Here is an 82,421-nt window from a genome sequence, read left to right on the forward strand (position 1 = left end):
TCAAGCTCCAGCCGCTGTTCCGCAAGTTGTAAAAATACTTTCACTTTACCCAGAAGAATTTCCGGCACAATCGGTTTAGGCAAATAGTCAACAGCTCCCGACTGATAACCCTTGGCGACGTAGCTTTGATCTTTATTAATCGCCGTCACAAAAATGATGGGGATATTGGCCGTTTGCTTGTTACTGTGCAGCAATGTCGCCGTCTCAAAGCCATCCATGCCGGGCATCTGCACATCCAGAAGAATAACCGCAAAGTGATGGGCCAGAACTTCAGACAGCGCCTTCTCGCCAGAATCCACCTTGTGGATCTCAGCCCCCAGCGGCTTAAGTAACTTATCCATCGCCAGCAGGTTTTCCGGACGGTCATCCACAACCAGAATTTTGACTTTGCTCTTTGTCTCCATACCAGACAATCCCTGTCTTATTCCCAAAAGGTTCCATTGATTCTGTCAGCCGACTGAATTCACGAGCCCAGCTTCCTGTAAATTCGCAGCTTATTACTGACATCTTCAAGATGCTCACTGATCTGGCTGAACTTCAGGTTCTCTCTGCGCCCGATACAGAGAAATCCCCTCGGGCATAAACTGTCGTGAATCAGAGTTAACGCCCTGTCCTGCAACTGCTCATTGAAATAAATCAGTACATTGCGGCACATCACCAAATGCATTTCGCCAAAAACCCCATCCGTCACCAGATTGTGATTGGCAAAGGTCAGCCGTTCCGATAAACGACTGTTGACCTTGATTGAATCATAGAGGCTGACCAAATAATCACTGAGCTTATGCTTCCCACCGGCAAGGCGGTAATTGTTTTCATAAAGTTCAATATCTTCTGCCGGATAAATCCCCTTTTTGGCCAGATTCAGAGCATCATCATTGAAGTCCGTGGCGTAAATCTGACAACGATCCAGTATCCCTTCCTCTGCCAACAGGATCGCCATAGAGTAGACTTCCTGACCGGATGCACACCCTGCATGCCATATCTTGATAAACGGGTAAGTCTTGAGCACAGGAATGACCTCTTCCCTCAAGACTTTAAACACATCCGGGTCCCGAAACATTTCCGTCACCACAACGGAAATACTTTTCACAAAGCGATAAAATGCCCGTTGATCGTGCAGGAACAGGGGAATCAACTCACTGATATGGTTGATGCCGCTCTGCTCCATGTATTTTCTTACCCGACGGATCATGGATGCTTTGGCATAGTCATGAAAGTCATAGCCATAGTGCTTCTTGACAGCGTCCAGCAGTAAGTCGAGTTCCAGATCCGCTACCGGGCAAGTCTCCATCATCGCAGCAGCCACACCTTCAGCATTGCTGTCAGCTTGTCCATATCCAGCGGTTTGGTCATGTAATCATTGGCGCCTGCCTCAAGGCATTTGGCCTTGTCACCCGCCATGGCCTTGGCGGTCAGGGCGATCACCGGAAGCTCTTTGAATTCATTCATTTGCCGAATAGTGGCGGTGGCTTCATAGCCATCCATAATGGGCATCATAATATCCATTAACACCAGCTCAATGCCGTCTTCTTCCTCAAGCTTGCTGATCGCATTTTTGCCGTTGTCTGCCAGTACAACTTCCAGCCCCATGCCCTGAAGGGCTTTGGAAAGGGCAAAGGTATTTCTCAAGTCATCATCAACCAGCAGGATCTTGTGTCCATCAAGACGCTTCTCTGACCCGGCCACCGGCTCTTCGGGCGTATCATTCACCTGATCCTTATTAACGGTATGCAAGAACAGGCTGACTTCATCCGTGATTCTTTCCAGGGCTCTATCACCTTTCATCACCATGGCATTGGTGAATTCCTGCAGCCGGGAGTGCTCAGTCTTATCGACAGGTTGCGCGGTGTGAATCACCACTGACGGCATATCTGATCCCAATTTGCCTGTCATTTTTTCCAGGAACTCCAACCCTCGCACTTCTCCGAGCTCCAGATCCATAATCAGGCAATGCCACTGTTGATCAACAAGCCTCTTCTCAGCTTCTTCTGCGGTGCTGGCATACCCTACATGGAGCTCTTTTTGCTCCAGCATGCTGCCTACCAGGGATCTTTGCTCTTCATCCAGATCGAGAATCAGTACATCGTGAATTTCCTGACTAATGGCCTGCCCAAGGGTCAAAAATGCTTGATCAATATCGGTAACCGTCACCGGCTTTCTCAAATAACCAATAGCGCCAAGACTGGAAACCAACTCCGGATCCCGACCCGAAACAATATGCACCGGAATATGCCTGGTTGACTCATCGCCTTTTAACTGAGCAAGCACCTCCTGCCCATCCATATCCGGCAAGCCTAAATCCAGAATAATGGCCGATGGTTGATGTTGTCGGGCCAGGGCAATTCCCTGCTCTCCTGTTTCTGCATGCATACAGCCAAAGTGATGTTTACCCGCCAGTTGACCAAGAATGGTGACAAAGTGAGGATCATCTTCAATAACCAGCAGCTGGTAATCAAACGATGCCGCAGGCACAGATAACTCCGCCTCCTGCTGGGGCGCATTATTTATTTCTGGCTTTTGAGCAGGAGCCTCTGACGCTCCCATAGACTGGTCAAACACATCGGACACATAGTTTTCTGCCAGTACTTTCTCAGGACCAAGAGAACACACGGGATTAGTCGGCAGGAACAGAGTAAAGGTGGTTCCTTCACCTTCCTTGCTGTCCAGCTCAATAAAGCCCCCCAGCAGTTCTGCCATCTCTCTGGAGATCGCCAGACCAAGCCCGGTGCCGCCATATTTTCGGCTGGTAGACCCATCGGCCTGCTGGAATGAGCCAAAAATCGCTTCCTGCTTCTCTTTGGGAATCCCGATCCCACTATCTTTAACAGCAAAACCAGTCCAGGTATCGTCTGAAAAATGGCCAGAGCGGGTTTCATTAAACATCCTTACCTGAACAATGCCTTCCTCGGTAAATTTGAACGCATTAGAAAGGAAGTTCTTAATAATTTGCATTAGCCGCTGGCTATCAGTGAAAACAGACCGGCTGGTACCGCTCTCTATGCTGATCTGAAATTGCAGGCCACGGCTTTCTGCCAGCGGGTTAAACATGGCTTCAATACTACCTGTGATCTCGTTCAGGGGCGTATCATCAAGGTTGACCGACATTTTTCCCGCTTCAACCTTGGACAGATCAAGAATGTCGTTGATCAGCTCGAGTAACTCTTTACCACCGTTATAGATCACCTGTGCAGACTCCACCTGGTCCTCTGTCAGGTTACCTTCGTCGTTTTCTGCCAGCATCTGGGAAAGGAGCAATAAAGAATTCAGGGGCGTGCGCAGCTCATGGGACATATTGGCAAGAAATTCAGATTTATATTGACTGGCCCGGGCAAGCTCCTCGGCCTTTTCCGCTATCTTTTTACTGGACAGCTCAATATCTTTATTCTTTCTCTCAATCTCTTCTTTCTGGAGCATCAGCTGTTCGCTGAGTTCTTCCAGTTCGACATTGGATTTCTGCAGCTCCTCACTCTGGGCTTTCAGCTCTTCCTCTGACTCTTCCAGAATACCGGCCCGCTTTTCCAGCTCTTCATTAACTGAACGCAGCTCTTCTTTTTGTTCCTTTAGTGCTTCTGATTGCTGGGTGGTGGTATCAAGCAGCTGATTAACCCGGGTTCGATACTGGGCAGAGTTAATGGCAATGGCAATACTTTCAACAGAATGTTGCAGAAACAGGCGCTGCTCATCCGTCATTGGACCAAGCCGTGCAAACTCAACGCCCCCTTTCAGATCATTTTCATAGCACAGCGGGACAATGATCAGATGAGTCGGCCTGGCAGAGCCCAGTCCGGACTCAATTTCAAGATAGCCATCGGGTACATCGGCTATCTCCATCGTTTCCCTTTCCAATGCTGCCTGACCAATCAGCCCCTCACCCATGGCAAAAGACTTTGCCTGTTGATTGCGTTTACTCCAGGCATAGGTGCCCATCAACAGCAGCCGGTTGTTATCATCTTTTACAAACATGGCACCGGAATGCATATCCAGATAGCGGGCAATATAAGTCACAATGTTACGGCACAGCTCAGCCATTGCCTGCTCACCACGCACACTGTTATACAGCCCGGCCATACCTTCCTGAAGCCAGTTTTTCCGGGTATTTTCCGCACTGACGGTACGCAACCTTTCGGTCATCTGGGCAAAACTGCGACTGAGTTCGCTGATCTCATTATTACCGTTCAGGACAGTCCCTTCGGCGTAGTCACCTGCGGCGACTCGATTGACCCACCGGGTGATCCGGCGGATGGGCTTCACCAGTTGTCGGGTAACAAACAGAGCAATAACCACCACCAGGGCAAAAGTGATGGCGATAAGCACAAAAAGACGTTTTTGAAAGTCCTGAACTGAGGAAAAAGCATGCCGGTGCGTTACTTCTGAAAGGATGACCATAGGGGTTCCGGCAATATTGATTGGCAGATAAATCCCCAGAACTTCTTCACCATGAATGTAGCTGCGAATATGGTTCAAGCTCGCTTTAGCCGCCCGACCGAACACGTCCTGCTCGTCCAGATTTAAAGCGTCAAGATCTTCTGAAATGGATTCCAGATCATGCTCATGCTGGCCAATAGACTCAAAAGCATGACCATTATCTGCTGAAAATCCTCCGAAATGGTCTTCTTCCTCTCTGTAGCTCCCATCATCCTCAAGATGGCTTAACCACAGGTTAATCAGCGGATTATCATCGCCAAATTTAAGCTGTTCCTGATTTTCAAACCGGGTACCAAAGCGAATTTTACGATCCTTACCGACAAGAAACGACGAGAGACCGACGTCACTGGACTCACCTTTATCAAACATCACCTGAATATTTTTCGGGTGAATCTGCACCGCAATAAAACCCACCGCTTTCTGGAAAGAATCCGCCAGCGGTAATATTAAAAAGATGACTTTCTCATTGCCTATGGGCGGGTAGGCAGCAAGGTCGGCATACTTTGGCTGCTGACCATTCAGGCTGGCTTTAACAGCCTGGGAAAACAACGTATTTTCCAGTTCTGAAGAGAACAGGTTTTTGCCTAAATCACTGTATTCATTCACTGTGAAGAGAATATTGCCTGCCGCATCGCCCAGAATCACATCGGAGTAGTCATAGAATCGCAGGAAATCCACATACTCCATGGAGTACTTTTCATAGATATCCCCGTATTCCCTGGAATTAATAAACTCAGAAACCGGCTGGCTTTTAAAGCCGGGAGCCAGCACCAGTTCGGTAATAAATGCTTCGGAAGATGATGCCATAATGAATAAATTGGTTAACACCGTATCAAAGTATTCATTAATGCGTTGAGTTAACTGAAAATTTACTGATGAAAGCTGATCATAACGATCTTTGATAATGGCTTCTTTTCCGGTCTTGTACTCATTCAGCCCAACAATCACAACAGGCCCAATGGATAAAACAATAAACCAGAGAAAAAGCGTGAGTGCCAGGCCACCCGTCTTTCGCTGACTGTTTTCACTGGGTGATTCTGAACTCATGGCCTGATCTCTGTGCTTTAGCAAAGGATGGAGTCTGGAACTTTTCCATCTCTTAATCATCGTTAAATTGCACAAAAAACTTAGGGTTTGGTGCCATAAGAACCCAAGAAAAAACCAATACAGAGATGGCTGCTACAGGTGGTTATAAATCGGTATGCTGATGATTTGGAGGGGAGTGTTGTTTTGCCCTGGCGGGCACCCGCCAGGACTTTGTAACCGTAGACTTAACCCTGATATTGCCGGATGACTACTGAATCAGCATTCCAAGGGTAACCAGTGAACCCGCCAAAACGCTCAGTGAGCTGGCTAACATCAATACTTCCGGCGTGGTCAGCTTATCGTATTCAGGTTTCATGGTGCACTTCCTTGTACTGCCAGTTCAGTTATAGGGAAAGTATAGTACTGGGAACGTGGCCTTTTAACCAGAACTACCACGCCATTAACAGATTGATTTCAAATGAATAAATAAAAAATAATGATAATTTTAATTACTATTAAAAATTTAAATTGTTATTTTGATTCCAAAATATGGCTGATACTAGAGCTTTACCCAGTTAACCTATTGAAACCAAAGCGGCTCCTGCTGGTACATCATCATTTCGATAAGTTTGATGTGTACAATCTCCGTTCACCCTGAGCGGAGTCGAAGGGTGATTAGCACAGTCTTTATTCAGGGTATGGTGCTTACGCCCTTCAACCGTGCATCCTGAGCGGGGTCGAAGGACGCTCAGGACGAACAGAGCTCGGGAGCCATTGATAGAAGTTCTCTCAAAGCCGCGTATGGCAACCCCTTCAGAAATCAAAGGAAAATACCGCAATCACCCTCCCAGATAGGCCTCCTGGACAGATTTATTCACTAGCAGAGCCTGTCCGGAGTCATGCAGAACAATCTTCCCATTTTCAAGCACATAGCCACGATCTGCCAGCTTCAGCGCCTGATTGGCATTTTGCTCAACCAGAAAGATCGTCATCCCTTCATCCCTCAGCCTGGCAATAATGTCAAAAATCTGTTGAATCACGATAGGAGCCAAGCCCAGTGAAGGTTCATCCAGCAGTAATAGCCTGGGCTTACTCATCAGAGCCCTTGCTATGGCCAGCATCTGTTGTTCACCTCCGGACATGGTGCCTGCCCGCTGGGTGAGGCGCTCCTCAAGACGTGGAAACAGCTCAAGAACATGGCGATACAGCTGACGATAATCCTGCTCATCAGTGAAAAAGCCCCCCATGCTGAGATTTTCTTCCACAGTGAGCCGGGAGAAGACACGCCGACCTTCCGGCACCAGGGCGATACCGGAGCGCATGATATTCGCCGTATCGTCCCGGGTAATGTCCCGCCCACCATAAAAGATCTGTCCACTGCTCGCCCGTGGATCACCACAGAGTGTCATCAGCAGAGAGGTTTTTCCCGCACCATTGGCACCAATTAACGTCACAATTTCACCGGCCCGGATCTCTACACTCACGTCATCCAGTGCCTGAATCTGGCCATAAAAGGTAGAAACATGCTCAAGGCTTAGCAGTGGTTTATCGTTATTCATCAGGACTCCCCCAGGTAAGCTTTGATCACTTCAGGATGATTGCGCACCGCTTCCGGTGTTCCGGATGCCAGGGGCCTCCCCTGATTAATAACATAGATCCGGTCCGAGATTTCCATTACCAGTTTCATGTCGTGTTCAATAAGCAGCACTGACACACCATGATTTTTCCTGAGATCGGAAATCAACTTATCCAGCTCCCGGGTTTCATTAGGGTTCAGTCCAGCAGCGGGCTCATCCAGCATCAACAGTTGTGGGTCGGTCACCATACAGCGGGCAATTTCCAGTCGTCGCTGCTGACCGTAGGCCAGGTTTCCGGCTTCACGATTGGCAAACTCAGTCAGGCCCACTTTATCCAGCCAGTAAGCGGCCCGCTCCATCGCTTCGGCCTCACTCTTGCGAAACGAAGGTGTTTTAAACAGCCCGGCCAACAACCCTGTGTTTAAATGACGGTGCTGGGCCACCAGCAGATTTTCCAGAACCGTCATGGCTTTAAACAACCGCACATTCTGAAAAGTTCGCACTACACCTAAACGGGCAATTTTAAAGCCAGGCAGCTTTTCTACCGCCTGGCCCTGAAAAATAATCTTCCCTCCGGTTGGCTTATAGAAGCCGGTCAGACAATTAAACACTGTCGTTTTCCCGGCACCGTTTGGGCCAATCATGGAGACAATTTCGCCTTTACGAACTTTGAGCGCCATCTGATCCACGGCCAGCAGACCGCCAAAGCGCATACTGAGATCCGATGCTTCCAGCAAACACTGACTCATCTTATAACTCCCTGCAGATTAAACGCTTTCAGCAATGGGCTGACGATTAACAGAAGCATCATCTTTTTTATCCGACGGATGATCTTTCAACGTCAGATGTGGACGTTTCATGGGCATCAATCCTTCCGGACGCCACATCATCATCAACACCATCATCAGGCCAAACATCAGCATCCGGTACTCCTGAAACTCCCGGGCAAACTCGGGCAGTACGGTCATGATAATGGCGGCAAGAATAACGCCCATCTGTGACCCCATGCCTCCCAGGACCACAATCGCAAGGATGATGGCTGACTCAATAAAGGTAAAAGACTCCGGACTGATAAAACCCTGCCGGGCCGCAAAGAAAGTACCGGCAAATCCGGCAAACGCCGCACCGATGGTAAAGGCCGACAGTTTGATGGCTGTTGGATTCAAACCCAGTGAGCGACAGGCAATATCATCTTCCCGAAGTGCTTCCCAGGCCCGGCCAATCGGCATTCTTAACAGGCGATTAATAATGTAGAGCGTTAACAGCACCAGAAGCAGCGCCAGGATATAAAGGAAAATCACTTTATAGCCGCTGCTGTAGTCAATCCCGAAGAACTCGTGAAATGGTACATTGCCGTCTTCTTTGGCTCGCCGGGAAAATTCCAGACCAAACAACGTTGGTTTTGGAATCTGACTGATCCCGTTTGGCCCTCCGGTAATTGAGGTCCAGTTATTCAGCAAAATACGAATAATCTCGCCAAAGCCAAGGGTAACAATGGCCAGGTAGTCTCCACGAAGCCTTAATACCGGAAACCCCAGGATAAAGCCGAAGAATGCCGCCATAACACCGCCGATCAACAGGCAGCTCCAGAAATCGAGACCAAAGTATTGGCTCAACAGCGCATAGCTGTAAGCTCCAACGGCATAGAAACCCACATAACCAAGATCCAGAAGACCTGCCAGACCAACAACCACGTTAAGGCCCAGACCAAGCATGACATAAATAAGCGCCAGTGTTGCCAGGTCCACCGCACCACGGGAAACAAAGAAAGGCCAGACCAGCAGCCCGGCCACCGCAAAACTGATCAGCAGCCGCTTCAGAGGTTTATTGTCATCCAGTGATGGCAGCTGAACCTGCGGTAGTGGATTGTGTTTTTTGGCTCCCTGCCAGAAAGCAGAGATGGGGTTGCGGAATAACTGAACCAGGAAAACCAGGACAACACCGGCAAGAATCAGCTGCCACCGTTCACTGGCCGCAAAGTAAACGACCAACTCTGTATTTTCAGTGGATAGCTGAACCCCGAGCATTAACACAGCAAGCAGCAACAGCGCTCCGGTTGCCATAAAAGCGGGAAACCAGCGCAGTGTGGTAGAAGACTGACGATTCATACCTTTTCTACCTCCGGCTTGCCGAGAATCCCTGAAGGTCGGAATAACAGAATCAGTACCAGCAGACTAAAGGCGACGACGTCTTTATATTCACTACTGAAATACCCTGCGGTAAACGCTTCGGTAACACCAAGAATCAGGCCGCCAAGCACAGCTCCCGGAATACTGCCGATGCCACCAAGAACCGCCGCTGTAAACGCTTTCAAACCCGCCAGAAAACCGATATAGGGGTTAATAACGCCGTAGTAGAGCCCCAGTAAAACACCGGCCACTGCCGCCAGTGCCGCACCGATAATAAAGGTCAGGGAGATAACCTGGTTGGTATTGATGCCAAGCAGCCGGGTCATGCCCAGGTCTTCTGCACATGCCCGGCATGCACGCCCCATCCTTGATTTGGAAATAAACAGCGTCAGAAGTGTCATGGTGATAAACGTAATAATGAAAATCACCACCTGCATGTACGACAGAGTGACATTAAACGCATCAGCGGGCCCAAACGTCCAGCCACCGGTAATCAGGCTGGGCATTGCGACATCTCTCGAGCCCTGGGCGATACGCACATAGTTCTGCAGAAAAATAGACATACCGATTGCCGAGATCAGGGCAATCAGTCGGTTACTGTTTCTTAATGGTCGATAGGCCACCCGCTCAACGGCAAAGCCATAAGTACTGGTAATAATAATACTGATGATAAAGGCGGCGGCCAGCATCAGGGCAATACTGTCAACCCCCATCAAGGCAAGACCGGCCAGCACGGCAAAGGCAACATAGCTGCCGATCATATATATCTCGCCGTGGGCAAAGTTGATCATTCCAATGATGCCATAGACCATCGTGTAACCGATGGCTATCAGGGCATAGGTGCTCCCGACAGTAAGGCCGTTCAGCAATTGCTGGATAAAATAATAGGCTGACTCAGGCATGGTCGAATCCATAAAAAAGGCCCGCATGTTGCAATAACGCTTATGGCGTTCTGCTCTCCCTGCAGGCCTTTTACTGCTTTAGTATTATTAGACTGGTGCCGTCTGGTTAGTCGACTGCACTATTTCCTTTATTGATACCCTGCCCATGCAGGCAGGGCACTGTTCCGATCACTTGGTCAGGGCAGTTTTGCTGCCATCAGAATGCCACTGATAAACGACAAAGCTGAAGTCCTTCAGGTCACCCTTGCCATCAAAGCCAAGGTCACCGGTTGGTGTTTTGAAGTTATTGGCACGCAGGCTGCCGGCAACTTTCTCAGGGTCTTCACTGGCGGACAGCTTCATGCCATCTGCCATGACCTGCACCGCAGAGTAAGCGGGAAAGACAAACGGGCCGGAAGGATCTTCACTCCTGGCCTTGAATGCCTCCACCAACCGGGCATTGGCCGGATCCTGGTCAAAACTCTTGGGCAGAGTGACCAGCAAGCCTTCTGAGGCCTCACCGGCAATGGCAGAGATATCCTTGTTGCCGACACCTTCAGGCCCCATGAACTTAACATCCAGCCCCTTCTCTGCACTCTGGCGCAAAATCAGGCCCAGCTCAGGGTGATAACCACCGTAATAAACGAAATCGACATCCTCTTTCTTGAGCTTGGCAATCAGGGCAGAGAAGTCTTTGTCGCCGGCCGTTACACCTTCATAAAGCGCAACGTTAACTCCGGCCTTCTGAACTTCGTCACGAACACTGGAGGCCAGGCCTTCTCCGTACTGCTGCTTGTCGTGAATCACCGCCATTTTCTGTGGTTTTACCGCATCAATGATGTATTTCGCAGCCGTTGGCCCCTGCATGCTGTCCAGACCAATGGTTCTGAAAATCAGCTCATAGCCACGGGTGGTGATGTCCGGGCTGGTTGAGGCGGCAGTGATCATCAAAACACCTTCATCTTCATAAATATCAGAAGCAGGCTGAGTTGAAGAAGAACAGAGATGACCGACAACAAATCGAATATCGTCGTTTACAATCCTGTTGGCAACCGCTACGGCTTGCTTGGGGTCACAGGCATCATCGAAGACAACCCCTTCCAGCTCCTTGCCATTGACGCCACCCGCCTGGTTAATCTGCTCAATGGCCATTTTGGCACCAATAAACTGCATATCGCCATACTGGGCAACCGGTCCGGTTACCGGGCCTGCCAGGGCGATTTTGATGGTATCTTCTGCGGATGCGATGGATGCACTGCCCAGTGCCACTGCGGCAGTCAAGACTGCCATTTTTTTATTGAATGATTTCAGCATGTCAGTCACTCTTTATTGTTGTTTTTCATGCCTGAGTTTACAGAGCATTCACTACGCTCAACGCAGGTCGCCAAGCATTTTTATTATTAGCAATAGCTATATTAAGGATTTTTTCTATTCGATCCAGCCTAATATTGCGGTTTTTTTATGGCAACAGCGGAATCCACCTATCAATAACTAAAGATCACAGCTGTTCCAGAGAACCCGCTTTAATCATTTGCCGGTAATTGTTCTAACACCGTCGTTTGTACCCAACAGCAGCACATCAGCAGGACGACAGGCGAACAGACCATTAGTCACCACACCAACGATGCCATTGATTTTTTGCTCCAGTGCAACCGGATCCAGAATCTTCATATTCCAGACATCCAGAATCACGTTACCATTATCAGTCACCACCCCTTCGCGGTAGGCAGGATCGCCTCCCAGCTTTACCAGCTCACGGCCAACATGACTGCGAGCCATGGGAATGACTTCCACCGGCAATGGGAATTCACCCAGCACACCCACCGCCTTGCTCTCATCGGCAATGCAAATGAACTCTCTGGCTACCGCTGCAATGATCTTTTCCCGGGTCAGTGCCGCACCACCTCCTTTAATCAGGTGAAGATGTTCATTGGCTTCATCTGCACCATCAATATAAAAGCGCAGGTCAGACACCGTATTCAGGTCATAAACAGGAATACCATGGGATTTCAGCTGCTCGGTAGATGCCTCAGAGCTGGAGACACAGCCATCAAAATCATCCTTGTATTCAGCCAGCGCATCAATAAAAAAGCGCGCAGTAGAACCGGTGCCAACACCGATCACCATATCTTTTTCCAGATGGGGCAGGATATATTGCAATGCGGCTTCGGCGGTGGCCTTTTTGAGCTGATCCTGATTCATGGGGTTTCCTGATAATACTGAGCGGTTAATAGGGCTGAAAACGCGCCGTATATTACACCATTTTCCGGCAAATTGGACGAGTGCCATCCTGAAGCTTATTCCTATAGAATGAGAGCTTCGCAGCACTGCCTGAACTCAATAAAGCTAACAGAAGACACCAGCAGGACAGCATGCCACACCGTTATATTCGAAAAATACTGGAAGCCAGGGTCTATGATGTCGCCATCGAAACCCCGATTGATGAGGCCCGCTTCCTCAGTCAGCGCCTGGATAACCGGGTTCTCCTGAAGCGGGAAGACTTACAACCGGTATTCTCCTTCAAAATTCGGGGCGCTTATAACAAGCTGGCCCAGCTCACGACGGCAGAAAAAGAACGCGGCGTTATTGCCGCTTCGGCCGGGAATCATGCCCAGGGAGTAGCCCTGGCCTCCCGGGAAATGGGAATCAAGGCCACCATCGTCATGCCGGTCACCACCCCCGAGATCAAAGTGAAGTCGGTACGGGCTTACGGAGCCAGGGTCGTACTGCATGGCGACGCTTTTGACCAGGCTCTGGCTCACTCTTTTACCCTGGTTGAAAAGCACGGCTACACCTTTATTCACCCTTATGATGATATAGATACCATCGCAGGTCAGGGCACTATCGGCATGGAGATCCTGCGTCAACAGACCGGTGCCCTGGATGCGGTGTTCATCCCGGTGGGCGGCGGTGGTCTGGCGGCAGGTATCAGCGCCTATATCAAGTACCTGCGGCCCGACGTCAAAGTCATCGGTGTTGAGTTTGAAGAGTCGGCCTGCCTGAAGGCGGCGCTTGATGCGGGTGAACGGGTTGTCCTGCCCCATGTGGGCATCTTTGCCGATGGTGTAGCGGTGGCGCAGATTGGTGAAGAGACATTCAGGATCTGCCGGGAGTGTATTGACGAGGTCATCACCGTCACCGCCGACGAAATCTGTGCCGCGATCAAGGATATCTTTGATGATACCCGCTCTGTCTGTGAACCTGCCGGTGCCCTGGGCATTGCCGGTATGAAGAAGTATGTCAGTCGGGACAGGGTCCGGGGCCAAACACTGCTGGCCGTTGACAGCGGTGCCAACATCAACTTTGACCGTTTGCGCTATGTCTCGGAACGCACAGAGCTGGGTGAAAAGCGGGAAGCGATCATCGCTGTTACCATTCCGGAACAACCCGGAAGCTTTAAACAGTTCTGTGAACTGCTGGGTCGCAGAAATATCACCGAGTTTAACTATCGCTACCATAACCCGGACAAAGCCAGAATCTTTGTCGGTGTTCAGGTCCACCCTGATCAGATGCCCATCGACCGTCTGGTTAATGAACTCCAGCAGCACGGCTACCCCGTGGTTGACCTGACCGACAATGAAATGGCCAAACTCCATGTTCGCCACATGGTGGGCGGGCATAGCGAAGCGGTCAACAATGAACAGGTTTACCGGTTTGAATTCCCGGAGCGCCCGGGAGCCTTATTAAACTTCCTGAGCAAACTGGGCCAGCGCTGGAATATCACCATGTTCCACTATCGCAACCACGGAGCGGCCTATGGACGGGTTGCGATAGGCCTGGATGTCCCGGAAGAGGAGCACCAGCATATCCCTGAATATCTTGATGCCATTGGCTACCGTTACTGGTCTGAAAATGAGAATGAGGCTTATAAGGCGTTCCTGGGAGACTAGTGCATGGTTTCAATGGGTTTGACGTGTACAATCTCCGTTCACCCTGAGCGGAGTCGAAGGGTGATTGGCACAGTCTTTATTCAGGGTATGAAGCTTACGCCCTTCGACCGTGCATCCTGAGCGGGGTCGAAGGACGCTCAGGACGAACGGAGTTTGGACGCCAATAAAAGGAACCCATCAATTACCTTTAAACCGTGTACCAGGAGGCTAAACATGCAGGTCGTCACCTGAAGAAACCGACACCCGAGCCTAACGTCATGCACCATGATCTCTAAGTTTTATGGCGCATGCCGGTGGGGCCTCGAGCCCAAAAATCCAATCAATAGATACTCACCAAACGATCCTGCCTGCAACAACAAACTTCACTCTTTTCTGAAAAGAGGAACAGCCACGGAACTTATTAGTACTTTTATACTCTAAAGAATTTGAGCAGATTAATCATAAGAATTAAATAACACAAGGATATTACGTAATGGATCAAATCAAACTGGATGCTCAGGCCGCACGTTTATTTACATGGCACAAGAATGCAGATTCCTTACTGCTAATCAGGGCCATAAAATGCCTTATTAATGGCATCAAGGCATATTATGGTCGTTTTTCTGTTAGCGCCTTAGACAGTAACACCCAAAAGCTGATGAAAGAACACCCAGATGCACTGTATACCCAAAAACTCCATAAACCATTAAATGTCTTTGATATTAGCATTCCGTCAGCCTGTAAAAGCTCAACCCCCTATATTTCCAATAAAATAGAAAAACTGTATAAAGAAGGACGCGGAATGCTGGTTAAACTGGCTTTCAATGAGAATGGCAGTGTTGCCCCAATCCCCATCTATAATTCCGATAATTCCTACCCCCCGATAAACCTTAATTGTCAAGTCCACCGCTCTGATACTGACACCGTAGCACCTGGAAAAACAATAGTCTGCCGACATTTCGCCTGGGCTTATGCCACAAAAGTGTTTGGTCGGAGAAAAGATTTTCATAAAGTAGCTACCCCGAAAGAAATACAGTCAACCTTTGCAAATACACCTGATCGTCCTTCATCATTTGTGCACCATAATCCAGATGGATTAGAAAATGGCCCAATTACAAAAAAATCTTATTTTGCTGATGGATATTATTTCCGTGAGGGAAAGTTTTCTGAAGCTCTTACGATGCTGACAGAAAAGTACTGGAATATGGCTGCTGGTAATGAAAAGAATTTTCTTTTTGGTTCACGAAAAGATAAAGAATTAGCTGGCCACGATATGGCCATGAGATTAAAAAAGCAGGATGGATGCATGAAGGTTATTTTTTACGACCCTAACGGTACACTCATACACAAAACAATCCTTCTCTCAGAACCCGGTTTGGCTGCACACATTACTGTTGAAGATCTTGGAGCGAGCTTCCTATTTAATGGAGCACTCGTTAATATCGATGACAGGAAGAAATCTGCTGATGAATGTGATATCCAGTTCTTTGGTGGCCCACCTTCCTCGCTGCTTTTAGAACCCGGGCATATAGATCATCCCTTATTCAGACGAGCTCCTGATTGATAGATCACCAAATAGTTTACCTGTCATTTTTTATAAACCGGGATAAGCGATCCCGGCTTATAAAAAACATACAGCCTCTCAAACATAAAACAGCACTACCGAAATGTCTGTTAGTGAAGCCATAGACCAGTTAAAAACATGACCTCCGGGTTAAAAAAAACCTTCTCCGATCTTCCAAACTGGCACCTGCTTTCCTATGACAAGCACACAACTTTCCAACTAAACCCAATAAATCCCCCCCCATCAAACCACCCTGCCTGCAACAACAAACTTCACTCTTTTCTGAAAAGGGGAACAGCCACGGAACTTATTAGTACTTTTGCACTCTAAGATTTTAGACAAATTAATTATAAAAATTAAATAACACAAGGATATTAAGTAATGGATCAAATCAAACTGAATGCTCAGTCAGCACTTTTATATACATGGCACAAAAATGCAGAATCCTTACTGCTAATCAGGGCAATAAAATGTCTTGTTAATGGCATCAAGGCCTATTTTGGCCGTTTTTCTGTCAGCGCCTTAGACAGTAATACCCAAAAGCTGATGAAAGAACACCCAGATGCATTGTATACCCAAAAACTCCGCAAACCATTAAATGTCTTTGATATTAGCATTCCGTCAGCCTGTAAGAGTTCAACTCCCTATATTTCCAATAAAATAGAAAAACTATACAAAGAAAGGCGCGGAATGCTGGTTAAACTGGCTTTCAATGAGAATGGCAGTGTTGCCCCAATCCCCATCTATAATTCCGATAATTCCTACCCCCCCATAAACCTTAATTGTCAAGTCCACCGCTCTGATACTGACACCGTAGCGCCTGGAAAAGAAATAAGCTGCGATCATTTCACCTGGGCTTATGCCACAAAAGTGTTTGGCCGGAGAAAAGATTTTGATAAAGTAGCTACCCCGGAAAAAATACAGTCAACCTTTGCCAATACACCTGATACTCCATCAAAGGATGCGTACCTTGAGGGCCCAAAAACTGAAAGAACTTATTATGCTGATGGATATTATTTCTTGAAGGAAATGTTTCCTGAGGCTCTTACGAGGCTGGTAGAAAACCACTGGAATATGGCGAATGGCGATGAAAAGAATTTTCTTTTTGAGACACGAGGGAACAATATAATTGGCCACATAATGGCCCTGAGATTAAAGAAGCAGGATGGGTGCATGAAGGTTATTTTTTACGACCCTAACTATACACTCATGCACAAAACATTCCTTCTCTCGGAACCCGGTTTGGCTGCACACATTACCATTGAAGATCTTGGACCCAGTATCTTCTTTGATGAAGGAGCTCTTGTTAATATTGATGACAGGAAGAGGTCTGTTGATGAGTGTAATATCCAGTTTTTTGGTGGCTCATATTATCAGTTCCGGATGAATGCACTTGCTCTTGGGCATATCGATCATCCCCGATTCCTGCCGAGAAGAGAAACTGATTGATAGATCACCACATAACCTTACCTGGCATTTTTTATAAACCGGGATTAGCGGTCCCGGCTTATAAAAAATATACAACCTCTGAAACATAAAACACCACTCTTTCCTGAGCTGAAGGATAGCCGTGGAACTTTTTAGAACTTTTATACTCTAAAAGTTTCAAGCAAATGAATCATAAGAATCAAGCAAGGGATATCATGTAATGGATCATATCAAACTTGGTGTTCTGCCAGCACTATCACATTCATGGTGCAGACATTCAGAATCCTTACTGCCAATCAGGGTCATAAAATCTCTTGTTAATGGCATCAAGGCACTGTTTGGTCCTTATTCTGTCAGCGTTTTAGACGGTAGCACCCAAAAGCTGATGAAAGAACACCCAAATGCATGGTTTACCCAAAGACTCCATAAGCCAATAAGTGCTTATAACATCAGCATCCCGTCAGCCTGCAAGAGTTCAACCAGCTATGTTTCCAATAAGATAGATAAATTGCATGATGAAGGGCGTAGACTTAAGGTTAAACTTGCTTTCAAACAGGATGGCAGTATTGCTCCAATCCCCATGTATTACTCCATTAAACCCTGGCACTCCAAGTGCCTTAATGGCTCAGCGCGTCGCTCTGATACTGACACCGTCGCACCTGGAGAAAAAATAAACTGCCGACACATCGCCTGGGCTTATGCCACAAAAGTGTTTGGTCGGGGAAAAGAGACTTTTAAAAGAATAAACACCCCAAAAAAGATACAGTCAATCTTTGCAAATACACCTGATATTCCTTTAAGGCATGCGCTCCGTAATCCAGATGGAATAAAAAAAGGCCCAATTACTAACAGATCCTTTTATGCCGATGGATATTATTTCCACGAGGGAGCGTTTTCTATGGCTCTTTCGGGACTGGTAGAAAAGTATTGGAATATGCCTGCTGGCGATGAAAAGAATTTCTATTTTCGGTCAAAAGTTGATAAAGGCTCGGGCCACGCAATGGCCCTGAGATTAAAGAAGCGGGATGGATGCATGAAGGTTATTTTTTATGACCCTAACGAAACACTTATGCACAAAACCTTCCTGCTCTCAGAACCAGGTTTGGCTGCACACATTACCGGCAAAGATCTACAAGACAGTTACCGTAACATCTTTGATGGAGCACTAATTAATATTGATGACAGGAAGAAATCTGCTGATGAATGTGATGTCCAGTGCTTTGGTGGATCAACTGACGACTTGCGATGTTTATCAGCAGCAGGGCATGAACGTCATCCCTTATTCAGAGGTAGACGTAATGGTTGACAGATCACCCCACAACTTACCTGGCATTTTTTATAAAGCGGGATTAGCGCTCCCGGCTTATAAAAAATATACAACCTCTCAAGCATAAAACATCACTCTTTCCTGAGCTGAGGGATAGCCTTGGAACTTTTTAAAACTTTTGTCCTCTAAAAGTTCCAAGCAAATGAATCATGAGAATCAAACAAGGGATATCATGTAATGGATCAAATCAAGCTTAGTGTTTTTTCAGCACTATCACATTCATGGTACAGACATTCAGAATCCTTACTGCTAATCAGGGCTATAAAATGCCTTGTTAATGGTATCAAGGCATTGTTTGGTCGTTATTCTGTCAGCGTTTTATACGGTAACACCCAACAGCTGATGAAAGAACATCCAAATGCACGGTTTACCCAAATACTCCATAAACCATTAAGTGCTTATAACATTAGCATCCCGTCAGCCTGCAAGCACCCAACCGGCTATGTTTCCAATAAGACAGACAAACTGCATGATGAAGGGCGTAGGCTTCAGGTTAAACTCGCTTTCAAGCAGGATAGCAGTGTTGTCCCAATCCCCATGTATAACTCCGATAATACCTGCTCCCCCATATGCCTTAATGGTAAAGCCCACCGCTCTGATACTGACACCAAAGCACCCGGAGCAAAAATTGTCTGCCGACATTTCGCCTGGGCTTATGCCACAAAAGTGTTTGGTCGGGGAAAAGATACTTTTAAAACAATAAACACCCCGGAAAAAATACAAACAACCTTTGCCAATACATATGCTAATCCATCAATGGTTGCGCACCTTCATCCAGAGGGATTAGAAGACGGCGCAACTACTGTCAGATCCTATTATGCTGATGGCTATTATTTCCGTGAGGGAAAGTTTTCAGAGGCTCTTACGAGGCTGGTAGAAAAGTACTGGAATATGGCTTGTGGCGATGAAAAGAATTTTCTTATTGATTCACGAGGTGATGAATTAGAATCCCACCATATGGCCCTGAGATTAAAGAAACAGGATGGATGCATGAAGGTTATTTTTTACGACCCTAACGCTACACTCATGCACAAAACAATCCTTCTCTCGGAACCCGGTTTGGCTGCACACATTACCGGCGAAGATCTCGGGGCAAGCTACCTCTTTGATGGAGCACTTGTTAATATTGATGACAGGAAAAAGTCGGCTGATAAATGTGATATTCAGTTCTTTGGTGGCTCACCTACCCTGTTGCTTGCAGCACCGGGGCATCTGGATCATCCCTTATTCGGGGCATGATGGAGAAAAGATATTGGTTGATAAATCACCCCATAACTTACCTGGCATTTTTCATAAACCGTGATGCGCGATCCCGGCTGATAAAAAACATACAGCCTCTCAAACATAAAACATCACTCTTTCCTGAGCTGATGGATAGCCGTGGAACTTTTTAGAACTTTTGTACTCTAAAGGTTTCAAGCAAATGAATCATAAGAATCAAGCAAGGGATATCATGTAATGGATCATATCAAGCTAAGTGTATTGTCAGCACTATCACATTCATGGTTTAGACATTCAGAATCCTTACTGCCAATCAGGGTCATCAAATCCCTTGTTAATGGCATCAAAGCACTGTTTGGCCGTTATTCTGTCAGCGTTTTAGACGGTAACACCCAAAAGCTGATGAAAGAACACCCAAATGCATGGTTTACCAAAAGACTCCATAAGCCAATAAGTGCTTATAACATCAGCATCCCGTCAGCCTGCAAGAGCTCAACCAGCTATGTTTCCAATAAGATAGACAAACTGCATGATGAAGGGCGCATACTTAAGGTTAAACTTGCTGTCAAACAGGATGGCAGTGTTGCTCCAATTCCCATGTATTACTCCATTAAACCCTGGCACTCAAAGTGCCTTAACTGCACAGTACGTCGCTCTGATACTGACACCGTAGCACCTGGAAGAAAAATAGTCTGCCGACATATCGCCTGGGCTTATGCCACAAAAGTGTTTGGTCGGGGAAAAGAGACTTTTAAAACAATAGATACCCCAAAAAAAATACAATCAACCTTTGCAAATACATCTTTTTTTCCAGCAGCAGAAGCACACTATATTCCAGATGGATTGAAAAACATCCGAACTACTCCCAAATCCTTTTATGCAGATGGATATTATTTCCACGAGGGAGCGTTTTCTGAGGCTCTTTCGGGGCTGGTAGAAAAGTATTGGAATATACCTGCTGGCGATGAAAAGAATTTTTTGTTTCATACAAAAGGTGATTCAAGATTTGGCCACGTAATGGCCCTGAGATTAAAGAAGCAGGATGGATGCATGAAGGTTATTTTTTATGACCCTAACGAAACAATTATGCACAAAACATTCCTGCTCTCGGAACCGGGTTTGGCTGCACACATTACCGACAAAGATCTACAAGCCAGTTACCGTAACATCTTTGATGGATCACTAATTAATATTGATGACAGGAAGAAATCTGCTGATGAATGTGATGTCCAGTGCTTTGGTGGCTCACCTGACGGCTTGCGATGTGGCTCAGAAGCAGGGCATGAACATCATCCCTTATTCAGAGGTAGACGTAATGGTTGACAGATCACCCCACAACTTACCTGGCATTTTTTATAAACCGGGATTAGCGGTTCCGGCTGATCAAAAATATACAGCTTCTCAGACATAAAATAACGCAACCGATGCGGCTGTCAGTGAAGCCAGAGACCAGTTAAAAGCCCTTAAACTTTGCTCATTTTTCAGAAATCGCCTCAATCCTGAGCCAAAAACTACCCAGACTGAACAACAAGGCAGATTGATTAGAGTAAATATCACCCCAACCAGTAAAACAGAAAGCGTGTAGTTATCACCAGGCAATGTAAATACAACAGCGCTACTGACGGCCATCATCAGGGCTTTCACATTCACAAACTGAAAACTGATGGCCTGAAGAAAAGTCATTGGTCTTTTACTGTCCGCCTGTTCTGAAACACTGGCAGCCGTGGCAATCTTCCATGCCAGCCACAATAGATACATGGACCCAATATATTTCAAACCCGTTTGCAGCTGTGGATACCTCTCAAAGACACTCCCCAGTCCAAATGCAACCCCAAGAAACAGAATAAAGAACCCAATAGAAACACCCAGCATGTGGGGAATACTTCTGGCAAAGCCATAATTGACCCCACTGGCTGCCAGCATAATATTATTGGGCCCGGGTGTAATACTGGAGCTCAAGGCAAAGGTTACCAATGGTAACCAGAGTATCTCTATCTCATTCATTTTTCTCTCTGTAAATTTTAACAATGCCCTTGAAAATTGCCCCCATACAATCAAACAAACGACGATATAAAGGCTTCAATGAAGTATGATGCATGGACAAAAAAGCGTGCAATTAATAAATTGTCACCATGACAAAGATATCATTTCAAACATAATAAAAAGACAATGGATAAAAAAATAAGCTTCCCGGGCTGGCTGAAAAGCCTTTCCTTCAATTCCGGCCCCAAATATATGGCTCTCGCCGATGCCATCGAGCAGGCCGTTAAAAATGGATCATTACACTCAGGCGATAAACTGCCTACTCATCGCTGGCTTGCCGATGTTCTTAACGTAACCATTGGTACTATTACCCGGGGCTATGCTGAAGCAGAAAGACGACGGTTGATTACCGCCAGAGTGGGCAGTGGAACTTTTGTTACCGGTAAGGTCTGGCAGCAGGCCCAATTCAATGTACCTCAAAAACCAGAGCCTACGCTTATTGATATGAGCCTGACCCTTCAGGTTCCGGCACCGAGAGAAGAGATACTGGCCGAGACGCTGCAAATGATTGCATCAGACCCTCTGCGCATGACTTCTCTGCTGGACTATCTGCCTGAAACCGGACTTGAAAGGCATCGCAGTATCATTGCCGGATGGCTTGCAACGCTGTCGATCCATGTAAATCCAGACAATATTCTTATCACCAATGGGGGCCAGCATGGCAATATGATGGCTCTTCAGGCAGCCACCCGGCCAGGGGACACCATCGTTTCCGAGTCCCTTACCTATCCGGGGTTCATCAATGCGGCAAGGCAATGGCAAACTCACCATATAGGTTTGCCGATGGATGAGCATGGCCTGATTCCAGAAGCACTGGAACAGTGCTGCCTGCAACACCGCCCGAAACTGCTGTATCTAATGCCATCCCTGCAAAATCCGACAGCGCTTATTATGCCAATACAACGGCGAGAGCGAATCATTGAGATAGCACGCAGGCACAAACTTATAGTTTTCATGGCTGGCTCAAGCTACCCGAACCCTGGCGGGCCGAGACTTTTGTACGACATCTGAATAATAAAGGAGTAAAAGTACTCCAGTCAGAACTGTTTGCCGTTGGCAGCTACCCAGTTCCCCAGGCCGTACGCCTTTGTATCAGCAGCCCTGATAGTGACAATAAAGTTCAGTTCGCTTTGGAAACCATTCGGGACATCCTGACCGTAGAACTGGACCCCATCTATCGACCACTGGTGTTCTAATAATGATGACAAACGACAAAATAAAACTGATTGCTAATTATCTGCTTTTCCAGCTTGGCTGGCTTGCCTGTGTTCTTGGGGGGGATCAAATTGCCCTGGCTGCAGCCGTAATAGTCCTTTTTATCCACTTGCTATGGATAGGTAACTGGCATAAGGAAAAACAAATACTGGCTCTTACCTTGCTACTGGGGTGCGCTATCGATAGCTTTCTTGGAAATCTGGAAATCCTGAAGTTTAACTCTCAACTGGATGACGCTGGACGTATTTTACCACTCTGGCTGGCCTGTCTGTGGCTGATATTCGCCACCACTCTAAGGCACAGCCTTGACTGGTCCCGAACCCACAAACTCTACGGAGCCATACTGGGCTTCCTTGGGGGACCATTAAGCTATTTGGCCGGGTCAAAAATAAGTGATGTAACCCTAGCCCAGCCTTTATGGCAGACGCTGTTGATCCTGGCCATTATCTGGGCAGTTGTTATCCCAATGCTTCAGTCCTTTTCCCAGGCATGGCTGGATAAAGCAAAAAGTGGATAACGCCTTATGCTACTCAGCAGCTTTTTCAGTTTAAAAAGCTGCTGTCAGCTATAAAACCACCGGTAAACAGTCAATCAATTTCTGCCTCGTACTCTTTATAAGCGAAAATCCGATTAATGTGATGACTCCTGGTCAGCTTCTTAAACCAGTACGTACACCAATGCTCCGGCGTTATTGAATCCGCCGGGGCAGGAACACCTGCCTCAAAATAATCAATCAGAACACTCTGATCTTCATCATCCAGCACATTAAATAATATTCCGGGACCGGCGGTAGAGCCGTCATCCAACAGCCGCACCCTGGGATGAAAGATCATATCTATATTAACTCGCCAGATATCATATTTATTACACATCATCAGGCGAAAACGCGCAGTATCAAACTGGGCACCTGAACCTGCTTTAATAAATTGATAAGACTCCAGCCAGGCGGGAAATTTACGAACAACCAGACCTTCGATCTTGCGATCACCGCTGGCAAGCCACTGCTGCAACGCTGCCGACTGTTGCTGCAGCAAATCATCGATAGAAGAACAAGGCAAAGTTAGTGCTCCCATCCGATTCTCCTGATTCATCAATTATCGCTATTCTTCTTTCGCTTTGGATCAACCTGATCCAGGGGAGTAGCAATATGTAATCCAAAATGTATAGTTTTATACAGCTAGCTACTTACACTGACGTCTAAAATTACCTTTTATCACAGAGAAATGACATTAGAAACCTCTGTTTTCTATGGGTGCCCCGCAAATGTGTGCAACCTTCTCGCCCTTAAGGCATTTAATAAAAGGGTTCGCGGTGCTAAAGTACGCGCATTTCAAGCGTTAGCTCAGAGGCAGTATTAATGAAGGATCTGAAGCTCACAGAATACAGTCATGGTGCGGGATGTGGATGTAAAATTTCACCACAGATTCTTGACGGTATTTTGCAAACCAACCTTACTCTTCCAGAGTTTCCTAACCTGGTTGTAGGTAATGCCAGCAAAGATGATGCAGCCGTTGTTGACTTGGGCAATGGTGAAGGGATCATCAGCACGACTGATTTCTTTATGCCTATTGTTGATGATCCATTTGACTTTGGTCGCATCGCTGCGACAAATGCCATTAGCGATATTTACGCCATGGGTGGCACGCCCTTAATGGCCATAGCCATTCTTGGCTGGCCCGTTAACAAGCTACCGCCGGAAGTCGCAGCCCAGGTAGTAGACGGTGGTCGTCAGGCCTGTGCCGATGCAGGTATACCTCTGGCCGGAGGCCACAGTATCGACGCCCCTGAACCCATCTTCGGACTTGCCGTCACTGGTCGTGTATCCCTTGAGCATCTGAAAAGAAATGATCAGGCTCAGGCCGGTCACAAGCTTTATCTGACCAAGCCGCTTGGCGTTGGTATTCTCACAACAGCACAAAAGAAAAAGCTGTTGCAGGAGGAGCACCAGCATATTGCCCGTGACTCCATGTGCGTAATGAATACCATGGGGGCTGACCTGTCTCTGCTGAATGGCATCAGTGCCATCACCGATGTTACTGGCTTTGGTCTTCTTGGCCATCTTCTCGAGGTTTGTGAAGGCAGCAAGGTAAAAGCCAGGCTGTATAACGACAAGCTGCCACTTCTTCCTCATGTGGAAACCTATCGTCAACAGGGCTGCATTCCCGGCGGAACGGAAAGAAACTATGCCAGCTATGGCCACAAAGCCGCCAATATTACCGAGCAACAGAAACACATTCTCTGTGATCCCCAAACCAGTGGTGGACTGTTGGTCGCGGTAGATCCGGCGGCCGAAGAAGCTTTCCATAACGTCGCGGCAAGATTTGAATTGTCTCTGGAGCCAATTGGAAAACTATCGCCTTACGACGGTGGTAATTGGGTAGAAGTCGTTTGAATCTTCTGGAAGCGCTCACTGATCATTTTTCATGGGCAGTCTTGCATCCATGTTGTCGTGCACTTCTGGTATAAAATATATATGCAAAAAAAAACCCGGCGAATACCGGGCTTTAACGGTTAAACTATATTGGTCTGTTACCATATTCACCGGAGGGCTTTTTCGGTGGGTCTGCGGTAATGTTCGATGGAACCTCCTCAATCTGGCCTCCTTTCTTCAAAAACTCTTCTACCTGGGCATCCAGACTTGCCCTGAGTTTTTTACGAGACTCAACGGTCCTCTCTTCAGCAGGTTCGTCGCGGCTCCCCAGAAACCCTATATCAGCGCCATCAAAACCAGCAGCAGCTTTAGTCGGCTTTTTCCGTGCCATAGCTATGTCCTCTAGGTACTGGTTTTCGGAATATCCATTCCGAAATATTGAGATTGACTTCTTGTCCAATTTTTATAGTTATAGTCCAGCATTGTTAAAATGCCAGTTTGGTCTCACCCTCCTGTATAAAAAATACATTGTTGCTGCTTGTTTTTTATCATTACGTATAACTTTCACCGTGTAAAGTGATGATTAACTTACGACTTCCGCCACTGTCTCTGTGTTCCCCCAGCCATATCCCCTGCCAATTACCCAAAGCCAGCGAACCGTCCGTGATTGGAATGATTACATCGGCACCAAACAGGCTGGATTTAATGTGGGCCGGCATATCATCACTGCCTTCTATCACATGGAGAAAATACTCTTCATTTTCAGGGATATAATGATTGCTGAAGGCTTCCATATCATGACGGACATTGGGGTCGGCATTCTCATTGAGTGTCAGTGAAGCAGAAGTATGCTGTAAAAAGATATGACAAATCCCTGTCTTATAATTCTCCAGCTCCGGTAACTGACCAATAATTTCGGCCGTAACCACATGAAACCCCCTCCGGTAGGGACGCAGCTGAACCTGTTTCTGGAACCACATAATTTAACCCTCACTCAAAGGTGCCGATAACAATCCGTCAGTCATAAAAGGATCCGTATCCATGATGTCACTTTACAATAAAAATGTGACAGTTTTGAAATCTGTCGTGATGTTCATAATCCGGAAACCGGGCTATCTACCCATGACAGTTTATATAAGTCCAGATTAAGCTTTCAGAATTCAAAAAACACTATATGGAGAGGAGTTTTGAGGACGAGGCTTTTCGGCTGAGCTTTCTCCTTGCCATCAAGTTCTACACAAAGCATACCTGCCAAAAAACGACACCTGAAGAATAAACATAACAGTCATGACCTTTGAGAAACCGGTCAAAAATAAACCCCTAAATTCACTTTGAACCGATGACAAACACACGCGACATCTCTAAAATCTCGCCCCTTTCCCTTAAACAAAGCGGCTTAATCATCATGGACAAAGTGATCGAAACCCCTGACGCTCCTCCGGCTATCGGCCCATATTCTCAGGGTATGCGCTTTGATAACCTGGTTTTCACATCTGGCCAGCTGCCAATCGATCCGGAAACCGGAGAAGTATCTGAAGACACCAAACAGCAGGCTCATCAGTGCCTGAAAAACCTGAAAGCGGTATTGGAAGCGGCCGGCAGCGGCATGAACCGGGTGAAAAAAGTCACCGTATTCGTTCGCGATATGGATGAGTTCAGCAATATAAACGAAGTCTACAAGCAGTACTTCAAAGTACCTTTCCCTGCCCGCAGCCTGGTTGAAGTTGCCCGTCTGCCAAAAGATGTGAAGGTAGAAATTGAAGCCCTGGCAACGGTTGACTAACCCGTTGGCAGAGCAGCCAACAATGGTTCTCATTCATTAAGTAACATTTCGAGAACCCATTAATTGAACGGGGGGGTTAAGTAGTTAACCAAATGAAATCATATATTTCTGACTAAGTTGTCAGTCACTCTGCGGCGTTGCAACTCCGGTCACATAGCTACGGCTATGCTCCCTACGTTGCGCCTTGCATAGCAACTGCCCACTTAGCCAGAAATATACGATTCCATTTGGCCAACTACTTAAGCCCCCGTTACCACATCAGGTCATCCGGAATCTGATAATCCGCATACCAGTCTTCTTCTTCCTCGGTCAGATCGCCAGACTTATCATTCTGTATGACAATCGCTTCTGGCTTACGCTCGGCAATCTTACTGGCCACCGGCGCAGGGATGACCAGAAAATCGTCGCCCAGTATCGCCAAGGCCAGCAAGCCCCTTTCCAACTTGGTTAACTGTTCATCAGTCACATAAATTTTCTTGATTTTGTTTTCATAAACAAACTTATATTCTGCATCGCCCCCATTACGGGACAATGCATTAGTCTCAATCAGTTGACGAACCTGTGCGTCCAACGCCTTACGCTGACGTTCATCTTCAAGCTGTCGATTCAGCTCACGATCTTTCTCAGCCTGAGCCTGCCTCTCTTTCTCCAGCTCAATACGGCGTTTTTCCTGATCGGTCATATCACCAGAGCGGGCAGCCTGCTGTTTCTTTTTCTTATTACTGGTCTTGGCCTGTAATGCCTGTTGTTTTGTCGCAAGGCCAGCTTTCATCAGCTGGTCACGAAGTGATTTACTCATCGTCTTAAATACCAGAGGGGGATTCAAAAAACTGGAATCTTAGCAAGCCCTTCTACTGACAGCCAGAGATGAAATCCACCATTGTCTGCTTTTTGATAATCACAAAAAGCACAAAGCCCACAAAGAAGAGCCTTCCTTTGTGGGCTTGTTGGTTCAGAGAGCCGATAACGGCGACTAATGCCTAGTGGACATCCTTCCAGAATTCCCGTTTGAGCAGATAGGCAAACACGAAGAGCAGCGCCAGGAACAGGTATACATAAATACCCAGCTGCTTACGCTGTTCTTGCATTGGCTCCGCAGAGTAAGCCAGGAAGTTGGTCAAATCATAGGCCATTTGATCGTATTCGGTGGGCGTCATACTCCCCTTACGCTCCGGATCAACCGTCAGGCCACAGATCTTGTCTCCGGTCAGCGGGTCACGGGCCGTTGGGTCTGTATCACCGCAATTGTCGATCTGTACTCCCTGAAGCCCCAGAAGCACATGGGGCATACCAACATCCGGGAAGACCTTGTTATTTACCCCATAAGGACGGCTTGGGTCTTCGTAGAAGGTCCGAAGGTAGGTATATAGCCAGTCAGGCCCACCTTTAACGCGGGACACCAGTGTCAGGTCCGGAGGTGTAGCACCAAACCAGACCTTCGCTTCGTCCGGGTCCATGCTGTTATACATCAGATCACCGATCTTGGCAGACTTATCGAACACCAGGTGCTCCATCATCAGGTCATGGGGAATGCCAAGGTCATCCGCTACCCGCTCATAGCGCTGATACTGGGTCGCATGACAACCTGCACAGTAGTTCTGGTAATACTTCGCCCCCCGCTGCAGCGAAGCTTTGTCAGAAGGGTCCACATTGGCCTCATCAAGCGGGTATCCCCCACCGGCTGCTGCCGCCAACGATGAAAACAGCACCGAAACCAGAAACAACTTAATGGTCAGTATTATTCTTTTCATTAGCCGGTCACCCTCTCAGGTACAGGTTTGGTCTTCTCCCATCGTGTGTAGAAAGGCATCAACAGGAAGAACGCAAAGTAAATCAGCGTACAGATCTGGGCAATGAGTGTATAAGTCTCAGTAGCCGGTTGCGTTCCGAGCCAGGTCAGCAAAATAAAGACAAAGGCAAAAACCACAATGCTGGTTCTGCTGATCATGCCCTTGTAACGCCATGACCTGACCGGGCTGCGATCCAGCCAGGGCAGAACAAAGAGAATGGCAATGGCACCACCCATGGCGACAACCCCACCCAGCTTGGAGTCGATTGGCCCGATATCAAAGGTAATCGCCCTGAGAATGGAGTAGAACGCCCCAAAGTACCAGACTGGTGCAATATGCTCGGGCGTCTTCAGGCCGTTGGCCGGTTCAAAGTTGGCATGCTCAAGGAAGAACCCGCCCATCTCCGGGAAGAAGAAAATAATGCCACAGAACACGAACAGGAAGACCACAACACCGACAATATCCTTAACGGTGTAATAGGGGTGAAAAGCGATACCATCCAGAGGCACACCATCCGGCCCTTTGTTCTTCTTGATATCTATACCGTCCGGATTGTTTGAGCCCACTTCATGCAATGCCAGGATGTGCAAAACCACCAGACCAAGAATAACGATCGGCAGCGCAATGACATGCAGTGCAAAGAAGCGGTTCAGGGTAATACCGGAAATCAGGAAGTCACCACGAATCCACTGCTGAAGATCCGGACCAATTACCGGAATAGCGCCAAACAGGGAAATAATTACCTGCGCCCCCCAATAGGACATCTGCCCCCAGGGCAACAGGTACCCCATAAAGGCCTCACCCATCAGCGCCAGGTATATGGCCATACCAAAGATCCAGATCAACTCCCGTGGTGCCTTGTAGGACCCGTAGAGAAGACCACGAAACATGTGGCAGTAAATCACCACAAAGAACATGGATGCGCCGGTAGAGTGCATGTAGCGGATCAACCAGCCATATTCCACATCCCGCATAATGTACTCAACAGAAGCAAAAGCAGCTTCAGCGCTGGGAACATAGCTCATGGTCAGCCAGATGCCCGTCAGGAGCTGGTTAACCAGAACCAGCAGGGCCAGAGAACCAAAGAAATACCAGAAGTTGAAGTTTTTGGGCGCATAATATTTGCTGAGATGCTTCTCCCACGCCTGGGTGACGGGAAGTCGGGCATCAACCCAGGCCATTATTTTATTTCCCATCACGCATTCTCCTCATCTTTACCGATAATCAGAATATCATCGCCTTCAAAGGAGTAAGGTGGCACGACCAGATTCGTTGGGGCAGGAACTCCTTTATACACCCGACCGGCCAGATCGAACCGCGAACCATGACAGGGGCAGAAATACCCCCCCTTCCAGTTGGCATCAAACTCCATGGGTTTGACTTCCGGCAGATATTTTGGAGAACACCCGAGGTGGGTACACAAACCGACCAGAACAAGAACATCTTCCGTCCGTGAACGGTACGGATTGGTGGCATACTCAGGCTGCTCTGAGCTTTCTGATTTCGGGTCGCGCAAACGCCCATCCTGTGATGGCAGTTCATTAAGCATATCTTTGGTACGTCGCAGCACAAAGACTGGTTTACCCCGCCATTCATAGACAACCTGTTGCCCGGGTTCCAGTTTGCTTAAATTGACTTTTACCGGTGCACCGGCAGCCTTAGCTTTTGCACTCGGGTTCCACGACTTCAGAAAAGGCGTAGCAACCCCTACAGCACCGGCAGCCCCCACCACCGAAGTCGCTGCCACGAGAAAGCGGCGCCGGCCTTTGTTTATGCCGTTGTCACTCATTAACCTACTCTCCCCATCCGGGCTGAACGCCCAATGACTTCTTTTTGTTCATGGGTGTGATAACAGATTTACTTCTGAAACAGGGCTTTTGTTAACCCGGAAAGGACAAAGACTCAAAAGCTCTCTCGCAGAACCACCCGCACCTCAAATAACAACCTGACAGCTGCAATCAACTCCCAACAATAAAGCCGCCTCGCATTATACTTACCCACATAAGCGGCAGTGCGTAATGATACTGGTTTTAACGCATAAAAAAAATGCCCAAAACAAGGCACAGGTTTTTTAATAAAAGTTTCAGGCATAAAAAAACTTCCCGATACGCTCTCCCGAAAGAGGCACAAAGGGAAGCTTTCCAGTAATCCAGGCAACCAGCCGGAAAACCGGCCGGTGGTCTGAGCACAATATCAGCGCTTGGAGAACTGTGGACGCTTACGGGCTTTACGCAGACCCACTTTCTTACGCTCAACTTCACGAGCGTCACGGGTAACGTAGCCAGCTTTACGCAGAGGAGAGCGCAGAGTCTCATCGTACTGCATCAGCGCGCGGGTGATACCATGACGGATAGCACCAGCCTGACCAGAACCGCCGCCACCAGATACAGTGATCTTGATGTCGAACTTTTCAGTCAGCTCAGTCAGTTCCAGAGGCTGACGAACTACCATTCGAGCAGTTTCACGGCCGAAGTATTCGTCCAGGGAACGGCCATTGACAGTGATACTGCCAGAACCAGCTCTCAGGAAAACACGTGCGGTTGAGGACTTACGACGTCCAGTTCCGTAGTATTGAGTTACAGACATAACCACCCCTGATTAAATTTCCAGTTGCTGAGGCTGCTGAGCAGCATGTGGATGCTCGCTTCCGGCATAAACCTTCAGCTTGCTGTACATGGCACGACCCAGAGAATTCTTGGGCAGCATCCCCTTAACAGCCGTCTCGATTACCAGCTCAGGCTTGTGGTCGATCAGCTTGTCAAAGCTGATGGACTTAAGGCCGCCGATGTAACCGGTGTGGCGGTGGTACATCTTGTCAGTAGACTTACGTCCGGTAACACGTACTTTCTCAGCGTTTACTACAACGATGTAGTCGCCAGTGTCCACATGAGGAGTGTACTCTGGCTTATGCTTGCCGCGCAGACGCAGAGCGATTTCTGTTGCCAGACGACCCAGGGTTTTGCCTTCGGCATCAACTACGAACCAGTCACGTTTTACGGTTTCTGGCTTAGCACTAAAAGTTTTCATTAAATTCGCCTCTATGATACCGCTGACGCGATACCTGTTCCTACATGGCCGTTCCCTGCTGGGCAAGAGCCAGGCTAATAGCCCCAGATCAGCAATACCGGCCTGTTCAAAACATTGGGCGCTCAATCGGGAAACGGGAGCGGTATTATACCGTTTGGCAAGAGGAAATAAAGCCCCCTGCGAACCGGATCTCTGTTAAAAACCCGGAACCACACTTTGCATCATTAATTTACATAGCACGGCGACATGACTAACGAGCAACCCGCAAATCGCTGTCAGAAGCCCTGAGGACTTTTAAAATATGCCGCCCCTGAAAGTCCGGGTTAAACTGAAGACCTTCCGGAAGCACCCTTCTGCCAAACCTCTCAAGCTCTGAGGAAGCAGCACTGGTTCGGACTTCAACGGCCAGTAACAGGGAGTTCAGCAGGAAGCCAATAATGCTTCGACTCCATAAACTCACACCAAAACCACCGGCAAGGGCAGCGTAAGTGACGATAAAAGAGACCCTGTTAACAAAACCGTTTTTCTGATCCCCGTGATACCCGGTCACCATTCTCACAGGAGGCTGCGTTCTGTCATTATCGGCAAAACTGAACCCGACACCTTCTGAGAGGCCGTTAATACTTAAAGGCCCGCCAAGATCGAGAAAAAGCTCATTATCCCTGGGAAATTTGTAATATCGATAACCATAAATACCTCCCCGCCCCGCGCTACTAATGTACAGTGACTTAAGATCCATCCACTCAAGGCTCATAATGTAAAGCGTTCTTTCCGGGGACAGCATCAAATCAAGGGCTGACTGATGGGTTGCCAGAATTAAAAAAAGTAATAACGGGTTTTTCTGCAAAGGGGCAGGCATTGTCCTTGAATCAATTTTTTTTACCAACCGCCTGACCTTACTTTCCGTGGTAAATCGCACCTTGTAACCCGAAACCTCTGATGCGGATTCAGTCAATATTGCCTCATAGTCCACCAACAACAATTGCCCGGTTCGTTTAAGGTAAGAGAGGTAATTGACATAACCAAAAACTCCATCCTCCACTTCCTCCATTTGATCAATCTCTTCCGCCTCTGACGGGACTGAAATCATTATTCGACAGGACTCGGCAACCCCCTGCTGGCACCCCCCGGTATATTTCAAATCCCCCTTAACACCGAAGATATCCCTCAATTCCACGGAGCCCACATAGTCTGAAGCCACAACGTCGTCAGACTGGCCCTGATAATTCGCCATTGCCTGGCCGGTGATAATCAGTGCGATACAACAATATCGCCTCATTCCCCACACCAAAGCGCTTGAAAAAATCGTCTTAATTTTTACCACAAGCCTCACCAACAATGCTGCCAACCAAATGAACTTTACCCTTTTTTCGAGGCGGTCCCTCCTCCAGTCGATAGACCGTTGACCAGAAGATAACGAGATGCTCAGTCAGCACAGTGCGTGACGTAAAAGCATAGACGATGTCAACCATTGTGACTAATTGTGCTGGCATTACGCTGCGGTCTCAGCCTGAAATGGTGGCCGGTCTATCCCTGCGATGTGTCAGAGCCGGTTGTACCTGACAGGGCCCTGACAACCCGCTACAATCGCCGGAAATCATACACAGGCAGATCAGGAAAACCATGCGCGACTATATTATTGCCCCGAGTATTCTTTCCGCAGATTTTGCCCGCCTGGGCGAAGAGGTCGATCATGTTCTGGTCGCCGGAGCGGACTGGATTCACTTTGATGTTATGGACAACCACTACGTCCCGAACCTCACCCTGGGCCCGATGGTCTGCAAGGCACTGAGAAAGCATGGCGTCACTGCCCCCATCGATGTTCACCTGATGGTGAGCCCTGTCGATCGTATCATCGGTGATTTTATTGAAGCCGGTGCCAGTATGATCACTTTCCATCCGGAAGCATCTGAACATATTGATCGTAGCTTACAACTGATTCGCGAAGGTGGCTGCCAGGCTGGGCTGGTACTCAATCCGACAACATCCCCCGATGCGCTTGAGTATGTGATGGACAAGCTGGATATGGTCCTGTTGATGTCGGTCAATCCCGGCTTTGGCGGTCAGAAGTTTATCCCCTCAACCCTGAAAAAACTGTGCAGGGTGCGCAAGCTGATTGATAATAGCGGGCTGAATATCCGTCTTCAGGTAGATGGTGGTGTGTCGGCCAGTAATATCCGCCAGATTGCCGAGGCCGGTGCGGATACCTTTGTTGCCGGCTCCGCCATTTTTGGTGCTGACAACTATCAGGATGTCGTGACGCAAATGCGCTCCGAGCTGGCTGAAGTCGTGGCTTTATAAACCATGACAACATCCAGCGGCCATCCATTTCTGAACAACCTGACCCTGGTCATGTACGACCTGGATGGCACGCTGGTAGAAAGCGTGCCTGAGTGCGGGAATGGTGTCATGCAGTCACTGCTATTCCATTTCCCCAAACAGTGGCCTTTGAAGTTACCTTAACCTTACGCTGGTAAAGACGTGAACAAACCCGATTGCTGTGCCCCCATGCCTGCCGGGCAACCCTTGGCAGGCTGGGTACCGGATTCGACTTCTCAGCTCTGAAAAACAGATAGTTAAGCGCTGTATATAACGCGTATGCCCTTCGCGATATATAGGCCCTGGGCTTATCCTGATAACCACTCACCGCCGGTATCAACAACTTACTCAGCAGTTCGGGTCGCTCATTGCTGGTAGCGCAAAACTGCATATTCCAGGTTGTATAGAGATCACTCCAATGCTTCGGCAGCGGATAATTAAACAGAGGTTCCTGCCCCTGCTCATCCAACTCAGAAGCACATTGGGTGTATTTACCCGGATAATGCTGGGCCAGGGTCAAGCCTGCACAGGCATTTTCGTGACGGCCACTGACTGCCTCCACGGCGGTCGCTTCAATAATATTAAAGGGCAAAATACAACGCCCCTGCGAATGGGGATAATTTCGTTGCTTTCGACCTTTCAACATCTTCACAATAGGCTGCTCAACGGAGATGAGCTTAATCGCTTTTATGAAACCCAGCCCTCTGATAGCTCCCCCCATTTCATTTCGCTTTTTTTTCCACAAATGAACACACGCTTCCAGCACTTCGGCATTTTGAATCTGGGCTTTGGTCAGTAAATTGAGCGCCAGAGCAAATGGCAATACCGATTCCAGTTCATGAATAATTTCATTTTTACCCTTTTCGAGCATGCCTTCGTTCGTTTCACTGACATTAATAATGTTATGAATAGCACGCATCAAATAATCATTGTCCTTGATATTCCTGAAAACCTCACTGACTGCCTTTTCTATTGCTTCCTGCGAAGTATCATCGGATAAGTTACCACTGATTATTTCGAATATTTCCTGAGTCCACTCACCTCTGCAATCCATCAGCTCAAGATCTATGAAAGACTGCTTAACCTTTTCCCTCACTTCGTTAACATCAAGCTTCTGTATCAGCTTGCTGGCACGAGTATGCAAGTCACTCAGGAAACCATTGACCTTTTCTGTCTCTGCCGAACTCAGTGATGTTTCTGAGCGATCAACTGCTCCTTTCATACATAGTGCAATTTTCAAATAGATTGACAATGCTTTATTGCAGATATAAACCAAAGGCCTGCTAATAAGGTAATCGGTGATCTTTTTCCTGATCGTTGACGACCCGTAACCTTTATGTGAACGCTGGCCAGATGTCGCTTTTGGATTATTGAAATTGCTCGGCATCAAGCCTTGAGTCTGCACCAGTCCCTGAACTTCAGCCTGCAACAGACCCTGAGTATCCCTGGAATTTCCTATCATGTGAATCACCCTGCATAGTTTTAGCCATATCAAGAACCTACCCTATTGATTAACCGGATAAACTGACAAATTGATCAGAATGGCTAACAAACAATAGCAGCCCTGCATCAATAAGATTCAGGAACCTTTTCAGAAACGGGGAGTCGAACGGCATGCACATTATCAATATGACGGTCATACCATGAATGCAAATTCGACGACATATGACGGATCACTCAGCGCTAAAACTCTCTGGTATTTGAACAAGATAAGATCTTCGCAAGAATCTTTATCTTCTTCAGTATCCGCCTTAAAAAGGCATGCTGAGCAATTAACTGATGAACAACGCCTTAATCTTGTCAAAAAGATCAAGTCAGATAAGCGTCCCGGCTGGTCGGTTGACTTAAAACTCAGTGAAAGACAGTTACAATTTCAGTCAATACTTTTGAAACCATTCATATTGAGTCTTAGTAAAATAGGCAAAGTTACCATTGCAGATATTGGTCAATATTAATCAGTAAGTGTGTAGGCACAATCATTCCGTGAAGAACAATGTTGACTGGCAAAAGGTTGCCGATATGTTTGAAAAAGCCTGTAAGGTAAAAGGGGCCATTATTATGATTGATGAAATTGACAGTATGCTTCCGAAACGAAACGATGCTTCGCAGTTCAATGTTAAACGGACTAACGAATTGTTAAGACATATAGAAGCAGCGAATGAGAATCGCATCATCGTGGCGGGAACCACTAAAACAGTTTATCAGTGAAAAAACGGATAAAATCATGTGTAGTACTCAAGAAAATCCTGACACCTCCCCACTCCCATCGAAGCCGGGAAAATATAATCTGAGGTCAAAAAAGAGTTTTCTTTCTATCTTAAGCACTGAAGGAGCGGCCTTTGGATAGATATCAAGCCTGGGGAAAACATCATCGGCTGTAGATTCATATCAAGCAGCCCTTTGACCACTGATTTCAGGAAAAGATCAATATCAAAGCCATACGCAACCCATGCTCAAATCCAGATACACTGATTGCCCCGCCCGATGCACTTTCATCTTCGGGCCCCCAACCGGGGCAGCATACTCGCTGATTTGCAATAGCCCCTGTAGTCATATACCCTTAGCGCAGATCATAATGACATAAAGCAGTACTAAAGAGTCTGGATAAATCCTGCCCTGGTACGGAGTTTGCTGTGAAGCCCTGTCAAAGCCAAGACCATTTTCACCAACATCGCTTTCGACTCAGATACAACGACCATAACGGCTGTTCCGATACTTCCTTGTCTTCAACTTCCCTCCACACTGCCTCCTGGCGCTGGCCATAGGCCTGCCAATTTCACTTAGCCCAACGGCAACATGGTTGTTGCCAAACATAGATAATTTCAATCAATAATCCTGTTAGCTTATTCGAGAGAGCTGCTATGACGCCTGAAGCGTTTACGCGTCTGACCAGAGAAGGATACAACCGCATCCCCGTTGTACGTGAGATTCTGGCAGACCTGGACACACCATTAACCACCTATCTCAAGCTCGCCAATGGCCGCTACTCCTACCTGCTGGAGTCCGTGGAGGGCGGTGAAAAGTGGGGCCGCTACTCGATGATTGGCCTGCCCTGTCGCACCTTGCTCCGGGTCAATGGCGATCGTATTCAGATCGAAACCGATGGCCAGATTGTCGAAGAACACACCACCAGCGACCCACTGGCGTTTATCAAGGCATTCCAGCAACGTTATCAAGTGCCGGAGTTGCCGGAACTGCCCAGATTCACCGGCGGCCTGGTGGGTTATTTTGGTTACGATACGATTCGCTACATTGAGCCCAAACTGGCACAAAGCGCCCCGAAGGACGAACTGCATACACCGGACATCCTGTTAATGGTGTCTGACGAACTGGTGGTATTCGACAACCTCAGTGGCAAACTGATCCTGATTACCCATGCGGACCCTGACCAGCCAGCCGCGCTGGAAAAAGCACAATCCCGCCTGGACAACCTTGTACGCCAGCTGCAAACCAGCCACATTCAACCTCCGGTCCAGGCCTCTCTGAACCCCGCCTGTGAAGGTGATTTTCAATCAGGCTTTGGCGAAGAAGCCTTCAAAGATTCCGTTGGCGCTATTCGGGATTACATTCTGGCAGGCGACGCAATGCAGGTGGTTCTCTCCCAGAGAATGTCGATCCCCTATGACAGTTCACCGCTGAATCTTTACCGGGCTCTGCGAAGCACCAACCCTTCCCCCTACATGTACTACATGGATCTGGGGGATTTTCATGTGGTGGGCTCTTCTCCTGAAATTCTGGCCCGGCTGGAAGATGGTGAGGTGACCGTAAGGCCCATTGCCGGCACCCGAAAACGCGGTGATACCGAAGAGAAAGATAAAGCGCTCGAACAGGAGCTGCTCAATGACCCCAAAGAGCTGGCAGAACACCTGATGCTGATCGACCTGGGAAGAAACGACGTTGGACGTGTAGCAACCACAGGCTCAGTAAAACTGACGGACAAGATGGTCATCGAGCGCTACTCCCACGTTATGCACATTGTCTCCCATGTGACGGGCGAACTGAAAAGTGGACTGGATGCCCTGGATGTACTAAAAGCTACGCTACCCGCAGGGACGTTAAGCGGGGCACCCAAAGTACGGGCCATGGAAATCATCGATGAAATGGAGCCGGTAAAACGGGGGGTCTATGGCGGCGCAGTGGGCTACCTGGCCTGGAACGGCAATATGGACACCGCTATTGCCATCAGAACAGCGGTTATCAAAGACCGGCAGCTCCATATTCAGGCCGGTGCCGGTATTGTTGCTGACTCCAGCCCTGACCTGGAATGGCAAGAAACCATGAATAAAGGGCGTGCAATGTTTCGTGCGGTAGCCATGGCCCAAACCGGATTCATTAAAGGGATGAAACACTGATGCTGTTAATGATCGACAACTACGACTCATTCACCTTTAACCTGGTTCAATACTTCTCGGAACTGGGGGCTACTGTCGATGTCCACAGGAACGATCACATCACCATTGATGACATCGAAACGCTAAAGCCAGACCATATCGTTATTTCTCCGGGCCCGTGCACGCCAAACGAAGCTGGCATATCCATGGATGTTATACGACATTTTCAGGGTAAGGTTCCGATCCTGGGAGTCTGTCTTGGCCATCAGAGCATTGGCCAGGTGTATGGCGGCAGGATTGTTCGTGCCCGACAGGTGATGCACGGGAAAGTTTCCCCGGTCTTCCATCAGGATTTCGGGGTGTTTCAGGGACTGGCCAACCCGGTCACCACAACCCGTTACCACTCACTGGTGATTGATAAAGAGAGTCTTCCTGATTGTCTTGAGGTCACCGCATGGACGCAATTTGCCGACGGCAGCAATGACGAGATCATGGGCGTTCGCCACAAAGAACTGCCCGTTGAGGGCGTGCAGTTTCATCCGGAGTCCATTATGACCGAACAGGGACATGACCTTCTGGCCAATTTTCTCAAACAGTCCATATAACCATTGAGCTAAGGGAATGAAGACATGCAGATAAAAGAAGCCATCAACCGGGTCGTACAACATCTTGACCTGAGCCGGGATGAAATGGTCGAGGTCATGCAACAGATCATGACAGGCCAGTGCAGTGACAGCCAGATTGCGGCTTTTCTGACGGGCATGCGGATGAAAAGTGAGAGCATTGAAGAGATCACCGGGGCGGCCATGGTTATGCGACAGCTGGCTACCCGGGTTGAGGTTAACACTGGGCACCTGGTGGATATTGTCGGTACCGGCGGGGATGGAGCCCACCTGTTCAACGTCTCGACAGCGTCGGCATTTGTCTGTGCGGCTGCCGGTGCCAAAGTGGCAAAACACGGCAACCGTGGGGTTTCCAGCTCAAGCGGTAGTGCCGATCTTCTGGAGCAGGCTGGTGTCAACTTGGATATCAGCCCTGATCAGGTGGCCCGCTGCATTACTGAGGTGGGGGTCGGCTTTATGTTTGCACCAGCCCACCACTCAGCCATGAAAAATGTGGTCGGTGTGCGCCGGGCGCTGGGTATTCGTACTCTGTTTAATATTCTTGGGCCGATGTCCAACCCGGCTAACGTAAAAAATCTGCTGATTGGTGTCTTTAACCGGGAGCTATGCCGCCCTATGGCTGAAGTACTGCGTGAACTGGGCAATGGGCATGTTATGGTGGTGCACTCCGTCGATGGACTGGATGAAATCAGTATTGCCAGTGCCACTCACGTTGCTGAGCTGAAGGATGGCAACATCCGCGAATACACCCTGACACCGGAAGATTTCAATATCAACTCCCAAAGCCTGATCGGGCTGGATGTAAAAGACAGTGATGAATCACTGGCGCTGATCAAAGACGCCCTCGGTAAACAGGAGGGAAAACACGCTGAAAAAGCTGCCAGCATGATCGCCCTGAATGCCGGTACCGCTATCTATCTTTCGGGGGTTGCCGGTGGCCTTGAGGAAGGTATTCTGATGGCCCGGGACGCTATCGATAGCGGCCTGGCGCTGGAGAAAATGAAAGAGCTGGCCAGCTTCACCCGCGTTTTTTCTGCAGAAGCAGCCACCTGGTCAGTGTGAGGATCCAATTCATGTCGCTACCGACGATTCTGAATAAAATCATTGCACGGAAGCATGAAGAAGTTTCTGAGCGCCGCGATATCAGGCCGCTTGATGAAGTGAAAACGCTGGCCGAACAAAACACCCCAACACGGGGCTTCGCCCGCAACCTGCTGTTACGGGTGGAAAAGCAGCAGGCCGCCATCATTGCGGAAATCAAAAAAGCCTCTCCCAGTAAAGGTGTTATTCGGGAACACTTTGAGCCTGCTGACATCGCCAGAAGCTACGAACGCTCCGGAGCCTGCTGCCTGTCCGTGTTGACGGACCAGGATTTTTTTCAGGGGAGTGATCGCTTTTTACAGGCTGCTCGAGATGCCTGCTCTCTGCCTGTACTACGTAAAGACTTTATGGTCGACCCGTATCAGATATATGAAGCCCGGATGATTGGTGCTGACTGTATCCTGTTGATTGTCTCCGCACTGTCTGACCAACAGCTCAGTGAATTTAATGAGCTGGGACAATACCTTGGAATGGACGTTCTGGTTGAGGTGCACGGGGCCGATGAGCTGGAAAGGGCACTGCCATTACCGGGCGCTATTCTCGGTATCAACAATCGCAATCTGCATACGTTTGAAGTGAGTCTGGATAATACCTTTGAGTTGCTAAACCGGATTCCCGATGGTCGGCTGGTGGTTACGGAAAGTGGTATACACACAAAGCAGGATGTGGAATCCATGGTCTCGCACAATGTGAACAGCTTTCTGGTGGGTGAGGCTTTTATGCGTCAGGAAGATCCGGGAGAAGCGCTCAGCGGATTGTTTGGCAGTTACTTATGATTAAAGGCCGCCCTGAGAGGGGTGGCCAATCTTTATCACGTCAACTATTGAATAATCCCACAGGCTATTCTGGCACCACCGCCACCCAGGGGAGGGTTGTCAGAATAGTTATCGGAACCAGCATGAATCACCAGTGAACGCCCCTTCAGTTCAGAGAGTGAAAGTCGAGGTGCTACAACAGGGCTGACCGCGTTTCCATATTCATCAACCATTAATACCGGCAAATCCCCTGAATGCCCGTGACCTTCGGGCCCCTCGTGATGACCGGTGCTGTTTGGGTCATAGTGATCACCTGCGGCCAGGGCAGCAACGCTCTGGCCACCTTTTTCTCCTGGCTCACAGGAGGGGTTTTCATGAACATGAAAGCCATGCTTCCCGGGTGGCAGATCATGCAGTGCCGGCTGCAGTCTAATCCCTTTGGTGACATCATCATCGTCAGCATGATGTATAAATATGTTGCCTATTGTTGGCCCATTACCTGCCGGAGTCACCTGAAACATCGCAACTTCCAGCTTTTCCTCTACCTTGCCTTCACCCTGACCCGTATTATTTGAACACCCGGACAGCAAAGCAGATAGTGCGATCGGCAGAGCCAGGAACCTGATACCTTTATTAACCATGTTATGAAACCCCTGAGAAAACATATAAGCCTCAGTATAGGTTTCAATGACACTCAACAAGGGCTGATTGCTTCGGCTATTCTATCGGGTGCCAAACACAACCATGGTTTTTCCTTTTACCGAAACAAGCCCCTGGGCTTCAAGGCTTTTCAGAACCCGTCCAACCATTTCACGGGAGCAACCGACAATACGACCAATTTCCTGACGGGTTATTTTGATCTGCATCCCATCAGGGTGCGTCATGGCATCGGGTTGACGGCATAAATCCAGCAAGGTTCTGGCCACCCGGCCGGTAACATCGAGAAATGCCAGATCCCCCATCTTCCGGGTGGTATCCTTCAAACGGGCAGCCATCTGGCCAGACAGCATCATCAGAATCTCGGGTTCTTTCTGCACCAGATCCCTGAACTGCCGGTAACTGATTTCCGCTACCTCACAGGCGGTCTTGGCCTTAACCCAGGCGCTGCGTTCCTGCTGATCCTCGTCGAAAAGACCCATTTCTCCAAAAAAGTCCCCCTGATTCAGATAGACGACGATCATCTCACGACCATCATCGTCTTCGATAACCACGGATACAGCACCCTTGACGATGTAATAAAGGGTCTCTGAAGTGTCACCGGCACAGAGTATGGTACTTCTGGCCGGATAGTTTTTCCGGGAGCACATGTCCAAAAAAACAGACAAAAAGTGTTTTACTCCGGAGGCTGGTCTGACAGGTAAATTCTTTGCCAACATCTTTTCACCACAACTGCCTTGTTTTGGTCACATCATACCGCAAACTTTTCTTGACTGTCTTGGCACTATTCGATGAATGGGTGCTGTTACGAAGAATACAGAATTCTGATTGAATGGCTGTTTTGACGCAAAGGCTTTAGAATTGCCCCCAAATAGAAACAGTCAAACGAGAACAGGAATTTCAAATGAAGGCACAAGTCAAGTGGGTTGATAACCAGCGTTTTCTGGGACTGACCGACAGTGGCAACTCCATCGTTATGGATGCCGATAAACACCATAAGAGCGCACCGAGCCCCATGGAGATGGTGCTGATGGGTTTAGGTGGCTGTTCTTCGGTGGACGTGGTTAATATCCTGGAAAAAGCGCGTCAGAAAGTGACCAGCTGCCATGTGGACATTGAATCCGAACGTGCTGATGCCATTCCCGCCGTATTTACCAGAATACATCTGTCTTTTGTGGTGAAAGGCAGCAAGATCAAAGCATCCCAGGTGGAACGTGCCGTAAACTTATCCGCCGAAAAATACTGCTCGGTTGCCCATATGCTAGGCAAAGGTGGTGTTGAAATCACCCACAGTTACGAGATTATCGAAACCGAGTAGAGGATTTAAACCACAAAGACACGAAGGAAGCCTTTTTTGTTTGCTGAACCTGGATCAAAACAACTTTGTGTCTTTGTGGCCCTCTTCTGTTTAACCCGGCGGCCACTGCATTTGACGTCCCGCCAGCAAATGCAGGTGTATATGGTAGACCGACTGCCCACCTTGGCTGTTGGTATTCACGGCCAGGCGAAAGCCATCCTCACTTACCCCTTCGCTGGCCGCGATGTCTTTTGCCACCAGCATCATCTTGCCCAGCAGTGACTGGTCTTCTGCTACAGCGTCATTCATGGTCGCAATATGCTTTTTGGGAATGACCAGAATATGGGTTGGAGCCGCCGGGTTAATATCCCTGAAGGCCACTACCTGATCATCTTCAAATACTTTATCTGCGGGAATATCGCCCTCAGCAATTTTACAGAAAAGACAACTCATTAAACCCACTCCTTGCCTATATAAAAAATCCAGTCACCCTGCAGTAACAGGCTGCTCTATTTCCCGTTCCCACAACAGCGTTGCACCAACGACCGCAGCAGGAATAATCAGCAAATTGATCAACGGTATCAACATGGCCAGGTTAACAACCGCACCAAAAGGCCACGACGTTGATAGCTTTGGTTTCAATCGTGATAACATGTCGGAAAATGAGACACCCCGGTTATCCGCTGCATAGTCACAGTACTGGATAGCCATCATCCAGCCATTGAATAAAAACCACAACACCAATCCCAGCACCGGAACAAAAGACAGTATCAGCAGCACGATTGCCCGGGGCAGGAAATACAACAGTTTGCGCAACTCCCGGCCAATACTTCTCGGCACAATTGTCAGCCAGTCAGACAATTTAAGATCAGGCAGCTCAGCGCCTTCCATTCGCTGCACTTTTTCCGCCAACAGTGCATTAAACGGGGCCGCAATAAAATTCCCGATAATGGTAAAGGTAAAAAACATCACGGCCGCCAGGGCCAGAAAAAACAGCGGCCATAGCAGATACTCCAGAAACGCCAGCCACTCTGGCATCCAGCCGGTGAGTTGCTCCATCCACAGAGAGAAATGGCCCGATGCCCAATAAATAATCCCGGAAAACACCAGGATATTAATGACCAGCGGAATCAAAACAAACCATCGCAATTGTGGCAGTAAAATCATTTTCAGTCCCTGGATAAAGTAACCGGGGCCTGATGCAGGGGTATTATGTATCATCACTTTATTGTTAATGCTTGCCAGAAACCGAAATATTACACCAGCATCAGCTATTTCTCTTGTTTTCTTCTCTTGTGCTTTTCTCTTGAGCAATAGGGACAGACAATAAGACCCATAATTTTTGCCAATTGCCATGGCTCAAAGGCTATAGCTATTATAAGGCCATTTAATCATTACCCCTTATTAATGGAGTACATAATGAGCATAACCAGACACTCCCGCCTGTTAATTCTTGGTTCCGGGCCTGCGGGCTATACCGCCGCTGTCTATGCCGCCAGGGCCAATCTCAATCCGGTCATGATTACCGGCATGCAACAGGGGGGCCAGCTGACCACCACAACGGATGTCGATAACTGGCCAGGTGGACAGGAAGGGCTTCAGGGCCCCGGCCTGATGATGGAGATGGAAGCCCACGCCAAACGCTTTGGTACTGAAATTATTTTTGATCATATCGAAGAAGTGGATTTCAGCCAAAAGCCCTACACCCTGAAAGGCAGCCACACGTATACCTGCGACGCCCTGATTATCGCCACCGGAGCCAGCGCACGCTATCTGGGCCTGGACAGTGAAGAAGCCTTCAAGGGTAAAGGGGTGTCTGCCTGCGCAACCTGTGATGGATTCTTTTATAAAAATAAAGATGTGGTCGTGGTCGGTGGCGGCAACACGGCGGTGGAAGAAGCACTCTATCTCTCTAACATTGCCAGAACCGTTACCGTGATTCATCGACGCCAGCAATTTCGCTCAGAAAAAATCCTTCAGGACAAATTGATGGATCGCGTGCAGAACGGCAATATCAAACTGGTTCTTGACTCTGTTCTGGATGAAGTTCTGGGCGACGACATGGGGGTCACCGGCGTCCGGGTTAAAAATGTGCTGAGTGGTGAATCTGAAGAAATATCCGCAATGGGCTGCTTTATCGCCATTGGCCATACGCCAAATACCGGTATTTTTGCCGGTCAGCTGGACATGAAAGATGGCTATATCCGGGTGAATAGCGGTCTGGCAGGCAATGCCACACTGACATCAAAAGAGGGAGTTTTTGCCGCCGGGGATGTTATGGATCATATCTATCGTCAGGCGATTACCTCTGCAGGTACTGGCTGCATGGCAGCATTGGATGCCGAGAAGTATCTGGATGCCCTGGAAGCTTAAATAGAGCTACTACAGGCTTCCTCGACAGGAAGCCTTGTAAGTCACCGTTTATTTATCGGTGGTGGTTCCTTCTTTCGCAGACTCACCGTAACCGTACTCTTCAGCCAGCGCTCCCTGTTCATCAGGGCTGGATTTAGGCGCATAGTCCTTGGGCTGCTCCAGGGGTGGCGTGCGTTCATTACGACGCTTATGAATCTTCCCGGACAGCAGTGCGTTACTGCTTAACAGGGAGTCGCCGAGCCGGTTGCGGACTTCTTCATCCTTACAGAGCGCTTCCGCACCATTGGCCAGATGCTCATGGACATCCCGGTAGGTATCGGTCAGTTTATTGATCAGGTGGGCTGATGTGGTGAAGTGATCTCCCACACGCTCCTGGTACTCTTTGAATTCCTGCTGAAGTTCATCCAGCTGACTCTCCAGCCTGCCGTTACGGGATTTTGCACCGGACAGTAAATGGTAAACGAGCGCACCACACAGAATCCCCGTCAGAAACGCCAGACTACCGATAAACCAAAGTACGTTCATGTTTTCCACAGTATCGCCTCACTCAGTGGGGCCCGCGCCCTTGTCATTAAATCACAACGCCATGTGCTTTAGCGCCTGCCTATAAACAGATTGTATAGATTCCATTGAAGTTGGCCTAGCCCATACCGGCAAAAGCCAGATTCGAGCAAAACTCGCAGACTTTGTCCACCACTTACTTTGTATAGTTGCTTTCGTCAAAGAGTGATAAAAGAACATCAAAGCCTATAATGACCGAACCCGGCCTGAAAAGGTTCAGTTCAGCAAGCCTTGCCACCTGACCGGAGTCCAGTTACATTGACAGCTTTTGCCCCGTTGGCAAATATGAAAACAATAAGCAGCGCTCCTTTATCCAGTATTTGATTATGACCCCGCAAGCTTGTTATCACAGGGATATCACCCAAAAAGGTTTTAGCAGGGACCCGGCCCAGGCTGAGGCGGTAAAACACTTGCAAAACCTCTATGAACAGCTGATCCAACCACCCGGGGGATCACTCCTCAAGAAGATCAAAGGTGCCCTCGGCAAGCCCCGTGAGCCATTACGTGGCCTCTATTTCTGGGGGGGCGTTGGCCGGGGTAAAACCTGGCTTATGGACACCTTTTATCACTGCCTGCCCTTTCAGGATAAGCTGCGCATGCACTTCCACCACTTTATGCGCCGGGTGCATGCCGAGCTTAAGACACTGGAGGGGCAGAAAAACCCGCTATCAAGCGTCGCTGAACGTCTTTCCAAAGAAGCAAGGATCATCTGCTTTGATGAGTTCTTTGTTTCCGACATCACGGACGCCATGATTCTGGCCGGTTTGATGGATCAGCTGTTTCAGCGGGGCGTCACCCTGGTCGCCACATCGAATGTGGACCCCGACCTTCTCTACAGCGATGGACTGCAAAGGGCCCGCTTCCTTCCGGCCATCGACCTGATTAAAAAGCACACCCTGGTGGTGAATGTTGATGGCAATATTGACTATCGCCTGCGTCTTCTGGAAAAAGCTGAAACCTACTATTGCCCCCTCAATAAAGCCAACCATGAAAAGCTGGAGCGGATATTTTCAGAGCTGGCTGCTGACCCGGAACATATTGAGTCGGGCCAGAGCATCGAAATATCAGGACGCCCGATTAACACCGTAAAGTCAGGCAGAGATGTGGCCTGGTTTACCTTTACGGATCTGTGCGATGGCCCCCGCAGCCAGAATGACTATATCGAGCTTGCCTGCCTGTACCATTCAGTCATTGTTCAGGATGTCCCTCAGTTTGATGCCAACCGGAATGATCAGGCCCGTCGTTTCATCAATCTGATTGACGAGTTCTATGACCGTGGCGTAAAACTTATTTTATCCTGTGAAGTTCATCTTGAAGCACTCTATGCCAGTGGTACTCTGTCGTTTGAGTTCAAGAGAACGCGCAGTCGTCTGCAGGAGATGCAGTCTACAGAGTATCTTGCCCGGCCTCATAAGCCATAAGTGCGTCGAAAATAAATACAGGAGTTTCATCGTATGGATCTTGGTATTCAAAACAAAGTTTTCATATCGATGGGCTGGTCATCAATGCCGGAGGCCCGGCACCGGGATTCTTTGAAGAGTTTGATGATCAAGCCTGGCAGGCTGCTTTTGAATTGACGCTGATGAGCGCCATACGACTGATCAGGGCAACGCTGCCTGCGCTTAAAGTAAACGGCGGCAGCATTCTTACCCTGACCTCTTCCGCCGTAAAGGAACCCATCGATATTCTGGTGATGAGTAATGTCATGCGTTCAGGCGTCAACAGCCTGGTAAAAACACTCGCAACCGATCTGGCGCAATACAATATCCTTATTCAAAGCAATACTTCTCTGCAAGCCCTCAACAGCTTGATATTTTCACTGTGCAGAGTGACCAGAAATCAGGGTGGTAAATGACGGTGAAGGACGTGGTTCGCATCAGTCAACCAGCCGGTTATGCAGCAGTTGGGCAGTCGAAAAGCATTTTTTGTTTTTCCCCGGGCAATAGATGTTTGACCACTAGCAAGGGATGCCGGTTTGAGCCAATCGGGTACAATCTCACCTAACAGGGGGCTTTGCAAAGTTTGAGCAGGATTGCCTGAATCAACAGAAACGTTGCTTTTACAGGCCTCCAGGTAGATTGTTAACAGCTCTTCGGCCTTTTCGTGAACCGCATTTATGCTTTTCAAAAGTTCACTTCGGGAAGCCGTTATATCAACAATTAATTTATTGTCGTCTGATCTGTTCCAGAAAAGGTGCTGAAATTTAGCAAATAAATCGTCAAAATCCGAAGTGTTGATAACCCTGTTAAAAAAACCATCCTGAAAAAAATGTTCGGAATAAGTTTCGCTCAATTTAACCAGCTCTTGCTCGACAATATCGAGACCAGGCATACCATCAATATTACCCACACGCTTTAGATATGCAGGGTATTTAGTCATAACTGACAAAAAGTTTGCCTTTTCATAATCAGTGATTGCCTCAATAATTTTGCCCATTTCTTTTTTAATGCCATCCACTTTCAGAGCTTCAGCAATCTCATCTGTTTTTTTTCTGATCGTATCCTTGTCATCTTTATCTGCCAACTGCAATTGAACCCGATTCATCAGCATGATCAATCGCTCTGTAGCCAGCTGAAGTTTCCCGAATAAGGGGATAAAATGTTCAAGGTATATCAACTGCTGAGCCTGTTGGGTGAAGTCCGGAATACCGATATTACTTTTCTCAACCCTGTTCCTGATCTTTTTCTTCAGTGTGTCAATGATTACCAGCAACACTTCGTGCTGTGCGGTTTCTCTATCCATTACCGGTAACTCATGATTTTTGTTAGTCACCAGCATTGCTGCGTTACAACCGACTTTTGGGTGCCCGCCAACACCACCAGGAATAAGCATCCGGTAAGTTGCTCCAGTGGCATCTTCACCAGACTCAGTGGTCAAAATCGGAAACTGGCATTTTTTAAGCTCGATACAAGGTGGGCTATTAAACAACTCTTGATGCCTGAGCGTTGGTGAAGTCTGACAGCCATGCCACTTTGAAGAAATATTCGTATAGTGTTTATGACGTCCAATGTAGCCATGATAGCAACATACGACCCCATCCCTGACGAATACGAATCCCGCTTCAGCCATGTTTTCCGGAGACAGATTATCTGTAAATGTAGTATCCTTTAACTCACCGTCAACGGTGTAATAACTTTTTTCAAGCATTGATTTTACGGCATTAACATCATGTCGTTGAACTTCAGTCAAGGCGTAAATCCTTTTCTCACTTAATCTCCTGACAATCCCTTGAAAATCAGTGCCACGCCAGGCATCGCCAACCACCATATAACGGCTGGATAAATCCATTTCTACAAGGCAACTGCCTACCCTGCACGGATCGACCAGGATAGGATGATCGCAGGATACCGCCCTTACAATCCGGCCACTGTAGACACGGTGGGATTTCTTTTTTTCGTTCTTTTTTTCGTTCTTTTTTTCGTTCTTTTTTTCGTTCTTTTTTTCGTCTGAATATATATTTAGCTTTGTTACATCCCCAAACCCATCGTAAGGTTTATCTACACGATAAAAATCTCTTAGGTCCCAATGATATTTAACTTTAAGTGTTACATTCATCGAACTTTCACCACCCCGTGATTTCACCCATTTGAGATGACTTGCTGACAATGAAAGATCAGACCTTCATTAACCGATTTAGTTCTATCGAGTCATTTCAGGAATTATGATTATTTCCACAAAATGACAGAACACCCAAAGAATCTATAGAAAGAATTAAACAGAAGGTTGAACTTCCCTCTCAACGATAGAGGTGGAGAATTCATTAATTTCTTTGAAAATGAGATACTTCTTTTTTCTTCTCAGTGCTGATCTCACCTTTCGCGGCAACTCTGAAAAGCAATAGATCACTGAACGATTGGAATCAAGGTCAATCCTTGTAGTGGCTGGAACATACCAGTACATATACTGCTTACGTTTTGAATAAATCACAGCCCCGGCCTCCAGATGATTAAGTTAAAGAATTTGCCTGTTGATCATTTAGTCAACTTAACCCTGAAAAAGTTCCCCTGAAGGCTGTATAAAAGTAGCAACCATCCAAAATCTTCATAAAGACAGCTGCTTATTCTAACTATCCTGCGGCCTTCCTGGCTGCCCGAACCTGATCATAAGCGCCCTGAATTTCCTGGGTTTTTTCTTTGGCAACCGCCATCATTTCCTCAGGCAACCCCTTTGCCACCAGTTTATCCGGATGGTGTTCGCTCATCAGCTTACGATAAGCCTTCTTGACTTCAGCATCTGAGGCACTGTCTGACACGCCCAGAACATCATAGGCCCGCTTCAGATCCATTCCTGAAGATGATCGGTTGCCACCGGCTCCGGAATGATAGCCACCTTGCTGGTAATACTCTCTCTGGGCAATAAACCGTTTGTGAATTTGCTCAAAAGCAAAGTTGCCCACCCCCAGAATACTGCAAACCTGCTTGAATACCGCTTTTTCTGAAGGGCTCAACCCACCGTCGGCATAGGCTGCCGACAGCTGAATCTCCAGAAACATGGGAATCAGTGTGCTGGCACCGGCCACCTCACGAAATGACCGAAGCGCACCTTCAATATCGGAAGACGGCTTCTTGCCCTCATTAAACAGCTCTATTGCCATCCTGCGCTGCTCTTCTGAGAGGCGCATGTTGTCCATAATGGCTCGTGCTGTCTCTATTTCGTACTCACTTACCCGGCCGTCCGCTTTTGCCACACGGCCCATCACCAGAAACGTTGCCCTGAAAAAGGCGGTCTGGGCTTTTTGACGATAAGCGGCAGAAGTCCCGAAGCCAGCAGCTCCCTGCCCACCTAAATAGGTCCGGTTAATCCAGGAACCCACAAATGCGCCCAAAATAGCGCCAAAGGGTCCACCGGTCATGAATCCAACCAACGCGCCAATTACTATTGCGGTCATGAAGTCCTGCTCTGATCTTGAAGATTGTTTTGGCTTTGCGGCCGGTCCTGCTGCTGTTTTTGAAGATAGCCTTCCAGTGCCTGTAGCCGTTCAACAGAACCCACATCCGTCCAGAAACCATGGTGGTACTGGCCACTGACCCGGCCCTGTTGCATGGCCTCAATCAATAACGGAGCCAGGGCAAAGGCTGTGCCACGCTGACAGCCGTCAAATAATCGCGGGGATAGTATGCTGACGCCACTGAATGTCAGTCCGGCTTTTTCCGGCATTGCTGCTTTCTCAAAAAGAATCCCATCGTCGAGACAAAAATCCCCTGCAGGATGGAAGTCCGGATTATCGACCATCACCAGATGCGCCAGCATGCCTTGCGGGAGCTGCAGATTTTTCAGGCAGATATCCGTATATACATCCCCATTCACCACCACAAACGGTGCATCACTTTCGCCCGCCTGACCTTGAGCCAGCAGCGGCAGGGCTCGACAAATCCCACCGCCGGTTTCCAGAGGCTCACCTTCAGGAGAATACTGAATAGTTACCCCCCAGCCGGAACCTGAGCCAAGTGCCTCCTCAATCTTTTCTCCCAACCAGCCATGATTAATGACCAGCTCCCTGAAACCAGCCTGCGCCAGCCGCTCGATATGATAGGTAATCAGGGGTTTTCCTGCCACTGGTACCAGCGGTTTGGGAATGGACAGGGTAATGGGTCTGAGTCTTTTGCCATAACCAGCAGCAAGTATCATGGCCTTCATACGCCAGCTTCCTCCATTACCTGTTTGAGCCGCCCTTTAACCAGAGGTTCAACGCCCTTTTGCAGCCACTCAGCATGGGCTTTGAATTGAGGGTATCGCTGGCAGATGGACACCACATACCCCAGGGTTCTTGGAATATCGTTCAGGTAGCCGGATTTGCTATCACGCAGCCATAACCTGGAAAAGATCCCCAGACATTTCAGATGACGCTGTAAACCCGTGAGATCAAACCAGATTTTCAGCTGTTCCCGGTCATAATCTGCCAGCACCGGATGACGGGCAATAAAGGAGGATAACCAGCAGTCTATCTTTTCTTCAGGCCAGGCTATGTAGCAGTCCCTCAATAAAGACACGACGTCATAAAGCAATGGCCCATGCAGCGCTCCCTGAAAATCAATAACCCCGACAGTGCCATCCGGTGCCAGCATCAGGTTTCGGGAATGGTAATCACGATGAACCGTTCCCTTTGGCTGCTCAAGAAACGTTGTTACCAGCGAGGAGAACAGCCCCGTCAGCGGCTGCATAATGTGAGGATCTTCAGCATCAAATCCCATAAGTGCCCCAAGAAACCACTGGGGATAAAGAGACAGCTCAAGGCGGATCAGCTTTTCATCGTAGGGAGGCAGGTTATCAGGCAACTGTTGCTGCACGGTGAGTAAGGTGTCCAGAAGCTGCGGATAGTGCTGGTTGGCGGCAGAACCTTGCAGTAAAACCTGCATTGGCGTATCCCCCAGATCCTCCTGAAGCATAAAGCCATGCTCATAATCAACCGCAAACACCTCAGGAACGTGAACCCCGCCTGCCCGCCAGTGAGTGGCTATCTCAACAAAGGTGCGGGTATCTTCCGTTGCCGGAGGAGCATCTACGGCAACCAGCGTCCGCTGAGGGGTTTTAACCCGATAATATTTTCGAAAACCGGCGTCACTGCCAATGGCCTGTAAAGGCATTGAAGCACCTGCATCAAGGTCCCCATGATCAAAGGCAGGGCTTTGTCCGCCAGATAACACTGTGACAACCCATTGTGCCAGTTGTTCCCGACGACAAGATGCTTCAGAAACGTTCTGAAGCTCTGAAATTGTTGTGGCCAACGCTTTTGCTTCCCATTAGCAATGTCAGATCAATACCCAAGACTATCACAGAGAGCTATTCTGGCCTATTGGCGCTTAGGCTCTATTGACATAAGGTTCCCGGCCCGGGAGAAAATGAAAAGCCTGTGGCCATTTGACATTTCAGGCTCTCGTGTCCAAAGTTCCCAATGGATTTAACACTGCATTTCCTGTGCAAATGCATATAGAATATTGCGACTCAAATGCAGTAAGAATGTTGCCCCAGGATTGCTGAGCTTATGGATATGCACCCATTACCCTTTACCCCAAAAGCACTGACACTGGTCATTGCAACCAGCATTATTGCCAGCCAGCCAGCAGCCAGAGTTATTGCCGCTGAACCCTCGGGTGGTCAACAGAGCGAATGGCACTGCCAGACACTGGCTAATGGTCATTGGAGTTGTCATCCTGCCACCGGCAAATCCAAACCGGTGCAACCGAAGCCCGGGGCCAAACAGCAGGTCAGAAACCCGAAAAAACCGGCGACGCCGATAAAGCCTGCCACCAACGGTCAAAACGCCGCCCTCAAACAACAACTGGACTGGCAACCTATCCGGAACCTCTCTGCACAGAGAAGATCAACTGAGCCTTTCTATAGCTGCGGCGCTTATATCGAGCCGCCCAGACCTGGCAAAGACTATAGCGGGGACAGCAATAATGCACCCATTGTCGCCGAGTCCAATGAGTCAAGTTATGACAAAGACTCAGTTGCCACCTTCAAGGGTGATGTTACGGTCCGTCAGGGCAGTCGGCAGTTTGAAAGTGACCACGCCACGCTGGACAAAAGTCGGAACCATGGCCAGTTCGAAGGCAACGTTCGCTTTCGGGACAGTGGCGTCCTGCTGGTCGGTGACAAAGGTGATCTAAAGCTCGACAGTGGCCGTGCAACCCTTGAGAATACCGCTTATGTGATGCATGAGCAGAAAGCCCGCGGCAGCGCTAAACGCATCGTCCGCAATGAAGACACTACACTTGAGTTGTCTGACGCCACCTACACCACCTGCCCTCCGGGTGACAAAGGCTGGCAGCTGTCCGGGCAACAGGTAACCCTTGATATGGGTAGTGGTCAGGGTCTGGCCAAAAATGCCGTCGTTCGTGTGCAAGGGCTGCCAATCCTCTACACGCCATATTTGTCTTTCCCTATTGATGACCGCAGAAAGTCCGGTTTCCTTTACCCTACGCTATCCCAAAGCAGTGATAACGGTTTGGACTTTGCCATTCCTTATTACCTGAATATTGCACCCAACTATGATGCCACCCTGACGCCCAGATATATGAGCAAACGGGGATTAATGCTGGAGAACGAATTCCGCTATCTGGTGGGTAACACCCGGGGTGAACTGGGGCTTTCCGGATTGCTGGACAAAGATCAGCTGAAAAAAGAGAACCCTTATTACAATGACCACCGCTGGTTGCTCAACTATCGTCAGCAGACCAACCTGACCAGCCGCTGGACGGCAGAAGTCGACTACGCCAAAGCCAGTGATAAAAACTATCTGGATGATTTCAGCACCAGCCTTAACCTGTCTGCCAACGCACCGCTGAACCAGCGGATAGGTACCCGCTACCTGGGAGGGGATACCAACCACAGCTGGCAGTTTAGTGTGGATGCTCACCAATACCAGAATATGAACCAGACGGCCGATGACCCTTATAACAAACTGCCGCAAATCAAACTGTCTGGTAACTGGCTGGCCAGTAGCCGCCTGAACCTGAATTATGTGGCCGACTACACGAAGTTCTCCCGTGATGATAATTGGCATTATGTTAAGGCAGAATCGAAAACAACACCGAATAACGAATACTTCGAGAGCGTATACGACGAAGGTTATGGTATTAAAAGCGCCAATGGTGAACGGCTCTACCTGGAAACCGGGGCAGGTTACTCTTTTGACTGGAGCTATGCATTTATCCGCCCGGCGGTGAAGGTGCAACATGTTGAATACCGGCTGACGGACCTGAGTGCAACTGAGGTAGAGACTGACCTGAATAGGGCCTACGGCAACTTCGCCGCTGCTGACTACACCGAGTCACCCAAGACAACAGTACCCACATTCAGCATTGACAGCGGCCTTTACTTTGACCGATTCACCAATATCGGTGGCACCGAATTCACCCACACTCTTGAGCCCAGGATGAAGTATCTCTACTCCCCTCATAAAGAAGGGCAGGAGATGAACCCGGTGTTTGATACCGCACTGATGAACTTCAACTACAACTCACTCTGGCGTGACAGCCGCTTCTCCGGCCACGACCGGTTAGGTGATGCCAACCACCTCTCCCTGGGCCTGACAACCCGGTTGATAGAAGATGATGGCTTTGAGCGGGTGCGCTTTGGCATTGGTCAGATCATCTATTTTGAAGATCGTCAACTGTGGATCAGCCCTATTGCCGGTATTGACCAGGGTGTTATTGACCAGGACCTGGATACCGACCCGGGTGATGAGACCAAGCGTCTGCTGGAAGAAATGCAGGATTCAGTGTCACCACTGGCATCGGAACTGGTCTATAACATTAATCGCAGTATGAACATCCATCAGGATCTGATGTGGGATACCAGTAACAACAAACTGGACAGCTACGGTCTTTACTACCAGTACAAGCCGGATGATCGCCGTGTCATGAACGCTGGCTATCGTTTCCTGCGTCAGGCTGATCGTTTTGTTAAAAACGAGCTGGATCAAAATACCGGCCTGACCACCGACAACAACCTGAGCCAGACCGACCTCTCTATCGCATGGCCTGTGACCAACAACTGGTCAGCCATGGGCCGCTGGCAGTACGATTTAACCAACAGGCGGAACCTTGAGATATTATCCGGAGTCGAATATAACAGTTGCTGTTATCAGGTACGTGTACTGTGGCGCAAGTGGGTTGAGGATGATGACAACATTGATCACCCTGACAGCAAAAACGGCGTATTTCTCCAGTTTGTCCTGAGAGGACTTGGCGATCTGACCGGTGGCACCACAAAACAGTACATCAAAGGTATTAAAGGTTACGCAGGGGATGAGAAGTAAATGATGAAGGGATTAAAAAGCATGGCACTGGCTTCCCTGTGCCTGCTGTCTTTCAGCAGTGGTGGCGTTTACGCACAGTCAAATGACGCGGCGCAAACCCCACAGAAAGGCACCATCCGAAACCAGCTGGCACTGGATCGAATCGTTGCCAAAATTGATCAGGACGTGATCATGCAGAGTGAGCTGGATGCCCGTGTTGAGGCTGTGCATCGCCAGCTGGCATCCAGAAATATCGACCTGCCGCCGGAAGATGTGCTTAAAAACCAGGTACTGGAACAGCTGATACTGGAAAACATTCAGATCCAGATGGGCAAGCGCGGAGGCATCCGCATTGATGACTGGGCTCTTAATGACGCCATTGCCCGAATCGCCCAGCGCAACCAGATGACCCTGGAAGCGTTCCGGCAAAACCTGGAAGCGGATGGCCTGTCGTTCAGCCAGGCCCGTGAAGAAATCCGCCGGGAAATGATTCTAAACCGTGTTCGCCAGCGCCAGGTTGCCCAGCGGGTCCAGGTCAGCGAACAGGAAATTGATAACTTCCTGAGCTCTCCTGAAGGGCTGGCGCAAGTGCAGACGGAATATCGTCTGGGTCATATTCTGATTGCCACACCTGACAATGCTACACCCGACCAGGTCCAGAGTGCAGAGCGCCTTGCTGATGACCTGTCCGGACAACTGCGCCAGGGGGCAGACTTTCAGGCCCTGGCCATTGCCAACTCCAGGGGGCAGAATGCCCTGGAAGGTGGCGACCTCGGCTGGCGAAAAGCCGACCAGCTCCCCACACTTTTTGCTGAACAGGCCATTAACATGACCCCGGGGCAGACCTCCGACGCTATTCGCAGCCCTGCCGGTTTCCATATCATCAAACTTATCGACACCAGGGGGAATAAAAAAGTGGTTCAGAGTCAGGTTCATGTTCGCCATATCCTGATCAAGCCCAATGAAATTCGCAGTAACCTTGAGTCCCAGATGCAGGCGAAGAAACTGTATCAGCGGGTTCAGGCGGGGGAAGCGTTCAGCGAGCTTGCCAAAGCGTATTCTGACGATACCGCTTCCGCGCTCAATGGCGGTGATATGGGATGGATCTCTCCAGAAACACTGGTTCCGGAATTCCAGACCGTGATGAACATCATTCCGGAAAAAGTAGTAAGTGAGCCATTTCGCACCACCTACGGCTGGCATATTCTTGAAGTGCTGGGCAAACGGCAGTCTGACATCAGCACCCAGGTTCGCCGCAACCAGGTAAGAGAACTGCTCAGTAATCGCAAGTTTGAAGAAGAACTGCAAGTCTGGCTGCGGGAAATCCGCGATCAGGCCTACGTTGAGATCCAGCTCTGATATGACCGGTTTCACCACCCAACCCATTCCCCGGCTGGTGGTTACCGCCGGGGAGCCTGCAGGCATCGGTCCCGACCTTTGCCTGATGCTGGCAACCCAGGGCCACGAGCTTTCCAAACCGGTGCAACTGGTGATCGCAGCTGATCCGGAGCTATTGGCACAACGGGCAATACAGCTGGGCCTTTCCGTTGACCTGCAACTCTTTAGCCCGGATATCAGAGAACCTTCCCGGGCAAACACCCTGGTGGTTGCCCCGGTCTCCATGGCCACCCCGGCAACAGCGGGTGCCGTTAACCCCGCTAACGGTCAATATGTTCTCGATACCCTGAAGTTAGCCCTGGATGGATGCGTGAACGGCCTTTTTGCTGGAATGGTGACCGGCCCTGTTCATAAAGAAGTAATCAATAACGCTGGTATTCCCTTTAGTGGCCACACTGAGTTTCTTGCTGAACAGACCCACACCGGGAAAGTTGTGATGATGCTGGCGACAGAGGGCTTAAGAGTCGCCCTGGCCACCACCCATTTGCCGCTTTCAAAAGTTTCTTCAGCGATTACCCATGACTCCCTGACCCAGGTTATTCACATTCTTCATCGGGAGTTACAGGACAAGTTTGCGATCCGAACGCCTCATATTCTTGTCTGTGGACTGAACCCCCATGCCGGCGAGGGTGGCCACCTGGGAATGGAAGAGATTGAAACCATTATTCCCGTTCTGCAGAATTGCAGGGCTCAGGGGATGAACCTGACCGGCCCCTTACCCGCTGACACCCTGTTTAACCCAAAACTGCTGCAACAGGCTGATGCCGTACTGGCCATGTACCATGACCAGGGATTACCGGTACTGAAATACAAGGGCTTTGGCCAGGCCGTCAATATTACCCTGGGGCTGCCAATTGTTCGAACCTCTGTTGACCATGGTACCGCCCTGGATCTTGCGGCCACCGGGAACATTGACTCAGGCAGTTTATACACCGCCATCGAAACGGCACTGGAGATGCTTTCCTTCCCTGATTGACATCCTCCCCATTGATTCTGAGAAATCAGTGTGGGGTCTATAGGATTAGTCCTTTAATAAAATAAGTTTCCTGTATCAATCAGTATGCAATATCCGCTACTTTTATATCTTCACTAAGCTGACTTTTTGATGACGAGGCTTTGCTTTTCCGGCTCTCTTCCAGAATCCAGCTTCTGAATACTTTCGCCTTGGGATGCAAGTACTGACGGGCAGGAGAAGTAAGATAGAATCCCTCAGAAGCCCTGACTCTTTGCCGCAATGGTGCCACCAGCTCACCACTGGTCAACATTCCTGCGACAAGGGATGTCCGGCCCAGCGCAAAACCCTGACCATACTTCGCCATTTCCAGTGCTGTAATCAGGGTATCAAACTGCAGGCCTGGAGAGTTTTCGCGGAATTCACAATCCAGCTGATTGAACCAGTACCCCCAGCCTTCTTCATAGCCAATAACATGCAACAGGGTATGTTCTGATAGCTGTTCGGGACAATCGGGCAGTGGCAGACCATTGGCCAGCTCTGGACTGCAAACGGGGAAGAGCTCGTCCTCAGTGAGACAATCAGCCTTCAGATCTGGCCAGTCACCCCGGCCATAACGTATTTCAAGGTCTGCTTCCCTGTCCTTGTCCTCTGCCCAGATATTACTGGTAAAACGTATGCCGATCTCAGGAAACTCTTCCCTGAAACGGCCCATTCTGGGAGTCAGCCAGGTCGTGAAGAATACCAGATTCACCCTGACAGTTAACAATCTGTCCCTGCCCTGACCAAACAGCTCTTCCGTCGCCACAACCAGCGAGCTGACTGCTTCATGAACAGCAGGAAGATAAGCCATGCCGGCTTCCGTCATTTCCAGCCCACGGGGAAGCCTCTTGAACAGGGCTACTCCAAGCTGAGACTCAAGACCTTTAACCTGTTGGCTGACCGCAGCCTGGGTAAGATTCAATTCATTGGCTGCATGGGTAAAGCTGAGCAGGCGGGCAGATGCCTCAAAGGAGCGCAGCCAGTTCAGAGGAGGTAGTCGCTTTTTCATTATAATAATCACTACATGGCTAGACCATGCAGTATTAACCCCAGACAACCGAAAGACTGTTCATTTTTTGTAACAAAACGACAATCAAACTGTTTCCGGGGCTATTACCTGGGCTCCGCTTACTTCATGGTGGGCATGGAAAACTGGACATTTTCCCGGACGCCCGCAGAGGGCCAGCGCTGAGTAATGGTCTTGCGACGTGTATAAAAACGAACCGCATCCGGACCATAAGCATGGAGATCACCAAACAGTGAGCGCTTCCAGCCACCAAAGCTATGATAAGCCACTGGCACTGGCAAAGGCACATTGATGCCAACCATTCCTACCCGGATGTGTGCGGAGAAATAGCGAGCGGCTTCCCCATCCCGGGTAAAGATGCAGGTACCATTACCGTATTCATGACGATCAATCAGGTCCATGGCTTCCTGCATACTGTTGACTCGGACAACCTGCAGAACGGGGCCAAAGATTTCGTTCTGATAGCTGGTCATTTCTGGCGTTACTCTGTCAATAAGGGTACCACCGACAAAGTAACCTTCCTGATAACCGGCGACCTCGGGCTGGCGACCATCAACCACGATCTCGGCTCCCTGCTCTTCGGCACTGTCAATAAAACCGACCACTTTTTCCTGGTGCTGTCGGGTAATGACCGGTCCAAAATCATTGGAGCTGTCGCTGTAAGCACCCACTTTCAGGGACTGCATGGCTTCTTTCAGCTTGCCTACCAACTGGTCGGCCGCTGCATCACCCACGGCAACGGCTACAGACAATGCCATACAACGCTCGCCGGAGGAACCAAAAGCTGCGCCCAGCAGCTGATTAACAGCATTATCCATCTCGGCATCAGGCATTACGATCGCGTGGTTCTTAGCACCACCCAATGCCTGGCATCTTTTGCCATTGGCTGTCGCTGTCGTGTAGATATACTCAGCGATGGGGGTAGATCCAACAAAGCTGATAGCCTCGACTCTTTTATCATGGAGTAGAGCATCCACAGCTTCCTTGTCACCATTGACAACATTCATGACACCTGCTGGCAGACCGGCTTCGTGCAGCAGTTGAGCCACGAACAGTGTTGAACTTGGCACCCGCTCGGAAGGCTTCAGAACAAAGGTATTGCCACAGACAATGGCCATCGGGTACATCCAGAGTGGCACCATGACCGGGAAGTTAAAGGGAGTGATCCCGGCAACAACCCCCACAGACTGGAACTCGCTCCAGGAATCAATGCCTGGTCCGGCATTACTGCTGTGTTCTCCCTTTAACAGCTCTGGCGCACCGCAGGCATATTCAACGTTTTCAATACCACGCTGCAGCTCCCCCATGGCATCGTGGGAAATCTTGCCATGCTCCTGGCCAATCAATTCGCAGATACGCTCAGCATTCTGCTCAAGCAGCTCCTTGAATCGGAACATGATACGGGCACGCTTGATGGAAGGCGTGTTTCTCCACGCAGGGAAAGCTGCTTCTGCAGCAGCAACAGCTTCCTCTACTGTAGCTTTGGAAGCCAAAGCAACCTGCTTTTCAGCCTGACCGGTTGCCGGGTTATAAACCGCCTGATGACGTATATCATCATTGACTGCTCTACCATTGATCAGATGGCCAATTGTGTTCATGATTCACTCTATGGTTTTGTTAGAAATGTTTTTCTTAACTCTCTGACTGACTTGTGTTGAATTAGTCCCAGAGCTGCTGGTAAATGGCTTTAATTTCTTCTGCGTCAGGCACCCTGGGATTATTAGCAGGTGACCCGGATGCCAGAGCCTGCAATGCCATGGTGTCCAGCACTTCAAAAAATGCAACTTTATCAATGCCAAATTCCTGTGGACCCGGAACTGAAAGCTCATCATTCAGAGCTTTCAGTTCGGTCAGCAGCTTATGGTTTGCCACTTCATCACTGTCTCTCTGTTCGGCAACACCCATAGCCCGCGCACAGTCGGCATAACGATCAGGCGCAGCGGGAATTGAATACTCAGTAACAGCCGGCAACAGCATGGCATTAGACAAGCCATGGGGAACATGGAAAAAAGCTCCAATAGGTCTGCTCATACCATGGACCAGAGCTACCGAGGCATTGGAAAAGGCGACACCCGCGAGGGTTGAGCCCAGCATCATGGCTTCACGGGCTTTTTCATCCTTGCCATTGTGATAGGCGGTACGCAGATTCGGTGCAATCAGGCGCATGGCTTCCAGAGCCTGACTGTCACTGTACAAGCTGGCTTTTTTACTGACATATGCCTCCATAGCATGGGTCAGTGCATCAATACCTGTGTCTGCTGTCGTACGGGGAGGCACACTCAATGTCAGGTTATAGTCCACCAGAGCTGCTGACGGCATATAAGCAGCCCCGACACAGAGCATTTTTTCGTCACAGGATTCATCTGTGATAATGGTGACTCGAGTGGCCTCAGAACCCGTACCGGCCGTAGTGGGTATAGCAATCACCGGCAGTCCGGGCTGATCCATGATCCTTGGGAACTTATAATCCCGCATTTCACCACCAAGGCATGAGAGAACAGCTATTGCCTTTGCACTGTCGATAGGGCTGCCTCCACCGAGAGCAACAACACAGTCGTAGCTTCCCTGCCTGGCCATTTCAACACCCGCCTGAATGGAGCCGACGGTGGGTTCCGGAACGGTATCTGCAAAAACACTGGAATCAATGTCGTTTTTTGTCAGACAGTCCTGCAGTGCCTGGACATAACCTAGCTGAACCATCATGGCATCAGTAATAATGAGAGGCTTCGCACAGCTCAGACTAGTCAGAACATCAGGAAGAGCCAGGCTGGCCCCCGCCCCCACCTGCATGATGCGGGGCAAAATCACTCGCGTAGACATAACAAACCTCGTCTAATCTACTGAAATGGCTGTGTACCTCTTGCGCACAGCCAATATCTATCAGGAACGTCCATTTCTTGCCATGGACACCTTGTAAGCCTCTTCACCTGGTAAAGCCTCCTCGCGCAGGGCCTTGATAAGACCATAAGTGGCAAGAAACAGAATGATCGAGAATGGCAGGGCCGCGACAATAGAAGCTGTTTGCAGAGCCTTAAGACCACCGGCATACAGCAAAACGGCTGCCGAGGCACCAATCACCAGTCCCCAAAACACTCTGTACCGGGCAGGCGGATTATCACTCCCCATGGACACCAGGGTACAGATCACCAGGGTCGCCGAGTCCCCGGAGGTAACAAAATAAGTCACCAGCAAAATGGTGCAGATGCCCGCCATCAGCGCGGACATCAACTCACTCTCAATCAGCAGCTGCACAGTGGTAAACAGAGCAGTAGTGATATCCTTGTTCACAGCCTCTGTAACACCGCCGTCACCGTAAAGTTCCAGATAGAAGGCACTGTTACCAAATATAGTGATCCAGAAAGCTGCCAGTGTCGTAGGTGCAACGAGAACACCAAGGACAAATTCACGAATGGTCCGGCCCTTGGAGATACGGGCAATGAACATGCTGACAAAAGGAGCCCAGGCAATCCACCAGCCCCAATAGAAGATAGTCCACCATCCCTGCCATTGAGCGCCTGGCTCTGGATCAACCCATAACCCCAGGGAAACGGCATTCAACAGATAGTCACCGGTATTGGTAAAGAATGCACCCAGCAGATAGGCAGTAGGCCCAAAGATGACGAACAGACCCAGAATGACTATGGTCAGATGCATATTGAAAACACTAAGGATACGAATGCCTTTGTTCAAACCGGTCAGTACCGAAAGCGTTGCCACAACCGAAATAACTGCGATCAGGATCACTTGATTGGTGGTCGACACTTCTATGCCCAATAGATAGCCCAGCCCGGCATTCATCTGTTGTGCACCCAGTCCCAGCGAAGTAGCTATGCCGAATACGGTTCCGAATACTGCCAGCAAGTCAGCTGCATGGCCGATAGGCCCATAAATCCTGTCACCGAAGATGGGGTAGAGGCTTGAGCGGATAGTGATGGGAAGCCCTTTGCGATAGGCAAAATAGGCCAGAATCAGACCAGTAACAGAAAACAACCCCCAACCATGCAAACCCCAGTGAAAAATCGAGATTCTCATGGCAACCTGGGCCGCTTCTGCCGTCATGGCCTCGTCATCACTGATGAACGGATTGCTTTGAAAGTGGTAAATCGGTTCGGCAATACTCCAGAACAGGATTCCAATTCCGATGCCAGCACCAAACAACATGGAAAACCAGGCGAAATTACTGAACTCCGGTCTGTCATCATCACTGCCCAGACGAATATCACCGTAGCGGCTGAACACCAGCCAGACAGAAAAAAACAGGAAAAACGACATTATCCCTATGTAATACCAGCCCAGATCCGTAGCAATAAAGTTTTTTGCCGCCGTATAAACGCTATCGGCGTATTCAGGATCGGCAACGGTAAAAACAATAAATGCCAGAACCAGTAAAGCGGAACCAACGACCATCGCTGGGTTGGCTCCCGCAAGCAAGCCAGCATACGGCGACGTATTATTTTTATTATTATTCATTTTTAACCCTTCTTTTTGAGGTATTGATCCTCAGGGACATCATCAAATGCGATTTGCACATCAGAGCACGCCATCATTATCAGTGGCTGGAAAAAAAATGAGAAACAATAAAATAGACACCTGAGACCAAATTATTTTTATAACAAACCCTTTTCCAGCAATAAAAAAAATCAGGTCTCAGGGGTATTTTTTTTTGCTGGTCGATCGGGCAATCCATTCATAACATTTTCCTTGCATAAACGCGTGCAATGAACGCACCGTATTTTAATAAAGCTCTGCCTCTTTATTAGCAGGATTACCAGATGCACAATAAGAATAAATTGCCATTGAATGGTGTCAGGGTTGTTGATTTTGGCCAGCAGATTGCCGGTCCGGCTGTTGCCATGGCGCTGGCCGATCTGGGAGCAACCGTTGTCCATATTGATCCACCCGAAGGTCCTCAATGGGACCATCCCGCCAATGCCGTTCTAAATAGAAACAAACTCTGCCTGAAGCTTGATCTTAAAACTGAGTCTGGCTTGCTCCAGGCACTGTCATTGATTGAAAAAGCCGATATCGTCATCGAGAGCTTCAGACCCGACGTAATGAAACGTCTGGGCATCGATTTTCAGCAATTGAGAGAATCACGCCCCGACCTTATCTCATTGTCGATTCCCGGCTTTGCCAGTAATGACCAGTTGAGAAGGGAGTGGAAAGCCACTGAAGCGGTTGTTGCTGCTACTGCTGGTGCCTTCACGGACATGGGATTCAACCGAATTTTGATGGGTTTGAACCCAAGTTTTTCCCCTCTGCCTCTGGCCTCTTCCTACGCCACATCCCTGGCAGCCAGCTCAGTGGTTCTGGCGCTCACCGCACGTGAGAAAACCGGTAGAGGTGATCACATTGAAGTCCCTATTGTTGCCGCAATGATGGAGGGCCTCTCCTATAATTCTTACGTTGTCGAAGGATTGCCAGAGCGCTACAAAACCATGCGTGAGCATGAGATCGAGCATCGCAAGAGCAACAACATTCCCATGGCTCTCAGCTATGATGCGCTTCAGGAGTACCTGGACCCCTTCTACCGAACCTATGAATGCGCCGATGGCCGTATGTTCTACTGCGTATGCCCATCCCACCGTAATCATGCCCGCCGCTGCCTGGAGGCTCTGGGTATTTATGACGAGCTGCTGGCTGAGGGACTGCCAGACGTTAAAGATCTGCACCAGCCCATTAAGGAGTGGGATGGTGAAACGTCCATAGGCGTCTATCCATTACCGAAGAAATGGGCTGACATCATTGCAGCCAAAATGAAGAAAGTATTCCTGACCAAAACCTCACAAGAATGGGGAGAGATTTTCGGTGAAGGACAGATTCCAGGCGCTCCTCACAGAACAACCCGGGAGTGGGTGAATGATGAGCACACCAACCAGTCTGGCCTGATCGTTGAGGTTAATGACCCCGTTTATGGTCTGATGAAACAACCTGGCCCCATTGCCTGGCTGGAAGAGTTTGCCGGACAAATGATTACTCCCGCTCCGCGCAAGAATGTCAGCTATGAAGAGGCCCTCTTTGCGCTGAATACAGTCACGGACGAAGATGACCAGAACCGGTTTGCCGCTCGCCGCCAGCAGAAAGCCCCCGCGCACTGGCTGGACGGACTGCGAATTCTTGATCTGACCAATGTTATTGCCGGCCCACACTCTACCGCCTTTATGGCACGCTTTGGTGCCGAAGTGATTAAGCTGGATCCGGTCACCCCTCTTTATGATCCTCTGATTGGTACCCTGTTTACCTTCCAGACCGGCGTTGGTAAACGCAGCGCGCTGGTCAACATCCTGTCTGAAGAAGGACGAGAGGTATTCAACAGATTGGTCAAGTCAGTGGATATAGTGGTTATCAATGCGCCTGAACGCCAGATGAAGCCTCTGGGTCTGGACCACGAATCACTGCAAGCCATTAACCCGGGCGTTCTCTTCTGCCGCCTGGATTGCCTGGGCGGTCCTTTGCCCGGTCCAAAAACCAATTACATTGGTTATGACGACATCATTCAGGCCAACAGTGGCATCATGAGTCGCTTTGGTGGCTCACAGACACCGGAAGAACACGCCCACCTCGGCACACTGGACGTCAACTGCGGTTTCTCCGGCGGACTGGCTATGGCGGTTGCTCTCTACCACCGCCAGAAAACAGGTCAGCCTACCCGGGCAAGAACGTCATTGTCTGCGGTAACCAATCTGGCACAGATTCCCTTTGCCTTTGACTACCAGGGAAGAGTTCCGTTTAATGAGCCTTCAGGTCGACAGGCTCTGGGTTATAACGCGCTGTCTCACTTCTATGAAACACAGGAGGGATGGATTTATCTGGACAGCAATGACTCCGAGCTGGGCAGACTGGGTCAGGTAGAAGGTCTCGGAGGTATAGTGACTGCTGACAATCTCTCAGACTACCTGACAGAAGCCTTTAAAAGGGCTCCAGCCGTTTACTGGAAGTCCGCGTTGGATAAGGTAAATGTAGCTTCGGCCATTCCACAGGCTATTGAACATCTCAGAGAGCAATACAGCCGTGTTGCCGATGGTAAAGCAGGTACCGGCCTGGGCAGCTTTGCCTTCTCGATCTATCCTGAGCATCCCAGCGGCCACCAGATCACACAGATCGACCATTATTCCATTCGACCCACAGAGTCAACTATCGTAGCCGCCACGCCTACTGAAAGGTTTGGTCATTCAACCAGGGAAGTGTTAGCTGAAATGGGTTATGACAGTGAGTCTATTCAATCAATGATTGAGCGTGGAATTGCAGGTACTGGCTGGGGCAAGGAGTTCCTTCCCAGCTGATAATCAGGTGGCAGCCATAACCTGCCACCTTCTTCCATAAGGGTACTACATTTGGTGATAGCGCTTCGGCAAGTAAAGGTTCTGTATAATGCGAGTTCCCTGAGGATTACTTGATGATCTGAAGTGAGCATGGCAACCATCTCGAATTTCGCCGTTGGGGATGAGGCATTCTTCGGGGAACTACTGGCTGCCGGTGAATCTATTGTCGGAAAGTCTCGCGAAAACAGCAGTCGGGCGTTATTATTGCCAGTTTGACCGATATCCATGCAATCTATTTTTCATGGCTGATGGTCATCGACTGTTTCTCCCCAGATGAGCAATACTCCTCATGCCCCAGACAGACGTTCCTTACCATAAGGCCCGCAAACGTTTCGGCCAGAACTTTCTTCACGATCATGGCGTTATCGGTGAGATCGTTGCGTCGATCAACCCGAAACATGGCGAGCATCTGGTTGAGATTGGTCCCGGCCAGGGAGCCCTGACCGCCGACGTGCTTGAGCGTGCCGGTGGACTGGACGTGGTAGAGCTGGACAGGGACCTGATTCCTACTCTGCTCCTGCGCTTTGGCCTGAACCCGAACTTTCATATTCACGAAGCCGATGCTCTGAAGTTCGATTTTGCCAGCCTGACAACCGATGACCGGCCACTGCGCATCATCGGTAACCTGCCCTATAACATTTCAACCCCGTTAATCTTTCACCTGTTAAGCTTTGCAAGCATGATTCAGGATATGCACTTCATGCTGCAAAAAGAAGTGGTTCAGCGCCTGGCTGCCGCACCGGGGGAAAAACACTATGGCCGCCTGGGTATCATGGCGCAGTATTACTGCAAGGTCGATTACCTGTTTACGGTAGGGCCCGGAGCATTCAAGCCTGCGCCCAAAGTCGACTCAGCCATCGTGCGAATGACTCCGTATCATGAGCTACCTCATCCCTGTAAAGACATTCTGAAACTGGAACAGGTTGTTCGGGATGCTTTCAGCCAGCGGCGTAAAACCATCCGTAATACACTCAAGCAGCATCTCAAGGCAGAAGAGCTTGAAACACTGGCCATGGATCCTGCCGCCCGGCCAGAAGTACTGAGCCTTGCCGATTTTGTTCGAATAGCCGACTACTTGACTGATAGACAACATTAACAGCCCGGGAACAGCCAATGACCACCTACGCAGTCGGGGACATCCAGGGTTGTTATGACCCTCTGCGACAACTGTTGGATAAACTCAAGTTTGACCCTGACCACGATGTCCTCTGGGTTGCTGGTGATATGGTCAATCGCGGCCCAGAATCTCTGGCAACACTGCGCTACCTGAAAAGTCTTGGCAATAGCTGTATCGCCGTTCTCGGGAATCACGATCTGCACCTTCTGGCCGTGGCCTGTGGCATTCGCAAGCAGAAAAGCAAAGACACCCTGACTGAAGTGCTGGAAGCCCCTGATGCTGATGAGTTGCTCCAGTGGCTACGCTTTCGCCCAATGCTGCACCATGACGACCAGAGAAAGATCACCATGGTGCATGCCGGTATTCCTCCTGTCTGGACTATTGACCAGGCTATCGAACAAGCCCGGGAACTGGAGCAGGCTCTACGCTCTGAAGACCATGTCAAATGGCTTAAAAAGATCTTCAAAAACACCAAACCTCAGCCATGGGATGATGAGCTTAAGCTGAAGAAAAGGCTACGGCTTACCGCAGCCTACTTTACCCAGATGCGTTTCTGCAATGACCATGGCGTGCTGGACCTGGAAAGCAAAGGGTCTGTCCCGAAAAACGGTTATGCGCCCTGGTTCAGCTTTTCCGGGAGCCCCTGCTTTCGAGAGCAGATCATTTTTGGTCACTGGGCAGCGCTGGAAGGGGTCAGTGGTCATGATAATATCCACGCCCTGGACACTGGCTGCGTCTGGGGTAAAAGCCTGACTGCGATCAATGTGGACGGTTTCCAGCGAACCGAAGTTTTCAATTAAAAACACACGACAGATCAGGCTCTGTTGACCAAGGGTAACAGGTCCGTTGGCTCCTGCAGCCTACTTCCACAAGGTGGACCGGGGATCTAATCAAACCGGCTCACCGCAGCCTGAAGGCGGCTATAAAAGCCAGACTGCACATCCCGCTGAACGTGCAGTGAAACCTCAGCAGGCCCTAATGACCCACTGTATTTGACCGAAACAAACAGTAATCAGCTCTCAATTTCAGAGGATTATCTGTTTTTATGAACGCCCTGATATAAACTGGGCGAAAGTAAACTTATAATCTGCTCATCAAGAAGAACAGCTATGGATCGCGCATACAATGGCCGCAAAACCAACCAAAACAGCCACCTTTGTCTGGCAGGGCAAAGATAAAGCCGGCAAAAAGATCAAAGGGGAAATGCAAAGTGCCAGTGCTGCGCTGGTCAAGGCTGAGCTTAGAAAACAGGGCATCCTGGCGACCAAAGTCTCTAAAAAAAGCCTCTCCCTGAGCCTTGGCGGTGGGGGCAAAGTCAAGCCCATGGACATAGCCCTGTTCACCCGCCAGATGGCAACCATGATGAAGGCAGGGGTACCACTGCTTCAGGCCTTTGACATTACCTCTGGCGGTATCGAGAAAGAGGCCATGAGAAATCTGGTTGGCAAGATCAAGAATGAAGTAGCCTCTGGCAGTACTTTTGCCGACTCCCTCAGACAACACCCGGATTATTTTGACGACCTGTACTGCAATCTCGTTGCCTCTGGTGAACAGTCCGGAGCACTTGAGACATTGCTGGATCGAATCGCTACCTACAAAGAAAAAACCGAAGCCCTCAAGGCAAAAATCAAGAAAGCGATGAACTATCCAATTGCCGTAGTGCTTATTGCTATGATCGTTACCGTCATCCTTCTGGTGAAGGTAGTCCCTCAATTTGAAGAGGTTTTTCAGGGCTTCGGTGCTGAGCTACCCGCCTTTACCCAGGTTGTCATCAACATATCAGAGGTTGTCCAGGAATATTGGCATATCGTCCTCGGCGCTTTGGTCGCTGGCGGCTTCCTGATATCACGGACACTGAAGTCATCCAAGGCAGCCAGAGACGGTCTGGATCGCCTGATGCTGAAGCTGCCGATTATTGGTGAAATTCTGGATAAATCCGCCGTTGCCCGTTTTGGCCGAACCCTGTCAACCACCTTTGCCGCCGGGGTTCCCCTGGTCGATGCGCTCGACTCGGTCGCCGGTGCTGCTGGCAATGTCGTTTATGCCAATGCGGCAAGAAAAATTAAAGAAGATGTATCCACCGGTCAGCAGCTACAGTTTGCCATGAAAAGCACCGGAATATTCCCGCCTATGGCGATACAAATGGTCTCTATCGGTGAGGAGTCAGGCTCTCTGGATGAGATGCTTGATAAAGTCGCCACCTTCTATGAAGAAGAAGTGGATAATATGGTTGATGGCATGACCAGCCTTATGGAACCCATCATCATGTCGGTGCTGGGTGTACTGGTCGGTGGCTTGATTGTGGCAATGTATCTGCCAATCTTCCAGTTGGGGTCTGTTGTTTAACGAACCTCCTGTAGAAATGTATTAAAAGTGTCGACACAGGTGCAAAAATGTCGACACCAAATTTAAATTGTCGACAAACCTTAGATCTAAACTATATTTCTCACTGTCCAATCAAGCCTGTGGTTGACAGTGAGGTAGTGATGCAAAATAAGAGAAGTAAGGTTACAGAGAAAGACGTTGAGAGGTGGACAAACAAGTGGTTGAAACTTCAGAAGAGGGAGTCTGTAAACCTTGGCTTGAAGTAAGAGAAGTACCCTCCAAAGGAAGGTCCAGAAAGGTCAAAGGCATTAAAATGGCTCACACTCACCACTTTTTATCTGATCTTGAGTACCATACCTACCTCCTGCTGGAATTTGAACCTGCTGTAATTAGAATCTACGATCAGTTCCCTTTATTGCCTCGAGAGGATTCAATCATAATTGCCAATGAAATGGGCATAATAAATCCTGTCTACCGTGATTCGCTCCTTACAGCTTTTGGCTGATATTAGAGATTTTTGGTCAAATCTACTCAAGATACCTGATTTTCAAAACCTTCACCTGAATGGACGAACACATAATTTCGTTCGCGATGTTTGAGAGGGACATCGAAAAGAACGTAAGCGCCAATAAAACCATCGTCATAGCCAGCCCAAACTTTACGACTTATCCTTTAGATGCTTTCACTGCCCAAGGCAGAAGCTGCTCCAGTTTCTCAACCGTGTCGGCATAAGGCAGTTCTTTCAAAATGTGACTCAGGTATTCGAACGGTTCCAGTCCATTGGCCTTCGCCTTTCAATCAGGCTGTAGTAGGTTGCACTCGCTTTGGCACCTTTCGGGGTATCAGCAAAGAGCCAGTTACGCCTACCCACAGTGAAGGGGCGGATAGCGTTCTCAGCTGCCGCGTTGCTAATGTTGAGGTGTCCGTCTTCACAGTAAACCACCAGTTTTGACCACTGGTTCAGGGCATAGCTCATGGCCTTATGGGTAAGACTATCCGGTATCAGCCGGGTGACGTTTTTCTGTAGCCACTGAACCCTTCAAACAGGCGCAGGGGAACCTCCTTGCTTCGGGAAGGATCATATTCAAACAACACGGCGGTTTGTCCCGGTGGCCCACCCAGTGTGACCCACATGTATTTGTCCGATGTTATTGCCTTGCTGGGTTCTTTAAGCACCTGTATCCGGGTTTCGTCAGCATTAATCACTCGTCCTGTTCGCTGATGGTCGTACATCAGGTTGATCAGTCCCTGAAGTTGCCGGGACAGACGCATCAACCAGTTAGCCATAGTCGTGCGGGTGACCGAACCACCGTAGCGGGCGAGGATTTTTTCCTGCCGGTACAGAGGCAGGGCATCACAGAACTTGGCAACAATGATGTAGGCCAGCATGCAGGTTGTCACTGCTGACTTGGGAATAGGATGCCTGGGCAACTCAGCGGCTTTGATGATTCGTCTTTCTGGTTGATTGTCGTCTTGCGACTCCAAAAATACCGCCTTCTCCTGAAGGATCTCTTTTACTCTCACCTTGGCAGGGATGATATCCAGCTCTTCCCGGACTTTGCTGAAGAAGGTGTCGATAGCCCCTTCTTTCTCTTCAGGACTCAGTTCTATTTTTTCCTGGAAGCGAGGCAGGGAAGGCGACAGTGGTCTACGGCCTTGAGACTTTTTATGTTTCTTTTCTGTCTCCGAAGCCTCATTCTGGACCTCTTCACCACAATCAACCAACTCTGCTTCATCAAAGATTTCCCCCTGCAGGCTGCTCTTTTCAGAGCTACGACCATAAAGGCGGGCTCGCTCAAGTCGTAAATACTCTTCCAACAGGGCGATACGCTTTTTTTGCTCAGCGATGACACAGGATTTTTTCTCAATGACATCCGCCTGCTGATCAATGACCTTTATCAAGGCTTCAAGATCAGTAGTATTTTCCCAGAATAAGCATTTGATTTTATTTCGCTGCCGGTTTGTGAAAACATACAGCTCGCTGCTGAAAGGGTTATGGCCAAGCTCCTGCTCAATCAGAACGGCCAGCCCCTTGGAAGATTTCCGGAAATCGACCGGGTCTCAATGCAGGTAGACTCTGGGAAGGGTCACTGGAGGACGCATAACCGGCAGACTCATTGGAGCAGCCCTATGAGTTGTTGTGCTAACTTCAGATTGGTCTGGTCAAAGCCTGTGACCGTTAACCCACTGGGCAGTGTGACGCTGAGCGATGAAAGAGCGGTGCCTGCGACTTCAGCCTGGGAGACAGGAATGACTTGTACAAAGGCAGAAGGCTTATCCTCTTTATGTGTTGTGGTGGTAACGGGCAAAGAAGCTTCATCCAGTTTTTTTCTCCAGTACCAAAACTGGTTTGGTCTGAGGTTGTGCTGCTTACACCAGGTGCTCTGGCTTAATCCGGAATCACGCAAGGATTGAACGCGTTGTTGCCACTTCTCTCTGAGGGAGTGTGTAGACATGCTTGCCTCCTTGTAGACTGGAGGCTTATGATTTCGTAGTGGAGATTAAAGTGGTAGGGCGTGGGTTTTGAATGCACTTACGCCATATCAGTTGTGATGTCATCACGACTGTTTGGTGTCGGCAAAGGGTGATATCCTCCTCAAAAGTCCAGAATTGTTAATGGCTACACCTGACTTAAGTTTGTAATTCCCAAGCCGAGACAACATGCCGAGTAGTACCAACATCAAGTCACAACCCAAGGGTTTCATTGAATCCTTCCTGGAAAGGCTCTTTCTGAACGAGAAGGTCACCGCCCTGGTCATCTTTTTGGCTGTCATAATGGCGTTTACTAATGATGCCCTAAGCCATCATAGTATTTATACTTTCAACTGGGTTTTAACTCTCTACTTCCTAATTGAAGCATTCGTGAAAATTAACGCTTATTCATGGCGTGGTTACATCCATTCGAGAAAAAACCGGTTTGACTTCTCAATCCTCACAGGAAGTTTATTCCTACTGCTTTTTCCGGCTTTGCAAACGTCTGGCGTGGCCTTTCTTCGGTTATTCCGGATTCTTGCTCTACTACGAATACTGCGTCTGCTGCCAAATACAGAGCATATCCTTCGCGGGTTAGCAAGAGCCATAGTTGCGTCCAAAGCTATCCTGATCCTACTGGCTATCATGCTGGTTTTTTTCTCAATGCTTGGATATGCACTATTTTCAAACTATCTGCCTGAGTTCTTTGGCAACCCCCTAACCGCGATGAATACAATCTTCCAAATATTCACCATTGAGAACTGGGGCGCTGCGCCAGAAGCAGCCAAATCATTGGGGAGCGATAGTCTTTATTATGCGATTAACATGTTTGTCATCAGCGTTCTGATTCTAGGTGGATTTGTTGCTCTCTCTCTTGCCAATGCTGTTTTTGTAGATGAAATGGTCAGCGACAATAATAACGACATCAAAAAAGAGTTAATGGAACTTAGAGCTGAAAACAGGGAAATAAAGAGACTTCTGCATCAAATTGTAAGTAATAACAATAAAAAATCTCGGTGAGTCGCAAGCCTAATACATGTTTTTGTCAGCTGACTTTCATTACTTGCCATAGTTATTATTAATCCTGCTCAGTGCTAAATCCGGGCAGGATGCGCTTGTTGTGCATTATTGTCCATGGGACTAACTGCTAACAACTTACAGACTATCAAGTTCTCGACTTAGGTCACCCCTGCCTGGAACGCTGCGGTGTTTGTCAACATAGTTGTTGCCTTAACTCACGCAGCCTGACTTAGCTGCCCGACAGCAGATCGGTCAGTATTCAGCCAGACTTCATCAGTCAGGTTCCAGTTCCGGGTTGCTCTTTTGCCCCATCTCTCAGGATGACGCAGCTTAGCCAACTGATATACCTTTTTCCGGTTATCCATCAGCTCTTTGGTTTCCCCTCGATGCCTTTGAGCCTGCGTAAGGAATTTGATTCCGCTGTGCCTGTGCTCTTCGTTATACCACTGGGCAAAGCCATGCACTCAGTTGCGAGCCGCCTCAAGCTCAGCAAACGATTTGCATGGATAACCTGGCCTATACTTCAGAGTTCTGAAAATGGCTTCAGCAAACGGATTGTCATCACTAACCCTTGGACTCCTGAATGAGCTGACCACGCCCAGCCTCTGCAGTGTGGACAACGTAGTGCCACCTTTCATAGCGCTGCCATTGTCTGAATGTAAGACCAATGTCCTCTCCAAAGCTGCTATTCCGTGGCGAATACAGGCTTTGGTAATCATCTGCGAGGCATGTTCAGCAGACTCATTCTCATGGATTTCCCAAGCCACTATCATACGGCTGTATATGTCTATCACCAGATAGAGATAGTAAAACTGGCCACGCACAGGAGAGCGCAAGAAAGGTAATGTCCCACGACCAGACCTGATTTGGCCCGGTAGCACAATACGACGTTGGCTTTCTGTGACTGGGCTTGGCTGCGCGCCCACGGTGGTGTTGTTGACCGTAACTGTTCGCTGAAACCTTATTGACCCTTGATTACCAAGGGCTACAAGCACCTGTACTTAAGTTCAATATGGCTGCAGCCCCTGGTAATCGCGAACATTGGATGGGATCACCAAACAGTTACTGTTGACCTTTCTCGTGCAATACCCGGTAAAACGTCCTTTCAGATCCGATATATTGGTTCTCATCGGCTAATACCGGGACGATCTGACTGGGGTGCCAGGCTTTTAAAGCGATCACTATTACAGGTATCAATAATCGCCTGTCGCTCCTCCACCGACAGTTTGTTAGCGGGAGCAGGCCGGTTGGCATTTTTGCAGTTATCTGCCTGAACAGCATCCTCCCGGGTCCAACGTTGTACGGTTCTTTCTGAAAGGCCAAGAGCCTCGCAAGCTTTCGACTGGCGTGCACCAGCTTTCACGGCCTGTGTGATCAGGTTGAATGCAATTTGGCGATCCGGGAGAGGGGTTAATCGTCCTCTGGTTCCCCCCAGATCTCTCGGGCCTTTTTTGTGAGTACCAGCAAGGCAGCAGTTTCTGCTAATGCCTTGTTCTTGCGCTTGAGTTCGGGTTCGAGTTTCCTCATGGTTTGCTTGTCTTTTTTCTGCTCAACCGTCAAGGCCTTACGTTGTTCTGATGGTCTGACAGATTTGGGCGACACACCGCTAATAAAGGCTCGTTTCCACTGTTCAATTTGTTCAGCAAAAAGGCCTTTTCTTACAACAATATTCAGCCATTTCTGCTTCATTTAAGGCCGCTGTTTCAATGATTACGGCTAATTGGTTTTCAGGTGTCCACTGATCTGGATTTTTTCCATCGCCTGGCACAGGTATTCCTTGAGATAAAGCTTTCTTTCACCAAGTGTAAAGAGTCACATCAGAGATACCAGTATCACGTACCAACTGAGAAACAGGCACATTATTTGGTGGCATCATCTTCTGAATGATGGACTCTTTGAGCTCTTCTGAATAGCGGGCCATTGATCACTCATTGGCCGCCCCCTGTTTAGGTTTCTAAATTCAGGAGAGGCGACAACTATGCTGACACAGGGGGGCTGGTGTATTACCATGCATTACATTTTTATTGGCATACATTGCCGCACAAAAAGTACACGATATGGAACAGATATTTTTTCAACTCCCCGCTGCCACCCTGTCTTTTTGCTTTCTTAATTTGTGCATTTGTATCTATCTCATTGTACAAAGCAGAGGCCTAAGGGCTCAGCAACTACTACAAAAAGATGAGATTAGTTCACATATATCCTCGTCTATAAGCAGTCTGGCTCTACAAACCACTGAAGCAAATGCATCTCTTAAGAATGCTATTTCTTGTAGTGGGAATGTTGTGGTCGATACCCTCACCCAATTGAATCATGACGCTGACAACCGATTACAGACCATACGGCAATTAATAGAGTCGAAGGGCGAGAAGGTAGAGCGGCAAGTTCAAGCCTTTGAAGAAGCAGTTACATCTCTTGTTTTCAAAGCCCATGAAGATCAGACCCAATTACATAAAAAGCTTGTGAATAGCCTTACTGGTGACATAAGGAACCAATTCACTTCAGTGCATGACGTCATATCCAAGACTGAAGCAAATATTCTGGACTTGGTAAACAAAGCAAATCACTCACAATTGCAGCAATTAGGTATTGTGCAGAAAGCACTTGGTAATGCCCTTGATGTGACCAGTACCAAGATTGGCGAATATCACGCCCAGCTTATTGGTAAGTTTAGGCTTTTGAATGATGCTCAGACTACCAATACTGCGTCCCTGCAGGCAACTTTTAACAAACACTATATCTCACTTGCCCAAACCGTAAACCAGGCTCAAAAACAGCTTACTGAAAAACTGGAGGCTCTGGATGAGAAACAGGCGTGTAATACTGACTCCCTCCAGAGTACCCTTACCGAGCATCGTAATTGTCTCGACAGTATTGTGACTCTGGTACAGGAGAGGATTACAGATCAGCTTGGTAAGCTGGCTGAAAAACAATCCCTTGATGCTGACTCCCTGAAAACAGCTCTGGCCGAATACCATGAATCCATTGATAACACCGTTAACCAGTCACAAACGCAACTGGCCGAACAGCTGGGTCACCTTGCCGATGAAAATCGTAGCCATACGGAATCTTTACAAGAATTCCTTTCCGAACAACAGGCTGCCCTTCATAATGAAGTAAAAGATGTAAGAGTTCGAATTTCAGCGCAACTGGATCAACAGGGCAAAGCTCAAATCAACAAGGCAGAGAGCTTGCATAGCGCTCTGACTGAACACCACACTTCCCTTGATAACGCTGTAAGTCATGCACATACACAACTTGCTGCACATTTAAACAGCTTGGGTAAAGATCAAGCCAGCAGCACTGAATACTTCCAGGATGTATTCGTTGAGAATCAGATTACCCTCAACAATACCGTAACTCAGGCTCATGCCAAAATTACAGATCACTTGGATCATCTGGGTGAGCAGCAGACTGGAGCTACATCATCCCTTCAGACAGTCCTGACTCAATCTCAGAAAACCCTAGAGAACACTGTCAAACTTGCACAAACGCAAATTGAAGAACATCTGGATTCCATGTCCAGTCATCAGGCGGAGAACAATAGCATCTTGTTTGGACAGATTGGCGGGCTGATCCAGAACCTGAAGATAGATAATGCCGTCGAATTAACCAACTCCCTTGCCAACGGGAAAGAATTGACAATTGAAAACGATGATTTTGTTAAGCATCTTGGTGAGTGTAAGGTGTCCAAAATTGAGGACAAGTCTTCCGGTCAGACTACAGAAATCATCTACGAGGACAATAAAAAGGTAGCTTCCCAAACCTTTGCTGACGGAGCCCTGAAGTACAGGATGACATTTGATGACCGTGGCAGAATGGTTAAGGGCGAAGAGTTTGATGATCACGAAAATCTGATTTTCGAGTACCAATACAACAGTGCGGGTGAAGTCGTCAACCGCGTTGAGTTTTGATTTTTACCAAGATACAGAGTCTGTAATAGACAGTTAACAAGGATTTTCGGATGTTTTTGAATATTTTATCCAAAGAAGAGCGCAAGCATTTCCTCAACCTGGCTTTCCACCTCATGCAACTGGATGGGGAGAGCAAACAGGAAGAGCTGTCTATCTATGACGCTTTTGTCCATGAATGTGAACTCACTGGATATCAACCCCTGACCAGTGAAAAGCATATTACCCAATCCATTACCAGGCTTGCAGCTAAAGAGCCTTCTGCAAGAAGGGCTGTCCTTATTGAGCTTTTCGGGATTATGTTCGCCGACCACGAAGCTTGTGACGCCGAGCGTGATTTTATGAACCGGGTAGTTGAAAACTTTGATATGGAAAGCTTTGAAGTTAGTAAAATAGAGCGCTGGGTGTTGGCAATGAACGATATGGTCTCTGAAGGCTATAGAATGGTAGGGGCGTAAGCATGTTTGGGAGAATGTGGAGTAGCATCAAGAGTGCTGCATCAACGGTTGTTAATACTGTAAAAAGTGCTTGCACCAAGGTAAAAGAAACTGCTTCCAAAGTGTGGAATGCGGTTACTGGTAAAGACAAATTCGAAGAAGCTGAACGGCTGCACCAGCAGACAGTTCAACGCTTTGAGGATAAACAACGTCAATACGAAGATGCGGTCGCCCTAAAAAGCCAGGAAATTGAGCGGCAAATCATGGCGATCAATGGTTACAAAAAAGCCATATATAATGAGCAATTCCCACGTTTTATGCGCCTTGGAAATCGTTTGCATAATGTCAGGGTTGCTGGCACTGCTTTTGAAGAGTACTTCGATAACCAGATTCTGGAAATTTCCACACAAACCGGGGTTCGGACAAAGCAGGATCTGTTCAAAATCGACTTCAATAACCTTTCTTTCAAAGAAGTGGCCCTCTCTGTACTGACTTTGGGTTTTTTCTCCCGTAAGAAGGCTAAAGAATCCCTCCAGCAGGTTAAGGATGAAGCGAAACGTATTGACGAAGAAATTGCCAAAATGGATGCCCATTTGGTAAAAATTGACCAAATAATCAGCTCAATCAATAATGTTGCAGAATATTTCGATGGCTTGATTATCAGTTACGCCAGACTGTTGGACCGCTTCGAATACGGTATCAATACGCAGCGCATTGCCCAGCTGAGTGCCTCTCCGGAACTGTTCAGTAGCAAGTTAGATTTTCGCCTGCTACCTGTTACTCACATTGAAGAGTTTCAAGCGCTCTTTAACCTCTCCATTGTTTTGAAGCAGATGTCCAGAATGGGATATCTCTCTCAGACTGGTGAGGTTATTGAACAGGAAACAAGGTCCGCTCAAAAGCTCTACCAAATGACCCAGACCCTCAAGGCTGCTTAAGGAAGGCACGAACTGATTATGTCGAATTATCAACAACCGCAGTTCGATGTTTCAGCCATGACTCGTGCGCTTGCAGAGGCATCCCCTCTGCAGGCAAGCCGGGTGCTGATAGACATGGAACTCTTTGAACAGCGGGACTCATTGACTGTTCTCAATGATATCTATGAAGAGTTTGAGTCAGGCCAGAACATGGTGAATGAACTGGTTCAACCAATTGCTTTTAATCTACTGGATGGAATTATCAGCCACAGGTCTCTCAAACTGGACAGAACAGGACTTTCCGCAAGCCGACTCTGGGAAGAGATACAAACATTCGATTATGACCATCACAGCCGTTCTGTTGCAGAAACTCCGGTCAGTCAGAAGCAGCAGCTAGAGGCTATGCGCACACCAAGAGATTATGATGAAAAAGTACGCAAAACCATGACCAAGCGTACAAACCTGGAGGCGAACAAGGATCGGCACTTCAAGGGAAACAAACAAGCATACAGTTCAATTGAGTTCAACGAAGACGGTAGCCGTATAACTGTTTATCGCAAACAGGCTGTGGCGGAAAATAAAGGCCACAAGAGGAAAGCCGCAGACACCGATCATGTGGTACCAGTAAAACAGATCAACGATAGATATGCTAAAAATGCATTTCTGACAAATCTGGATCTGCAAGCCATTACCGATGGTGACTATAACCTGATTGAGATATCCAATAGTTTTAACCGTGCTAAAGGTGCCAAAAGTTTTGCGGAAATGCGTGCGACCAAGGATGCACTGCAGAAAAAAGCAGACAGTGGCGAACGCTTAAGTCCCAGCGAAAAAAAGCAGCTGAAAAATCTATCTCGCCATAGCAACAAAACCTATGATGCTGCCAAGGAGAAAGAAAAACAAGCAGTGTCAGAAATGCTGACAAATGCACAGCAAAAAGCCATAGAAAATGCAAAGAACGCAAAACTCAATATTTCTTTCAAAGCAGGCAAACAAGTGGGAGAGCAGACAGCTTATCAAGCCATTGGCCACGCAATACTACTCTTCATTAAACCATTACTGTTTGAGATGAATGATGCTATCCGTAACGGGTTTGGTAAAGGCGTAAACAAATCGGATGCTATAGAAGGTTTAAAGTTCCGATTCACTCGCATTATGGCCTATGTAAGACGGGAAATCCTTCCGACATTAGCGCAGTCCTTGAAAGACTTCATAAAGAATTTTTTCAAAGTGTTAGTTCAGGGTGTTCTGGACTTAGTGACAGGGATGTTTCGTAGTGTCATGCGCATTATCTCAGAGGGTTTTTCGGCCTTGGTTGGGGCCTTTAAAATTCTTACCCGTCCCACATCAGAGATGAGTCGAGCCCAGAAAGCTGATGCAATCGTCAAGCTCTTTGCCGCAACAGCGGCCACTTTCGCCGTATTTACTCTGGAAAACACCTTGTTGAAAGGTCCGCTTTCCGCTATGCCTGGGTTTGTCAAGGACATTACTATGACAACCCTGAGTGGAATAGCCTCAACAATAGTTGTTTATCTTCTGAACAAGGCTGACCTTTTTTCAATAAAAGCCGAGTTACGTTCCAAAAGAGTGGAAGAGATATTCAGCCATCGTATTGAACAAATAAAACTCAATACAGATGCCTTTAACGCTGAGAGTATCCAAAAGCTGGCAGAAGACCGATTACGCTTAAAAGCCATTAATGAGCGGATCAATGCGGCTATCAAAGATGATGCCGATGTGAACCCATCTGTTTATGCCTTGGCCGACCACTTCAGGATCAAGCTGGATATACGGGATACCAATGAATTCCTGAACCTACTAAAGAGCTCGGACACATTAGTGATCTGAACAATTGGTGGCGGTACTTTTGCAGACTGGCCGACTCTACAAAGTACCGCTTGCTTGGTTGTCTCTTTATACCAGTTCAGCTCTATGATTACTCCACATCATACTGAAAAAAGAAGCCGGATTGGCATGAGAGGAAATGCTCTGTGAAATTGTTGCCTATGCGGCAGTGCCATAACTAAAAGAGGAGGATTGGGTATTCCGGAAACATTCGGCCACCCATTCCGGTAACATCCGGCCACCCATTCCGGTAACATCCGGCCACCCTTTTCCAGCCAGCGACGCAGTCTTTTTCAATAACCGTTACCCTCGTTCTTGAGACCCTTTCAAGGATGACGGGATTGCATCATGAAGAGACTGTCCATGCGTAAAATTCGTGAAGTTTTCAGGTTCAAATTTGAGCAGTAAACGCCAATTTAACCAGCGTAATAGCCAACCCCGCCGGATCGGCTTATTCTTGAGATGCCTTCACTGCCCAGGGTAGAAGCTGCTCCAGTTTCTCAACCGTTTCGGCATAAGGCAGTTCTTTTAAAATGTGGTTCAGGTATTCAAAAGGCTCCAGCCCATTGGCTTTTGCACTTTCGATCAGGCTGTAAAAGATGGCACTGGCCCTTGCACCGTTTGGTCTATCGGCAAAGAGCCAGTTTTTGCGGCCAATAGTAAAGGGGCGGATTGCATTTTCCGCCGCTGCATTGCTTATATTAAGGTCGCCATCTTCACAGTACACGACCAGTTTCGGCCACTGGTTCAGCGCATAACTCATGGCTTTATGAGTCAGGCTGTCAGGTACCAGCCTGGTAATGTTTTTCTGCAACCACTGGTGAAGATCATCCAGCAGAGGCTTGCTCTCCTGTTGACGGCGAGCCAGTTTTTCCGCTGCAGGTGCCCCCCTGACACCTTCTTCGATGGCGTACAGCTTGCGGATTTTGGCCAGCGTGGGTATTCCGGAAGCATTCGGCCACTGATTCCGGAAACATTCGGCCACCCATTCCGGAAACATCCGGCCACTGATTCCGGAAACATCCGGCCACCCTTATCCAGCCAGCGACGCAGTCTTTTTCAATAACCGTTACCCTCGTTCTTGAGACCCTTTCAAGGATGACGGGATTGCATCATGAAGAGACTGCCCATGCGCAAAATTCGTGAAGTTTTCAGGCTCAAATTTGAGCACAACCTCAGTGAGCGAAAGATCGCCCAAAGCTGCAATATCTCCCGCTCAACCGTTAAAGATTATCTGGCCCGGCTTTCGGTTTCTGACCTGGCCACTGCCTGACTCCATTGATGAGCATACGCTGGAGCAGCAATTGTTCCCCGTCAAACCATCATCAGGCAGGAACAAGCAGGCTCAGCCTGACTGGAGTCAAATTCATCAAGAACTGCGGCATCCCGGTATGACCCTGATGCGACTTTGGCAGGAGTACAAAGCCTGTCATCCGGATGGTTATCAGTACAGCTGGTTCAGTGACCAATATCGGTCATGGAAGAACCAGGTGGATGTGGTCATGCGGCAAAACCATATAGCCGGAGATAAACTCTTTATTGACTATGCAGGTCAAACGATGCCTGTCGTTGACCAGTACACTGGTGAAGTACGACAAACACAGATTTTTGTCGCTACACTGGGAGCTTCCAACTACACCTATGCTGAAGCCACCTGGAGCCAATCGCTTCCGGACTGGGTCGGCTCTCATGTACGTGCCTTTGACTATTTTGGAGGCACTCCCTGCATACTGGTCCCTGATAATTTGAAATCAGGCGTAAAACAGCCCCATCGGTATGAACCGGTGATCAACCCCACCTATCAGGATCTGGCTGAGCATTATCAGGTAGCCGTTGTTCCCGCCCGGGTCAGGAAACCTCAGGATAAGGCCAAGGTTGAATCTGCCGTACAGGTGGTCGAACGCTGGATACTGGCCAGCCTGCGTAACCAGACATTCTTTACCCTGTCGGCACTGAACAAAGCGATTCGCAGCCTGCTGGATGAGCTGAATAACAAACCGTTCCAGAAAATACAAGGTAGTCGTCGTTCACTGTTTGAGGAGCTGGACAAACCGGCACTCAAGCCTTTACCTGCAGAGCGTTATCAATACGCTGAGTGGAAAGAGGCTCAGGTACACATTGACTACCATGTGTCAGTAGACGGCCATTACTACTCCGTGCCTTACCAACTGGCCAAAAAGCAACTCTCTGTTCGCTTCACC

The 82,421-nt window shown here is 48.6% G+C and carries 76 protein-coding genes and 3 pseudogenes (1 of these 79 only partly in view); 35 read left to right on the forward strand and 44 right to left on the reverse strand.

Annotated features, from left to right (window positions below; genetic code table 11):
* The 9 genes from ACO6UY_RS04590 to rpiA form a co-directional block, all read right to left on the reverse strand.
* On the reverse strand, positions 1–404 hold the 5' portion of the coding sequence (locus tag ACO6UY_RS04590; RefSeq protein WP_422489208.1) for a diguanylate cyclase domain-containing protein. Its footprint begins 940 nt before the window's first position; the window shows 404 of its 1,344 coding nt (coding positions 1–404); it begins with the start codon at positions 402–404; its stop codon lies beyond the left edge, outside the window.
* A gap of 59 nt (positions 405–463) precedes the next feature.
* Entirely contained in the window at positions 464–1,294 is an 831-nt protein-coding gene (locus ACO6UY_RS04595; protein ID WP_422446684.1) for a CheR family methyltransferase, read from the reverse strand.
* Entirely contained in the window at positions 1,291–5,472 is a 4,182-nt protein-coding gene (locus tag ACO6UY_RS04600; protein ID WP_422489210.1) for a response regulator, read from the reverse strand. The genes ACO6UY_RS04595 and ACO6UY_RS04600 overlap by 4 nt, the downstream gene beginning before the upstream one ends.
* An 818-nt stretch (positions 5,473–6,290) precedes the next feature.
* Complete coding sequence (locus ACO6UY_RS04605; protein ID WP_422467221.1) at positions 6,291–6,992, reverse strand: ABC transporter ATP-binding protein; 702 nt, start codon at positions 6,990–6,992, stop codon at positions 6,291–6,293.
* Between the two features lie 17 nt (positions 6,993–7,009).
* Entirely contained in the window at positions 7,010–7,777 is a 768-nt protein-coding gene (livG, locus tag ACO6UY_RS04610) for a high-affinity branched-chain amino acid ABC transporter ATP-binding protein LivG (protein WP_422446688.1), read from the reverse strand.
* A gap of 18 nt (positions 7,778–7,795) precedes the next feature.
* Positions 7,796–9,136, reverse strand: a complete 1,341-nt coding sequence (locus ACO6UY_RS04615) for a high-affinity branched-chain amino acid ABC transporter permease LivM (RefSeq protein ID WP_422489212.1) — start codon at positions 9,134–9,136, stop codon at positions 7,796–7,798.
* Positions 9,133–10,059, reverse strand: a complete 927-nt coding sequence (livH, locus tag ACO6UY_RS04620) for a high-affinity branched-chain amino acid ABC transporter permease LivH (RefSeq protein WP_422459574.1) — start codon at positions 10,057–10,059, stop codon at positions 9,133–9,135. The genes ACO6UY_RS04615 and livH overlap by 4 nt, the downstream gene beginning before the upstream one ends.
* 168 nt (positions 10,060–10,227) lie before the next feature.
* Positions 10,228–11,352 (reverse strand): branched-chain amino acid ABC transporter substrate-binding protein, encoded by a 1,125-nt coding sequence (locus tag ACO6UY_RS04625; protein ID WP_422446694.1) that lies wholly within the window; start codon positions 11,350–11,352, stop codon positions 10,228–10,230.
* A 213-nt stretch (positions 11,353–11,565) separates the two neighbouring features.
* Positions 11,566–12,240, reverse strand: coding sequence for a ribose-5-phosphate isomerase RpiA (gene rpiA, locus ACO6UY_RS04630; protein ID WP_163369652.1), 675 nt, complete (start codon positions 12,238–12,240; stop codon positions 11,566–11,568).
* A 125-nt stretch (positions 12,241–12,365) separates the two neighbouring features.
* Here rpiA and ilvA point away from each other — a divergent pair, with 125 nt between their 5' ends.
* The 6 genes from ilvA (at position 12,366) to ACO6UY_RS04660 (ending at position 20,770) form a co-directional block, all read left to right on the forward strand.
* Entirely contained in the window at positions 12,366–13,928 is a 1,563-nt protein-coding gene (gene ilvA / locus ACO6UY_RS04635; RefSeq protein WP_422447915.1) for a threonine ammonia-lyase, biosynthetic, read from the forward strand.
* 472 nt (positions 13,929–14,400) lie between these two features.
* Positions 14,401–15,471 carry a hypothetical protein gene (locus ACO6UY_RS04640; RefSeq protein ID WP_422459576.1) on the forward strand — a complete coding sequence of 357 codons (1,071 nt, stop codon included), beginning with the start codon at positions 14,401–14,403 and terminating at the stop codon, positions 15,469–15,471.
* Between the two features lie 381 nt (positions 15,472–15,852).
* Entirely contained in the window at positions 15,853–16,920 is a 1,068-nt protein-coding gene (locus ACO6UY_RS04645; protein WP_422446700.1) for a ShET2/EspL2 family type III secretion system effector toxin, read from the forward strand.
* Positions 16,921–17,119: 199 nt separating this feature from the next.
* A complete protein-coding gene (locus ACO6UY_RS04650; RefSeq protein ID WP_422446702.1) occupies positions 17,120–18,205 on the forward strand; it encodes a hypothetical protein in 1,086 nt (361 codons plus the stop codon).
* A 198-nt stretch (positions 18,206–18,403) separates the two neighbouring features.
* Positions 18,404–19,465: a ShET2/EspL2 family type III secretion system effector toxin gene (locus ACO6UY_RS04655; protein ID WP_422489215.1), complete on the forward strand. Its 1,062-nt coding sequence runs from the start codon at positions 18,404–18,406 to the stop codon at positions 19,463–19,465.
* 219 nt (positions 19,466–19,684) lie between these two features.
* Positions 19,685–20,770 (forward strand): hypothetical protein, encoded by a 1,086-nt coding sequence (locus ACO6UY_RS04660; RefSeq protein ID WP_422489217.1) that lies wholly within the window; start codon positions 19,685–19,687, stop codon positions 20,768–20,770.
* A gap of 78 nt (positions 20,771–20,848) precedes the next feature.
* Here the strand turns inward: ACO6UY_RS04660 and ACO6UY_RS04665 are convergent, their stop codons facing one another.
* Entirely contained in the window at positions 20,849–21,406 is a 558-nt protein-coding gene (locus ACO6UY_RS04665; protein WP_422489219.1) for a LysE family translocator, read from the reverse strand.
* A 210-nt stretch (positions 21,407–21,616) separates the two neighbouring features.
* Between ACO6UY_RS04665 and ACO6UY_RS04670 the strand changes: the two genes are divergently transcribed.
* Both ACO6UY_RS04670 and ACO6UY_RS04675 read left to right on the forward strand, forming a co-directional pair.
* Positions 21,617–22,501: a PLP-dependent aminotransferase family protein gene (locus ACO6UY_RS04670; RefSeq protein ID WP_422489220.1), complete on the forward strand. Its 885-nt coding sequence runs from the start codon at positions 21,617–21,619 to the stop codon at positions 22,499–22,501.
* A 187-nt stretch (positions 22,502–22,688) separates the two neighbouring features.
* The gene (locus tag ACO6UY_RS04675) at positions 22,689–23,222 is read left to right on the forward strand and encodes a DUF2878 domain-containing protein (RefSeq protein WP_422489222.1); all 534 of its coding nucleotides are present in this window, start codon (positions 22,689–22,691) and stop codon (positions 23,220–23,222) included.
* A 70-nt stretch (positions 23,223–23,292) separates the two neighbouring features.
* On the opposite strand, the gene ACO6UY_RS04680 is transcribed toward ACO6UY_RS04675, so the two are convergent.
* Positions 23,293–23,778 carry a hypothetical protein gene (locus ACO6UY_RS04680; RefSeq protein WP_422489223.1) on the reverse strand — a complete coding sequence of 162 codons (486 nt, stop codon included), beginning with the start codon at positions 23,776–23,778 and terminating at the stop codon, positions 23,293–23,295.
* Between the two features lie 284 nt (positions 23,779–24,062).
* Here ACO6UY_RS04680 and selD point away from each other — a divergent pair, with 284 nt between their 5' ends.
* Entirely contained in the window at positions 24,063–25,097 is a 1,035-nt protein-coding gene (gene selD / locus ACO6UY_RS04685; RefSeq protein WP_422462113.1) for a selenide, water dikinase SelD, read from the forward strand.
* Positions 25,098–25,221: 124 nt separating this feature from the next.
* Here selD and ACO6UY_RS04690 read toward each other — a convergent pair whose 3' ends face one another.
* Complete coding sequence (locus tag ACO6UY_RS04690; RefSeq protein WP_209203471.1) at positions 25,222–25,467, reverse strand: hypothetical protein; 246 nt, start codon at positions 25,465–25,467, stop codon at positions 25,222–25,224.
* Between the two features lie 160 nt (positions 25,468–25,627).
* The gene (locus tag ACO6UY_RS04695; protein ID WP_422446720.1) at positions 25,628–26,056 is read right to left on the reverse strand and encodes a secondary thiamine-phosphate synthase enzyme YjbQ; all 429 of its coding nucleotides are present in this window, start codon (positions 26,054–26,056) and stop codon (positions 25,628–25,630) included.
* A 425-nt stretch (positions 26,057–26,481) separates the two neighbouring features.
* On the opposite strand from ACO6UY_RS04695, the gene ACO6UY_RS04700 reads away from it, so the two are divergent.
* Positions 26,482–26,859 carry a RidA family protein gene (locus ACO6UY_RS04700; protein WP_422462116.1) on the forward strand — a complete coding sequence of 126 codons (378 nt, stop codon included), beginning with the start codon at positions 26,482–26,484 and terminating at the stop codon, positions 26,857–26,859.
* A gap of 250 nt (positions 26,860–27,109) precedes the next feature.
* Here the strand turns inward: ACO6UY_RS04700 and ACO6UY_RS04705 are convergent, their stop codons facing one another.
* From ACO6UY_RS04705 to ACO6UY_RS04740, 8 genes are all read right to left on the reverse strand, one after another.
* The gene (locus ACO6UY_RS04705; RefSeq protein ID WP_422446724.1) at positions 27,110–27,658 is read right to left on the reverse strand and encodes a DUF2058 domain-containing protein; all 549 of its coding nucleotides are present in this window, start codon (positions 27,656–27,658) and stop codon (positions 27,110–27,112) included.
* Positions 27,659–27,839: 181 nt separating this feature from the next.
* Positions 27,840–28,610, reverse strand: coding sequence for a cytochrome c1 (locus ACO6UY_RS04710; protein WP_422489225.1), 771 nt, complete (start codon positions 28,608–28,610; stop codon positions 27,840–27,842).
* The gene (locus ACO6UY_RS04715; RefSeq protein ID WP_422446728.1) at positions 28,610–29,845 is read right to left on the reverse strand and encodes a cytochrome b; all 1,236 of its coding nucleotides are present in this window, start codon (positions 29,843–29,845) and stop codon (positions 28,610–28,612) included. Before ACO6UY_RS04715 ends, ACO6UY_RS04710 begins: the two co-directional genes overlap by 1 nt.
* Positions 29,845–30,438, reverse strand: coding sequence for a ubiquinol-cytochrome c reductase iron-sulfur subunit (petA, locus tag ACO6UY_RS04720; RefSeq protein WP_101745149.1), 594 nt, complete (start codon positions 30,436–30,438; stop codon positions 29,845–29,847). Before petA ends, ACO6UY_RS04715 begins: the two co-directional genes overlap by 1 nt.
* Positions 30,439–30,551: 113 nt before the next feature.
* Complete coding sequence (locus tag ACO6UY_RS04725; protein WP_422489227.1) at positions 30,552–30,740, reverse strand: hypothetical protein; 189 nt, start codon at positions 30,738–30,740, stop codon at positions 30,552–30,554.
* Positions 30,741–30,842: 102 nt separating this feature from the next.
* A complete protein-coding gene (gene rpsI, locus ACO6UY_RS04730) occupies positions 30,843–31,235 on the reverse strand; it encodes a 30S ribosomal protein S9 (protein WP_101745147.1) in 393 nt (130 codons plus the stop codon).
* A 12-nt stretch (positions 31,236–31,247) separates the two neighbouring features.
* Positions 31,248–31,676 (reverse strand): 50S ribosomal protein L13, encoded by a 429-nt coding sequence (gene rplM, locus ACO6UY_RS04735; protein ID WP_101745146.1) that lies wholly within the window; start codon positions 31,674–31,676, stop codon positions 31,248–31,250.
* Positions 31,677–31,926: 250 nt separating this feature from the next.
* Positions 31,927–32,910: a hypothetical protein gene (locus tag ACO6UY_RS04740; protein ID WP_422446731.1), complete on the reverse strand. Its 984-nt coding sequence runs from the start codon at positions 32,908–32,910 to the stop codon at positions 31,927–31,929.
* A gap of 389 nt (positions 32,911–33,299) precedes the next feature.
* On the opposite strand from ACO6UY_RS04740, the gene rpe reads away from it, so the two are divergent.
* Entirely contained in the window at positions 33,300–33,977 is a 678-nt protein-coding gene (gene rpe / locus ACO6UY_RS04745; protein ID WP_422446733.1) for a ribulose-phosphate 3-epimerase, read from the forward strand.
* A 106-nt stretch (positions 33,978–34,083) separates the two neighbouring features.
* Here rpe and ACO6UY_RS04750 read toward each other — a convergent pair whose 3' ends face one another.
* Positions 34,084–35,457, reverse strand: a complete 1,374-nt coding sequence (locus tag ACO6UY_RS04750; RefSeq protein ID WP_422446735.1) for a hypothetical protein — start codon at positions 35,455–35,457, stop codon at positions 34,084–34,086.
* A gap of 181 nt (positions 35,458–35,638) precedes the next feature.
* Between ACO6UY_RS04750 and ACO6UY_RS04755 the strand changes: the two genes are divergently transcribed.
* From ACO6UY_RS04755 to trpC, 6 genes are all read left to right on the forward strand, one after another.
* Positions 35,639–35,950: a hypothetical protein gene (locus ACO6UY_RS04755; RefSeq protein ID WP_422446737.1), complete on the forward strand. Its 312-nt coding sequence runs from the start codon at positions 35,639–35,641 to the stop codon at positions 35,948–35,950.
* Between the two features lie 28 nt (positions 35,951–35,978).
* Positions 35,979–36,203 (forward strand): AAA family ATPase, encoded by a 225-nt coding sequence (locus ACO6UY_RS04760; protein WP_422446739.1) that lies wholly within the window; start codon positions 35,979–35,981, stop codon positions 36,201–36,203.
* Between the two features lie 653 nt (positions 36,204–36,856).
* Positions 36,857–38,347, forward strand: a complete 1,491-nt coding sequence (gene trpE, locus ACO6UY_RS04765; protein ID WP_422446741.1) for an anthranilate synthase component I — start codon at positions 36,857–36,859, stop codon at positions 38,345–38,347.
* On the forward strand, positions 38,347–38,931 hold the full coding sequence (locus ACO6UY_RS04770; protein WP_422446743.1) for an anthranilate synthase component II: 585 nt from the start codon (positions 38,347–38,349) through the stop codon (positions 38,929–38,931). The genes trpE and ACO6UY_RS04770 overlap by 1 nt, the downstream gene beginning before the upstream one ends.
* Before the next feature lie 24 nt (positions 38,932–38,955).
* Positions 38,956–40,011, forward strand: a complete 1,056-nt coding sequence (gene trpD, locus ACO6UY_RS04775; protein WP_422446745.1) for an anthranilate phosphoribosyltransferase — start codon at positions 38,956–38,958, stop codon at positions 40,009–40,011.
* Positions 40,012–40,022: 11 nt separating this feature from the next.
* Positions 40,023–40,826: an indole-3-glycerol phosphate synthase TrpC gene (trpC, locus tag ACO6UY_RS04780; protein ID WP_422446747.1), complete on the forward strand. Its 804-nt coding sequence runs from the start codon at positions 40,023–40,025 to the stop codon at positions 40,824–40,826.
* A gap of 44 nt (positions 40,827–40,870) precedes the next feature.
* On the opposite strand, the gene sodC is transcribed toward trpC, so the two are convergent.
* Positions 40,871–41,446 (reverse strand): superoxide dismutase [Cu-Zn] SodC, encoded by a 576-nt coding sequence (gene sodC, locus ACO6UY_RS04785; RefSeq protein ID WP_422446749.1) that lies wholly within the window; start codon positions 41,444–41,446, stop codon positions 40,871–40,873.
* 81 nt (positions 41,447–41,527) lie between these two features.
* Entirely contained in the window at positions 41,528–42,181 is a 654-nt protein-coding gene (gene crp / locus ACO6UY_RS04790; RefSeq protein WP_422489229.1) for a cAMP-activated global transcriptional regulator CRP, read from the reverse strand.
* 185 nt (positions 42,182–42,366) lie between these two features.
* On the opposite strand from crp, the gene ACO6UY_RS04795 reads away from it, so the two are divergent.
* Positions 42,367–42,780 (forward strand): OsmC family protein, encoded by a 414-nt coding sequence (locus tag ACO6UY_RS04795; RefSeq protein ID WP_422462126.1) that lies wholly within the window; start codon positions 42,367–42,369, stop codon positions 42,778–42,780.
* A 90-nt stretch (positions 42,781–42,870) separates the two neighbouring features.
* Here the strand turns inward: ACO6UY_RS04795 and ACO6UY_RS04800 are convergent, their stop codons facing one another.
* Together ACO6UY_RS04800 and cysZ are read right to left on the reverse strand one after the other, a co-directional pair.
* Positions 42,871–43,212, reverse strand: a complete 342-nt coding sequence (locus ACO6UY_RS04800; protein ID WP_422446755.1) for a histidine triad nucleotide-binding protein — start codon at positions 43,210–43,212, stop codon at positions 42,871–42,873.
* A gap of 33 nt (positions 43,213–43,245) precedes the next feature.
* The gene (cysZ, locus tag ACO6UY_RS04805; protein ID WP_422489231.1) at positions 43,246–44,115 is read right to left on the reverse strand and encodes a sulfate transporter CysZ; all 870 of its coding nucleotides are present in this window, start codon (positions 44,113–44,115) and stop codon (positions 43,246–43,248) included.
* 63 nt (positions 44,116–44,178) lie between these two features.
* Here cysZ and trxB point away from each other — a divergent pair, with 63 nt between their 5' ends.
* Positions 44,179–45,132 (forward strand): thioredoxin-disulfide reductase, encoded by a 954-nt coding sequence (trxB, locus tag ACO6UY_RS04810; RefSeq protein WP_422446759.1) that lies wholly within the window; start codon positions 44,179–44,181, stop codon positions 45,130–45,132.
* Between the two features lie 48 nt (positions 45,133–45,180).
* On the opposite strand, the gene ACO6UY_RS04815 is transcribed toward trxB, so the two are convergent.
* Positions 45,181–45,657: a YhcB family protein gene (locus ACO6UY_RS04815; RefSeq protein ID WP_101745134.1), complete on the reverse strand. Its 477-nt coding sequence runs from the start codon at positions 45,655–45,657 to the stop codon at positions 45,181–45,183.
* Positions 45,658–46,019: 362 nt separating this feature from the next.
* Between ACO6UY_RS04815 and zapE the strand changes: the two genes are divergently transcribed.
* Together zapE and ACO6UY_RS04825 are read left to right on the forward strand one after the other, a co-directional pair.
* Entirely contained in the window at positions 46,020–47,114 is a 1,095-nt protein-coding gene (gene zapE / locus ACO6UY_RS04820; protein WP_422446761.1) for a cell division protein ZapE, read from the forward strand.
* An 11-nt stretch (positions 47,115–47,125) separates the two neighbouring features.
* Positions 47,126–47,548 (forward strand): SDR family NAD(P)-dependent oxidoreductase, encoded by a 423-nt coding sequence (locus ACO6UY_RS04825; protein ID WP_422447917.1) that lies wholly within the window; start codon positions 47,126–47,128, stop codon positions 47,546–47,548.
* Here ACO6UY_RS04825 and ACO6UY_RS04830 read toward each other — a convergent pair.
* From ACO6UY_RS04830 to ACO6UY_RS04845, 4 genes are all read right to left on the reverse strand, one after another.
* A complete protein-coding gene (locus ACO6UY_RS04830; protein WP_422489233.1) occupies positions 47,533–49,299 on the reverse strand; it encodes a hypothetical protein in 1,767 nt (588 codons plus the stop codon). The two genes, ACO6UY_RS04825 and ACO6UY_RS04830, sit on opposite strands and share 16 nt — an antisense overlap.
* 460 nt (positions 49,300–49,759) lie before the next feature.
* The gene (gene djlA / locus ACO6UY_RS04835) at positions 49,760–50,581 is read right to left on the reverse strand and encodes a co-chaperone DjlA (RefSeq protein WP_422446765.1); all 822 of its coding nucleotides are present in this window, start codon (positions 50,579–50,581) and stop codon (positions 49,760–49,762) included.
* Complete coding sequence (gene murU / locus ACO6UY_RS04840; RefSeq protein ID WP_422462130.1) at positions 50,578–51,330, reverse strand: N-acetylmuramate alpha-1-phosphate uridylyltransferase MurU; 753 nt, start codon at positions 51,328–51,330, stop codon at positions 50,578–50,580. The genes djlA and murU overlap by 4 nt, the downstream gene beginning before the upstream one ends.
* Complete coding sequence (locus ACO6UY_RS04845; RefSeq protein ID WP_422462131.1) at positions 51,327–52,418, reverse strand: aminoglycoside phosphotransferase family protein; 1,092 nt, start codon at positions 52,416–52,418, stop codon at positions 51,327–51,329. The genes murU and ACO6UY_RS04845 overlap by 4 nt, the downstream gene beginning before the upstream one ends.
* A gap of 257 nt (positions 52,419–52,675) precedes the next feature.
* On the opposite strand from ACO6UY_RS04845, the gene ACO6UY_RS04850 reads away from it, so the two are divergent.
* Genes ACO6UY_RS04850 through pdxA form a run of 3 tightly spaced genes read left to right on the forward strand, consistent with a single transcriptional unit; the run spans position 52,676 to position 57,809 of the window.
* Complete coding sequence (locus ACO6UY_RS04850) at positions 52,676–55,456, forward strand: LPS-assembly protein LptD (protein WP_422489235.1); 2,781 nt, start codon at positions 52,676–52,678, stop codon at positions 55,454–55,456.
* Positions 55,457–56,794, forward strand: coding sequence for a peptidylprolyl isomerase (locus tag ACO6UY_RS04855; RefSeq protein WP_422489236.1), 1,338 nt, complete (start codon positions 55,457–55,459; stop codon positions 56,792–56,794).
* A gap of 1 nt (position 56,795) precedes the next feature.
* Positions 56,796–57,809: a 4-hydroxythreonine-4-phosphate dehydrogenase PdxA gene (gene pdxA, locus ACO6UY_RS04860; protein WP_422447919.1), complete on the forward strand. Its 1,014-nt coding sequence runs from the start codon at positions 56,796–56,798 to the stop codon at positions 57,807–57,809.
* 79 nt (positions 57,810–57,888) lie between these two features.
* On the opposite strand, the gene gcvA is transcribed toward pdxA, so the two are convergent.
* From gcvA to ACO6UY_RS04880, 4 genes are all read right to left on the reverse strand, one after another.
* On the reverse strand, positions 57,889–58,836 hold the full coding sequence (gene gcvA, locus ACO6UY_RS04865; protein ID WP_422489238.1) for a transcriptional regulator GcvA: 948 nt from the start codon (positions 58,834–58,836) through the stop codon (positions 57,889–57,891).
* A 119-nt stretch (positions 58,837–58,955) separates the two neighbouring features.
* Positions 58,956–60,452, reverse strand: a complete 1,497-nt coding sequence (locus ACO6UY_RS04870) for a CoA-acylating methylmalonate-semialdehyde dehydrogenase (protein WP_422462137.1) — start codon at positions 60,450–60,452, stop codon at positions 58,956–58,958.
* A 61-nt stretch (positions 60,453–60,513) separates the two neighbouring features.
* Positions 60,514–61,674 carry an iron-containing alcohol dehydrogenase gene (locus ACO6UY_RS04875; protein WP_422446779.1) on the reverse strand — a complete coding sequence of 387 codons (1,161 nt, stop codon included), beginning with the start codon at positions 61,672–61,674 and terminating at the stop codon, positions 60,514–60,516.
* Between the two features lie 60 nt (positions 61,675–61,734).
* On the reverse strand, positions 61,735–63,324 hold the full coding sequence (locus ACO6UY_RS04880; RefSeq protein ID WP_422462138.1) for a BCCT family transporter: 1,590 nt from the start codon (positions 63,322–63,324) through the stop codon (positions 61,735–61,737).
* 302 nt (positions 63,325–63,626) lie between these two features.
* Here ACO6UY_RS04880 and ACO6UY_RS04885 point away from each other — a divergent pair, with 302 nt between their 5' ends.
* From ACO6UY_RS04885 to ACO6UY_RS04905, 5 genes are all read left to right on the forward strand, one after another.
* Positions 63,627–66,137 carry a CoA transferase gene (locus ACO6UY_RS04885; RefSeq protein WP_422446783.1) on the forward strand — a complete coding sequence of 837 codons (2,511 nt, stop codon included), beginning with the start codon at positions 63,627–63,629 and terminating at the stop codon, positions 66,135–66,137.
* A 328-nt stretch (positions 66,138–66,465) separates the two neighbouring features.
* Positions 66,466–67,272, forward strand: coding sequence for a 16S rRNA (adenine(1518)-N(6)/adenine(1519)-N(6))-dimethyltransferase RsmA (gene rsmA, locus ACO6UY_RS04890; RefSeq protein WP_422446785.1), 807 nt, complete (start codon positions 66,466–66,468; stop codon positions 67,270–67,272).
* 17 nt (positions 67,273–67,289) lie between these two features.
* Entirely contained in the window at positions 67,290–68,093 is an 804-nt protein-coding gene (locus ACO6UY_RS04895; RefSeq protein ID WP_422446787.1) for a symmetrical bis(5'-nucleosyl)-tetraphosphatase, read from the forward strand.
* A gap of 325 nt (positions 68,094–68,418) precedes the next feature.
* On the forward strand, positions 68,419–69,639 hold the full coding sequence (locus ACO6UY_RS04900) for a type II secretion system F family protein (protein WP_269673042.1): 1,221 nt from the start codon (positions 68,419–68,421) through the stop codon (positions 69,637–69,639).
* 184 nt (positions 69,640–69,823) lie between these two features.
* Positions 69,824–70,123 (forward strand): hypothetical protein, encoded by a 300-nt coding sequence (locus ACO6UY_RS04905; protein WP_422446789.1) that lies wholly within the window; start codon positions 69,824–69,826, stop codon positions 70,121–70,123.
* A gap of 160 nt (positions 70,124–70,283) precedes the next feature.
* Here ACO6UY_RS04905 and ACO6UY_RS04910 read toward each other — a convergent pair.
* The 3 genes and pseudogenes from ACO6UY_RS04910 to tnpA form a co-directional block, all read right to left on the reverse strand.
* Positions 70,284–71,562, reverse strand: a pseudogene (locus tag ACO6UY_RS04910) (IS66 family transposase).
* A gap of 33 nt (positions 71,563–71,595) precedes the next feature.
* Positions 71,596–71,646: pseudogene (locus ACO6UY_RS04915) on the reverse strand (hypothetical protein); the annotation flags it as partial.
* Between the two features lie 86 nt (positions 71,647–71,732).
* A complete protein-coding gene (tnpA, locus tag ACO6UY_RS04920) occupies positions 71,733–72,074 on the reverse strand; it encodes an IS66 family insertion sequence element accessory protein TnpA (protein WP_422446791.1) in 342 nt (113 codons plus the stop codon).
* Between the two features lie 205 nt (positions 72,075–72,279).
* Between tnpA and ACO6UY_RS04925 the strand changes: the two genes are divergently transcribed.
* Positions 72,280–73,110, forward strand: a complete 831-nt coding sequence (locus ACO6UY_RS04925; protein WP_422489240.1) for an ion transporter — start codon at positions 72,280–72,282, stop codon at positions 73,108–73,110.
* A 215-nt stretch (positions 73,111–73,325) separates the two neighbouring features.
* Here ACO6UY_RS04925 and ACO6UY_RS04930 read toward each other — a convergent pair whose 3' ends face one another.
* From ACO6UY_RS04930 to ACO6UY_RS04950, 5 genes are all read right to left on the reverse strand, one after another.
* The gene (locus tag ACO6UY_RS04930; RefSeq protein ID WP_422489241.1) at positions 73,326–73,574 is read right to left on the reverse strand and encodes a hypothetical protein; all 249 of its coding nucleotides are present in this window, start codon (positions 73,572–73,574) and stop codon (positions 73,326–73,328) included.
* Positions 73,575–73,991 (reverse strand): transposase, encoded by a 417-nt coding sequence (locus tag ACO6UY_RS04935; RefSeq protein WP_422489250.1) that lies wholly within the window; start codon positions 73,989–73,991, stop codon positions 73,575–73,577.
* A gap of 245 nt (positions 73,992–74,236) precedes the next feature.
* Positions 74,237–74,473, reverse strand: coding sequence for a hypothetical protein (locus tag ACO6UY_RS04940; RefSeq protein ID WP_422446797.1), 237 nt, complete (start codon positions 74,471–74,473; stop codon positions 74,237–74,239).
* Between the two features lie 47 nt (positions 74,474–74,520).
* A complete protein-coding gene (locus ACO6UY_RS04945; RefSeq protein ID WP_422446799.1) occupies positions 74,521–74,799 on the reverse strand; it encodes a hypothetical protein in 279 nt (92 codons plus the stop codon).
* A gap of 106 nt (positions 74,800–74,905) precedes the next feature.
* Positions 74,906–75,031: a transposase gene (locus tag ACO6UY_RS04950; protein WP_422446801.1), complete on the reverse strand. Its 126-nt coding sequence runs from the start codon at positions 75,029–75,031 to the stop codon at positions 74,906–74,908.
* A gap of 103 nt (positions 75,032–75,134) precedes the next feature.
* Here ACO6UY_RS04950 and ACO6UY_RS04955 point away from each other — a divergent pair, with 103 nt between their 5' ends.
* The 4 genes from ACO6UY_RS04955 to ACO6UY_RS04970 are packed head-to-tail and all read left to right on the forward strand — an operon-like array spanning position 75,135 to position 80,223.
* Positions 75,135–77,024, forward strand: a complete 1,890-nt coding sequence (locus ACO6UY_RS04955; RefSeq protein ID WP_422489243.1) for a hypothetical protein — start codon at positions 75,135–75,137, stop codon at positions 77,022–77,024.
* Between the two features lie 50 nt (positions 77,025–77,074).
* The gene (locus ACO6UY_RS04960) at positions 77,075–77,479 is read left to right on the forward strand and encodes a TerB family tellurite resistance protein (protein WP_422446805.1); all 405 of its coding nucleotides are present in this window, start codon (positions 77,075–77,077) and stop codon (positions 77,477–77,479) included.
* 2 nt (positions 77,480–77,481) lie between these two features.
* Positions 77,482–78,396 (forward strand): hypothetical protein, encoded by a 915-nt coding sequence (locus tag ACO6UY_RS04965; RefSeq protein WP_422462148.1) that lies wholly within the window; start codon positions 77,482–77,484, stop codon positions 78,394–78,396.
* A gap of 18 nt (positions 78,397–78,414) precedes the next feature.
* The gene (locus ACO6UY_RS04970) at positions 78,415–80,223 is read left to right on the forward strand and encodes a hypothetical protein (RefSeq protein WP_422446809.1); all 1,809 of its coding nucleotides are present in this window, start codon (positions 78,415–78,417) and stop codon (positions 80,221–80,223) included.
* A gap of 448 nt (positions 80,224–80,671) precedes the next feature.
* On the opposite strand, the gene ACO6UY_RS04975 is transcribed toward ACO6UY_RS04970, so the two are convergent.
* Entirely contained in the window at positions 80,672–81,220 is a 549-nt protein-coding gene (locus tag ACO6UY_RS04975; protein WP_422489245.1) for an IS66 family transposase, read from the reverse strand.
* A gap of 114 nt (positions 81,221–81,334) precedes the next feature.
* On the opposite strand from ACO6UY_RS04975, the pseudogene istA reads away from it, so the two are divergent.
* Positions 81,335–82,421, forward strand: a pseudogene (istA, locus tag ACO6UY_RS04980) (IS21 family transposase); the annotation flags it as partial.

The organism is Endozoicomonas sp. ALE010, from assembly GCF_049310165.1.
Taxonomy (GTDB): Bacteria; Pseudomonadota; Gammaproteobacteria; order Pseudomonadales; family Endozoicomonadaceae; genus Endozoicomonas.

Bases quoted from the DNA above. Each gene is read 5' to 3' on its own strand.
- ACO6UY_RS04695 (WP_422446720.1), bottom strand. From the start codon at position 26,056: ATGTGGTTCCAGAAACAGGTTCAGCTGCGTCCCTACCGGAGGGGGTTT.
- ACO6UY_RS04755 (WP_422446737.1), top strand. From the start codon at position 35,639: ATGAATGCAAATTCGACGACATATGACGGATCACTCAGCGCTAAAACT.
- ACO6UY_RS04690 (WP_209203471.1), bottom strand. From the start codon at position 25,467: ATGGCACGGAAAAAGCCGACTAAAGCTGCTGCTGGTTTTGATGGCGCT.
- trpE (WP_422446741.1), top strand. From the start codon at position 36,857: ATGACGCCTGAAGCGTTTACGCGTCTGACCAGAGAAGGATACAACCGC.
- ACO6UY_RS04960 (WP_422446805.1), top strand. From the start codon at position 77,075: ATGTTTTTGAATATTTTATCCAAAGAAGAGCGCAAGCATTTCCTCAAC.
- rsmA (WP_422446785.1), top strand. From the start codon at position 66,466: ATGCCCCAGACAGACGTTCCTTACCATAAGGCCCGCAAACGTTTCGGC.
- murU (WP_422462130.1), bottom strand. From the start codon at position 51,330: ATGAAGGCCATGATACTTGCTGCTGGTTATGGCAAAAGACTCAGACCC.
- ACO6UY_RS04855 (WP_422489236.1), top strand. From the start codon at position 55,457: ATGATGAAGGGATTAAAAAGCATGGCACTGGCTTCCCTGTGCCTGCTG.
- ACO6UY_RS04880 (WP_422462138.1), bottom strand. From the start codon at position 63,324: ATGAATAATAATAAAAATAATACGTCGCCGTATGCTGGCTTGCTTGCG.
- ACO6UY_RS04750 (WP_422446735.1), bottom strand. From the start codon at position 35,457: ATGATAGGAAATTCCAGGGATACTCAGGGTCTGTTGCAGGCTGAAGTT.
- ACO6UY_RS04870 (WP_422462137.1), bottom strand. From the start codon at position 60,452: ATGAACACAATTGGCCATCTGATCAATGGTAGAGCAGTCAATGATGAT.
- petA (WP_101745149.1), bottom strand. From the start codon at position 30,438: ATGAGTGACAACGGCATAAACAAAGGCCGGCGCCGCTTTCTCGTGGCA.
- trpC (WP_422446747.1), top strand. From the start codon at position 40,023: ATGTCGCTACCGACGATTCTGAATAAAATCATTGCACGGAAGCATGAA.
- ACO6UY_RS04965 (WP_422462148.1), top strand. From the start codon at position 77,482: ATGTTTGGGAGAATGTGGAGTAGCATCAAGAGTGCTGCATCAACGGTT.
- ACO6UY_RS04975 (WP_422489245.1), bottom strand. From the start codon at position 81,220: ATGTTTCCGGAATGGGTGGCCGAATGTTTCCGGAATCAGTGGCCGAAT.
- rpsI (WP_101745147.1), bottom strand. From the start codon at position 31,235: ATGTCTGTAACTCAATACTACGGAACTGGACGTCGTAAGTCCTCAACC.
- ACO6UY_RS04970 (WP_422446809.1), top strand. From the start codon at position 78,415: ATGTCGAATTATCAACAACCGCAGTTCGATGTTTCAGCCATGACTCGT.
- trpD (WP_422446745.1), top strand. From the start codon at position 38,956: ATGCAGATAAAAGAAGCCATCAACCGGGTCGTACAACATCTTGACCTG.
- ACO6UY_RS04795 (WP_422462126.1), top strand. From the start codon at position 42,367: ATGAAGGCACAAGTCAAGTGGGTTGATAACCAGCGTTTTCTGGGACTG.
- ACO6UY_RS04770 (WP_422446743.1), top strand. From the start codon at position 38,347: ATGCTGTTAATGATCGACAACTACGACTCATTCACCTTTAACCTGGTT.
- cysZ (WP_422489231.1), bottom strand. From the start codon at position 44,115: ATGGCAATTGGCAAAAATTATGGGTCTTATTGTCTGTCCCTATTGCTC.
- ACO6UY_RS04670 (WP_422489220.1), top strand. From the start codon at position 21,617: ATGGATAAAAAAATAAGCTTCCCGGGCTGGCTGAAAAGCCTTTCCTTC.
- ACO6UY_RS04715 (WP_422446728.1), bottom strand. From the start codon at position 29,845: ATGGGAAATAAAATAATGGCCTGGGTTGATGCCCGACTTCCCGTCACC.
- ACO6UY_RS04900 (WP_269673042.1), top strand. From the start codon at position 68,419: ATGGCCGCAAAACCAACCAAAACAGCCACCTTTGTCTGGCAGGGCAAA.
- gcvA (WP_422489238.1), bottom strand. From the start codon at position 58,836: ATGAAAAAGCGACTACCTCCTCTGAACTGGCTGCGCTCCTTTGAGGCA.
- ACO6UY_RS04740 (WP_422446731.1), bottom strand. From the start codon at position 32,910: ATGGCGAATTATCAGGGCCAGTCTGACGACGTTGTGGCTTCAGACTAT.
- ACO6UY_RS04815 (WP_101745134.1), bottom strand. From the start codon at position 45,657: ATGAACGTACTTTGGTTTATCGGTAGTCTGGCGTTTCTGACGGGGATT.
- ACO6UY_RS04875 (WP_422446779.1), bottom strand. From the start codon at position 61,674: ATGTCTACGCGAGTGATTTTGCCCCGCATCATGCAGGTGGGGGCGGGG.
- rpiA (WP_163369652.1), bottom strand. From the start codon at position 12,240: ATGAATCAGGATCAGCTCAAAAAGGCCACCGCCGAAGCCGCATTGCAA.
- ACO6UY_RS04680 (WP_422489223.1), bottom strand. From the start codon at position 23,778: ATGGGAGCACTAACTTTGCCTTGTTCTTCTATCGATGATTTGCTGCAG.
- ACO6UY_RS04885 (WP_422446783.1), top strand. From the start codon at position 63,627: ATGCACAATAAGAATAAATTGCCATTGAATGGTGTCAGGGTTGTTGAT.
- livH (WP_422459574.1), bottom strand. From the start codon at position 10,059: ATGCCTGAGTCAGCCTATTATTTTATCCAGCAATTGCTGAACGGCCTT.
- ACO6UY_RS04640 (WP_422459576.1), top strand. From the start codon at position 14,401: ATGGATCAAATCAAACTGGATGCTCAGGCCGCACGTTTATTTACATGG.
- ACO6UY_RS04925 (WP_422489240.1), top strand. From the start codon at position 72,280: ATGCCGAGTAGTACCAACATCAAGTCACAACCCAAGGGTTTCATTGAA.
- ACO6UY_RS04850 (WP_422489235.1), top strand. From the start codon at position 52,676: ATGGATATGCACCCATTACCCTTTACCCCAAAAGCACTGACACTGGTC.
- selD (WP_422462113.1), top strand. From the start codon at position 24,063: ATGAAGGATCTGAAGCTCACAGAATACAGTCATGGTGCGGGATGTGGA.
- ACO6UY_RS04895 (WP_422446787.1), top strand. From the start codon at position 67,290: ATGACCACCTACGCAGTCGGGGACATCCAGGGTTGTTATGACCCTCTG.
- djlA (WP_422446765.1), bottom strand. From the start codon at position 50,581: ATGACCGCAATAGTAATTGGCGCGTTGGTTGGATTCATGACCGGTGGA.
- ACO6UY_RS04710 (WP_422489225.1), bottom strand. From the start codon at position 28,610: ATGAAAAGAATAATACTGACCATTAAGTTGTTTCTGGTTTCGGTGCTG.
- ACO6UY_RS04595 (WP_422446684.1), bottom strand. From the start codon at position 1,294: ATGATGGAGACTTGCCCGGTAGCGGATCTGGAACTCGACTTACTGCTG.
- ACO6UY_RS04700 (WP_422462116.1), top strand. From the start codon at position 26,482: ATGGACAAAGTGATCGAAACCCCTGACGCTCCTCCGGCTATCGGCCCA.
- ACO6UY_RS04800 (WP_422446755.1), bottom strand. From the start codon at position 43,212: ATGAGTTGTCTTTTCTGTAAAATTGCTGAGGGCGATATTCCCGCAGAT.
- crp (WP_422489229.1), bottom strand. From the start codon at position 42,181: ATGTTGGCAAAGAATTTACCTGTCAGACCAGCCTCCGGAGTAAAACAC.
- ACO6UY_RS04600 (WP_422489210.1), bottom strand. From the start codon at position 5,472: ATGAGTTCAGAATCACCCAGTGAAAACAGTCAGCGAAAGACGGGTGGC.
- ACO6UY_RS04655 (WP_422489215.1), top strand. From the start codon at position 18,404: ATGGATCAAATCAAGCTTAGTGTTTTTTCAGCACTATCACATTCATGG.
- trxB (WP_422446759.1), top strand. From the start codon at position 44,179: ATGAGCATAACCAGACACTCCCGCCTGTTAATTCTTGGTTCCGGGCCT.
- pdxA (WP_422447919.1), top strand. From the start codon at position 56,796: ATGACCGGTTTCACCACCCAACCCATTCCCCGGCTGGTGGTTACCGCC.
- ACO6UY_RS04650 (WP_422446702.1), top strand. From the start codon at position 17,120: ATGGATCATATCAAACTTGGTGTTCTGCCAGCACTATCACATTCATGG.
- sodC (WP_422446749.1), bottom strand. From the start codon at position 41,446: ATGGTTAATAAAGGTATCAGGTTCCTGGCTCTGCCGATCGCACTATCT.
- ACO6UY_RS04660 (WP_422489217.1), top strand. From the start codon at position 19,685: ATGGATCATATCAAGCTAAGTGTATTGTCAGCACTATCACATTCATGG.
- ACO6UY_RS04945 (WP_422446799.1), bottom strand. From the start codon at position 74,799: ATGAAGCAGAAATGGCTGAATATTGTTGTAAGAAAAGGCCTTTTTGCT.
- rplM (WP_101745146.1), bottom strand. From the start codon at position 31,676: ATGAAAACTTTTAGTGCTAAGCCAGAAACCGTAAAACGTGACTGGTTC.
- ACO6UY_RS04625 (WP_422446694.1), bottom strand. From the start codon at position 11,352: ATGCTGAAATCATTCAATAAAAAAATGGCAGTCTTGACTGCCGCAGTG.
- tnpA (WP_422446791.1), bottom strand. From the start codon at position 72,074: ATGTCTACACACTCCCTCAGAGAGAAGTGGCAACAACGCGTTCAATCC.
- ACO6UY_RS04675 (WP_422489222.1), top strand. From the start codon at position 22,689: ATGATGACAAACGACAAAATAAAACTGATTGCTAATTATCTGCTTTTC.
- rpe (WP_422446733.1), top strand. From the start codon at position 33,300: ATGCGCGACTATATTATTGCCCCGAGTATTCTTTCCGCAGATTTTGCC.
- ACO6UY_RS04645 (WP_422446700.1), top strand. From the start codon at position 15,853: ATGGATCAAATCAAACTGAATGCTCAGTCAGCACTTTTATATACATGG.
- ACO6UY_RS04615 (WP_422489212.1), bottom strand. From the start codon at position 9,136: ATGAATCGTCAGTCTTCTACCACACTGCGCTGGTTTCCCGCTTTTATG.
- ACO6UY_RS04725 (WP_422489227.1), bottom strand. From the start codon at position 30,740: ATGCCTGAAACTTTTATTAAAAAACCTGTGCCTTGTTTTGGGCATTTT.
- ACO6UY_RS04950 (WP_422446801.1), bottom strand. From the start codon at position 75,031: ATGGCCCGCTATTCAGAAGAGCTCAAAGAGTCCATCATTCAGAAGATG.
- zapE (WP_422446761.1), top strand. From the start codon at position 46,020: ATGACCCCGCAAGCTTGTTATCACAGGGATATCACCCAAAAAGGTTTT.
- livG (WP_422446688.1), bottom strand. From the start codon at position 7,777: ATGAGTCAGTGTTTGCTGGAAGCATCGGATCTCAGTATGCGCTTTGGC.
- ACO6UY_RS04705 (WP_422446724.1), bottom strand. From the start codon at position 27,658: ATGAGTAAATCACTTCGTGACCAGCTGATGAAAGCTGGCCTTGCGACA.